Source organism: Pleomorphochaeta sp., assembly GCF_050031695.1.
GTDB lineage: Bacteria > Spirochaetota > Spirochaetia > Sphaerochaetales > Sphaerochaetaceae > Pleomorphochaeta.
Genome location: NZ_JBNAIC010000013.1, coordinates 1 through 115,343, shown reverse-complemented (window position 1 = coordinate 115,343; position 115,343 = coordinate 1). Strand labels below are relative to the sequence as shown.

Here is a 115,343-nt window from a genome sequence, read left to right as displayed (position 1 = left end):
GGTGTTCCAGGTGGCTCTTTAATGTTGTTATTCATTATTTTGCAAAATATGGGATTACAACCAGATCAAATTGCTATTATTGTAGGTCTTGCTTTAGGTATTAATCCTATTTTAGATATGTTTGAAACAATGAATAATGTTACAGGTGATATTGTTTGTACTTATGCAGTTGCAGAAAATTCTAATATGATAGTAGAAAAAGATTAGTTTTTATTATTAAAAAAAATAGCTCATATCTGGGATATGATATGGGCTAAAAATATAGATTATATACTAATTATAGCTTAAGAAAATAAGAAATTTATTGATTTATCGTTTTTTTAATATATATTTGACGATATAGGAAAATAATAAATAAAACTAATTAGTTTACCTAAAAAGAATTAGTATATTAATTAAAAAAAATGATTATTTTTCTAAAAAACTAGTTGACGTAAGTATGGTTTTTTGATAGCTTAAATACAGCGCCGAAGTGGTGGAATTGGTAGACACATTGGACTTAAAATCCAATGTCCTTTAGGACGTACGAGTTCAAGTCTCGTCTTCGGCATTACACAAATCTCATTTAGAGATTTGTTTTTTTTTATCTTTTTAATTGTTCGTTTTTTATTAATTAATTAAAAATGAAATATAGTCTATCCATGTGTTTGTCTTAATTTGAGGGAAAAATATGAAAAATAAATTGTCTAGAGATAAGCAAATTGTAAGAACAAGTATGATTGCTATTGTTACTAATATTTTGCTTTCAATATTTAAAATAATTATTGGTTTATTATCATCATCTATTGCTATAGTAATGGATGCTATAAATAATTTTAGTGATGCACTTTCTTCAATAATTACTATAATTGGGATGAAACTTGCACTCAAACCTGCAGATAATAAGCATCCATTAGGGCACGGAAGAATTGAATATTTAAGTGCTTTAATAGTTTCTTCAATAGTTTTTTTTGCAGGAGCTACATCATTCATTGAGTCGTTAAAAAAAATTATTAATCCAGTATTATCATCTTTTACCCCATTAATGCTTCTGTTTATCATTGTAGCTATTTTTGTAAAATTATTTTTAGGTAGATATACTAAGAGAGTTGGTAAGCAAGTAAATTCAGTTGCATTAGTAGCCTCCGGTACAGATGCTTTCTTCGATGCAGTTGTTTCTTTATCAACTTTAATTTCAGCATTAATTTCATATATATGGGATATAAATATTGATGGAATTATTGGTGTATTAATTTCATTAGTTATAATAAAAGCTGGATGGGATATGTTAAGTGATACTTTAGATAGAATTTTAGGTTCTAGGATTGATAGTAAATTATCTAAAGAAATAAAAAACAAGATAAGCCAAGAAGATAAAATAATAGGTGTTTATGATCTAATATTACATAATTATGGTCCTGAGACTATGATTGGATCTGTTCATATTGAGCTTGATGAAAATATTAAAACAAAAGATATATTTGAATTAACAAGAAAACTTAGATTAGATATGTATGAAGAATATGGTATTTTATTAACCTTTGGTATTTACGCTACTAATTCAGATGATAAAAATATTGTTGAAATATATAATAAAATCAATAAATATGTTGTATCTATTGAAGGCATTTTATCTATGCATGCTTTCTATATTAACTCTAGTGCAAAACAACTATCTTTTGATATTGTTGTTGATTTTTCTATAGAAGATAAGTTCTCTCTTAGAGATTCTATTGTATCTAAATTAAAAGAAGACTATCCAAATTTTGATATATTTATAGCTATTGATACTTTTATTAGCGATTAGTAAAGTGATTTTTAAAATAAAAAAAATATTTTTCAGCATCTGTTTTTACTAATATTGTTATAAGTAAATAATTGCGATATTTTACATATATATATTTTTTACAATAATTCCGTTTAATTTGCTTATATAGCAGATTTTTCAATTTTTTGGTGTTGAAGTTTTTAAATATTTTATAATAGCAATTATATTAATTAGTTTTATTACTTTGTTTTTTAAAATAAAATAAATTGAAAAATAAATAAATAAAACACTATTGACTAAATATAATATTCTCATATAAGTTTATGAAAAATACATAATTTAATACAAAGACGTATAATATTGATTAACAATATTTGCGTCTTTTTTTTATTTTAAGAGGATGAAAAAAATGAAAAAAATTTTAATTTTATTAACAATGGTTAGTTTAGTTGGGAGTATGGTATTTGCTTCTGGTTCAAGTGAAACAGAAACAGTAGAAGAAACAAAAGTTTATAAGATTGCTTGTGATGCATCATATCCACCGTTTTCTATTCAATTAGAAGAAGGTGAAGAAATAACTGGTACAATTGTATCTAGTGGAAATAACATGGGTGATTATCATGGAATTGATGTAGAACTTCTTGATGCTATTGCTGAATTAGAAGGCTTTGAATATGAATTAAATCCTATGGATTTTTCAGCGATTATCCCTGCACTTGTCTCTGGAACCATTGATGCTTCAATAGCTGGTATGAATATTACAGAAGTTAGAAAAGAAGTTGTAGATTTCTCAGATGGTTATTATGAATCTGGATCTTCAATGGTTGTAAATGCTAATGATGATAGTATTTCAAGTTTTGAAGATTTAGAAGGCAAAGTTGCAGCTTGTAAAGAAGGGACTACTGGTATGTTATGGTCACAAGATAATGCTAGTAAATATGGATTTAGTGTAAATGTTTATCCTGATTCAGCTAGTATGATGTTAGCTGTATCAAATGCTCAAGCTGATTTCTTATTAGAAGACTATCCTGTAATTAGTTATCAAATTTCTATTGGTGCTCAAGAAAATCTAAAAGTTGCTATTGAAGCTATTGAAGCAGCTCCTCAAAATGGATTTGCAGTTAAAAAAGGTGAAAACCAAGATTTACTTGCAAAATTCAATGAAGGTTTAGCAAAAATTAAAGCTAATGGTACATATGATGAAATTGTAAATCAATTCAAATAATCTATCATAAATTTTGGAGAAGGCTATTAAGCTTTCTCCTAATAATTGATAAAAAAAGGGGCAATAAATGATTGAATATTTTGAATTGTTTATAAAATATTTACCAATGTTATTAGATGGTTTAAAACTAACTTTAATTATAGCATTCTTTGGTATTTTTATAGCAATTATTTTAGGTATTATACTTTGTGTATTTGCAATAAGTGGTATAAAAGTACTTGAGAAAATAGCAAATATTTATATTACAATAGTTCGTGGTATACCATTAATGATTCTAGCATTATTTCTTTATTTTGGTGTAATAAAGAATTCTTTAGATACTAATAGCGCGGCAATAATAATATTAGCCATAAATGCGTCTGCATATATGGCAGAAATATTTAGAGCAGGTGTACAAGCTATCGATATTGGACAAACTGAAGCTGCTAGAAGTTTAGGATTAAGCTATTTTCAAACCATGAGAAAAGTAATTTTTCCTCAAGCAATAAAAATTATGATTCCATCACTTATGAATCAATCCATATCAAGTTTAAAAGATACAGCAATATTAAGTGCTATTACAGTTAATGAATTAACTCTTACTTCTAAAGTAATTATAGCAAGGAATTATAAGGCTTTTGAATTATATTCATATGCTGCAATAATATATTTAATAGTAATCATATTTTTAACTTATTTATCAAAGCGAGTTGAAAAAAGATTAAATTATAATCAACGCTAAAATAAGAGGATTTTATGGAAAAAATTATTAAATGCGAACATGTAAATAAAGTATTTGGCGATTTAGTTGTATTAAAAGATATAACTTTTAGCGTTGAAAAAGGTGAAACCGTTTGTTTGATTGGCCCCTCTGGAAGTGGAAAATCAACAATGCTTAGATGCTTAAATAAACTAGAAGTGATTCAAAAAGGTGAAATAATAGTTAATAATCAAAATGTTAATAAAGTAAAGAATGTTAATCATTATAGATCTAATATAGGAATGGTTTTTCAACATTTTAATTTATTCCCAAATTATACTGTTATTGAGAATATGACATTAGCACCTAGAACACTAAAAAAATTAAGTAAAAAAGAAGCTATAGAAAAAGCTGAAGAGCTATTAAAAAGAGTTGGTTTATTTGATAAGAGGGATGTATATCCAGCAACATTATCTGGTGGACAAAAACAAAGAGTTGCGATTGCTAGAGCTCTTGAAATGAATCCAAAAATTTTATTATTTGATGAACCTACTAGTGCTTTAGATCCTGAAATGGTAGGTGAAGTATTAGATGTTATGAAATCTTTAGCAAAAGAAGGAATGACAATGGTTGTTGTTACTCATGAAATGGGTTTTGCAAGAGATGTTGCAAATAGAATACTATTTATGGATGATGGATATATTGTAGAAGAATCTTCTCCTAAAGAAATGTTTAATAATCCTAAAACTGAAAGGTGTAAAAAGTTTTTATCTAATTTTATTTAAGGAGATTATAATGAGTTCTCGTATTATTATAACAATAGAAAGAGATTTTGGTGCAGATGGTCATGAAATTGGTTTACAACTTTCACATTTATTAAATATGACTCTTTATGATAAGGACATATTACATAAAGCAGCTGTTAAAAGAGGAATCGGAGATTCTTCATTAGTTTTTGCTGATGAAAAAGTTACTAATGATAATTTAAATTCTATTTTTCCGAATTCTATTTTTACTAAATCAAGTGATAAACTTTTTCAAATAGAAAAAGAAATAATAAGGGATTTAGCTGAAAGTGAATCATGTATTATTGTTGGAAGATTATCGGATTATATACTCAGAAATAAAGAGAACTTAATTAAAGTATATATCACAGCACCTTTAGAGTTCAGAATTAAAAACATTCAAGAAAAATATAACTCTTCATATAATGATTCAAAAAAACTAGTTAGAAAAATGGATTTAGTTAGAAGAAATTATAGAAAATATTATTCTAATGATAAATATAATTTATATTCTAATAAAAGTATTGTTTTAAATCGTGATGATTTTACCATTTCTGAATGTGTTGGGATCCTAAAAAATGTTGTATATTTAAAAAATAATAATACATATAAGGAAGTATAGATGCTTAATAAGGAAAATGATGAAAAGCTAATTCAATTATGTCAAAATTTAGTTAGAACAAAAAGCTATTCTGGTGAAGAAGAAGAAGTATCTTTAGTTTTAAAGTCTTTCTTTGAAGGAAATAACTTTGATGAAGTAAAAATTGATTCTTATGGAAATGTAGTTGGAATTATTAATGGAAAAAAAGATGGACCTACTATAGTTTTTGATGGACATTTAGATACTGTTCCGATTGGGGATGAATTAAAGTGGAGTGTAAATCCATTTGGTGCAGAAATCAAAAATAATCGTATCTATGGCAGGGGTACATCTGATATGAAGGGAGGTCTTTCAGCAATGGCTATTGCTGCATTAGATTATGCCCAAATAACAGATAGAGATTTTTTAGGTAGAATAATTGTTGCTGGTATAGTTCATGAAGAATTATTTGAAGGTGTTGCATCAAAAAAAATATGTGATACTTATTCTCCTGATTATGTTGTAATTGGTGAATCATCTGAGTTAAATTTAAAAATTGGACAAAGAGGAAGAGCTGAAATAGCAATAGAAACATTTGGAATGCCTTCTCACAGTGCACATCCTGAAAATGGTAATAATGCTGTATATAGTATGTGTGAAGTTATAAATGCTATAAATAATCTGCCTGTTAATGAACACCCTATATTAAAGAAAGGGATTTTAGAGTTAACAGATATTAAATCTGATCCTTATCCAGGAGCTAGTTGTGTTCCATCCTATTGTAGATGCGTTTATGATAGACGTACTCTAGTTGGAGAGACTAGAGAAAGTGTTTTAGATACAATAAAGAACTGTCTTATGGATTTAGAATCTAAAAACCCTAAAATAAAAGCAAAAGCTTCTTATGTATCAGCTACTAATAAATGTTACACAGGTGAAAAAATAGAAGCAACTAAATTTTTCCCAGCTTGGTTATATGATAAGGACGAAAAATATATTCAAGATTGTTTAAAACAACTTAATGAAGATGGTTTTTATCCTGATATTACAATTTATGATTTCTGCACTAATGGTAGTTATTATGCTGGTGTTGAAGGTATTAAAACTATAGGAATTGGTCCATCTAAAGAAAATTTAGCACATACTATTGATGAATACATTGAACTTTCTCAATTAAATGGAGCGGCAAATAGTTACTTATCTATAATTAAAGCCTTATTAAAATAAAATAAGTAAAAGTTGTTATATTATATATTAAAGGGGATTTTAATTATATTAAGTAGTTTTTTACTAGTGATATCATAATATAATTTATCATTAGAAATAATCTATTTTAATAATAGATTGAATCCCTTTTTGTTTTTCTTTAAAAAAAACTGTTTATTTATTATATAAAATGCAGATTAATCTTTTAGTAAATTTATAAAAATATTAACTAGAAGCGAAAAAAAATAAGTATTTATTAATGAGTATATTAGGAGTACTAAAATGGAATATCCAAGACTAGATATTCAATTAAAGACAATAAAAGAAAATGTAAGTTTTGTTAAAAATCTCTGTAATACTCATGGAATAGATGTTACAGGAGTTACTAAAGTTTTTTCAGCTTCCCCTGAAATTGTTCAAGCTTACATAGATGGTGGATTAGATACAATTGGTGATGCAAGAATAGAAAACCTTAAAAGAGTAAAAGATTTTAAAATAAAAAAATGGTTGATAAGAGTTCCCCCTATTTCCCAAATAAAAGATGTTGTAATGTATAGCGATGTTTCACTTAATTCAGAATTAGAAACAATTTATGAATTAAATAAAGAAGCTAAAAAGCAAAATAAGGTACATGAAATAATTTTAATGGTTGATTTAGGAGATTTAAGAGAAGGGTATATAAAAAAAGACGAATTAATCAAAGTTGCTAATAAAGTAAAAACATTTTCTAATGTTAAACTCTATGGAATTGGAACAAATTTAAGTTGTTATTCTTTTGTAATTCCAAGCGAAGAAAACATGATAGCTTTAGATGACTTTGCAAGTGTGATAAATGTAAATAATATAGTAATAAGTGGAGGAAATTCATCTAGTATTAATATAATGAGAGATGGGAAAATTCCTAATAGTATAAATAATTTAAGACTTGGGGAGAGTTTACTTTTTGGAAAAGAACGTTGTACATATACATATATAAAAGGGACATCTTCTAATGCTTTTATTTTGAATGCCGAAATAGTAGAATTAAAATATAAACCTTCTATATCTTGGGGTGAAGTTGGTGTAGATAGTTATGGGAAAAAACCACAAGAAAGAATAGATGAAGGAATTATTAAAAGATGTCTTTTAGCGATAGGTAAACAAGATTGTGATATTGAAACAATGAAGCCTGTAGATAAAAATCTTAAAATTCTTGGTGCAAGTAGTGATTATTTAATAGTTCAAATAAAAACTGATGACAAAAAATATAAAGTTGGCGATATAATTCAATTCGAATTAGGCTATTTTTCTCTTATGAGAGCAATGACAAGTAAATATGTAATTAAAAACTATATATAATATTGTTTAATCTATCATTTTTTACTAATCATATTTTATTTTTACTAAAAAAAACATTTGAATAATTTCTTAAAGTTAAAATTATAAATATTTATATAATTATCTTCTACAAATATTCTATTTTTGTTTCTTATTTTATATAATCTTAATCATGAAAAAATCGATAATTAGCGTTTTAGGAAAAGATAGTGTTGGAATTATTGCTACTATTTGTACTTATTTAGCAGATAATAATGTGAATATTTTAGATATATCTCAAACAATTGTTGATGGATTGTTTCAAATGATGATGGTTTGTGATACGGATAAGTGTAGTAAAGAATTTCATGAGGTTTCTCAAGATTTAAATAAAATTGGTGAAGATTTAGGAATTCAGATTAAACTACAAAAATCAGAAATATTTTTAAAAATGCAACGCATTTAGGAGGAACGAATGCCAAATCTAAATGAAGTTGTTGATACTAATCAAATGTTTGAAAAATACAATCTTGATGTAAGAACTATTACCATGGGTATTAGTCTTTTAAGTTGTATAGATAGTGATTTAGAAATATTAAAGAAAAATATTTATGAAAAAATAACAACTACAGCTAAAGACTTAGTAAAAGTTGGTAAAGAGATAGAAAGTGATTTTGCAATTCCAATAGTTAACAAAAGAATTTCAATAACACCAATAGCCTTTGTTGGAGCCTCAGCTTGTAAAACTCCTCAAGATTATGTTGAGTTAGCAGTTGTCTTAGATAATGCTGCTAAAGATGTTGGGGTAAATTTTATAGGTGGATATTCTGCTATTGTTGCAAAGGGAATGACAAAAAGCGAAGAATTATTAATTAAATCAATTCCAGAAGCAATGGCGAAAACTGATTGTTTATGTTCATCAGTAAATGTTGGTTCAACAAAAACTGGTATGAATATGGATGCTATAAAATTGATGGGTGAAATTGTTAAACAAACTGCAATTTTAACTAAAGATAATGATAGTATTGGTTGTTCTAAATTAGTAGTTTTATGTAATGCTCCTGATGATAATCCATTTATGGCTGGTGCTTTTCATGGGGTAACTGAAACCGATAATGTTATTAATGTTGGTGTAAGTGGTCCTGGTGTAATTAATGAGGCAGTATTAAAAGTAAAAGGTAAGAGTTTTACTGATCTTTGTGAGATGATTAAAAAAACTTCGTTTAAAGTTACTAGATTAGGACAATTAGTTGCACAAGAAGCAAGTAAAAGATTAGATATTCCATTTGGTATATTAGATTTATCTTTAGCACCAACTCCTGCAATTGGGGATTCAATTGCTGAAATCTTAGAAAGTATGGGATTAGAAGAGGTTGGTTGTCCAGGAACTACTGCTGCATTAGCTTTGCTTAATGACCAAGTAAAGAAAGGTGGTATAATGGCATCTTCTTCTGTTGGTGGATTATCTGGTGCTTTTATTCCAGTAAGTGAAGACCAAAATATGATAAATGCTGCAGCTAATGGAGATTTATGTATTGAAAAGCTAGAGGCAATGACTTGTGTTTGTTCTGTAGGTTTAGATATGATTGCAATCCCTGGTGATACTGAAGCAACTACAATTGCTGGAATTATAGCTGATGAAGCTGCTATTGGTATGATAAATGCAAAAACAACTGCAGTTAGGATTATTCCTGTAATTGGGAAAACTCTAGGAGACTCGGCAGAATTTGGTGGATTGTTAGGTTTTGCGCCTATTATGAAAGTTAACACTAAATCCTGTGCTGATTTTATAAATAGGGGTGGTAGAATACCAGCTCCAATTCATAGTTTTAAAAACTAAGTATAGTCAATTATAATAATATTATATTAATAAAAAAAATCATTCTTTGAATGGTTTTTTTTTAATTATTCTCTTAGAATATTATTACTTAACTAAAAGGAGAAAAGTCGATAATGAATAAAATAAATGCTTTAGTTCTTGTAAAATTAACAAAAGATGAAAAACTAAATTTTGTTAAATTTGAAGATAAAATAAATTTTATATATAAAGATAAAGAAAAGGTTAATATAACAAGAGAGGATGTTGAATCAGCTGAAATAATCATTGGCTATCCTCCTAGAAAATATTTAAAAAATGCAAAGAATTTAAAATGGTTACAAATGATTTCTTCCGGTGTAGATAAATATTTAGAGAAAAATGTTTTACCTGATAATGTTGTTATTACAAATGCAAAAGGTTCTTATGGTGAAGCTCAATCAGAATTTATGTTCTCATTATTATTATCACTTATGAAAAAAATTCATTTATATAGGGATAATCAACAACTATCTATTTGGAAGGATCTTGGAGATGTAATGGTTTTAAGAAATTCAACGGCTTTAGTTGTTGGACTTGGAGATATAGGAAGTGAATTTGCAAAAATTCTTAAAGCTTTTAATGTAAAAGTAATAGGGATTAGAAGAGATATAACAAAAGAAGTAAAATATGTAGATGAAGTTCATAGTTTTACTGAAATTGATAAGTATATTCCACAAGCAGATATTGTAGCTATGGTTATTCCATCAACTTTAGAAACTCAAAATTTGATGAATAAAGATAGAATTAATTTGATGAAAAAAACAGCTGTGTTAGTTAATACTGGAAGAGGTTCAACTATAGATAACGAAGCTTTATGTGATGCAATTGAAAATGGTAAAATAGCTGGTGCTGCATTAGATGTATTTAATCCAGAGCCAATTTTACCTAATCATAGAGCTTGGAAAATAGAAAACTTAATAATAACACCTCATGCTGCAGGACAAGATTATATGCAACATAACTGGGAAAAAACCTTAAAACTTATTGATTATAATTTAACAGCCTATTGTGATAAAAAAGAGTTAAAAAATATAGTAGATAGAAAAGTTTACGAATTTAAGTAAGATCAAAAATCTGTAATTACTTGTTTAATTTATTCGTAGTAATTATTTTTTGAATAACTTCTTCCATAAAAATAAAGGAAAGTGTTCTTGATTGTTCAAAAGGAGCTAATTCTTTTGGATTTGAATAATTAGATAAATAAATTATATTATCACATTGATTAGTAAGTGATAGGTTATAATTTTGTGCAATAATTACGACTTCAGCACCTTTAGCTGAAGTTGTATTATATATATCTTTAAAATCTCTATATGCTCCAGTTGCTGTAAATATTAATAATAGTGAAGAAGAATCAGTCATAGTATTAACGCTAAGTTTATCTACTACCGCCATAATAGCTTTTGGGCAAACTGTTCTTAGTCGATATTCAAAATATTGTGCTAATAATAAAGAAGGTCCATATCCGAATAATATTATTTTCTCATGACTATTAATTAATTCTATAATTTCATCTACTGCTTTAAAATCAAAATTAGTTATAAATTCATTTATTTTATCAATTTCTATAGATTCAGACTTTTTGATTGTCTCTTTATTGTATAAAAAATCAACATACTGTTTAAAATTAGTAAAACCAATTTTTTTTGATACTTTTGATATCTTTGAAACTGAACAACCACATAGTTCTGCAGCTTCTGTAATTCTTAAAGTTTGCTTTGTTTCTGAAGCTTTGAGTAATGTTTGATGTATTTGTTTTTCAAGTTTGTTCAATGAAGTAAAATCAATATGTATCATTTTTATAATTTCCTTTGTTAAACTTATAGTATCATAAAAAAGAATATTTAGAAAATACTAAAATGGAAAATTTTCCAAAAAATATTAATTATTTATTATATTTAGAAAAAATTTCCAAAAAATCCTTGACCTTTTAAAGTTTTACGCTTAACCTAAGAATCGATAAGGATACTATAGAAAGGTATTAATCAACTTAAAATAAATCTTAGGAGTAAAAACTTGGATACAAAAATAATTCTTAAACAATTAGAAGAGATGCTCTCTAAAGAGCAAGTTAACACAGATAGCGATGCCTTATATGATGCAGCTGCAGATAGATATAAGAAGTATGCTAAAGCTCGTAAGGTATTAAATGTACCAAGTCCTATTGCGATAGTATATCCTAAAGATACAGAGGAAGTAAGAAAACTGTTAATGTATTGCAATGAAAATGAAATAAATGTTATTGCAAGAGGTGGTAAGACTGCTACTGAAGGTGGTCTAGAAAACTGGAAAGATATTACAATTGTTATTGATGCTTTACACTTAGATTCAATTATTAAGATTGATACTTATAATTCTCAAGCAACTGTACAAGCAGGTGTTCCTCTTCAAGAATTAGAAGATGAATTAAGAAAAGTAGGTTTTACTACAGGTCATTCTCCTCAATCAAAACCTGTTGCTAAATATGGTGGATTAGTTGCAACTAGGAGTATTGGACAATTCTCAACTTTATATGGTGGAATTGAAGATATGGTAGTTGGTCTTGAATGTGTTTTCCCTAATGGTCACGTATCTAGAATAAAAAATGTTCCTCGTAGATCAGGAGGACCAGATATCCGTCACATAGCAATCGGAAATGAAGGTACTTTATGTTACATAACAGAAGTTACAGTAAAGATATTTAAGTATTATCCAGATAATAATAGATTTTATGGTTATTTAGTAAAAGATGTTGAATCTGGTATTAAAGTATTAAGAGAAGTTATGGTTAATGGTTTTAGACCATCTGTAGCTAGAACATATTCCGAAGAAGATGCTGCTCAACATTTCTATCATTTTTATGAAAACAAATGTGTTTTATTATTCATGGCAGAAGGCCCTAAGGGAATAGTTGATGCAACATCTCAAGCAATTGAAGATGCTGTTGAATTACATAAAGACGGTATTATTAAGCAAGTAGATAGTTCATTAATTGAAACTTGGTTTAATCAATTAAACTGGTCACAAAAAGATATTGATGATGAATTTGAAGGAATGATTGAAAATGATTACCATAGTGGATTTACAACAGAAATATCTGCAGATTGGGAAACTATTCCTAAAATCTATAACAGTGTAATTAAACGTGTTAAAGCAGAATATCCTCGTGTAAATGATTTAACTATGCTAGGTGGACATTCATCTCATTCGTATTTAAATGGTACTAACATGTATTTTGTTTATAATTATAAAATTTTATGTGAACCAGAAGATGAGTTAATCATTTATCACCATCCATTACAAAGAATTATTGTTGAAGAAACTTTAAAATTTGGTGGATCAATGTGTCATCACCATGGTATTGGTAAATATCGTAGTGAATGGGCAAAAGAAGAACATGGTTCAGCTTACTATATGCTAGAAACTCTAAAGAATGCTTTTGATCCTAAAGGTATTATGAACTATGGTAATATTTTCCCAAAAGAAGATGGATTAAAATATATTGAATAGTTTTACTTTAAAATGTGTTTTTCATGGCAGTACCAATTAGGTGTTGCCATGTTGTTTCTTAATATATATTTAATTAAATTAACAAAAGGAGAATTAAATTTATGCATATAGTTTGTCTAGTTAAGTTTGTCCCAGATGTAGATAATTTTAGCTATAACTATGAAACGCATACAATTATTAGACAAGATAGTAGTATGAATATCAATCCGGATGATGCCTGTGCTTTAGGTTTTGCTTTGAACATAAAGAAAAAAAATCCTGATACTTTTATAGAAGTTATAAGTATGGCTCCAAAATCTCTTATTCCTCAAATTGAAAATATTTTAAGAGTTGGTTTTGATAAAGCTACATTAATTAGCGATTCATTATATGCTGGAAGTGATACTTATGTTACTAGTAAAATACTATCAAAGCATTTATCTACAATTAATTATGATTGTATTCTAAGTGGTACTCACTCTATAGATGGAGATACATCTCATGTTCCATCTCAAATCGCTCAATGTTTAAAATTGGATCATTTAAATTCAATTTCTAAAATTGATGAAACTTCTTTTGGTAGAGAAGTTGCAACTGTAAATGTTGAAAATGAAAATTCTTCAGTTACCTATGAAATAAAATTACCTGCAATATTAAGTCTTACAAGAGAATCAAATTATAGACTTCCTTATGTTCGTTATAAAAATTTGAACTTAGATGTTTCTGATAAAATACAAATTATATCAAATAAACAATTAAAATTTGATGAGTCTACTATAGGCATTAAAGGCTCCTTAACTAAGGTTAATAGTACCCATGTTAAAAAATATGAAACAAGAGATAAAAAAATAGTTCAAGCGGATGAAGAAGGTGTACAAGTTATATATGAATTCTTAAAGGAAAAAGGTTTTATCTAATATGAAGAAAGTACTTATATATGTTGAAGAGAATTTTAGAAACGAATCTTTAAGTCTTTTAGAAGCTTCAAGACAATTGTATATTAATCAAAATGTTGAAACTTATGCATTAGTGATAAACTCAAAAGAAGATTCTCCTTTAGAAGGTTTTTTTGATAAGGTTTTAAAAATCGAAGATACTAAGTTACAATTAATTGACCAAAAAGCAATAGGTGAAATATATTCTCAATTGCAAAAAATATATAATTTTGATGCAATTCTTTTTTTAGCAACTTCAATAGGTAGATGTTTAGCTCCCTCTGTTGCAATGAAATTAAAAACAGGAATTGTAGCAGATGTAACAGCCATTTCAAATAAAAATAATCAAGTAAGTTTAATTAGACCTGCATACAGTGGGAAAATAATGGCAGCAATAAAAGTTTTAGGCGATGGCCCTATAATGATGAGTGTTAGAAGTGGAATCTTTTTATATAATAAAGTTGCTGATAAAAAAACTTCTTATATCTTTCTAAATAATCTTAAATATAATTATTGTAATATTAAGGTTAAAAAAGTTGAAAAGAAAGTTATACCTTATGATATAAAAAAAAGTGATGTTTTAGTTTCAGCAGGAGCTGGATGTACAGATATAGAGGAATTAGAAAAGTTAGCTTCTCTATTAAATGGTAATTTAAGTGCTTCAAGAGCTGTTGTTGATAAAAAGATTGTTTCTAGATCGATACAAGTGGGACAATCTGGTAAAACCGTAAGTCCGTCTCTCTACATTGCATTTGGAATACATGGAGCTTTGCAACATGTTGAAGGGTTAAAAGATATACCATTTATTATTTCTATAAACATAAATAAAGATGCTCCAATATGTAGTATTTCAGATATAGTTGTTGAAGGTGATGCTATTGTATTTTTAAAAAAATTAATTAGTAAAATTAGTGAGCATGCTAATGGCTAAAATTAACAATTTATATATTCTAAAGCGCTTTAAAATAGATATTCACTCTTGTTTTGATTTAAAATCATATTTTGTATTTATATTTTTCTCATAGCTATTTAATTAACTTAAATAGTTGTTTATAGCTATTGTTTTGTATATAAACTTTTTCTATTTTTCAAATTATGGACATTTTGGCCAAAATTTAAAAACTTGACAAATGGGTTCAATTCAAGTTTAATTTATAGATAGGGTGTATTATATACTCAACTTTACTAATTATTTACCTTTATAAACCTTAGTTTTGAAAATAAAACTGTTGTATGTTTTTGTTTATAAAGTAGTATTTTTATAATTGAATTGTAAATTAAAATAATTTTCAATTTTTATTGCTTTATTATATCCATACTAAATTCTTAAGAAATAATTAGTAAACATAATAGCTATCTTTCCTGGTTTTGAATATAAGCTATAATGTTTTTTATTAATTTTAACCAGTACAAAATGTTTTTTAAGGTAAAATATGAATAGGATTGTACAGATAATACTTAAAAGGTTCGGTACGTTATTACTGACCTTATTAGTTATGTCTTTTATTATTTTTATGCTTGTTGAAATAATGCCTGGAGATGTTGCACAAATGATTTTAGGTCAAAGTGCAACTCCTGAAGCTCTAGATGCACTAAGAGAAGCTAGAGGTCTAAATGATCCAGCTCTACAACGTTATGTTCGTTGGGTTAGTGGAGTAATTACTGGAGATTTAGGAGAGTCTATCTACATGCAAGGTGTAGCTATAAATTCAATTTTATGGAGAAGAGTAGGTCATTCTTTAATATTAGCATTAACTGCTTTTATTATATTTGTTCCTTTCTCTATTATTTTGGGAATTATAGCTGGCGTTAAAGAAAATTCTAATACAGATAAAATTATTTCTTTTTTTGGTTTAGCTACAATGGCTTTACCTGAATTTGTATCAGGTGTGTTTTTAATTTCAATATTTGCTGTGGCTTTAGATTGGTTGCCTATAGTAAGTGTTATTCCAATTGGAGAAAGTATTTGGCAAAATTTACAAATTGTAATTTTACCAGCTTTATCAGTAACTTTTGTTATGTTTGGATACATATCTAGGATGCAAAGATCATCAATGATTCAAGTAATGCATTCTGATTATATAAGAGCTGCATCATTAAAAGGTATGCCAAAAAGATATGTTATATTCAAGCATGCATTAAAGAATGCTATGCTTCCTACTATTACAATAATTGGGATGAACATGGGATGGTTATTTGGTGGACTAGTAGTTGTTGAGACATTATTTGGTTTCCCTGGAATGGGTTCATTATTAATGACAGCAATTAAAACAAGAGATATACCACTAATTGAGGCATGTGTATTAATCATTACAATTATTTATTCAGTGTCTACAATGATTACAGATATATTATATAGTTATTTAAACCCTAGGATTCGTTTCCAAGGAGGGCAAAGATAATGAATTATTTTTTATATAAATTAAAGAAAAGTCCATTAGCTATTATTGGAATTATAGTTTTATTTTTTTGGATTTTTATTGCAATTTTTGGTGCTTCACTCGTAGATTTTACCCATACTGCAATTGATGCAGATAATCAAATGGTATCACCTGGTGTAGCTAATCACCTTTTAGGAACAGATGCAATGGGTAGAGATATTCTATCTAGAATTGTATATGGTAGTAAATCCATATTAACAGTTGCGCTTATGACTTCGATTTTTTCTACAATTATTGGTGTTATTTTAGGGTTTTCTGCAGGATATTTTGGTAATAAATTTGATTATTTCTTTTTAAGGATAATGGATATATTAATGGCAATTCCACCATTAGTTCTTTCCATGGTTGTTTTAGGAATACTTGGTGATTCTTCCATACTGAGTTTAACAATTATTGTTTCAATAGCATATATCCCTGCAACGGCTAGGGTCTCAAGAGGTGTTATGCTTAGTGAAAAAAATAGGGAATATGTTGATGCTGCTAAAATTCGAGGTGAAAATAATTTCTATATTATGTTTGTTGAAATTTTACCAAATACAACGGGTCCAATAATTGTTGAAGCAACAGCTAGGTTTGCTTATTCAATAATGATGGTAGCATCTTTGGGCTTTTTAGGTGTAGGTTTACAGCCTCCAACTCCTGACTGGGGAATGATGGTTATTGAAAATAAAGCTATTATTTCTCAAGCACCATGGGCTGTATTATTTCCAGCTTTAGCTATAGCCTCTTTAGTTATTGCAATATCGATTTTCTCTGATTTTGTCAGTAAGGTGTTGATTCATGAACAATAAAATATTAGATATTCAAAATTTAAATGTATACTTTAATACCTTTGATGGTAAATTTTCAGCTGTAAGAGATGTTTCTTTTACGCTAGAAAAAAGTGGATCTTTAGGTATTATAGGAGAATCAGGTTGTGGTAAATCTACGACAGCTTTTTCAATTATGAGGTATTTAGCATCTAATGCTGAAGTAGAGGGAGTGATTAATTTTAATGGTGAAAACTTATTAGAGAAGAGTGAAGCTGAGATATCTAAAATTAGAGGCAATAGGATTGCTATGGTATTTCAAAATCCATCTACAAGTTTAAATCCCTCATTAACAATTGGAGCTCAATTAGATGAAGTTAGTATTATACATCAAAAACTTGATAAGAAAAATGCTAGAAAAGCCTCACTTGAAGCTTTAGAAATGATGAATATTGGAGACCCTAAAGGTACTGTAAGAAGATATCCTCATCAAATTAGTGGTGGGATACAACAACGTATTTGTATTGCAATGGCGATATTATGTAAACCTGATATTATGATTCTTGATGAACCAACAACTGCTCTTGACGTTACTACTGAAGCAATAATTTTAGATTCAATAAAAGACTTAAAAGAAAAACTCGATATGTCTTTAATCTATATATCTCATGATATGGGAGTAATAAATAAAGTATCTCAGCAAATTGCTGTTATGTACAATGGTGAGATAGTTGAAAAAGGTCCAAAAGAAAAAATATTTAATCATCCATCTCATCCTTATACACGTGCATTAATTAACTGTATGCCAAGAGGTGGTATTGTAAAAGAGAATGCCAAACTAAATACAATAAATGGATTTGTAAAAAGAAGAGGTGCTGTTGATAAGGGTTGTCCTTATGCTGATAGATGTGATGTTAAAAACGAGACTTGTCTAGAAAAATATGGTATGAGAGCTATTGAAGAAGATCACATTGCAGCTTGTGATAGAGCTTATGCAACAGATGTTGAAAATTCAATAGAAAAAAAATTAAAACCTCATGTAAAAGTAAAGAAAGCTGAAGATATAAATGTTGATGAAAATACCATTCTTGAGATAAAAGACTTATATAAAATTTATGGTACTAAAAGAAAAGTATATGCTGTAAATGGAGTCGATGTTGATGTATCAAGTGGAACAGTTTTAGGTATAGTTGGAGAATCAGGTTGTGGTAAATCTACGACTGGAAATATGGTTTCAGGATTACATAAACCTACTTCTGGAAAGATTATTTTTGATGGAATAGATATTACTAAGGGGTGGAAAAATAGAAGCTCTGAAGTATTAAAAGATATTCAATTGATATTCCAAAATCCAGGTAGGTCTTTAAATCCATCTCATACAGTAGAACAAATTATTGGTAGACCTATGCAGCGTTTATTAAATATTAATTCTAAAGAAGAAAGACGTAAAATCATTTTATCAATATTAAGTAAAGTAGATTTAGGAAAAGACTATTTATATAAAAAACCTAGGCAATTATCAGGTGGGGAACAACAACGTGTTGCAATTGCAAGAGCTTTATCTATTTCTCCAAAGTTAATTGTTTGTGATGAACCTACATCAGCATTAGATGTTTCGGTACAAGCTTCAGTATTAAATTTGCTTAATTCATTACAACATGATAGTGATATTACATATTTATTTATCTCTCATGATTTAAATGTAATTAATTATTTAAGTGATAATATTATGGTTATGTACGCAGGTAAAATTTGTGAATATGGTTTAAGAGATGAAATAATGAATGATACTTGTCATCCTTATACACAAGCATTATTGTCTGCTGTTCCTGAAGTTGATCCAACAAAACAAAAGAAGACTATTCATTTAGAAGGTGGATTGCCTGATCCTGCTAAAAAACCTAAAGGATGTCCATTTGCTGGCCGTTGTCATAAACAAATTGGTAAAATCTGTGAAGAAGAATATCCACCAAAAGTTTGTGTAAGTGATACGCATTATTATCATTGTCATATCCCTTATCATAAATAGAATATTATTTTTTAGTAATTTTTATATTCTTCCTATAAAAAATACTTTTAAAGAGTTTCAAAAGTTTTTTTGTATTCTTAAAAGTACTGTATCTATATTTTTAAGGTTAATTATTAATTAGTAATAAAGGTCTTTGATACAAGGGGGAATTTAGTACCAAATTATTTTCTTTTACTTTTCAGTATAAATTTGTTACAATAAATAGGAAGGCTAAAAAAAGAGTATCAATTTTACTCATGAATTTTTTTCGATTTATATTAGTATAAATGATAATTTATGAGTTCTAAATATTAAGCAAGGAAAGAAATAAGAAGTTATTTCTTATGTCTTTATAATTCATACCACGATTACTTATGAATTTAAATTAACTCAGTCCTTTATCTAATTTTGCTTTTTTATTAAGGATACTTATTTCAGAGAAAATATATCATTATAAATGATATTTCATATAAATAATTAACTAGATTATTCTAGTTTTTTTATAAGGAGGAGGAAATATGAAACGAACTATAAGTCTTATTACTATGCTTTTATTTGTTGTCTCTATGGTTTTTGCCGGTGGTGAAAAAGAAGAAGCAAAAGAAGAAAAAATGATTCGTATCGCAGAGCAAGTCCCAGGAATTATCACACCTGGTATATGGGATGGACAAGCTTTCTCTATGAATGGTTCAATGTATGAATATTTAGTAGAAATGAATGCGAAAACAGGTGAACTTGATCCATTGTTAGCAACTTCTTGGAATACTGATAATGGAAAAGATTGGGTTATAGAGCTTCGTGAAGGAGTAAAATTCCATGATGGAAGTGATTTTAATGCAGAAGATGTTAAATTTACAATAGAAAGAACTCAAGATTCATCAATAGGACATTTAAAGAAAAAAGATTTTGAAGTTGTAGAATCAGTAGAAATTGTTAATGATTATAAAATTATTATTCATTTAAAAGAATCAAGGCCTACTTTTATTTATCAAATGACTGACTATAATATGGCAATTTTATCAAGTGATTATGATTATGAAAATCTTGGTGAAACTAAACCAATGGGAACTGGTCCATTTATGATGCAACAATTAATGCCAAAAGAATCAGCTTTATTAGTAAAAAACCCTAATTATTGGGCAGAAGGCTATCCTATTGTTGATAAATTAGCTATTTATTTCGTATCAGATATTGATGCTAGTATTTCAATGCTAGAATCTGATAAAGTTGATGTTGTTCCTTTTATCACACAAACAATTAAAACTCGTTTAAAAGATAATCCTGATATTAATGTTGTAACAGCATATCAAGAGATGAGATTCATTGACATGACTTATGATATGGAACCATTTAATGATAATAGAGTTAGATTAGCTCTTAAATATTGTATGGATCCGCAAATTATTGCTAGAAGTGTAGCTCAAATGGATTTAAATGATGGTGTTGATTATAGTGAAAGTCCAATTATGAAGATTCAAGCAGAATACAAAGATATTCCTTTACGTGGACGTGATACAGAAAAAGCTAAAGAATTATTAGCTGAAGCTGGTTATCCTAATGGTGTAAGTGTTGATTTACATTATGCATCTGACCATCCTTTTGGAAAAGAATTAGCTCAAACTGTTCAAGAGTTAGCAAAAGATGGTGGCTTTGATATTACTCTAAAAGGATATCCTCGTGATGTTTATTTATCTCAATATTGGATGCAAGTTCCTTTCGCAATTACAGCTTGGGCAGCACGTCCTGATCCTTCAGTATTATTATTATTAGCATATAGAGGTGGTGGTGCATGGAATGAAACTCATTTTGATAACGCTGAAGCTAATGTATTAATGGATAATATTGCTGCTGAACCTGATGAAGCAAAACGTCTTGATTATTATCATCAATTACAAGAAGTATTCTTTGAAGATGGTTCAATAATAAACGTACAAGTACCTTTATTAATTGCAGTTAGTAGTGATATAGAGAATTATAGTCATCCATTAACTCAAATACCACAATATAAATATATGGATATTAAATAATATAATAAATTGTATATTTTGAAATATTTCACCTTCTTATTTAGAGGGTGAAATTTTTTATAAGTAAAAAACATTCCAAAATCTATTTATAAGAAAATGGAATGCTATTTCTATTTTATGATTTTAAATTTAAATTAACTTAAAATTTCTTCTAATGTAATATAGTCTCCTACATGACCAGCCATTTTTTCAGCATCTGTATTTACAGGTAATGTTTTTTTACCTGGGCGCCAACCAGCAGGACAAACTTCACCAGTTTTAGTTGCATATTGCCAAGCTTTTACTTGTCTTAAGAATTCATTTACATTTCTTCCAACAGAATCAGCTTGAACTTCTTGAGCAACACAGATCCCTTCTGGGGTAAATAAAAATCTTCCTCTAAGGGCAACACCTTCTTCTTCTACTAATACTCCGAAAGCTCGACTTACTTCTTGATTATTATCTGCTCCCATCATAAGTTTTAGTCCCTTTAGTATAGGTTCAGTTTCAGCAAATCTTTTGTGTGAGAATTTAGAATCTACAGATACAGCTAATATTTCTGTATTTAATTCTTTAAATTCATCATATTTAGAATTCATTGCAGCAATTTCAGTAGGACAAACGAATGTAAAATCAGCAGGATAAAAACAAATTACAGTCCATTTACCTTTATAATCTTCACTAGAAACTGTAGTAAAGTGACCAGATTTTGCATCAAATGCATCCATTGTAAATTTAGGCATTTCTTGTCTTACCATTGTAGAACTCATATTCTTTTTCTCCTCTTTAACGATATTAGTTGATTCTTGTTTTTCAACTTTTTTGATTGGTTTTAAACCAGTATCACATCCCATAGATACCTCCATAAGCGAATTAGTACTTTTTCAATTATCTAGTTTTTTATATTCTCTAATATTTTTTTTATAAGAGAACAAATAAAATAAAACTCCCTTAGCTCAATAGCATTATGCAAAAGAAATTAGTGACATAAGTCAATTATAATTAATATGGTATCACTTAATAATGAAAAGTCAATATTGAGAGTTCTCTTTTATTTTTCTGTTACTATTGACAGAAACTGTGTTTCTGTTTATAGTAACATCTATATTTCTATAAATAGAAACAAAGAAGAGGCAATATGAATTTTTATCCAAATATAGAACAAGCAATGATATATGATGAAGCGTATAATATCATACCAATAAGTTATTCACTTTCTTTAGAAAATAAAACACCTTTAGAATTGCTTAACAAGTTAGAGAAAATAAGCAAGCATTGTTTTTTATTAGAATCATGTGAAGATAGCAAGGTTTGGGGTAGATACACATATATAGGCTTTAATCCGAGTTTAGAAATTACTCAGAAAAAAAACATGTTATGTATTAATTCAGCAACTTCAATAGAAATAGAAGTAGAGAAGCCACATAAATATATAAGAAAAATATTAAATGAAAATAAAAGTCCTAAAGTAGTAGGGCTTCCTCCTTTTACAGGCGGATTGGTAGGTTATTTTTCATATGATTTTATTTCATTTAGTGAACCTACATTAAAATTAGATGCTGTAGATGAAGAAGACTTTAAAGATATTGATTTAATGCTTTTTGATAAAATAATAGCAATTGATAATTTAAAGAAAAAAATCTACTTAATAATTAACGTTAAGAGAGAAAACTTTGAATCAAATTTTAAAAAAGCAACTATGGAGTTAAAAAGCTTAAGAGATTTAATTTTAGAAAAAGAATATATACCTGAAGAAAAAGGAAAGTTATTAGCTCCTCTTAAACCTTTATTTAGTAAAGAAGAGTTTTGTGAAATGGTTGAAAAAGCAAAGAATTATATTTATGAGGGAGATATTTTTCAAGTTGTTCTTTCAAATAGACTATGTGCACCATATAAGGGAAGTCTAAAATCAGTATATAGCTATTTAAGAAAAACAAATCCTTCTCCATATATGTTTTATTTTGTAAGTGATCATATTGAATTAACAGGGGCCTCTCCTGAAACCCTAGTAAAACTTGAGGGCTCAAAGTTGAGTACTTTTCCTTTAGCTGGGACGAGGAAAAGAGGGAAAGATAAAAAAGAAGATAAAGCTTTAGAAAAAGAGTTGTTAAATGATCCTAAAGAGGTATCTGAACATAATATGTTAGTAGATTTAAGTAGAAATGATATTGGTAAAATAAGCAAATTTAGTTCTGTAAAAGTTGAAGATTATATGCAAATATTAAAATTTTCTCATGTTATGCACATTGGCTCAACTGTCACAGGTATAATTAAAGATGAACTAGATTCTCTTGATGCAATTGATTCAATCCTTCCAGCCGGTACTCTCTCCGGTGCTCCTAAAATTCGAGCTTGTGAAATAATAAATGAGCTTGAAAATAATAAAAGAGGTGTATATGGAGGGGCTATTGGATATCTATCATTCAATGGTGGTTTAGATACTTGTATTGCTATTCGTCTTGCTTTTAAAAAAAATGGAAATGTTTATGTTAGAAGTGGAGCTGGAATTGTAAAAGATTCAGTAGCTGAAAATGAATATATTGAATGTATAAATAAAGCAAAAGCGGTAATTAATGCCTTGGAGGATAAATAAATGATTCTATTAATCGATAATTATGATAGCTTTAGTTATAACCTTTACCAATTAATAGGTGAAATTAATCAAGATATAAAGACAATACGTAATGATAAAATTACAATTGAAGAAATAGTTAGTCTAAATCCTGAAGCAATTATTCTTTCTCCAGGCCCTGGAAAACCAGAAGATGCCGGAATTTGTATAGAAGTTGTAAAACAGCTAAAAGGGAAAATTCCAATATTAGGTGTATGTTTAGGTCATCAAGCAATTTGTTGTGCATATGGGGCAACTGTAGATCATGCATCAACTATAATGCATGGCAAACAATCTCTTGCTACATTAAATCCAATAGCTGTATTTAAACAAATAGAAAGTCCACTTAAAGTAGCTAGATATCATAGTTTAGCTGTTGTAAAAGAAACTTTACCAAAGAATCTAATTGTAACAGCAGAAGTCAAAGAAACTAAGGAAGTTATGGCTGTTGAAGATCCTACAAATAGAATAGTTGGACTTCAATTCCATCCAGAATCAATTCTAACAAACAAAGGGTTAGATATAATTAAGAATTTTTTATTAGGAGAATAAATTTTGATTAAAGACGCAATTATAAAATTATCAAAAAAAGAAGATTTAGATTCTTTCACAGCTGAAACAGTTATGGATGAAATAATGAGTGGTAAAGCTAGCAATCTACAAATAGGTGCATATTTAATAGCTTTATCTATGAAAGGTGAAACTATTGAAGAGATTACAGCTTCTGCAAAAATTATGAGACAACATGCTGTAAAATTACTTAATGATTTAGATGTTTTAGAAATTGTTGGAACAGGTGGAGATCATTCTAATTCTTTTAATATTTCAACAACTTCATCGATAGTTGTTGCAGCTTGTGGTATTCCTATTGCAAAACATGGGAACAGAGCGGCTTCTAGTAAATGTGGTGCTGCTGACGTATTAGAGAGTTTAGGTGTAAATATAACTATTGAAGCAGATCAAGCTAAACAAGTATTAGATAAAATTGGAATTTGTTTTTTATTTGCTCAAAAATATCATTCAGCAATGAGATTTGTTGCTCCTGTGAGAAAAGAATTATCCATTAGAACTATTTTTAATATTTTAGGTCCATTATCAAATCCTGCGGGAGCTTCATTTCAACTCATGGGTGTTTATGATGAAGAATTAGTAGAACCTTTAGCACAAGTTCTTTTGAATTTGGGAGTAAAAAGAGGTTTGGTTGTTTATGGTCTTGAAGGCCTTGATGAAATTTCAATGGTTGGTAAAACGAAAGTTTGTGAGATTCGAAATGGTTGGGTTAAAAATTATGAAATAGATCCAAGAGATTATGGGTTTGATTTGTGTAAGAAAGAAGATTTAGAAGGTGGAACACCTGAAGAAAATGCAAAGATAATAAAAGATATTTTTAATGGAAAACTTGGTCCAAAGAGAGATACTGTTGTTCTAAATAGTGCTGCTGCATTATACATTGCTAGAGATGATTTAACTTTAGATAAAGCTATTGCTGAAGTGAAAGATGTTATTGATAGTAAGAAAGCATTAGAAAAACTTAACCAAATGGTTGAAGCAACTAATGAGGTATAGTCAATGATTTTAGATGAAATTGCTTTAAAGACAAAAGCTAGGTTAGATATAATAACTAATGAAAAAAGAGATGATATGGAGAAGAAGGCATTTAGTAATAATATAAATAATGATTTTCCATTTTATAAAGCATTAGCTAAACCTGATATTTCATATATAGCTGAGGTAAAAAAAGCGTCTCCATCAAAAGGCTTAATTTGTAAAGATTTTAATCCAGTTGATATTGCAAAAGAATATGAAAGAATAAAGATTGATGCAATATCGGTGTTAACTGAACAAGATTTTTTTCAAGGTCATCCAAATTATCTCTCAGAGATAAATAAAAATGTAATGATTCCAACTCTTAGAAAAGATTTTATTATTGATAAATTTCAAATACATGAAGCTAAAGTTATTAATGCTAAAGCAGTATTGTTAATATGTGCATTATTAGATTTAAGTTCATTATCTAATTTATATAAAGAAGCTACTTCTTTAGGATTAGATGTCTTAGTTGAAGCTCATAGTAGAGAAGAAATAGATATGGCTCTCTCAATAGATGCAAAAATAATAGGGATTAATAATAGAGATTTAAAAACATTTGTTGTTGATTTAAATACTAGTAAAAAAATGAGGAAGTATATTCCTAGTAATAAAATCATGGTAAGTGAAAGTGGTTATTCTAAACGAGAAGATATAATAAAAGCAAAAGAAATTGGAGTTGATGCACTGTTAATTGGAGAATCATTTATGAAATCATCTTCTAAAGAAGAGTTACTAAAAACATTCAAAGGATAAATTTTGTGAATACTAAACTTAAAATTTGTGGAATAAGAAGAGAAGAAGATATATTGATGGTTAATAGGATAAAACCACAATATATTGGTTTTGTTTTTGCAAAAAGTAAACGTCAAATTGATTTAAAAACAGCCATTAATTTAAAATCTAAATTATATCCTAACATAAAAAGTGTTGGTGTATTTGTAGATGAGCCAATAACTAATGTTATTAGAGCTGTAGAGAGTAAAGCTATTGATATAGTGCAATTACACGGTTATGAATCAAATTTATATATTTCCCAAATAAAGAGTTTAGTAAATGTTGAAGTAATAAAAGCTATAAGAATAAATAAAGAGTTTAATAAGAATATAGATTTTTCTGCTGCTGATTATCTATTAATTGATAGTGGTAAAGGAAGTGGAAAAGTTTTTGATTGGAATATATCAGTTAATTTTAATAAACCATTATTTATTGCTGGTGGTATTAATATAGAAAATATAGAAGATGCTTTTATAAAATTTAAACCTTTTGCTTTTGATCTAAGTAGTAGTGTGGAAGAAAATGGGGTTAAAAATTTTGATAAAATGAAAGAGATTCATTTAAAGTTAGAATCACTAAATGGAGAATATTATGAATAAAGGATATTTTGGAAAACATGGTGGGCAGTATATTCCTGAAACGCTCATGAATGCAATTATTGAGTTAGAAGAGGCATATAATAAATATAAAGATGATAATGAGTTTAATGAAGAGTTAACTTATCTACTAAATGAATATGCTAATCGTCCTTCTAGGTTATACTTTGCTAAAAGAATGAGTGAAGATTTAGGTGGAGCTAAAATATATTTAAAAAGAGAAGATTTAAATCACACTGGTGCACATAAAATTAATAATGTGTTAGGTCAATGTTTGCTTGCAAAAAAAATGAAAAAAACTAGAGTTATTGCAGAAACTGGAGCGGGTCAACATGGTGTTGCAACTGCTACAGCAGCTGCTTTAATGGGCTTAGAATGTGAAATATTTATGGGCCAAGAAGATATAGAAAGACAAGCTCTTAATGTTTATAAAATGAAATTGTTAGGAGCTAAGGTAAATAGTGTTACTAATGGTACTGCAACATTAAAAGATGCAGTTTCTCAAACTATGAGAGAATGGACTAATAGAATTAGTGATACTCATTACGTATTAGGCAGTGTTATGGGACCTCATCCTTTTCCAACAATAGTTAGAGATTTTCAAGCTATTATATCGAAAGAAATTAAACAGCAAATTTTAGAAAAAGAAGGTAGATTGCCGGATGCTGTATTAGCTTGTGTTGGTGGTGGCTCTAATGCTATTGGAGCTTTTTATCATTTTATTGAAGATAAAGATGTAAGATTGATTGGGCTTGAAGCAGCAGGTTTAGGAGCTGAAACAGAAAGAACTGCAGCAACTATAACTGTTGGAAAGCTTGGTATTTTTCATGGAATGAAGAGCTATTTTTGCCAAGATGACTATGGACAAATTAAACCTGTTTATTCAATCTCCGCGGGGTTAGACTATCCAGGTGTTGGGCCAGAGCATTCTCATTTATATGATACTAAGCGAGCAGAATATTTTCCTATAACTGATGAAATGTCAGTTCAAGCTTTTGAATATTTATCACGTATAGAAGGTATTATTCCTGCAATAGAAAGTTCCCATGCTTTAGCTTATGCAATTGAATTAGCTCCAACAATGTCTAAAGATAAAATAATAGTTGTAAATTTATCTGGAAGAGGAGATAAAGATTGCGTTTCTATTGCTAAATACAGAGGAGAAGATATAAATGAGTAAAATAAATCAAGTTTTTGAAGAAGGTAAAGCTTTTATACCTTTTATAACTGTTGGGGACCCAGATTTAGAAACTACCGAAAAACTAATTTATGCATTAGAAGATGCAGGTTCAAATTTAATAGAACTTGGGATCCCTTTTTCAGATCCAACTGCAGAAGGACCTGTAATTATGGGTGCTAGTGAGAGAGCTTTAAATAATAAAATCTGTACAGATGATGTATTTAAATTAGTTAAAAAAGTTAGAAAAAACACTCAAATACCTTTAGCTTTTATGACTTATGCAAATGTTGTTTATAGCTATGGAATAGAAAGATTTGCAAAAAAATCAGAAGAAGTAGGTATAGATGCATTAATTTTGCCTGATGTTCCTTTTGAAGAGAAAAGTGAATTTGAGACTGTATTGAATAAACACAATATAGATTTAATATCTTTAGTAGCTCCAACCTCAAAAGGTAGGGTTGAGAAGATTGCAAAAGAGGCAAATGGTTTTATATACTGTGTATCTTCTTTAGGAGTTACCGGCGAGAGAAGTTCATTTAGTAATAATTTAGATCAACTGATAAAAACTATTAAAACTGTTAGACCTAATTTACCCTGTGCTATTGGTTTTGGTATAAGCAATAAAGTTCAGGCACATGAAATGGCTAAAATTTCTGATGGTGCAATAGTAGGTTCGGCAATAGTTCGAATAATCGAAAAACACGGAAGAAATTGTGTTCCTTTTGTAAAAGAGTTTGCAAAAGAATTAAAATTAGGTGTTATCCAATAATCCCAAAATATATAATCAATATAAAAATGTAAAAAATAATGAGGAACTATGTAAACATAATTCCTCTTTTTTAAATTATATTAGTTACCTTGTTTAAGTTAACAATACTTTTCATAAATTTTCTAAAAATGAATTAATTCAAATAATAAGTACTAGCAAAAATAAATTGTGAAAGATGTAATAATATTTTATGTAAATATAATTACATCATAATTAAAGTTATTAAATAGTGAAATAAGTAATTATTTAAATGTTTGTAACAAACAATTATATGTTAATTATCTATAGACTGTTGCTTAAATTATTAACGATTGAAAGGCTTTAATGCCTTTGTTTAAAACTAGTTAATTACTTTCGTCATTTATTAGAATTACCTTTTTCATTGAAGTGAAAATATCTAATAAATATTATATTCACATTAATCTTTTAAGGAAGGTCGGATGAAGAAATATTTATTTTTTTTTACTGTATTCTTTGCTAGTATTTCACCAATAATAGCAAATCCATTAGTCATAAATGAAGAGAGTGCTGTAGATTTAGCAGTTGCCCAAAATTATGAATTGAAATCCTCATATATTGAATTAGAAAAAACAAAAGATCAATATGAGAATAGTTGGAATGTCTTATTACCTGATTTATCTTTTGAAACTTCAATTACTAATACGAATGGAATAGTAGATACTTCTGTTGATAATTCATTAACATTAACTAGTTCATTTGTTTCAAGTGTTTCTCTAAATAAATCTAGTCGATATTATATGGAATATGACAAATTATCTTATGAAGCACAAAATATTTTATATCAATATGATCAAGAAGCTCTAAAATTAGAAGTTAAAAAGGCATATTATTATTTGATTGCATACAAACAAAGTCTTCAGTTAGAAAAGATGAATCTAGATTTAGCATATAAAAGATATATTCAAATGGAGATGAATTATAAATATGGACTGGTATCAGAACTAGATGTATTAGAGTCTCAAAGTACTTATGAAAATTTAAAACCATCATATACTAGTGCGAATACTTCATATGAAACTCAATTAATGGCTTTTAAAGCATTATTAGGAATTGATATAGACCAAGAAATTGAATTAGAAGGTGGTTTAGATATAGAAATTTTAACTTTAAATTCAGATAAACTAATTTCTAATTATATAAATAACCGATTAGATTTAGTTAGTGCTCAAAAATCAATAGAAATAGAAGAAATTTTATTAGATATAGAAAAAGCAAGTGATCTTTATCCAATCTTTAATTTAAGTTTAGATTATAGTGTATATAATTCTGATCTTTTTGATTCTGATTGGTCTGATAGTGTATCTCTTAATGCCACAATTTCTATTCCCATAAATGGATATATAGATGGCAGTGAAGAAGATATTGTCATATCTGATGCTAAAAGATGTGTTAATCAAGCTCAGTTAAGTTATCAAAATACATTAGAAGAAGCAAAAATAGAAATTGAAACTCTAATTCTTGAAATTAATGGATATAAAGAAAGCATGGAAATAAGTGAAATTGCAATTGATATTTCTCAAAAAACATATGATGCAAATGTAGAAGCTTATGAATTAGGTACTTGTGAATTACTAAATCTTGAAGAAGCTCAAAATACATTATTCTCAGCTAAACAAGATTTACTAACAAGTCAATATAATTATTTATCCGCAATATTAGATTTAGAATATGCTTTAAATGTATCTTCTGACGACATTAAATCTGTTAATTAAAAATATAAAAAGGAATTATTAATGAATAAAAACAAGAAAAATAAAAAAACTGGAGTTTTTTTAGTCATATTAATTATTTTAGCAATCGGTGCTTTAGGTTATTATATCTATTTTGATGATAGCAATAACACTATGATGAGAGGGCCTTTAATGGACTCTAAAGAAATGTCATATACTGTTTATGTAGAAGAAATGAGTCCTACAACTATGACAAATTATTTGGAATTTAATGGTGATGTTGTAGCGCAAAAAAGTATTGATATTTACCCAGATGTAACAGGTGAAATCTCTTCAGTTAAAGTCTCCTTAGGTGATTATATTGAAAAGGGAGATATAATTGTTGAAGTTGATCCATCTTTACCTGGTCAAAATTATTCTGTAAATCCAGTTGAATCCACAATTGATGGAACAATAACTGACTTACCGTTTGATGAAGGAGATCAAGTCTCTTCAACTTCTACCTCTATAGCTACAGTTGGTGATTTAAGTGAATTAGAATTAGATTGTTTTATTTCAGAGAAATATATGTCTTATATACAATTAGGATTAGATGCTGAAATAACATTTGAGTCTTATGAAGGCCAAATTTTCAAAGGTAGTGTTGTAGAAATTAGTCCAGTATTAGACAGTTCTACTAGAACATTAGAGATAAAGATTAAATTAGATGAAAATAAAGACAATATAGTTAAAACAGGTATGTTTGGTTCTATAAAATTAATTACTGAAGTTAAGGATGATGTTTTATCAATCCCATCGTCTTGTATATCAAGTGGGGATGAAGGATATTTTGTATATGTAGTATCTAGTGATAATTTAGCAAAATTAACATATGTAGAAACTGGTATAGAAATAGATGGAAGAATAGAAATAATAAGTGGATTAGAAGAAGGTGATTTAGTTATTACACGTGGTCAAAGTATGCTTAAAAATGGTTCAACCATTAATATTGCACAATAGAGGGAGATAGATTATGAATTTAACTAAAACAGTAGTCCATCGACCAGTTGCAGTAGTAATATTATTTACTTTATTAATAGGTTTAGCTTGCTTCTTAGTTCCTCAAATACCTGTAGAATTATTTCCTGATTCAGATAGGCCCGTTGTTATGGTTAGTACTACATATAATGGTGCTGCACCTGAAGATGTAGAAGAAAATGTTACTGAAATATTAGAGGAACAATTATCTAATGTTAGTGATTTAGAGACAATTACTTCAACTTCAGCAGAAGGTGTTTCTGTTATTAATCTTGAATTTGATTATTCAAAAGATTTAGACGATGCTACAAATGATATAAGAGATAAAAGAGACCAAGTAGTAGATATGTTACCTGATGATGCTTCTACTCCTGTATTATATAAAATGAGTTCCTCAGATATGCCAATCATGACATTAGCACTAGATGGTGATATTTCTCAAAATGAATTATATGAAGTAGCTACAGATCAAGTTGAATCTTTATTAGAAAGATTAACGGGTGTTTCTTCAGTTTCAGTTCAAGGTGGACAAGATAAAATTGTTAAAGTTGAAGTTTCTCAAAATAGGCTAGAGGCTTACAACATTTCATTAACTGAAGTTGCAGCAGCTCTTGATAATCAAAATTATCAAATTGGTTCTGGTGATATTGTAGAAGGTGATAAAGATTATATAATTCGAACGGATGAAGAATTTTCCTCTTTAGAAGAAGTCTCTAATGTTATAATCAAGGATAATGTGTTACTAAAAGATATAGCGGATATTGAGTTTGGATATACAGATGAGAGTGATAGAGTATATATAAATGATAAATTTGGAGTTCAATTATCTATAACAAAAGAATCTGATGCAAATAGTGTAGAAGTTTCAGAGATAGTAAATGCTTCATTAGCTTCAATTAATAATCAATTGCCAGATGGAGTTGAACTTAATATTATATCAGATGATTCTTCAGAAATATCTGCAGTCCTTAATCAAACCTATCTAGCATTAATTGAAGGTATATTACTTGCAATGGTAGTCTTGTTTATATTTTTAAGAAACTGGTCAAGTACTTTAATAATTGCACTATCGATACCAATATCCATATTTATTACCATTTTATTCATGTATTTTATGGGTCTATCTTTAAATTTAATGACATTAACTGGATTAATACTTGGGCTAGGAATGGTTGTTGACTGTTCAATTGTTGTTCAAGAAAATATTTTTAAATTTAGAGAACGTGGTACGAAGTTAAAGGCAGCTGCAGAGTTAGGAACTAAAGAAATGAAGATGTCAATTACAGCTTCAACATTAACAACTATTTGTGTATTTATTCCTATAATTTTATTTTCTGATAAATTAGAAGGGTTTGGAACAATGCTTTCTGCATTATCATGGACAATAGCTATAGCATTATTAGTTTCACTTTTAGTGGCTTTAACATTAGTTCCTTCAGTTTCTGCTAATTATTTAAAAATATATACAAGAACTCAAAAAGGTATCAAGAATAGATTCTTAGAAAAAATAGATAAGATATTTGAAAATTTCTTTAAAAGTATTGATAAACTTTATGAAAGACAACTAAACGCGTTATATACTCATAAAAAGAAAACATTATTATTAGTTTTATTAATATTAATGATATCAATATATCAGTTTAGTTCATTAGGAATAATTCTAGCTCCTAATATGAGTTCAGATTCATTAAGTGTTTCTCTTGAATTACCTACAGGAACAACTTTAGATGAGACTGAAATAGATACAATGCAATTAGTTAATATTATTAAAGAAGTTGGTGGTTATAATGATATGATTGTAACAATAGGGGAGTCAGCATATTTTGGAGCTACAACTTATACTAATAAATCAACGATAGATTTAATATTCCCAGATGCTGTTGATCAAAGTGTAACAGTTGACGATATGAAGTCTATTTTAAGGGAACATTTTAATGATTTTGCTGGTGCTAGTGTTGAATTTACTTCTAATGGGCCTGGAATGAGTAATGATGATCCTGTAGATATCCTAATAAAATCAGATAGTTTAGAAGATGCTTCTTCTTTTGCCACATTGGTAAAAGAAAAGATTGAAGAAACTTTATATAATATTACTGAACCTGTAACTGATATGGATGATGGATTACCTCAATATGAAGTAGTTATAGATAGAGAAAGAGCTTACGATTTAGGTCTTGATATGTATACTATTGGTAGTGAAATTGCAGCATGTATCGATGGTACAACAGCTACTGTTTATAAAGATAGTGGTGATGAACTAGATGTTCAATTAATATTAAAAGATTCAGATAGATCTAATATACCAGATTTAAATAAAATCTTTGTAACAAATGATGAAGGGCAACGGATTGCAGTTTCAAATGTTGCGGAACTAATAAAATCAACTTCCCCAATATCAATAAGTAGAGAAGATGGAACAAATGTTGTTCATGTAACAGGTTCTTTAGCTGATGGATATGCTTCCTCACAAGCCCAAGTGGATATTGAAAATATATTAGAAAATGAATTAGTAATCCCTGATGGTGTTTCATATACTTTAAGTGGAGATTTTGAAGATATTGATAATATGTTTACTCAAATTTCAATAATAGCAATAATTGCAATTTTATTAGTTTTTGGTATCATGGCAGCACAATTTGAATCACTAAAAGATCCATTAATAGTATTAAGTTCAATTCCACTAATGTTTATAGGTATTATTTGGTTTTATAAACTAACAGGTAATACATTTAGTATGATGAGTGCTGTAGGAGTCGTTGTATTAGTTGGGCTTGTAGTAAATAGCGGTATTGTTTTAGTTGACTATATTAATTTACAGTTAAAAAGAGGTAAATCTCTTAGAAATGCTTGTATTAGTGCTGCAGGTAGTAGATTAAGACCTATATTAATGTCAGCAACAACAACTATTTTGGGTATGATTCCATTAGCATTTTTTGGAGGAGCAGGAACTGAGCAAGTTCAACCAATTGCCCAAACAATTATTGGTGGATTATTAGCAAGTACAATAATGACATTATTTGTTACACCATTGTTATTTGCTGTTTTAAATAAAAGGAAATATCATGATTAGATTAGAAATAATAGCAAATAATACGGTAGAAAGTGACATCTATAAAGCCCTTAATGATGTTGAAGAAGGCTTTAATTATACAAGATTGAATAATGTCCATGGTCGTGGTAACTCAGATCCAAGAATGGGTGATAATGTTTGGCCAGAAGAAAATTTTGTCTATATAATTTATACAGATGATTCTACTGGAGAAAAAATGATAACTTCTATTAAAGAAATAAAAAAGAAATTCAAAATAGAAGGAATAAAAGTGTTCTATATAGCTTTCAATGAGATTTAGTTATAAGATTTGATAAATATTCTTTTGCACCCCAAAATTAGTTTGTAATATACTAATTTGGGGTGCTTATTTTTTACTAGAAAGAAAACTGTTATTTATTATAACTTACTTTTTGTTAAGTATAAAATTTTAATTTAACTTTTATATCCTTTAAAATATAGTATTTTTCTATAATATGGGAAAAAATATATTTTTTTTGTTGACATATGGAAAAAACAGATTTACGCTAATTTTGTAATTAGACATTATTTTTTTATTTTTTTTGACTATTTTTTGTAATTTAGTGACTCAAAATTAATTAAAAAAAAGTAGATAGTTTTATTAATTACAATGTTTTCATTTATTAATATAAAAGGAGTTTAAAAATGAAAAAAGGTTTTTTATTATTAGGTATTGTATTATTTGCATGTCTACCATTAATGGCAAATGGACAACAAGAAAGTTCTTCTGATAGCGTTGAACCTATTACTATGAAAATTGGTCATAGCTTTAGTGTTGATACTGCTCGTCATCAAGCTTTATCTTTATTTGAAAAAAATGTTGAAGAGAGATCTGGTGGAAGAATCGATGTTGAACTATATCCATCTAGTGAACTTGGTACTGAAATGCAAATGTTAGAAGCAATAAAAATGAATTCATTAGAAGGTTTACAATGTGGTCCTTTTGAAGATGCTTCACCTCAATTATTAGTATTTACTATGCCTTTCTTATTTTCTGATATGGAACAAGTACATAAAGTAACTCGTAGTGATTATGTTGCTGATTTAGTAAAATGTACTGAAGCAAATGGAATTAAAGTATTAGCTGTTGGTGATAGCGGAGAATTTAGACAATTTACAAATAATGTTCGTCCAATTGAAGAACCTGCTGATTTAGAAGGATTAAAAATAAGAACACCTCCAATGGATAGTATTATTAAAATTGTTGGAACATTAGGTGGTAATCCAGTTTCTATTCCTTTTAGTGAATTATATATGGCTTTAAAAACAGGTGTTGCTGATGGTCAAGAAAATCCATTTACAAACATTGAATCTAAAAAACTATATGAAGTACAAAAATATCTATCAGTAGTAAATTATCAATATCATGCTGAAATGTTATATGTTCCATTAGATTGGTATAATTCATTAGATGCTGATTTACAAGAAATCTTAGTTGATTGTGCTCATGAATCAATGTTGTTAAATGATGAGTTATTAGCTGGTGACTCTAAAACAGCTTATGATGTTCTTTCATCAAAAATGATTGTAAATACTATTTCAGATGCACAAAGAGATGTATTTATCGAAGCTTGTGAACCTGTTTATGATTATTACATTGAAGAAGGTGTTATTACTCAAGAAGAGTTAGATGAAATTCGTAGAATTGCTAATAATTAATAATTATAAGAATTAATTCAAATATATTATCCCTTGATATTATATATATCTTGGGATAATAAAAGGGTGTTTTATGTCAAAAATATTATCTCATCTATATGCCTTTTTTGATCAAGCTTGTAGATGTTTAATTTTCTTAATGACTATTTTAGTTATTATATCTGTATTTTTACGTTATGTGCTAGGAATCACTTTTATATGGGCTGAAGAGGCTATAACAATGTTGTTTATTGCTTCGAGTTTTTATGGTGCTGTGTTATGTGTTCATGAAGATGAGCATATAAGAATTGAATTTGTTTATGAAAAATTCTCACCTAAAGTACGTAAAATTATGAATATTATAATAGATTTTGTTATTCTTTTTGTTGAATTCTATATGACAAAATTAAGTCTTTTCTGGATTAGCAAAGTAGGCAATGTTCTTACAAATGGTATGAGAGTACCAATTAAGTATTTTTATTCTATGATTCCTATATCGTGTACAATAATCTGTATTTATTGCGTGATAAGCATAATAGTAAGAATTTATTCTTTAATTACTAATAAACAAATAGTGGAGGGAATGTAGTATGGGTATTACTATTTTATTAGGAAGTCTTATATTACTTGTAGTAATAGGTGTCCCTCTTTGTTTCTCTATGGGGGCTTCAGGTTTATTATATTTTTTAATAATGAAACCAAGTTTAATTGGAATTTTACCTCAAAGAGTTTGGGCTGGTTGTTATAGCTTTGTATTAACTGCATTACCTATGTTTATTTTAGCTGGTGAGTTAATGAACCATGGAGGTATTACTAAAAGAATAATTAATTTTTGTTTATATATTGTAAGACCTTTTAAAGGTGGTTTAGCAGAAGTAAATGTTGTAGCTAGTATGATTTTTGGTGGTATATCAGGTTCTTCTGTAGCTGATACTTCAGCATTAGGATCTATTCTTATTCCTGAAATGGAAGATAAAGGTTACGATAAAGGTTTTTCAGCAGGGGTAACAGTTGCTTCTTCTACTATGGGAATGATTATTCCTCCAAGTATACCGATGTTAATGTATGCAATGATATCTAATGACTCAATTGGAGCATTATTTCTAGCAGGAGCTATTCCTGGTATATTAATTGGTTTGACCCAAGTTGTTGTTGTTCATTTTATTTCTAAGAAAAAAGGGTATTTAAGTAAAGAAAAAGCTCCTTTTGAATGGAAAGTATTTTTAAGAGAATTTGCAGATGGATTATTAGCGATTGCTATGCCATTAATAATTGTTTTATCTGTATCTTTTGGTATTGCTACTGCAACAGAATCTGCAGGTATTGCTGTATTATATGCTTTTATATTAGGTAAGTTTGTTTACAAAGAGTTAAATTTTACAGATGTATGGAAAGCTATTAAAAACACTGTTAGATTTTCAAGTTCTGTACTTTACATTGTTGGTTTTTCAACTATATATACATGGATATTATCAGTCGAACATGTTCCTCAAAATATTGCAAGTTTTTTAGTGAATTTAAATGTTCCAATTTTTGTAATATTTATTCTTGTTGATATAATCATTTTATTAGTCGGTGCTTTTGTAGATGTAGCTCCTGCAATTTATTTGTTAGGACCTGTATTAATTCCTGTTATGGGACAATTAGGAATGAGTTCACTACAACTTGGTGCATTATTAATAGTTGGATTAGCAATTGGTTTAGTTACTCCTCCTGTTGGTATGTGCTTAAATGCTGCAAATAAAATATGTAATATGAAAATTATGGAAATATCCAAAAAAGCTTTACCTTTTGTAGCATGTAATGTGTTTGTTATGGTATTGATAACCTTTGTTCCTTCTGTTTCTACATGGTTACCAAGTATAGCTTTTTAATTTTAAATTAGGATATTCAAATTTGAGATATGCTATTTATTAAATATATTTATGGCATTGTATTAAAATATTTTTTCATTAGTAATGATTAAATCATAATTTTAAATATTGAAGAAATATTTATAAATAATAAATAAAGGGGTATTTATGAAACGTAATGTTTTAGTTACCGGTGGAACTGGTGGTATAGGTTTTGCAATTGTAAAAGAATTTTGTTCTCTTAGTGATAATGTAATTTTTACAGATATTGATGAAGAAAAAGGTAAAGCAAAGTTAAAAGAATTGACAGATTTAGGCTATAATGCTGATTTTTATAAAGTTGATTCAACTTTAGAAGATGAAGTTAATGAAAAAATGGCTGTTATAGAAAAAAAATATGAAAAGTTAGATGTTTTAATTAATTGTGCTGGAGGATTAGGTGGTAGATCTAGGTTTGAAGAAATGGAAACATCTTTTTATAGATTTGTTATGGCTTTGAATTTGGATAGTGCATTTTTTACAACAAGAGCTTCCATTAAAATGCTTAAAAAGAGTGAAAATGCAAGTGTAGTTAATTTTGCATCTAATGCGGCTTGGAATGCAGGTGGTCCTGGAGCAGGTATTTATGGTACCTCAAAAGCTGCAGTTGTAACTCTTACTCGTGCACTAGCAAAAGATTTAGCTGAATATGGTATTAGAGTGAATGCGGTAAGTCCTGGAACTATTGATACACCATTTCATGAAAATATTAAAAAGACTAATCCTCAAGTATTTCAATCTTGGAAAAATAATATTTTACTAAAAAGATTTGGACAACCTGAAGAAGTTGCTTCAGTAATTAAGTTTTTAGCAAGTGAAGATGCATCCTTTTTAACTGGAGAAATAATCCAAGTTAATGGAGGTCAGGATTTTATTTAGAAATTTATAATTAATAGTGTATTGATATGTATTAATACCAATACACTAAAATATTTATTGTTTGTAAAAAAAATATTTTTGAAAATTATTATTATTTTACAAACTTAATAAATAATATAGAAAAATATAATACTAGAAAAAAAAAGTAATATTTGTTATTTTCTTATAGTGATATGTTGTAAAAGGTAGGGTTAAATTGGCTAAAGAACAAAAAGTACAATCAGTTGATAGAGTTTTTGATATTCTTGAAGTACTAGCTTCTTCAAAGGAAGGTATGACTTTAACTGAACTAAGTAATAAATTGACATTGTCTTCAAGTACGACACATAGATTGTTGAATGTTCTTATGCAAAGAAATTATGTAACAAGGCTAGATAATTCAAAAGTTTATGTAGTAGGTTTAGGTTTTTTATCATTAATTAGTAGTCGATTAAGTAGTTTAGAATTAAAGACAGAAGCTGATCCTATTTTACAGACTTTATCTCATGATTTAAATCAAGTAGTTTTTTTAGGGGTTAAAGATGATTATAATGTAATGTATCTCGACAAGAAAGATAGTAAAACTCAACAAGCGTATTGTGGTATTGGTTTTAAACTGCCATTACATTGTACAGGTTTGGGTAAAGCTTTATTAATGCAATATACTCCTAATGAAATTAAAAAATTATATGAGAATGTAGAACTTTTACCGTTAACTCCATATTCTATAAATTCTGTTGATAAATTAATTGCTGCTGTAGAAGAAAATAAAGCTCGTGGCTATTCTATTGACGATGAAGAGAATAAAGAAAATGTTGTTTGTGTATCTGCTCCTATATATGATTATAGAAATAAAATAATTGCTGCGATTAGTACATCATGGAGTAAAGATAGATTAAATCTTATGAATATAAATGCTTTAGCTGTTACTCAAGCTGCAAACAAAATTTCAAAAAGAATGGGATATATTGGGGAACATTAACTTAATTTATTAGTTTTATTTAATTGTATAAATTAAGGTTTCAGTACTGATATATTGACCTGCTGGTAAATTAGTTTTACCTTCCCAACTTAAATTAAATTCATATATTAATAAATTCGTAAAATAACCTTGAGGGAATAAATTAATATTGGTGATAGTATTAACTCTTGGTATTATCCCAGAATCGTAAAATATATCGTCATTATTTTCAGAATAAAATAAAATAAAACTAGAAGGAATTATTTCGACATTAAAGCTTAAAGAGTTATAATTATTGCCACTTGCATAAATTGCAATATTTTTTGTTTTCCCATCAGTTGTTAATGGAGTAATTGCTTGAATTTCATATGGCTGTGTTAAATCTTCAATGATTTCATCATTATATGTCATTTTATAACTTATTTCTTGGTTAGTAATATCAGCGCTTAAATTTATGAATGATTCATAGGAATAAAGAGGATTTATAAAAATAAAAGTTGATATAAAAATTAAATATATGATTCTTTTATTCATATTTGCTCCCCCCTAAATATATCAATATATATAAAATGAAAATTGATAATCCTTTTTCTACTATTAGTTAAAAAATTGTTCTTTATTTATTCTTCCTTCTTATAAATTGTAATACTTGCATTTTTAGCTGTAAATACTGAAAAGTATAATAAATTAGATAAATAACCTTTTTCTTAAATAAACACTACATTTAACTCAAAAAATAATAAGTTAGAAAAATCTTTATCTTGATAAGAGATAAAAGACTTTCTAACTATTAATATCTTTAACCTATTAATTAAAATCCAATCTTTATTATTTTTAATTCTCTAAAAAAATAGGGTATAAGGAGTTTTTAGTATTTTGATAGAAAAGAATTAGAAAAAGAAAAGATGTTATTTTTAATATCTAGTTTAATAATATATACATTTTAAAAATTATTTATAATTAGAGAAAAGGCTCCTTTTTTGACTAGGGAAAGAATTAAAAAGGAATTAAACACAAAAAAATTATTCTCTTCTTTTTTAGGTCAGAAAATATTCTAAATTAGTTTTATCACTTTCCAATTAGATAATTCTTCAAGGTCAGTTATATTTTATGTTATTATAATAAATCTAAATTTAAATATCGTCAATTATTAAATCAATAAAAAAATATAGTTTTTAGTAGCAACTACTTGATTAATTTCAAACTTTAAGTATTATATAGGTATAGATAGAATAATAAGTACATTATGTTTACTATTTTTTTTACAAATCATATGAAAAGTGTTTTTTATTTGAAGTTTTATGTTTTTTGTTATATTTTAGTTGACAATTTGAAAATGTTTATTGAAAATACTAATGAAGTTTTTTGTAAATGGAAATTTTTTTAATTTTGAAATAATTTCAATAGACAAATTGTAACTATAATAATAATAAGAGAGGAATAAAATATGATAAACTTATGTGCTTTAAGACAAATGATAATGGATCTTCATAGTGTTGAAGAACATTTAAAGGTAGATGTAGGTGTTACTTTTAACGAAGCGGCTATTTTATGTGCCATTGATACTGGATTTACAGAACCAGCTGCTATAGCAAAACAAATGAATCTTTCACCTTCTAGAACAAGTAGACTGCTTACTTCAGTAGAAGCAAAAAAACTAATAAACCGAAGGAATTCTCGTAGCGATAAAAGAGTTGTGCATATTTCTCTTTCTCAAAGAGGTCAAAAAGTATTAGCACAGTTACATGATTGCGATGCGAAATTCCCACCTTATATTGAAGAAGCAATATTAAAAGGATCCGAATTAATTGAAGAGCAATAAAACGTATGTAGTCGTTGGTGGTGTTGCAGGTGGTGCAGGTGTTGCAGCTCGTTTAAGAAGACTAGATGAGACAGCAACAATAGTCATGTATGAAAAAGGCCCTTATGTTAGTTTTGCTAACTGTGGATTACCTTATTATGCAGGTGGTACTATTAAAGAAAGAGAAAATCTTTTTGTAACACCAGTTTCTACTTTTACAAATGCATTTAATATTGATGTAAGAGTAGAGACAGAAGTTGTTTCTATTGATAGAGAAAATAAAACTATTAAAGCTATTAATGTTGAAACAAAAGTCGAGCATGAACAAAAATATGATAACTTAATATTAAGTCCAGGGTGTGAGCCCTTTATACCTCCTATTAACGGTATGGATGATGAAGCAGTTCTTACTGTTAGAAATGTGCCCGATATCGATAAAGTAGTTGAAAAAATATCTGATACTAAGAAAGCAGTAGTAGTAGGCGGTGGTTTCATCGGTATTGAAATGGCTGAAAACTTAGTTGAAAGAGGTATTGATGTTTCATTAGTAGAAGCAGCTGACCAAGTAATGATTACGATGGACATGGATATGGTAGCCCCAGTTCATGAAACCTTACGTTTAAATGGTATTAAATTATACCTTTCTCAAGCTCTCCAAGCTGTAAATAGAGTTGGTGATAAAGTAAATGTTGTACTTCCCAACTCTACAATAGAAAATGTTGATATGGTTATCCTTTCTATTGGAGTTAGACCTTCTTCTAAACTTGCGGCAGATGCAGGTTTAGAATTAGGACCTAGAGGCCATATCATTGTTGATAAATTATGTAAAACTAGTGATAAAAACATTAGTGCAATTGGCGATGTAATTGAATACCCTTCCCCACAACTAAATGGTAGCAATGCTATTGCTTTAGCTGGTCCTGCAAATAAAATGGCAAGATTATGTGCTGATGCAATCGTGAATGGAACATGTAGAGAATATGTAGGCACATATGGAAATAGTATTGCAAAAGTATTTGATTTAAATTGTGGTAGTGTTGGACTAAATGAAAAAATGCTAGATAAAGAAGGTATTGAATATGCGGTTGCTGTAACTCATGCATCCCATCATGCTGGATATTATCCTGGAGCATTATCACTCAGTGTAAAAATTCTTTATGAAAAAAATAGTGGAAAACTTTTAGGTGGACAAGCTGTAGGTTATGCTTCAGTTGATAAAAAACTAGATGTTTTATCTGCTTATATTTCTCAAGGAGCTACAGTAGAAAGTTTAGCGAATTTTGAACAAGCATATGCTCCTCCATTTAATGGTGCAAAAGATATTTTAAATATGCTAGGCTTTATAGTATTAAATCAGCTTGATGGTTTAGATCAAGTTATTGATTATCGTGAAGCAGAGAAGAAACTTAAAGAAGGTGCTTTCTTATTAGATGTTAGAACTCTTGATGAATATAAATTAGGTTCTATTGATGGATCTGTATTAATCCCTCATGCTGAATTACGTTCAAGGTTAAGCGAAATTCCAAAAGACCGTGATGTTATTATTATGTGTGGCGTTGGCCTTAGAGGTCATATTGCTTATAGAATTTTAGCTCAACATGGTTATACAAAAATATCTAATCTAACAGGTGGGTATAAAACTCTTAGAGCTATCATGGACGATAGAGAAGCTAGACATATTATCCCACTTGAAAATGTTCTTCAAAAAAATGTTTGTAATACTTTCAATATTGATTTAACTGATGAAGATATGATTGAAGTAGATGCTTGTGGTCTACAATGTCCAGGTCCTATCCTTCAATTAAAGAAGAGAGTTGATGATTTAGAAATCGGTCAAGTATTAAAGATTAAAGCTACAGATCCAGGTTTCCATAAAGATGTAAACTCTTGGTGTAAAATGACAAATAATTCTTTAGTTGATTTAAGTAAAAAGAATGGTGTTATTGAGGCTATCATTCAAAAAGGTAAAGAAAAACAATCTGATTTAGTTCAAAATAAAAATGGGGCATCAATTATTGTTTTCTCAAATGATTTTGATAAAGCATTAGCTTCTTTTGTTCTTGCAAATGGTGCTGCAGCTTCCGGTAAAGATGTTACGATGTTCTTTACATTCTGGGGTTTATCTGTACTTAGAAAAAAACCTAATACTAAAGTTAAGAAAGACTTTATGGGTAAAATGTTTGGGGCTATGCTTCCATCAGATATGGACCATTTGAAATTATCTAGTATGAATTTTGCTGGAATGGGACCAAAAATGATGAAATCAAGAATGAAGAAAAAGCAAGTAGATCAACTTAGATCAATGGTAGGCCAAGCTCGCCTAAGTGGTGTTAGAATGGTTGCTTGTCAAATGTCTATGGATATAATGGGTGTTGATGAAAAAGAATTACTAGATGGAGTTGAAGTTGGTGGTGTTGCAACTTATTATGAAGCTGCTAGTCACTGTGATGTAAACTTATTTATATAATTTTGATTAATTGATACAAAAAAACAACCTATATGAGCAATTAGCTTTATATAGGTTGTTTTTTTATTAAGGTTTATTTATCGTCTATTTGATTAATAATTTGAGCATCTGTTTTTAAAGGAATTACCTTTCTAATAAATGGTTGTATACCTTTATAAGTTTTTTGGAATTCGTCTTCACTTTCTTTTAATGCAGCTTGCCAAGCAGCTCCAAATCCTGGTGAATTAAGTGTTAATCTATCAACAGCTAGTTGATAAACATGGAACCTAGAAAGTTCTTTTCTACCAGGTTTTTGTGAATATGTTGAAACAGTAATTCTTAAATTTTCATTTTCTTTTTTTATAATTTCAAGTTCAGTTTTAAGCTTTTGTAAACCTTCACTTTCGATATCCATTCTGTCAGTAAGCATATTTTTTAATTTATTGATTTCTTGTTTATGTTCGAGTGCTTTTTTATGAGCTCTTGCACTCATAGAAATTAATACTACAATAGCGATAGCAATACCTATTGAAAGTCCGATTAATAATTGTTGCATATTTCCTCCAATAACAATAAAAGAATACTCTATAGGTATTCTTTTGTCAAAAGCTTTAATAAAAACCCAACTCATTTATTAATAATATGAGTTGGGTGTACTAACTTTGTTTTTAGAGTGATTTATTTAGAAAAGCGTTTTATAACAGCTTCTTTACTGTTTTCAATTGCTTCTGGGATAGATACTCTGTTTTCAAATACAGCCATATCTTTAAATCCTGTTCCAGTTAATAGAACACAAACATCTACATCTTCACCAAATTCTTTCTTTAAATGATCATTATCTTTTTTTAGAGCGGCAAATGCACATGCAGCTGCAGGTTCTACGAAAATTCCAGCTTTAGAAGTTAATTCAAGTTGTGCATTAATGATTTCTTCATCATCAACTTCAACACACCAACCTTTACTATCTCTAACATAATTAACAGCCATTCTACCGTTTGCAGGACAAGAAACGGAAATAGAATCAGCTCTAGTTGTTGCTTGTTCGATTGCATTGTAATTATTATTTTTAAAAGCTTGAGAAATTGCATTACTTTTTGTTGATTGAGAGCAAACAAGATGTGGAATCTTTTCAATTAAACCAGCTTCATAAAGATCGTAGAACCCTTTATAAACTCCACCAATAATACAACCGTCACCAACAGGAACGTAAACAACTTCAGGCACTTTTCTTCCCATTTGTTCAAATAGTTCGATTGAAATACTTTTTTTACCTTCAATTGTCATTGGATTATATGCTGTATTTCTATTAATTCCACCAAATTGTTCAGTATATGCGATACTTAGTGCAAATGCATCATCATAAGTACCTTTTACAGGAACTACAGTTGCTCCATATAATACACTTTGCATTAGTTTGTTTACAGGTGCAGTTTCAGGTACAAATAAGACTATATCTAATCCATAAGCAGCTCCTGCACAGCTCATTGCAGCTCCTGCATTACCAGTAGAAGCTAAAGCAATTTTATCCATATTATAATGTAGAGCTTGTGCTGCAATTAATTGAGATGCTCTATCTTTAAAAGATCCAGATGGAAGTTGGCTATCTAGTTTACATCTTAAATTAGGTAATCCTAGCTCTTTTGTTAATCTAATTGGATTGGCTAAAGGAGTTCCTCCAACTGGATATGTGTCTTTATTTGGTACTTCAAAAGGAAAAAAATCGTACATATCAACATGATCTTTTTCTTTTAATTTAGCTAAATCATCTTTGTTTAATTTAACTATTAAATTACCTTTAGGGAAAGTATTAGCTTCTTGATCTTTTGAACAATGTGGGCATTGATAAACTACTTCATCAGTTTCAAAAGTCCTTTTACAATCATTACATTCATAAGTATAACGCATTTTCTTTTTTATTCCTTTCATGATGAAGGACATGCAAATATGCATGTCCTCCCCATTATTTGTATAATTAAACTCCTAGAATAGGAAGTTATGCCATAATTTCAGCATTGAAAGCTTCAATTAATTCATCAATTTTAGATGTTAATTTTGGTAATTCAGTCCAATAATCTTTATCATACCATTGACGGTTAATTTCTTCATAAGTTTTACCTTGTTGTTCAACCCATGTGTAATATTTTAGGTTATGAATAGCTAGTCTATCGTAGTAACCTAATTCTTTCATGTTAGCAATGTTTTGACCCATTAATGCTTTATAGTAAATTCTTACGCTATCATCGTGGTCACAAACACCAATTTTTTCTTCTAATTCTTTTAGACGAGAAGTATACATTTCACTTGAGTCAGTTAAAACTGTGAAAATTACATCATTTTCATCATATTCAAAGAATTTTGCAACTTTCATAGCACCTAATACGTTACCAACACCACTGATACCATATAATTCTAACTTATCAATATCTTCTTGTTTAACACCTTGTTCTTTTAAGTATTTAATACCTTCTGGTTCGTTGAACATACGGTAAACGTCCATACAATCTTCATCGTCAATAGCTACAACTACATCAGTATTTTTTACATTATGAATCCAAGGAACGTGTTTATCACCGATACCTTCAATTCTGTGTCCACCAAAACCGTTTCTTAATAAAGTTGGACATTGTAGAGCTTCAGCTGCAACAACTTTAATTTTAGGATAAATAGTTTTTAAGTAATCACCAGCTGCTAAAGTACCACCTGAACCTGTTGCACTTACATAAGCTTTAACATCTTCATCTTTAATATTTAATTGTTTTAGAACTTCAGCCATTGCTCTACCAGTTACTTCATAGTGCCATAGGTAGTTTTCGAATTGGTCGAATTGGTTAAATATAACAATGTGACTTCCTCTTTCAGCATCTAATTCGTGACACTTGTCGAAGATTTCTTTAACGTTTGATTCACAACCAGGAGTTGCAATAACTTCACCAGCAACACTTTGTAACCAGTTAAATCTTTCTTGGCTCATTTCTTCAGGTAGAATAGCGATAGATTGACAACCTAATAAAGCTGAGTTATAAGCACCACCACGACAGTAGTTACCTGTTGAAGGCCAAACTGCTTGTTGGTCAACAGAATCAAAGTTACCAGAAACAAGTGCTGGAGCTAAACATGCATATGTTGCACCAACTTTGTGAACTCCACAAGGGAACCATTTACCACAAAGAGCAATAATTCTAGCTTTAACACCTGAAATTTCACGAGGAACTTCTAAGAAGTTAACTCCACCGAATTCACCACCTTTAGCTACAGCTTCATTGTGCCATGTAACTCTATATAGGTTAACAGGATCAACATCCCATAAGCCAGTGTTGTCAAGTTTTTTCTTAATATCATCTGAAACTAGGGAAGGGTCAATCATTTCTTTAAATGTAGGTAATAGGATACCTTTTTCTTTACAGCGTTGTACGTTTTTTGCCCTTACTTCAGGGTTTACGTTTAAATTAATCAACATAAAATTTATTTCCTCCAAGAAATATTGTAAATTTAACTAGACATAGTATTGTAATAAAATCAAAATTTGTAAAGTAAAAAATACAAATATTTATTTTTTTTATATCTTTTTTTCGTTTTTCCTTAAAATAATTATATATATTGATGTTTTCCAAAGAATTGAATAAAACCAATACTAAACAATATTTACTAAACCAATGTTAAGTTTATTGATATTTTCAACGAAAATATGTAAAAAAGTTTACATTTTTATCAAAAATAGTATAATTTAGCAATAATTAAAAATAATTTATTAAAAATTTATAGATAAACAAAAATAATTTCAATATAATTAAAAAAATATATCAAATTCAAAGAATGAGGAAATAAGATGACAGTTTTGTTGTTTGTAATCTATATAACTTTTATATCCTTAGGTTTACCTGACAGTTTGTTAGGTTCAGCATGGCCAATTATGCACTCCATACTTAACGTGCCACAAGAATATGCAGGTATACTATCCTTTGCTACATGTATTTGTACTGTTATTTCATCTCTTTCAGCTATGTGGTTAAATAAACATTTAGGGACAGGAAAGACGATTGCTATATCAACGTTGATGACTTCTTTTGCTTTATTTGGATATTCATTTTCTTCTTCTTTTGTTTTATTAATTCCATTATCATTAGTTTTAGGATTAGGTGCCGGTGCAATTGATTCTGCTTTAAATAACTATGTTGCTTTAAAGTATAAATCTAGTCATATGTCTTTCTTGCATGCTTTTTGGGGATTAGGTGCTACTGTAGGTCCTCTTATATTAAGTATCGGATTATCTTCTAATAATTATCAATTAGGGTATCGAATAATAGCTTCTATTCAATTAAGTCTAGCAGTAGTTCAATTTTTATTTGTAAAGCGATTTAATAGTGAAGAGAATCAAAAAACCATTAATAAAGATGGGAAAGAAGTTAGAAATATAATTGAAGGGACTTCTAGAGATTGGACAAAATATTTAGCAATGTTAGCTTTTTTTCTATATTGTTCAATAGAAACTTCAATGTTTGTTTGGGTCTCTACATATAGTGTAAATTATCTTAATTTTAGTATTGCTGAAGGAGCTAGAATCGCTTCTATGTTTTTTGTAGGAATAACTGGAGGCAGATTAATATCAGGGTTTATCTCTAATAAAATAAAAACGGTTCCATTAATATATATAAGTGCAATGATTTCTACAGTATTTGCATTAGTTATGATTTTAAATTTTAATAAATATATTAGTGCTCTTTCAATATTGTTTATAGGTATAGGTTTTGCACCATTATATCCTTCTATGATTCATAGAACACCAAGACGTTTTGGCTCTATTATTAGCCCAAAAGTTATTGGACAACAGATGGCGAGTGCCTATATTGGTTCTGCCTTTATGCCCCCATTAGTTGGTGTAATTATGCTAAGATTTGGGTATTTGTTTTTACCTTATTTAATTCTGATATTTTCTGTACTTATTATAATAGTTACAAAAATAATTGAATTACCAAAAGCACAATAAATATAAATTTGTTTAGTATTTTTTTCTATATAGTTCAATAAATTACTATATGATTAATTTTAAGTGAAAAAAAATAATGTGAATGACTGTATATTAATTTGTAGTTTTTTAATATTTATTAGAAAAATGTAAGGTTATTTAATTTATCGTATAATAAAAAGTTAAAAAATACTAAAAAGTACTATATTTATGCTTGTATACAAATGTTAATTACCATATAGTATGACACCATATATAAACATGTTGCAATTTGTTGCAAAAAAATGTTGACAACATAGAATTTCTTATTACAATAGATATGGGCTAGGGCAAGAAAACTCTAGCATGATTTCAGGAAAAATCAAGGAGTAACACAATGGGAGACATTATGCGTCCGGTTCCTTTTGGGGAATTAATTAACAGAGTTATAGGTGAATATAAAAATCAAGGTTCTATTTTCTCTTTAAACAAAGATTTATTTTTTGTTGATAAAAGAGAAAAGAATGGTAAGGTTTTTAACCAAAGCTGTACAACTTATGTTGGACCAGCAGCAGGGCCTCATACTCAGTTAGCTCAAAACATAATAACAAGTTACCTAGCTGGATCTCGTTTTATTGAATTAAAAACTGTTCAAATTATGGATAGACTAGAGATTGCTAAACCTTGTATTGATGCAAGAGATGAAGGCTACAATGTAGAGTGGTCTACAGAATATACATTAGAAAAAGCTTGGGATGAATATGCTAAAGCTTGGATTGTATGTCATTTAGTTGAAGCATTATTAAATAATGGTGAAGTAAGTGATCCAACTTTCATATTTAATATGAGTGTTGGCTATAATTTAGAAGGTATTAAAACTGATAGAATGCAACAATTCATCAATTCAATGATGGATGCTGAAAAAGATTCACGTTTTAAAGAATATTTAGATGAATTAAATGCTTTATTAAAAGATGGTGATTTATTAGCAGGAACATCTTTTGCTGGGTTAGAAGAAAAATTAGTAGATAACCTAGTAAATAATATTTCTAATAATATATGTAAATCAGTAACTATTAGTACAATGCACGGTTGTCCACCAAAAGAAATCGAAGCTATTTGTAATTATATGTTAAGTGAAAAGAAAATTGACACTTTTGTTAAATTAAATCCAACTTTATTAGGTTATGATGGTGTTAGAAATATCTTAGATACTTTAGGTTATGATTACCTACATTTATCAAGAGAATCTTTCGATCATGATTTACAATATGTTGATGCTGTTAGCATGTTACACAGATTAGTTGATTTAGCTAAAAAAGAAGGTAGAGGCTTCGGTGTAAAATTAACAAATACTTTAGGATCTGTTAATGACCAAGGTGAATTACCAGGAGATGAAATGTATATGAGTGGTAGAGCTCTTATGCCAATCTCTGTAAATGTTGCAGCTAAATTATCAACTGAATTTGATGGTGAACTTCCTGTTTCTTATTCAGGTGGTGCTAATGCTTTAACAATTAGTGATATTTTTAATACAGGTATTAGACCAATTACTGTAGCAACAGATATGTTACATCCTGGTGGATATGCAAGAATGACTCAAATGGCAAATATTTTAGATAAAAATGCTAATTGGGATATGAAAAAAATTGATGTAGCTAAGTTAAATGAATTAGCTAAAAAATGTTTAGAAAGTGAATATTTAGAAAAAGCATTTAGAGGAACAGACAAAGCTAAAGTTTATAAAGATTTACCACTAACTGATTGTTATGTAGCTCCTTGTGTAGAAGCTTGTCCAATTCACCAAGATGTTCCAGATTATGTTGCATTAATGGGTGAAGGTAGATATGCAGATGCTCTAGCAGTAATATATTTAAAAAACCCTCTACCATATATAACAGGTACTATTTGTGATCACCAATGTCAATTACATTGTACTAGAATGGATTATGAAGGTTCTGTTCAAATTCGTGAAATTAAAAAACAAGCTGTAGAAAATGGCTTTAAAGATTTTAAAGAAATGTGGCAAGCTCCTACTGAAAGAAGTGAATATAAAGCTGCAATTGTTGGAGCAGGTCCAGCTGGTTTATCAGCTGCTATGTTCTTAGCTCGTTCTGGCTTCCAAGTTACTGTTTTTGAAAAAGAGAAAACAGCTGGTGGTGTTGTTAAGAATGTTATTCCTGAATTTAGAATTCCTGAAGAAGCTATTAACAGTGATGTTGAATTTATAAAAGCACATGGTGTTGACTTTAAATTTGGTATTTCAAAAGAAGAAACAAAAATTGATACTTTAAAAGAAGCTGGTTTTGATTATGTATTCTTTGCTATTGGTACTGAAAAAGACAATCCTTATTCTCTTAAGGGTGGAGAAGATATTTTACTAGAAGCTCTTCCTTTCTTACGTGCATTTAGACGTGGTAGCGATGAAGCAAGACTTAATAAACATGTTGTTGTTTTGGGTGCTGGTAATGTTGCAATGGATACTGCAAGAGCTGCAAAGCGCGTAGATGGTGTTGAAGATGTTACTATAGTATATAGAAGAAGTGTTTCTCAAATGCCTGCAGATAAAGAAGAATATGAATTTGCGCTTGAAGATGGTATAAAATTTGAATTCTTAGCTGACCCTAGTGAATATAAAGATGGCAAATTAACTCTTAAGAAAATGGTATTAGGTGAAAAAGACGAGTCAGGTCGTCAACGTCCAATTGCTACAGATGAAACTTATGTTATTGATTGTGATAATATTATCACAGCGATTGCATCTCATGTTGATGAAGAAGATATTAACTACTACGGTCTTCCTGTAAATGAAAGAGGCAAAGTAGTTTATAATAAAGAAACTTTAGAATCTAATATCGAAGATGTTTATATGATTGGTGATATGCAAAGTGGTCCAGCTACTGTTGTAGAAGCTATAGCTTCAGCAAGATTAGCAGTAGATTCTTGTATAGATAAACTTTTAGCTTCTATTGATGATGAAGAATTAGAAGAAGAAGTTGATGGATGTGAATGTGGAAGTGAATGTGAATGTGATGAACATGATCATGAAGAAATCAATATTGAAGAATTAACAGCTCAAGAAAATGCATATTTTGCAGAATTAAGAGTTAAAAAAAGTAATGTTACATTATCAGTTGATAAAGAAACTAAAGATTTCTTAGAAAATGAAGCTATGCGTTGTAATGAATGTTCATATCTTTGTAATAAATGTGTTGAAGTTTGTCCAAACAGAGCTAATGTTGCTATTGATGTTAGAAATATTGGTTTATTTGAAGATCCTTTCCAAATTATTCACATTGATGCATATTGTAACGAATGCGGTAACTGTGGAACATTCTGTCCTTATAACCAAGCTCCTTATAAATCAAAATTCACATTATTCTCAAGAAAAGATGATTTTGATAATTCAACAAACTCAGGTTTCTTAGTTAATGGTTCAGATATCTTAATTAGATTAGATGGAAAACTATATAACTGTGAAATTAATGGAGAAGGTATGTTAGAAGGCGATGAAGGCGTAACTGAAGAAGTTGCAGCTCTAATTGAAGAAATCTTCTTATCATATAGCTATCTATTAGGCGAAGTAGACGAATAGGAATATATATGGATACACTATTTAAAAATGTTAGAATAATGCAAACAAAAGCACCTTTTGAAGTTTTAGAAGGTATGGATGTTTTAATACAGGGCGATAAAATCGCCCGTATTGGTAAAGATTTAGTATGTGACGGTGCAAAAATTATCGATGCAAAAGGTAAAACATTAATGCCAGGTAATGTTTGTGCACACCATCACTATTACAGCGGTTTATCAAGAGGAATGCTTGTAAATGCAGGTCCACAAACTGATCTTATACAAATTTTAAGAGAATGGTGGTGGAGACTTGATAGAGCATTAGATGAAGAAGCTTGTTATTACTCTTCTCTAATATGTTCATTAGATGCAATTGCAGCTGGTACTACAAGTGTTGTTGACCACCATGCAAGTCCTAATTATATCAAGGGTTCTTTATCAACCATCAAAAAAGGTATGGAAGAAGTTGGCCTTAGAGGTATGACTTGTTATGAAGTAACTGATAGAAATGGCGGTATGAAAGAAGTTGAAGCTGGTGTTCAAGAAAATGTTGATTTCGCAACTAGTGGTACTTCTGATATGGTTAAAGCTATGATTGGTGGACATGCTCCATTTACTATTCCTGATGAAGGCTTAAAGTTAATGAGTGAAGCTTGTAAAACTACAGGCGCTGGAATACACCTACATGTTGCTGAAGGAGATTATGATCAAATTCATTCTCACCATATGTATGGTAAAGATATTGTAAAAAGATTAGAAGATTTTGATTTATTAAAAGAAAATAGTTTATTAGTACATGGTATTTATTTAAGTGAAGAAGAAATTAATACTTTAAATGCACATAAATGTTTCTTTGCTCACAATCCTAGAAGTAATATGAATAACCAAATTGGTTATAATAATAAACTTCCTATGGTAGACAAACTTATTATCGGTACTGATGGTTGTGGTGGTAATATGTTTGAAGAATTAAAAATTGCTTTCTTTGAACATAGAGATGAAAAAGGACCATGGTGGCCAAATAGTTTCGTTGATGCTTTAAATAGAGGTAATCAATTAATTGAAACTTATTTTGATGGAAATTTCGGTGAAGTTAAAGAAGGGTATAAAGCAGATTTAACTTTACTTGATTACCATAGCCCAACTCCATTAGTAAGTGGAAATGCCGCAGGCCATTTTGTTTGGGGAATGAGTTCTAATAGTGTTCATTCTGTAATGATTAATGGCGAAATGGTTTATTCAAATCATGAATTTGTTGGTATAGATGTAGATGAAATTTACAAAAAAGCAAGTGAAGTTGCAAAAAGAGTATGGGAAAAAGTTGATACTTTAGCACCATAGTTAATATATAGATTTTAAAAAATTGAATAATAATAATTAGGCTTATAGCCAAGGAGAAACACAAAAATGACAATCAATGAACAAATTTTAGCAAAAGCAGCTGAGTATTCAGATTACACAGCACAAAACCTTTCTAAAATGATTCAAGCAAAAAGTTACAGTAGCCAAGAAGAAGACGTTTGTCGTCTTATCGTTGAACTTTGTAAAGAAGCAAACTTTGATGATGTAAGAATTGACGGATTAGGTTCTGTTATTGGTAGAGTAGGTAATGGCCCTAAAGAAATCGCTTTTGATGCTCATATCGATACTGTTGAAGTTGGAAATATGAAAAACTGGGATTTTGATCCTTTCTCAGGTGAAATCAAAGATGGTTTAGTATTAGGTCGTGGTACTTCAGACCAAAAAGGTGGTGCTGCATCAATGATTACTGCTGGTCGTATCTTAAAAGAATTAGGTTACGCTGGTGAATATACTTGTTACTTCACTTTCACTGTAATGGAAGAAGACTGTGATGGTATGTGTTGGAAATATTTAATTGAAGAAGAAAATTTCAAACCAGATTATGTTGTTTCTACTGAACCTACTTCATGTAGATTATACCGTGGTCACCGTGGTAGAATGGAAATCAGAATTTTCTTAAAAGGTATTTCTTGTCACGGTAGTGCTCCAGAAAGAGGTGTTAGTGCAGCTTATAAAGCAGCTCGTGCAGCTTTAGCTATTGAACAATTAAATGAAGATTTACAACCAGATGATGATAACTTCTTAGGTAAAGGTACAATCACTGTAAGTCAAATGGATGTAAAAGGTCCTTCTCAATGTGCAGTTGCTGACTATGCAATGTTATATTGTGATAGACGTTTAACTTGGGGTGAAGATGCTGATTTAGCTATTTCTCAAGTATTAGAATATGTTTCTAAAGCTACTGGTGATAAAAAAGAAGATATTATTGTTGAAATGCCTAACTATGAAAAAGTTGGTTGGACTAAAAAAGAATATTCTCAAGAATTATATTTCCCTACATGGAAAATTCCTGAAGATCACAAATTGGTTCAATCTGGTGTTGCAGCTCATACAGCTTTATATAATGAAGCTCCTGTTGTTGATAAATGGACTTTCTCAACAAACTGTGTAGCAACTACTGGTCGTCATAAAATTCCTGCAATTGGTTTTGGTCCTGGTGATGAAGCTCAAGCTCATGCTCCAAACGAAATTACTCGTGTTAAAGACTTAGAAATCTGTGCAGCATTCTATGCAATGTTACCTTATAGTTTAGAAAAATAATTTGATACTCAAGTAAAAACAGCCGTAGTAAAAAAAACTACGGCTGTACTTGCCTTAATGTACCATTACATAAATAAATAAATAATGATACACTATGTCTACAACTAGAAGAAAGTAATAAGCTTTTTTATAAAAACTTATTAAACCGCAAGGAGGATATATATGTCTGAAAAGATTTTATTAAAAGATATACATTGCCTACAAACTAGTTTTGATAAACCTTCACTATCTGGTGCAGATTTATTAATAGAAGATGGTAAAATAAAGAAAATATATGAGAAAGGTAATGCAACTGTTGATTCAGATGTAAGAATAATTAATTGTTCAAATCATGTTGTAATTCCGGGAATGGTTAACACTCACCATCATTTTTACCAAACATTAACAAGGAATTTACCAGCAGTTCAAAATGCTGAACTTTTTGATTGGTTAATTTATTTATATAATATTTGGAAACATATTGATGCTGAGGCTGTTTATACTAGCAGCTGTTTAGCAATGGGTGAATTATTAAAAACTGGATGTACAGCATCAACTGATCATCATTATCTTTATCCAAGAGGTTTCGATGGAGATTTAATGGGTCTACAATTCGAAGCTTCTGATAGACTTGGAATGAGATTTTCTCCTACTCGTGGTTCAATGAGTCTTTCTAAAAAAGACGGAGGTTTACCTCCTGATTCTGTTGTACAAACAACTGAAGAAATTTTAGAAGATAGTGAAAGATGTATTAAACAGTATCATCAAGCAGGTGGAGATGCGATGCATAAAATAGTATTAGCTCCATGTTCACCATTTTCTGTTACTAAAGACTTAATGAAAGAGTCTTGTGATTTAGCAAGAAAATATGGTGTTAGACTCCATACTCATTTATGTGAGACTTATGATGAAGCTGATTTCTGTCAAGAAATGTATGGTTGTAGACCAGTAGAACTAATGAAAGAATGTAATATGGTAGGTGATGATGTTTTCTTCGCACACGGTATACATTTTAACGATGAAGAGTTAAAATACTTAAGCGATACTGGTTGTCATATTGCTCACTGTCCATCAAGTAACATGAGACTTGGTAGTGGAATATGTAGAGTTAAAGATATGAAAGAACTTGGTATCAATGTAGGTATTGCTGTAGATGGATCTGCAAGTAATGATAGTTCAGACATGCTTGGTGAATTAAGAAATGCACTATTACTTCAAAGAGTAAAATATGGTGCAGCTGCTGTTACCGCTTCTGATATTTTTAAAATGGGTACTTTAGGTGGTGCTAAAATGCTTGGTTTTGACCAAGTTGGTTTATTAGAAGAAGGATGGCAAGCTGATATTGCTATTTTTGATGTTTCTACTTTACCATATTCAGGCTCACATAGTGATAGTACTGCCTCTTTATTATTCTGTGGAACAAACCATAATACAGCTTATACAATTGTAAATGGTAAGGTTGTAGTTGACGAAGGTAGACTAGTTGGTTATGACGAAGAAGAACTTGCTAAAAAAGGTCGAGATGTAAGCGAGAATTTGCTCAAAAGAGCAGGAGTGATTAAATAATGATAAAATATTTATTAAAAGTTAATGATGTAAAAGAAGCTTTAATCAAGAAAAAAGAAAATCCTGATTATGCTTTTTATGCTGGGGGCACTGAAATAAATCGTTTAAATTCAACATTAAATTATGAAGGTGCTATTAGTCTTGAAGGCTTAGGTTTAGATAAAATTGAACTTACTAAAGATGGTGTAAAAATCGGTGCTTGTGTAACATTACAAATGTTAATTGATTCAAATGATATTCCACAATATTTAAAAGAAGCTGCTAAATTTTGTGCATCTAGGACTTTACGTTGTAGTGCAACAGTTGGTGGTAATTTAGCTTTTGGAAGTGATGATTCTTATCTAATGCCTACTTTATTAGCTGCAAAAGCTAGACTTGTTACTTCAGGTTTAACAGCAAATGATGTATTTACAGAAGATAATATGCCAATTAGAGAATACCATTCAAATCATGAATCTTTCTCTAATACTTTACTAGTAGCTATTGTATTACCAATAGAAGAAAGAATTGTTTTATCCAAAAGATTTGCTAGAACTTCACATGCACATTCTGCTGTTTGTGTTGCTTTTGGAGCTAAAAAAACAAATAATAAATTAGATGAAGTTAGAATATTTGCAGCTATAAAAGGTAGTGGCGTTCAAAGATTTAGCGATGTAGAAAACTCTATTGAAAATGATGCTTTTAATTCTAGTGCTGATGTTGAATTTGCTATTGCAAACGAAATTAATGCTGTTGATGATTTAACAGGTTCTGCATCTTATAAAAAATATATTACTTCTGTAGCAGTTGCTCAAATGTATGATGATGCAAAAGGAGTTAAATAATAATGAAATTTGTAAATTGTAAAATAAATGAAAAAGATATCGAATTAGGATATAAAGATGGAATGAGCTTGAGAGAAGCATTATTCTTAGCTGGATACAATTCTGTAAGAGATAGTGATAGCGGAGAAGGCTTTGCTGGTTCAGATACTGTTATTATTGATGATGTTCCAGCTTTTGCTTCATTAATGTCTCCTTTACAAGTAGAAGACAAAAATATAAGAACTGCAGAAAGTTTAGGAAATACAAGAAACATTAACTTTGTTCAAAAAGCTATGGTTGATGCAGGTATTGTACAATCAGCATATAATGCTCCTGCTGCTGCATTGTTATTAACATGGTTATTAGAACATGTTGAAAATCCTACAAAAGAACAAATAAAAGATGTTTTATCATCATTATTTATTCGTGATGCAGGTTATGAAAACTACTATTTAGCTGTAAAACTAGCAATAGAAATGAGAGATTTTGGAAAATATAAAACTAAAATCGCTGATGAATATAGAGAACAGTTAAAATATGTTGGTAAGAATTTAGGTAAAATTGATGGTGCATCATTAGTATCAGCTGAAAAATGTTTTACAGAAGATAAAGCAAGTAGAGATGCTTATGCTCTTGTTGTATTAAGATCTCCTCATGCTCATGCATATATTAAAAACATTGATACAACAGAAGCTGAAGCATTAAATGGTGTTGTAAAAGTTTATACTCATCTAAATACTCCACAAACACACTATACACATGCTGGTCAAGGTGCTCCTGAACCATCTCCTCATGATAAGAGATTATTTAATGAAAAGGTAAGAATGGTTGGGGATAGAGTTGCTGCTATTGTTGCAAAAGACAAAGAAATTGCTCTAAAAGCTAGAGATTTAATCAAAGTTGAATACGAAGTATTAAAACCTGTATTAACTGTTGAAGATGCACAAAGCGAAGATGCTCCTCGTGTTCATAACTCAAAAATTTCGTTTGGTGTAGGTGCTCCTGATAATTTAGATGAATTAAACAAAGATTGTGACCCAAGAGATGGTATTGTTCACTATCCTTTCCCAATTCATGGTAATATCAAAAAGAACGTTGCATCAGAAGCTAAAGGTGCAATTGGTGATGTAGATAAAGCTTTTAAAGAATCGGATTGTGTAATTGAGAGAACATATAGAACTAATCAAATTCAATGTACTCCATTAGAACACTCAGTTTGTTTTGCAAAAGTTGATTTAGGTAGATTAGAACTACACTCTTCAACACAAGTACCTTATCATGTAAGACGTGTTGTAGCTCGTTTATGTGATTTACCACATAGTAAAGTAAGAGTTGTAAAAGAAAGAGTTGGTGGAGCTTATGGTTCTAAACAAGATGTTACAGTTGAAGATCTTGTTGGATATGCAGCATGGGATACAGGATTAGAAATTTTCTACCAAAATAATAGAGAAGAACAATTCTTAACTTCAGCTACAAGACACCCAATGAAAATTAAAGTTAAGATGGCTGGTAACAAAGATGGTCAAATTACAGCTATTGAAATGCTTGTAGAAGCAAATACAGGTTGTTATGGTCAACACTGTTTAACAGTTCCAATGAATGCTTGTTCTAAAGTCTTACCTTTATTTAAAGTAGATAATATGAGATTTGATGTAGTTACTTATTATACTAATATTGCTATGGTAGGTGCTTATCAAGGTTATGGAGCTCCTAAAGGAACATATGCTGCTATGTGTACTGTTGCTGAATTAGCTGATGAATTAGGACTTGATTATTTAGATGTTATCAAAAAGAACCACGTTGAAGAAGGTTATATGCTTGAAATCTTGCGTGGTCTTGGTGAAGGTAGAGAAGGAAATGTTGTACCTGTTGGATCTTGTGGATTAGAGCCTGCAATTAATCAAGGTGCTGAAATGATAAACTGGGGTAAAGAAGAAGTTTCTGAAGATCCTGATTGGAAGATTGGTAAAGGTTTTGCTATGATTCAACAAGGTTCAGGTCTTCCTGGTTTAGACCATTCAAATGCTTGGGCTAAGTTAACTACAGATGGTTCTGTAGAATTATTTAGTGGTGGCGCTGACTTGGGAACTGGTTTAGATACTGTAAGTGCTAAAGTTGCTTGTGAAAATTTAAAAGTACCTCTAGATAAAATTACTATCACTAGTGGAGATACTTCTTCTACTACTTTTGATACTGGTGCTTATGCATCAAGTGGAACATATTTCTCAGGTAATGCTTCTAGATTAGCTGCTGAAGATTTAGTTAAAGCTATTAAAAAAGAAGCTGCATTCCAAATGGGTGAAAAAGAAGAAGATTTATATCTTGAATATCCAGGAAAAGTTGTAAGTGAAAAAACTGAAGCTGAATTAGATTATGCTACAATGTGTCATACAGCTCTTTCAGGTGAAGGTAATGGACAAATTATGGGTAAAGGATCATTTACAACAAAGATTAATTCTATTCCATATGGTGCTCATTTCGCTCAAGTTGCTGTAAATACTAAAACAGGTGAAGTAAAGGTACAAAAATTCTATGCACTACAAGATGCTGGTACTCCAATTAATCCTGAATTAGCTGAATGTCAAATTTATGGTGCTGTTTTAAAATCTATTGGTCACTCTTTATATGAAGGTATTGAGTATAGTAAAGAAGGTATTCCTCAAAATGCTAACTTTACAGATTATTGTCCTCCTATGATTAATGAAATGCCTGATGATTTTAAAGTAAAATTAATTGATGTTGATGATATTGAAGGACCTTATGGTGCTAAATCTATTTCTGAAATTGCAACAAATGGTGCAGCTCCAGCTATTGCTATTGCTATCCATAATGCAGTTGGTGTTTGGTGTAGAAGTTGGCCTTTTACTCCTGAAAAAATACTAAAAGAATTAGGTAAAATAAAATAATAAATATTTGCAACAAATTGCAACAAAAAAACTTTACAAGGGTGAGTGTACATGATATAGTACACTCATTCAAACAAATATATCCAAGGAGAATCTCTAATGAAAAAAGATAAGGCTTTAATTAAGCAAATGATTAAAGAGCTAGGAGCTCTTGATACAAAGAATATGTACTTAAATGATTTCTTCCATACATGGAAAGAAAGCGACGATGAAATAGATGCAGTATTTAAGGTAGCGGAGATTCTCCGTGGTCTAAGAGAAAACAATATTTCTACAAAAGTATTTGATAGCGGTTTAGCTATTTCTATTTTCCGTGATAACTCAACAAGAACTCGTTTCTCTTTCTCAAGTGCTTGTAACTTATTAGGTTTAGAAGTTCAAGATTTAGATGAAAAGAAGAGCCAAATTGCTCATGGTGAAACTGTTCGTGAAACAGCTAACATGATTAGTTTCATGGCTGATGTAATCGGTATTAGAGATGATATGTATATTGGTAAAGGTCATACTTACCAAAAGAATGTTGCTGATGCAGTTCAAGAAGGTTTTGATGATGATGTATTAGAACAAAGACCTACTTTAGTTAACCTACAATGTGATATTGACCACCCAACACAATCAATGGCTGACATGTTACATGTAATTAATGAATTCGGTGGCGTTGAAAACCTAAAAGGTAAAAAGGTTGCAATGACTTGGGCTTATAGTCCTTCATACGGTAAACCTTTATCAGTTCCTCAAGGTATCATTGGTTTATTTACAAGATTTGGTATGGACGTTGTTTTAGCTCATCCAGAAGGATATGACGTAATGCCAGAAGTTGAAGAAGTAGCTAAAGCTAATGCTGAAAAGAGTGGTGGTTCTTATAAGAAAGTTAATTCAATGGAAGAAGCTTTTAAAGATGCTGACATTGTTTATCCAAAAAGCTGGGCTCCTTTCCATATCATGGAAGAAAGAACAAAGCTTGTTGAAGAAAAGAAATTTGATGAACTTGATGTACTAGAAAAGAAATGTTTAGATAATAATGCTAATTTCAAAGATTGGGCTTGTACTGAAGATATGATGAAATTAACAAACGAAGGTAAAGCTTTATACATGCACTGTCTTCCTGCAGATATCACAGGTGTATCATGTGAAGAAGGTGAAGTAGATGCTTCAGTATTTGATAAATATATTGTTCCATTATATAAAGAAGCAAGTTATAAACCATATGTAATTGCTGCAATGATTTTCTTAGCAAAATTCGAAAATCCTAGTGCAAAACTAGATGAGTTAATGGAAGCTGCAACAAAAAGAATTAAATAATTCTTAAAGTTGATAAATAATAAATCGGTCTTAAATAAGGCCGATTTTTTATTTTAATAAAAACTAAAGTTATATATATTTATGGATATAACTAAGCATTAATATAATCTAGTTAAACTAAATGTCATAAAAATAATAAACTTGATATTGCTTAAATTTTATTTACGTAACTTATGGAGCGTTTTTATATGTTTTTGTTTTATTTTGTTTACAAATTGAATTATTCATTATAGAGTATTAAATGAGATTGTATTATATTTTATTGATGAAATAAGGGGTTTCCTTTGAACAAGCGTTTGATACTAGTAGTAGATGATAGCAAAATAAATAGAGCTTTGTTGACAAAGATTTTATCTAAAGATTATAGAGTCCACGGTTTAGAAAATGGGGAACAAGCCTTAGATTATATAAAAGAATATTGTGCTGATATTTCAGCAATTTTACTTGATCTAAATATGCCTGTTTTAAATGGTTATGAATTCTTAAAAGCTCGTCAAAATAATAAGCAGTATTGTAATATACCTGTAATAGTTCAAACAACACATAGTGGCCTAGATGCTGAAATTGCTTGTTTAGAAATGGGTGCAACTGATTTTTTAACAAAACCATATAGTCCAAAAGTTATTCTTAGAAGGTTAGAAAATATAATTACTCTCAGAGAAAATGAAAATTTTCTTATTACTGTTCAACATGATTCTTTAACAAATTTATTAAATAAAGAAGGGTTTTATATAAAAGCAAGAAATATGCTCAATGAAAACCCTAAAAAAGAATATTTACTTTTATGCATTGATATAGTTCAGTTTAAAGTTATAAATCAATTTACTGGATATCAAAATGGAGATAAAGTATTATTATTTGTTGCAGAAATATTAAAATATCTTTTCAAAGAAAACTCATTAATTGCTAGATTCACTGGTGATAGATTCCAAGCATTAATACCTAAAACACCTTTTAACGAAAATTATATTGATGATACAATAACTGAGTTTAAGAAAAATCCACCAATTAATATTCCAATTAGTATTCAATTTGGGGTATATGAAATTAAAAATAAAGATTTACCAATTGCTTCGATGTGTGATTGGTCTAAAATGGCTTTAGATCCTATTAAAGGAAAATATAAACAATATTTTTCAACATTTACTGATGATATGTTTAATAAAATGCAAAGAGAGCAAATGATAATATCAGAAATGGATGAAGCTGTATCAAGTAGACAATTTATTGTGTATTATCAACCTAAATTAAATATTAATTCTGAAGAAATAATAGGGGGAGAAGCCCTAGTAAGATGGATACATCCTCAATATGGCTTTATGAGTCCTGGCGACTTTATTCCTATTTTTGAAAAAAATGGATTTATTTCTAAATTAGATATGTATGTTTGGGAAGAGGTATGTAGACAAATGAGAGAATGGATTGATAAAGGTAAAAAAATTGTTCCAATCTCAGTAAATGTTTCTAGAAATGATATATTTAATAGTGATTTAGTTGCGAATTTAAAAGCTTTAATTGAAAAATACAATTTATCATCAGATTTACTTCATTTGGAGATTACAGAAACTCTCTATGCTAAAGATCAGAATATTTTAGCTGATATTGTTAGAGAATTTTCAAATAATGGATTTATTATTGAAATGGATGACTTTGGTTCAGGATATTCATCTTTGAATATGCTAAGCGAAGTGCCTGTTGATATTATTAAATTGGATTTGTTATTCTTAAACAAACAATCTGCTCAATCTAATAACAATATGAGTATATTAAAATTAATCGTAAATATTGCAAAAGAAATGAAATTAGACTTGATTGCAGAGGGTGTAGAAACAGATAAAGATGTTGCAAATTTAAAGAAAATCGGATGTATGAATGCTCAAGGTTATTATTATGCAAGACCTATGAAAGCTATTGAATTTGAAAATCTATTAAATTAACACTCTTCTTTTTCTAATAGTTCGAGCCATCTGTTTTCTAAAAGTTCTAGTTCTTCTTTTTTTAAATTATAACTATTAGTTCTTTGCTCTAATGTGCCTAGTTCTGTTTTTTCAACAGTATTAAAACTTTCTTCAAGGATAGCTATTTCACTTTCAATGCATTCTATTTTATTAGGTAATTTATCTAACTCTTTTTTCTCATTAAAAGATAAGCCTTTTTTCTTCTTTTTTATTAATTGAGGTTTTTCTTTTGATATTTTTTTTATATTAGGAGAAAATAATTCAGATTCACTATAATTAGTATAGTTTCCTGCAAACTGAATAATCTTAGCATCTTTAATTACAAATAAATAGTCGCAAGTATGATCTAAAAAAGCTCTATCATGGGAGACTATAATACAAGTGCCTGAAAAATCATTTATATAATTTTCTAAATTTTCAATTGTCTCAATATCTAAATCATTTGTAGGTTCATCTAAGATAAGAAAATTTGGATTTTTCAATAACTGCGATAGTAGATATAATCTTCTTCTTTGTCCACCTGATAAAGTTGAGATTGGTAATCTATGTAATTTTGTTGGAAAATTAAATAATTCTAAAAATCTAGCAGCAGATACTTCATTTTTTTTAGATAAAAAAATTCTTTCTGATATATCTTCAACATATTCTAAAACTGATTTATTACTTTTTAAGTTTCTTCCTATTTGATCATAGTATCCAAAAACGGTGTTAACTCCTAAATCTATATTTCCACTATCACTTTCAATATGATTCGTAAGTACATCTAACAGTGTTGATTTACCACTACCATTATCACCTACAATTCCAATTCTCATATCTTTTGTAAACGAAAATGTAAACTTATCAAAAATTAGTTTATCACTAAATGATTTTGATATGTTTTCAACATTAAGTATTTTCTTACCAATATATCTATTATTAGAAACGAATTGTTTTTGATCAGCTTCATTAACATTTTTTTGTTGACTCTTCATGTCGTAGATTCTATCAATTCTATTACCATCTTTTGAAGTTCTTGCTTGTGGCCCTCTTTGAAGCCATTCTAGTTCTCTTCTTAAAATAGTAGTTAATCTATCTTGTTGTTTTTGTTCATCAATGATACGTTTAGCTTTTCTTTCTAAATAAGAATTATAGTTACCTGGATGGATAAAAACATTAGAATTATATAATTCCATTATTTTAGTGCATACAGCGTTTAAAAAGTATCTATCATGTGTAACTACAATAATAGTCATATTGCTTGATGATAGGTATTTTTGTAGCCATTCAATTGTTTTTATATCTAAATGGTTAGTCGGTTCATCTAAAAATAAAATTTTAGGTTTATTTGCTAATACTCTTGCTATTGCGACTTTTTTTCTTTGACCACCTGATAAAGTATTCATTTTTCTAGAATTAACATCATATAAGTCTAATTCACCAAGAATAGACATAAAATCATTTTCAATATTCCAAATATTATCTTTTTCTAATAAATGAGTTAGTTCAATAATTTGTTTTTCATTTTTAATTGGATCAACTAGTAGTGAATTATATTTATTTAAAAGTTGAAATTTTGATCCTTCACTTTTATATAAATAATCTAAAACTGTATCATTATCATCATGTTGAACTATCTGGGTTAAAAAACCAATTTCAGCATCATTATTTTTTGTGACTTTTCCTTCATCAACTTCGATTTTTTTTGCGAGAGCTTTTAATAAAGTACTTTTTCCTTGACCATTATTACCTATTAATCCTACATGTTCGCTTTTATCTAATCCAAAGCTAATGTTTTCAAATAACGGATTATCATTTAATGTTAATGAAAGGTTTTCAACTGATAGAATATTCATAGTGCAAAGATTATAATATAGTAAAAAGCTTTTCAAGCATTTAATAAAATATAGTTGTAAAAAAGGCATTTGAATTTATATAGATGGAGGTTGTTTTGGTAAATGGATTTAAGCCAATATATCGGAAAAATTCTAAAATATTAATTTTAGGGTCAGCTCCAAGTGTGATATCATTAAAAAAATATGAATATTATGGAAATAAACGAAATAGATTTTGGGATATTATTTCTGATATTTACAGTAGATCTCCATTTGAAACATATGATGAAAAAATAAATTTTATCATTAATAATAATATATTTTTGTGGGATGTTGTAAATACTTGTGAGAGGAAAGGATCTTTAGATAGTGATATAAGAGATGTGATAGTTAATGATTTAATTAAAGTTTTAGATAAAAATGAAAGTTTAAGAGTGGTAATGTTTAATGGTAAAAAAGCTTATAATTTATATAAAAAACATATTCACTATTATCCAATTAATATTGATTTTATAGTATTACCTTCGACAAGTCCTGCATATACTCTAGCATATGAAAAAAAATTAGTGACTTGGAAAAGTGAATTTAATAAATACAAATAAAAAAACCTATATGTCAAATTTATAGTTTAACATATAGGAAATAACTTTTATAATTTATTACTTTTATTGGAATTTATATATTAATCCAATATATCCAGATTCTGTGTATACAAAGTCAGAACTATAGTTTACAGCACCTTCTGCTCCAACTCTAACTCTCCAGTGATCATCGATATTAAAATCAAAACCTAGTCCAAGCCCTAATCTAATATATGGTGTCTCTTCTTCATCATCAATTGTTTCTTGAAGAGGTATTAAGGATCCAAATTTTGCTTTTATAAAATATGTGATTTTTGAATAATCATTAGTAAATTCTTTTGCAAAAGTTGTATTTGTTACAATGTTTTTGTAGTTTCCTAAACTATCTATATGGTCAAACCCTAAACCAACTTCTAATCCAATAACAGTCCCTGGCACTATTTCATTTTCAACAACTAAATCAGCTCTAACACCATAATTTGAAGATGAAGAATTTATTTGCATAAATGTGAATGCTGGGATTACGCCAATTCTATATGGGAATATTTCTTCATTTTCATCACCCCATTCACCAATAGTATCTTGTTCAAAATCATTACTAACAGTGGCACCTATTGGAATACCTGCATCCTCATTCTCATTTTCTAAATCATTTGCTTGAGGTGGTTCTTCTTTATTTGATTCAGGATCAAATTTTTCTTCTTCAGATAAAATCTCTTGATTATTTAAATCTTCAATATCTTCTTTTGGTGGCTCTTCACTAATAATCTCTTCTTCAGTTGGTTGAATGATTTCTTTTTCAATAACTTCACCTGAGGTGTCAATAACAACTTTTTCTTCTGTTGTTTCAAATACAATAGAACCCGTTTCTTTGTTGAAATCAATATTTGTTATTTCTCCACTAATAATGGTTTCATCATCATCTTTTGTTATTTTTGTAGTTTGTCCATCAGATTCAATAGAAGTATTTGTTTCACTAAAGATAAAAGTAGTTGCTCCACCAACAATATGAGTTAATTGGTTTCCATCTTCATAATCTATTTTAATAATATTAGATAAAGCATCTGTTGTAGCTATTGAGCTTTCACTAATTATAAAATCTTTAAATATTGTTTCACAAGAATTATTTTCTTTGATAATTTCTAAATTGTTAGTATTAAATATTAATGTTTCGTTATTAAATTTTAAACTTGTATTATTACCATAATCAATTGTATACCAATTATCTTCAGTTAAGAAATTAGTAATTGTAGCATTAGTTAAAGGATTTCCATTATAAAGAGTTTCAAAAGTTGTAAAATCTTTATCTATTAATAATGTTATTCTAATAGGGAAGTCAACAATAATATCACCATTAGATTTAATTATTAAAGCAGCACCATCATAAAAATGATATGTTGTTTTATCTGCTTCTCTAGTGGTTTTTGAAACTTTGCTTGTAGTTGGCAATGGTTTATCATTTAAGAAAACAGTGTCTTCTTTTATACTATATCCTAATTCACTTTCATCAAAAACTGTTACTTCTTCTTCAATATCTAAAGTATTATTTTCTTCAGTTATTTCTTTTTCTTCTATAGTTTCAGATGTATCATTAACTTTTATTGTGTCAGGATTTTCTTTTTTATTACAAGAAGAAAGAGTTAGTGTCACAAAAATTAATAAAATATATATTAATATATTTATCTTTTTACTTTTATTTTTCATAAAATACCTCATACATATAAGCAAATAAGTCTTTATAAAGCTACAAATATTACTAATATATTGTATATTATTGTTTTGTTGATTACTAGTATTCAAATAATAAATTGCGAATTTAGCTTTTTTCTTGAACTAAGAATCTATTTCCTGCAAAATTAATTAAAAATGAACCAATTGGTGCTGTAATTAAAATACCAATAACTGCGAAAGTTAATACCATATTCCCACAAGCTAGACCTAAAGCTAGAGGAAGCCCTCCCATAGCAGCTTGAACTGTAGCTTTTGGCAATTCGCTAAATAAACAAAAGGCTCTTTCTTTTTTTGTTAATCCTGTTTTTGAAGTAGCTATGAAAGTCCCAACTGTTCTAAAAATTAAACCTAGGAAAATCATAATAATTAAGGCAAAGCCAGCATGAGTTGCATATTCTACATTAACTAATGCTCCTACTAATACAAATAATAGAATTTCAGCACCAACCCAAAGTTTTGAAAATTTAGGGGTTAATCTATCAGATAGGATAGGGTAATGAGCTTTAATAGTTAGACCAAGACTTATTATAGCGAGTAATCCTGATAAAGGTAATCTACCTTTTAAAAAAGCCTCTAAAGAAATAAATAAGAAACTTATTGAGAGAAGTAATAAAACTTTTACAGTATCTCTCATGTGAAATTTTTTGAAAAATCTTACTAGAATTTCACCACTCGCTACTCCTAAAATTATACCACTAACCATTGATATTGGAACATTTAATAGAGCTGTAGCATGAACCTCTCCACCTTTAGCTAATGTTACTAATGCTGTAAATATAACTATGCAATAAACATCATCTGCGGAAGATCCTGCAAGCATCATTTGTGGGATTGCTTTATTTGTTCCTCTTTTCTCTTCAATAAATCTTGTCATAGCAGGAACTACAACAGCAGGAGATACTGCAGCCATAACAGAACCTATAATTCCAGCTTCTAGTAATGGTATATTCAATAATTTAGGTGCTATTAGTAAGTAGGCTATAATCTCAAAGGATGCAGGTACAAAACATAGTAGAATTGCAGGTCTTCCAACTTTTTTTAAATCATTAATATCTAAAGATAGCCCTGCTTTCATAAGAATAATAATTAATGCAATCTCTCTTAAATCTGCAGAAATAAGGTTGATGTTTGGATCTAGTATGTTTAGAGAATAAGGTCCTAATATAACACCTATAAATAGCATTCCTATGATGTAAGGTAATTTAATTTTGTTAAAAATTACTTTTGAAAAAAGACCGAGTAGTACAATAATTGCAATGCTTAATAGCATAAAGCTCCCCTTAAGAGGCATAAAAAAAGATACCTCTGTTATTAAAATAAACAGAAGTCATTAGCATATAGCGGTTTGGATTATTATCCAGGGAGACATTCATTCCCTCATGTTTTGTAATATTAAAAAAAATGAGGGAAAAAAACAAGAGCGTAAAATTATTTATTTTCAGTAGAATCTAATGCCTTATTAATTATTTTCAATAATGGGTGGTTTGGCTTAAACTTTTCTATCATTGCCTTTTTGCTTTTTACTAAAATATCAAATGCAAATTCTTTCTCATTATTTATAATTGCTAAATTAGCTAGACGTAATAGAAAGGAGTATCTCTCTTCATCGGTTAAGGAAGATACTAATATTTTAGATTTATTAAATATTTCTAAATATATAGAATAAGCTTGTTTATAAAGCTTATTTTTTTCATAAAATAAAGCAACTGATAAAAGAATATTAGAGATATCCTCATCTTTATATTTTAGTTTAACAGCATATTCATATGCTTTTTTTAAGTAATGAAGTTGTTCTTCTTGTTTGTTAAAAACTTCTAAAAGGCTTGCTTTAAACATACAATAGGAAGGATATTTTGGATTAGTATCATCAAAAGAATAAATTTCTGCAACTTCTTTAGCTTTTGTTATGTTGCCATTTTTTAGATAAGCTAAACCTAGATTAATAATGGATTCACTTTTTAATAATATATCATCATTTTGTTGAATAATATCAAAAATCTCTTTAGCAATATCTAAAGCTTCTTCATAATCTTCATCTTCAAAGTATAAATCAAAAAGCTTATTTGATGTTCTAATATAGTGACAACTAGTCGGACCTGATATATTAAATGAATCAGATTTTGCATTTTCTAATTGAAAAATAGTTTCTTGCCTTTTTGCAAAGTGTTTTAAATCTGTTTTATCTTTTGCTAAAACTAATTGTTTCTTATAATTTTCCACTAACTTATCCTTATATAAATAAGATAATGATAGATCAATTTTTTTTCAATAAATATTTATAAATATCTTATAATATGTTGGATTTGCAATAGTTAGTTTCTGACATTTGTTTTTTATTGAATATAAAAAAGTAAAATGTTAAAATATAGGTATGATAAATTTTGATGAAAGAATTATTGAGTTATATAGTAAAATTGCTAAAGAAAATTATGTAAATACTATTAATATTGGTTTAGGGTATACAGCTGTAGAATTAAAAAATGGTTGTTGTGGAGTTTGTTGTACATTAATTGATTCTCATAAAACTTGTACTGTGTATAAAGTTAATGAAGATTTTGAAGATAAATGTTGTTATGAAGTTCTTATCTCTCTTAGAAAATATAAAGATCCTATTAGTAGAGCTGTGGTAATTGCTATGGTAAATGCTTTATCTCAATTAGATGAAAGATTAGTTGAAAATAAAGATAATAATACTTTATTTGAAGATTTAGGTCTTTTAGAAAATAAGAAGGTAGCAATGATTGGATTTTTTAATCCTATTGTAAAGGAATTTGAAAAAAGAGGTGTTAATGTAGTTGCTTACGATATTGGTAAGGATATTGGAAATGAAGAAGAATTCTATTCTTTTGTAAAAAATGAATCTTCAGCATTAATTATTACAGCAACAAGTTTTATTAATAATACTTTTGATTTTGTTTATGAAAAAATCATTAATTATACAAATCCTGTTGCTGTTTTAGGTCCATCTACAATAATGAATGAAGATTTATATAAAGATACACCTGTATCAATTATTGGTGGTACTTATGTAAGTAATTTAAGTGGTGTATTAAAATCAATTAGGATGGGAAAAGGTACTCCTAGTATCCATAAAAGTTCCAAAAAGATTTATAAAAAGATAAAATAGTATAAATTATTTGATAAATATTATGAAATAATGCAAAATTATTGTAAAAAGAAAAGTATTTGTTTCTTTTCTAAATAAAAATTGATAATATATTTGTTATATAATATAGGGGATTTTATTTATATGATTAATAGTGTGTTTATTTTAATTGGTGCAATAGTTTTATTAGCATGTGTTTATCTTTTTGCCACATTTAGAAAAGAAGAGCGTTGTGAATTCGGTATTATATCGAAGCGAATTACTTTAATTAATAATGTTTTCCATTTTTTAATATTCTTTTTTTTAATTGGTTATATTAGTGTATTATTTTCTCTTAACTCTAAAGAGGCACTTCCTTCTTTTGATTTAATATTATCACAAATTCTTTTTTGGGGATCTGTTTTTGTAGCTGTTACGATAATAATGCTAAAGATAATGCTAGAATATATTGTTAAGGCTAAATTAAATCAAATAGATCATTTGACAGGCTTAAATAATAAAATCTCTGGTAGCTGTAAAATAGATGATATATTATTAGAGTGTAAATATCCTGTATATCTGTCTGTTTTAGATTTGGATAATTTTAAAGCATTAAATGATATTTATGGGCATTTAATTGGCGATGAAGTTTTAGTAGATGTTGCTAAATTTATTAAAAAATATATTAATTCAGAAGAAGTTGCTTCAAGATTTGGTGGTGATGAATTTGTAATTGCTTTTTGTAACAGAAGTGAAGATGAAGTTATAACTATTTTAGAAAATATTAAAAAGGATATAAAAAATATATCAGAAAAATATAAAGAAGCTAATTTTAGTGTAAGTGTAGGTTTATCTTTTGGTGTTGGAAAGGGTGCTGGAGGAAGCACAACTTATAAAGATTTAATGATGAATGCTGATAAAGCTTTATATCATGTAAAGAAAAATGGTAAAGGTGCTATACATGTTTTTTCTGAAGATGTAATTCATTATTAGTAGAAAAAGGAAATTATAATGGCATTATGGAATCCTTGGCGAGGTTGTCACAAGTTTAGTGAAGGTTGTAGATACTGCTATATTCATAAAGGTGATTATAAAAGAAATATTGATACTAATATAATTAGAAAAACTTCTAATTTTTATTTACCATTAGAAAAAAATAAAAAAAATGAATTTAAATTAAAACCTAATTCTAAAGTATATGTATGCTTTTCCTCTGATTTTTTGATTAATGAAGCTGATCCTTGGAGAGATGAATGCTGGAGTATGATTAAAGAAAGAAGTGATTTACACTTCATCTTTTTAACCAAACGTATACATAGATTAGAGAACCATCTTCCTAAAGATTGGGGAGATGGTTATGATAATATTACTATTGGGTGTACTGTAGAAAATCAAAAGGCCGTAAACTTTCGACTACCGATTTTTAATGATATCCCTATAAAACATAGAAATATAATATGTCAGCCACTTATAGAGAGAGTTAATTTAGAAAATTATTTATCTGATATTGAATTAGTTGTAGTAGGTGGTGAATCAGATTACAATGCAAGAGTTTTAAATTATGATTGGGTATTAGAAATTAGAGAACAGTGTATAAACAATCAAACTTCATTTGAATTTAGGCAATGTGGAACTAATTTTATCAAAGATAATAAACAGTATAGATTGAATAATAAGCTATTAATGAGTCAAGCAAAGAAGGCAAATATAAATTATTATATATAATAGTTAAACAAATGCCTTCTAATTATATAAATCTATCCTAATGCTACATCTAATACCATCATAACAACAAAGCCTATTGCTACAGATATTGTTGCAATATCAGAATGCTCTCCAGATTGAGATTCTGGAACTAATTCTTCAACTACTACATAAATCATTGCACCAGCTGCGAATGCTAATAAATATGGTAATAACCCTGCAATTAATTGTGTTAATAATATAGTAACAAGTCCTGCAATAGGTTCAACAATTCCTGATAAAGTTCCTAAATAGAATGATTTTGTTTTAGTTCCACCATCAGCTTTTAATGGCATCGAAATAATAGCGCCTTCAGGGAAATTTTGTATAGCTATACCTAAAGATAATGCAAAAGCTCCTGAAACAGTTATTAAAGTGTTATTTGATAATAATCCAGCAAATACAACTCCTACAGCCATTCCTTCAGGTATGTTGTGAAGAGTTACTGCAAGAACAAGCATTGTTCTTTTTTTTAAATTTGAATGTAATCCTTCAGGCGTTGAACTCTCTGAATGTAGGTGTGGTATTATTTTATCTAATAATAATAGAAAAAATACACCAGTTAAGAAACCAATTGTTGCAGGAACCCATTCAATATTGCCTTGTGCTGCGGCCATTTCTAAAGAGGGTAAAAGTAGTGACCAAACTGATGCAGCAATCATAACTCCTGAAGCAAATCCAAGTAGCATTTTATGAAAATTGATACTCATTTCTTTTTTCATAAAGAAAACCATTGCCGATCCAAGTGTTGTACCAATAAATGGAATTAGTAAACCTAGTATAATAGTATTCATTTGATATACTCCTTTTAAAGTATTTCTAGTATAAAATAATTAAATAATATTAGCAATAGCTAACAAATATATTTTATAATATTTTTATTAAATATAAGATTTAGTGCCGTTAATTTGTTTTTTATAACACATTGTATATAAAAATTAATGTTAGTATCTCCTAACAAAAAAAGATGTTGTTTAACTATTTTGTATTGCGTATTTTAATTATTAGGTAGATACTATATATCCACATTTATAGGAGGTGTGAAATATGAAAAAATATAGAAGTACTTTCTTATTTTTATTAGTTTCATTTATTTTAGTTTTATCTAGTTGTTCTACAACTCAAGAAATGAAACAAATGCCAATGGAAAAAGAAGCTGTTGTTTATAATCAAATTGAGGCTTCAATTGTAGCAGCGGATAAATATGGTAATTTAGAAACTGATTTAATGGCAACTAAATTAATGGAAGAAGGATATGAATATGGTGATATGGTTAATATCATGATTAATGGAGTAACTTATCAAGCACCAATAGTTTCAACTTACAGTGATGTAGATGTTGGAAACTTTTTAATTCGTATTAAAGCAGATAAAGTTTACTTTGCTATTAATTATGGAAACTGCCTAAAAAAAACAGGGGCTAGTGAAGGTACTAAAATTGTAGTTTCAATGGCAGATAAAGGCTCTTATTTATTAGAATATAAGACAAGACATTTAACAAAATCTGAAGTTAGAGAAGATTATTCAAGTGATGAAGTTTTTGCAAATTTCAGAACAGTTAAAATTGGTGATATTAAATCAGATATGATTTTTAGATCTTGTAACCCTGCTTTAGCAGATGCAAGAGCTCCTTATGCAGAAGCATTAGCTAAGAAAAATAATATAAAAACAATTGTAAATTTAGCAGACAGCAAAGATAGTTTGATGGAAAATATTGATACTATTGTTTGGTATAGAGAAATGTATGAAAATGGTAAAATTATCTTATTAGATATGGATGTTGATTATACTTCAGATGATTTTGGCCAAAAATTAGCTAAAGGCTTTATTTTCATGAGTGAAAATGAAGGACCTTATTTAGTTCACTGTAATGAAGGAAAAGATAGAGCTGGTTTTGCAGCAGTAGTATTAGAAGCATTAATGAATGCAACATTAGAAGAAATTGAAACTGATTATATGTTGAGTTATGCTAATTACTATAATGTTGAAAAAGGTACAATGCAATATGATTATATAGCTGATACTCCATACAATATGTTAAAAAATATCGCTGGAGATATTGAAGTTACCAATGCTAATCTTTCAATGATTGCAGAAAAGTATTTAATGAAAATTGGATTAACTTCAAAGCAAATTATGAATTTAAAAAATAATTTAAAATAATTAATTATTCTTGATTATTTATTTAGGGTGCCCTTTTGATATGTGGCACCTTATTTTATTTTGTAATAAAATGAATATAATTTAAAAATGGTAGAAACACGCTCCGGTTGGTAGTCCGGAGGCAATTTTATTGTCAGTAACCTTCCTCCTGGTTGTCCATCCATTTATTCAATAAATTTTAGGAGGGCTTTATGTGTAGCGTAGGAAGTTTCAGTGTATTTTTTGAAGAACCTTTTTGGGTGGGAGTATTTGAAAGCCAAATAGATGGTGTAATTAAAATTGCAAAAGTAACATTTTATAAAGAACCAACAGAAAAGGAACTGCAGATATTCTTATTAGAAGAGTATGATAAATTAATATTTTTTGAAAAAATGGATAATGTAAAAGAAGAAAAAAATCTAAATTCTAAAAGAAAAATTAGAGATGCTAAAAAACAAATGAGAAAGACTTATAGTAATAGCAAATCTAAAGATTATATCAAACAACAGTTTGAACTTCTTAAAAAAGAGAAGAAGGTAAAAAAGTCTATTGAGAAAAAAAATATTAATGATGAGAAATTTATTCAGAGAAAAGCAAAGCGTAAAGAAAAACATAGAGGGCATTAAGCTCTCTATGTTTTTTGTTTTATAATAATTATATGAGAAAGTTAATATTTTTAAGAATAATTATTAAAAATATTAATAATATTAATATTTATTCTTGAAATAATTAATTTATTGTGTTATTTTAATAATGCAAGGAGCTTATATGCATAATTGGAAAAAATTATTTGAACTAAGTAAAGGTAAAAATTTTATAATAAAAAAAGTTTATATTCCTGAAGATAATATTTCAATTGAAGGGGACTTCCAATTATCTTCTTTATCAACTTTAAATATTGAAGATCAAAAGTTTATAGCCGCATTTATAAAAACACATGGTTCAATAAAACAAATGGAGCAATTATTTAATATAAGTTATCCAACCGTAAAAAATAAATTAAATGAATTATCAAAAAAAATTGATAGTTTAGAATATGATTTGAAAATAGAAGAAAAAATAGATGTTGAATCAGTATCTAATATTTTAGATAAGATATCAAATGGTGAAATTAATGTAGAAGATGCATTAAAGGAGCTTAAAAAATAATGGCTATGATAATATGGGGTCATATAATGAAAGAAAATGGAAAGACTATAAAATTTTTCTTTCCTTTAATCTTATTATACATATTAATATTACCTTTTTATTTTATAGCATTTATTGTCTATATATTTTTTCTAATTTTAAGTGAAAATAATTCTCCTTTTATTTCATATTTAAAAATCTTTTTAAATTTGCCAACTATATTTTCTGCGATGAAAGATTTAGAAATTGTTGTGAATAATTATAAGGAAGATATTAAAATTTATATCAAATGAGGTGTTTTATGAGTGAAGAAAAAATTAAAATTTTAGAGATGTTATCGAGTGGAAAAATTACTGTTGAAGAAGCAAGTAAATTAATTGATGCATCTGATTCGAAGTTAACTAATTTAAGTGGTTTAAAATTCTTTTATGTGAGTATAGAACCAAAGGAAACAGAAGCTGGAAAGAAAATAGGAAAAGTATTTGTTAAAGTTCCTTTTGCTTTAATTAAAGCGGGGTTTAATATTGCAGGTTTAATTCCTAAAGAAGCTCAAGAACAAATTAATAATGGATTAAAAAATCAAGGTATGAGTTTTGATTTTTCAGACCTAAAGCCTGAGAATATTGATGATTTAATGGCTTCTTTAGAGTTGTTAACAGTAGAAGTTGATAATGCAGATTCTTTAATAAAAGTATTTTGTAAATAATATTTAATAAAAAATAACATAGGGAAGTTGATATTATCAAAATCAAATCCCTATGTTTTTTTAGTAATTAATATCGACTATTTTTTATCGACAGAAATCCATACTTCGCTCTTATAATCTTTAGCTGTGATATCTCCATCAGGATATACTTCTAAGTAATATCCACCATTTGGAGTATATTCACTTGAAGGAAAGAATTCAGAATAAATAGAATGAAGTAACTCTTGAATTGCTGAAGGCATAGGTCCTTTGCATTTGAAAATAGCCCATGTTAATGGTTCTATTGTATCAATAATAAAATCATCTTCACATTTTTCACCATTGTAATAAACTCCTATACCATAAGGGAATTCATCTTTTCTGTCTGAGTTTTCAAAACATACTCCTACCACTGCATCGCCAAAAATACTATCTTTTTTAAAATATTTTGTGCATAAGGCATTAAAAGATCCATTTGTTTTGCATTCACTCCAAAAAGCTGGAATCTCTTTTTGTGATTTTTCAATCTCAATAGGAAAGTATTTTTTAATTGAAATTAGTTTAAATTCATCAAGTTTTTTAATTTGATAATCCATGATGCTACCTCCATCTAATGTTAATTTTACAGAAATCTTAGAAAAAGATTTAAGATTTCCACCATTTTTCTTAACTTGAGAAGGTTTGATATTATGAAAGCGAATAAAAGCTCTAGTAAAACTTTCAGGTGAATCGTAGCCATATTTAAATGCAATATCAATAATTTTAGAATTTGATGTTGCTAGTTCATTGCCTGCTAAAGAAAGACGTCTATTTCTTATGTATTCACCTAAAGTACAATTGCATAAAATTGAAAAAACTCTTTGAAAATTAGTTGCTGAAGAATTTGCTATTTTAGAAACATCTTCTAGATTAATTTCATTTGTTAAATTTTCTTCTACATAATTAATTGCGTTTTGCAGATTTTTTATCCAATCCATTATATCTTTTTCCTCTCTAAGATAGATTAAGAATAGTATAGCATAAAATATATTTCCTAACATTTTTTACTTTTAGGTGTATGGTTTTATTTAAGTATTTAATCTTGCTAATTAAGTGGACTATGATAACATATATTTGGAGTATTTATGAAAAAAGTAAAATTATTAGTATTAGATGTACAAAAAAATGGGCTTCCACAATATGAAAAGCAAACAATCGAAATTTCAAGTGATGGTTATATTAATCATTGTTTATATCCAATGGTTTATTTAGGATCTATGAAACGATATGAAATACAGATTGATAAAGATGTAATTGAAGAGTTTTTAAACCAATTTGATTTTAAAAAATGGCCAAAAGTTGTTTCTAAATCTTTAGATAGTTTTTCTTTTAATTTAAAAATATTATTTGATGATGGAGAAGTCTCTACTAACTCTGGATATATTAATTTAGATATGCCAAAAGAATATAAAGAGTTTGATGAAAAGTTAATTAATTTGGTTAACTTTATAGAATCTCCTTGGTTGTTTACAAAATAATTTATTGGTGAGTTATTAAGTTATAGGGTAATTTATAGAAATTGATCTTACATTTATAATTAACATTTTTTTTAAAAAAACATTAATTTTATTAAATATTGACAATTTTTCCTTTAGGAAACTATAATTAATTATTAGTTTCTTAAATGAAATAATTTTAAATGTAGTATATAGCTTTTGCTATTATTTGATTGCAATTTTTATTATTATCTAAAATTTGCATAAGGTTAAGGAGAATCTTATGAAAAAAATATTATCAATATTAATCGTTTTGTTGATTATATCAACACCTATTTTTGCAAGTAGCGATGATTCTTTAATAAATAAAGAAGATTCAGATATTCAATTTTTTGTTGAATATGAAACAGGAGCTGTTTCAGTTCTATATCACACAATTCAAATTGGAGACCCTGGAACTTTATTTAATTATGTGACCCAAGGGGGACAAGATGTTTTATTCCCTTTTGAAAGATTTAATGTAGGTGCTGTAATTAATGATAGACATCGTGTATCTTTTTTGTATCAACCTTTAGAAGTAAATACAGTTGTTCCATTTGAAGCTGATGTAACAATTGATGGAAAAACGTATACAGATGGAACAACTATGGAATTGAAATATGGTTTTCCATTTTGGAGAGTTTCTTATTCATATGATTTATTAGAAGAAGAAGAATTGGTATTTGGTGTAGGTGCTGCAATACAAATTAGAAATGCATCTATTGTGTTTAAAACAGTAGATGATTCTGAAGTTGCAACTGTATCTCAAAATGTTGGAATTGTTCCAGCACTTCATATATATTCTAGATGGGAAACTCCTCTTAACATTGATTTGTCAGCAGATATTACAGGTAGTTATGCGTCATCTGCTTTCTTTAATGGTGCAGATTTTGAATTTGAAGGTTCTCTTTTAGATGCTTCATTACGTGCTGGTTATCTTTTAAAGCATAATATTGAAATATTTGGTAATCTTCGCTTCTTAGGTGGAACTGCAAAGGGTACTAGTTCTTTTGATGGATCTTCTTGGTCTGTTGCTTCTACTGGAGGACGATATACTGAAAATAATCTTGCAACACTCTCAGCAACAGTTGGTGTAACTTTAAGATAAGTCAATTACATAAAAAAATAATATAATCTCTGAATAATAGTTAAATTTATCTTTTATTCAGAGATTTTTTTTGGAAAGGTATAAGAAAAATAAACTATAAGTTTCTGCTTAATAATTTTATTTAATATACCTTATTTTTATATTAAATTATTCAAACTTAAGATTAAAAATAAAATATATTAGAATTTTGATTATTTTGTTTTTCTATACATCTATTGCACATATTAACTACACATTATATTATCACCTAAACAAAGAGAGGGAAAAATGAAAAAAGAAGATACTAAATTATCAAAATATATTGTGAATAGATTTTTTACAGGATTTTTTGTTATTTTACCAATGAGTGTTACTATATGGTTAATTTATAAAATAGTAATAATCGGAGATGCCTTTTTTGCTAAAGTTTTAGAACAATATTTTGATAAACCAATACCCGGTTTAGGCTTTGTTATAACTATCTTCTTAATTTTTATAATTGGTGTTTTAGTAAATAGTTTAGTAGGTAGAAAAATAAGAGATTTGGTAGAATTATTCTTTTTAAGAATTCCTATAATAAAATCTATTTATTCACCATTAAAAGATTTTACTGAAAATTTTTCAAAAAAAGATTCATCAAACTTTAAAAAAGTTGTTTTTGTTAACTTCCCAAATGATAAACTTAGCAACAGTATAGGTTTTATTACTAACGAGTCAGTAATGATAAATAATGTAGATAAAACTGCAATATTTATTCCAACAACACCTAATCCAACTAATGGTTTTCTTATCTATTTAAATAAAGAAGATTATGTTGAATTAGATATGAAAGTAGATGAAGCTTTAAAAACTATAGTATCTTTAGGTGCTGTATCACCTGATAGAATTGAACTAAAATAGATATATTTTATCATCATTCTAAATCTTAATTTTTATACTATATAAACATTGACAAATTAAAATGTAGAGAAATATTATAAATATATAAGATAAATATGGGGTAAGGTAGTAATGGATTTATACAAATTAAAACTAGATAAATTTAATAATATATTAATCAAAAATTTTCCTAAAAAATATTCTCTAGGCATAGACAGTGTTAATGAAGATGAGTTAATAGATGTAATAATATATTACATTGATGAGTTTGATGATGTTCAAAAATTTGTGAGTTTATGTGAAACTGTTAATTTGAATAAAGAAAATAGAGTTATTTATGTATATGAAAAAGGTAGAAAAGATAAAGTAAATAGAGATGCTATTTATGAACCTTTTAAAACTAAAGAATATAAAAACTTTAAAATGAAAGCTCCAATGTTATGTTCCTTATCTGACAAATTAAGTGCTTTTGTACAACAGAAAATATTATAATAATTATTGAAATATATATCAGAAAAAAATAATTAATATTTATAAAGAAAAAGATGCGGCCAACTGGACTTGAACCAGCACAGGCTTTCGCCCACAAGCACCTCAAGCTTGCGTGTCTACCAAATTCCACCATAGCCGCGAAATGTATTTAACGTTTTGAAAGATACACTAAGAAGTTATTCTCGTCAAGTAATCCAATGGTTTTGATATGTTAATTACAACTATTTATTAAAGTTTAGATAGTGTTGCATGATTAATAAATGAAGAGTAAAGTGTTACTTATGAAGACATATCAAGAAATAAATTCTAAAGCTTGGGATAGTGAAGTTAATAATAAAAACTTTTGGACACTTCCTGTTACAAAAGAAGAGCTTCAAAAAGCTAAAAATGGTGAGATTAATATATATTTAACTCCTGGTAAATTTGTAAAAAATGAATGGGTAAAAGATGTTAAAAATAAGAAAATTTTAGCTTTAGCTTGTGGTGGTGGACAACAAGCAATTATATTTGCAGCTGCTAATAATGAAGTAACTGTTTTAGATAATAGTGAAAAACAATTACTGCAGGATAAAAAAACAGCAGAACATTTTAATTTAGATATCACAATTAAAAAAGCCGATATGCAAGATTTATCTTTATTTGAAGATAATACTTTTGATTATATATATAATCCTACATCAACTTGTTTTATTGAAGATGTAGAAAAAGTATATAGTGAATGTTTTAGAGTATTGAAAGAAGGTGGCGAATTTGTAACTAGCGCAACTAATCCTGTACTTTATCTATTTGATGAAAAAGATGTTTTAAGAAATAAATTAAAAGTCAAATATACTATTCCTTATTCAGATATAAAGAGTTTATCAAAAAAGAATTTACAAAAAATAATCGATAGTAATGATACATTAGAATTTAGTCATACGTGTGAAAAACTAATAGGTGGAATAACAAAAGCCGGTTTTGCAATAATAGATTTTTATACAGATAATAGTAATAACGAATTATTAGATAGTTTTATACATGATTGTTATTTTGCTATACGATGTAAAAAAATGGTTTCTATTCAGTAAAAAATATTATAAACTAATTAAAACAGAACAAACTCAAGGAGAAATTATGAAAATAGGAATTTTAACTAGTGGAGGAGACTGCCCAGGATTAAATGCAGTTATTAGAGGTTTTAGTAAATATATTTTTAATCAAATTAAAAATGTAACTGTATATGGTTTCACTGATGGGTATTATGGTCTAATTCATAATGAGCATAGAATTCTTAAAAAAGAAGATTTTTCTGGTATTCTTAATGTTGGAGGGACAATTTTAGGAACAAGTCGTCAACCATATAAATTAATGACAGTTGAAGATAGAAATGGATGTTCAAAGATTGATAAAATGGTAAAAACTTATAAAGAGTTAGGGCTAGATCTTTTAGTAACATTAGGTGGAGCAGGTACTCATAAAACAGCTGCACTATTAGACAAAGAAGGATTAAATGTAATAGGTCTTCCAAAGACCATAGATAATGATATTTGGGGTACTGATTTAACTTTTGGATTTAGTAGTGCTGTAGATATTGCAACAGAATGTATAGATAGAATTCATACAACAGCAGCTAGCCATGGTAGAACTATGTTTATTGAACTTATGGGAAATAAAGTAGGTTGGTTAACACTATATGCAGGTATTGCAGGTGGCGCTGATGCTGTATTACTTCCTGAATTCCCTTATGATCCTGAAGAAGTTGCTGCTTTAATTGAACAAAGAAATAAAGATGGTCATGCATTCTCAATTATTGCAATTGCTGAAGGAGCAATGACTAAAGCAGAAAATAAACTTAAAAAAGATGAAAGAATTGCTTATAGAGGAAATGAAGCAACTTCAACAAAAGCATTAGCTGCATATATTGAAAAGAAGTGTAATGTTGAAACTCGTATTGTAGTTCCAGGTCATCTTCAAAGAGGCGGAAACCCAAGTGCTTATGATAGATTATTATCATCAGAAATGGGTAGCTTTGCTGGGCGTTTAGCTTTAGAAGGAAAATATGGAACAACTGTTGCGATTAAAGATAATAAAATTACTTATAATAAATTGTCAGATATTGCAGGAAAAACTAAATACATTTCAACAGATCATCAAATGATTAATATAGCTAGAGCTATGGGAATTAGTTTAGGTGATGGTAAAAAATATAAACTTGAAGAAATTTAAGATATTTAAATTGCATAGAAAAACCTTTTAAGCAAATAATAAAGCTTAAAAGGTTTTTATTTTGTTTACCCTTTTACTGCCCCAGCTGTTACACCTTCTATAAATTGTTTAGACATTGTTAAATATAATAATAAAACAGGGATTGCAGATAATGTTAATACTGCTAATACTTTTGACCAGTCTGTTTGATATTGTCCAAATAATCTAGTAACTCCTAACAACAAGGTTTTACTTTTTTCATCTGAAATAAAAATTAATGGGAACCATAAATCATTCCAAAAAGGTACTAAATTATAAATTGCAACAGTTGATAAAGCTGGCTTGATTAATGGAATTATTACCATTCTAAAAATAGAAAATCTATTAGCTCCATCGATTATTGCAGCTTGAGATAATTCTAATGGTATTTCTCGGATAAATTCAGTTAATACAAAGATTCCAATAGGTATTCCCATAGCTACATAAATAGGTACTAAAGACCAAATAGTATTTAATAAATTTAAAAATTTCATTATTTCTAAAATTCTTATTGAAGCAATTTTTATTGGTAACATCATTCCTGCTATCATAAAAAAGAAAAGCAATCTAGATTGTTTTTTCTTCCAAAAAGCAAAAGCATATGCTGCTAGCGATGAAAATACTATCATAAGTAATAATGAAAAAATAACTACAATAAAACTGTTCTTAAAATAAATTAAAAAATCGCTATCTTTAAATACAGAACTATAATTTTTAAAATTAAATTTGCTAGGTAATCCAAAAGGATTAATGTAAATTGACAATCTTGTTTTAAAACTATTAATTACTAAAACATAAATAGGGAATAATACTATTAAGCCCCAAATTATCATAATGACATGATAAAAAACATGTCTATTTTGTTGTTTTAAGCTTTTTTGTTTTGACATATTATTTATCCCCGCTTGTAAATTTTAATATTGGTACAACCCCTAGTAATAAAACTATGAAGGTAATAGTAGCTACTGCTGCCCCAAGACCTGGATCTGCGATAGCAATTGGATGTTCTCCTGCTATACCAATTCTATAGAAGAAAGTACCAAGTAAATCTGTAGCGTAGTTAGGTGCCCCATTTACAGTTTCAGTTGCAAAAATAATGTCAAAAGCATTAAAGTTGTTTACAAAAGTTAAAATTGTTATCATACCAATAACAGGCTTGATTAGAGGCACTTTTATTTTAATAAATGTTTGCCAATGGCTTGCACCCTCTATTGATGCAACTTCTAAACAATCTTGAGGAATGTTTTTTAGAGCTGCTACAAACATCATTGTTGGAATCCCCATCCATTGCCAACAAGAAATAAGTGATACTGTAACTAGTGCTGTACTTCTAGAGCCTAACCAAGGTTGGGCTAAAAATTCTAAACCGATTTTAGCTAGAGTATCTCCAGCCCAAATTGGATTTAGTAATAATTTCCAAAGATAACCTGTAACTAATACAGCAAAAGTTGTTGGAATAAAGATAACAGTTTGATAGAAATTTTTTAATTTCATTGTTCTTGTTGTAATAATTACAGCAAATAATATTCCAAGGCCATTTTGTACAACCATATTAATTAAAAAGAAAATTACAGTGTGAGTAAATGCAGATTGATATCTAACAGATAGAAAATCATCTGTGAATAATTTAGTGAAGTTGCCAAAACCTATGAATTCTCTATTTAAAGAATTGCTTCCTGTATATAGGCTAAGTCTTAATGAATCTAGTAGAGGGTATGCCATAAAAACTATATAAATAATTAAAGCTGGCAAAATGTAAAGCATCCAATACCAGCTGCTAGGTTCAACAGACAAATGTTTGTTATTTTTGTTTTTTCCCATATTATTTTCCATAATAGCTGCTAAGAAACTTAGCAGCTATATATTATTAAAATTTTTATAAATCTAGTTTATCATAAGCCATTTGAATTTCATTAGCAGCTTCTTTAGGTGTTAATTCATTTTTCATAACTTTGATTACAGCTTGATCGATTGGTGAATATAATTCTAATAGTACTGGCCATACAAATCTTGCATCAGTTTCTTTGCCTTCATTTAAGGCTAAGAATTCATTAGCTTGTTGTAGTTCAATATCAATTGAAGCATCAATCATAGGGAAGAATCCAGCTGGTAAGTATTTAGAAGCTGTAGTAGCTCCTTCAACTGTACATAACCAACTTAAGAAAGCTTTAGCTTCTTTAGGATATTCAGTTTTAGTATTCATTGTTATTGCCATATCAGGGTGAAAACAAATTGCTGTATCATTACCTTTAGGTGCAGGTATTGCAAAAATACCCCAATCAAAAGCAACTTCACCATATGTTCCAACAGACCAAGATCCATCAATAAACATAGCAGCTTTTCCTGTTGCAAATAATGCTTGAGAGTCATTATATGTTACAGATTCAAATCCTTTTGGACAATATTTTGCTACATCTTTCATAGCTGTGAAAGCCATTACAAATTTATCATTGTTAAGCTTTAAATCACCACTTTCATATTTTACTCTTTCACTTGCACCGCCAATATAGTTAGGTAAAGCACCTAAGAAGAAAGTTTCAAAAATATCCCATTCATCAGCTAAACCATTAGCAAGAGGAGTTACTCCATTTGATTGAAGTTTTTCACAAGCAACTAAGAATTCTTCCCAAGTATTAGGAATTGCAACATTAGCTTTTTTGAATAAATCTTTATTATAGTAAACACCATGAGATACAGCTGCAAAAGGAACAGCAAACATTTTTCCATCAGGAGCCATCCAAGGGGCTTTATTAGAATCTGTAAAATTTGATAAACCTTCAATATCAGAACAATCAGCAAAGAAACCTGCTTGATATAATTCAATTCCAGGTGCGTAAGATCTAGCATACATTAAATCAGGACCAGTTTCTGATTCTAATTGTAATCTAAGTGTAGCATTGTAATCTGCAGGATTAGTAGGCTTAAATTCGATTTCAACATTAGGTGCAACTTTTTTATAAACATCTAATAAGTTGTTCATAGCTTCAACGTCATCAGCTCTCCATGATCCCATTGTTAATACAACAGTCTCTGATTCAGTTTCACTACTACCTCCAGCAAAAACACTAGGTGTTAATACAAGTAGTAGGCTTAATAATACAAAAAGCATCTTTTTTTTCATTTTATAATCTCTCCTTTGGTTATAAACCATTATTAGTATGGTATCTTTTTATTTATTCTGTCAATGAAAAAAAGGAGATTATAATTAATAATATAGTCTTTTATTTTATTTAATTAATACAATTTCAGTATAATTTATTTGTATACAAACAATTAATTATAATAGGTTAATTAAATAAGTACAATATATTAACATATATGTACTATAAATTTGTTTATATTCACTAGTAAATAGTGGTTGTATTTTTTCATTGACAGAATAAATGAATTATTTGATAATGAAATAAATAATAGAGGTATCAAATGGCAAATAGTCAATATCAAAAACTTGTAAATTCAACACAGATACTAAGAGAACTTCAAACCGGACCAAAGTCTAGGAATTATTTAGTGAAAACTTTAAATCTCCAGCCTTCTACTGTTACATATACTTTAAACAGATTAAAAGATATTAATTTGGTCATTGATAGTAAAAATGTAAGTAGTGATAATCATAAAAAAGGTAGAAAAAGTACAGAAGTATTAATAAATAAAGAATCTGGGGTAGTTTTTGGTGTTGATTTATTAGTAGATAGCTTTAAAGTTGTAATTACATATTTAGATCAATCATTATTTACAGAAATTGAAGAAACCTTTAATGAAGTAATTATTACAGCAGAGAAAGGGACTGAGAAGAGATTTAAGCAGTGTATTAATTATGTATTATCAATAGTAGAAGCAAAATGTTGTAATACTAAAATATTTGGTGGCTGTATTTCTGTTGCTGCTATTATTGGTTTTGATGGGACAACATTAATTAGAAGTTTAACACATGATATATTGAATGTTAGTATTTTAGATTGTATAGAAAATAGAAATTATCCAATATATATGGAAAATGATGCTAATTGTGCTGCAATAAAATATAGAGAAAATGAAAGTGATAGTTATTTATATTCCTTAGTTAGAACATATTATAATAATATTTTACCTGATGGTGTTCCTGTTTTAGGGGTTGGTATGGGTATTGTAATAAATGGTAAAATCTATAGGGGTTTTGACTCTAAAGCTGGAGAGTTTATAAATTTTGTTTATCAAGAGGGTAAGCAAAATAGGCAACTTGATATTGCTAATGAAGAGTTAATGGAACTAAATAATAATAAAGCTAGTCTAAAGCTATTTATAGATAATTATGTTAATAAATTATTATTTACTAATGCATTTTTAAATCCAAGGACTATTTATCTTGGAGGTGATTCAGAAGTTTGGAATGATAATATCTTAAAAAATATTGAAGATAAATTTCCTGAAAAAACAGAAGAAGAGATAATAAATACTTTTTGTTTCACTTTCTTAAATCATAGTGAAAATGATATAGCATATGGAGCAAGTAAACTTATGATTGATTTCTTATTCCATATGCCATATTTACATTCCAAAATACAAACTTGGGAGCAAAAAGATTCTCCTCTTATAGTTGGTATTTAAACTAGCTTTTCAAATTCATTTATTAATGATTCTAAGTGATTTATTGCTTCAATTATTGGTTCTTTTTCACTCATATCAACACCTGCTAATTTAAGTGTATCTATTGGGAAGAGAGATCCTCCACTTTTTAAGAAACTCATATAATTATTTAAATCATTTTCATCGCCATTTAATACTTTTTTACTAAGAGCAATAGCTGCAGAAATACCTGTAGCATATTTATAGACATAATAAGAAGAATAGAAGTGTGGAATTCTTAATCCTTCCATATCACTAACTTCTAATAATTCAACATTATCACCAAAATATAGTTCTAATAGTTTTCTGTATTCGCCTCTCATAACATCAACTGTTATAGGTTGTCCTTCTTCAGCTAATTTATGCATGATATGTTCATATTCAGCAAACATAGTTTGTCTAAATAATGTTGCAATAATATCATCAATTTGTTTACCAATTATATAAGCTTTCTCATTTTCATCTTTTGCATTTTCTATTAGATATTTTGCTAGTAATTGTTCATTAAATGTTGATGCAACTTCAGCCTCAAATATAGTATAGTTATGATTGAAATAATTATTATTTTTTGCACTATAATAGGAGTGCATTGAATGACCTCCTTCATGAGCCATTGTAAATATATCTCTTAAATCATCTTCTTTATAATTTAATAATATATATGGAAAGCTTGTATAAGTTCCACTTGAAAAAGCTCCACTTCTTTTGCCTTCATTTTCATATTTATCAACCCATCTGTCTGTTGTTAAGCCTTTTTTAAGTGTTGATGTATAGGCTTCTCCTAAAGGTGCTAAAGCTTTTATAACTAAATCAACAGCTTCATCATATGAGTGGTGAGTTTCAAAGCCTTTAACTAAAGAAGTATAAACATCATAGTGTTTTATTTTTTCTTTATTCATTAATTTTGCTCTAAGACCATAATATTTATGTAGAACATCTAATCCATTATGAACTTGATCAATTAAATTATCATAAACATCTTCACTTACATTATCACTATATAATTTTTTACTTCTTGTTGATTTATAATCTCTAACTTTTGATGAGAAAATATCTTGTCTAATAGAAGTTTCATATACGTTTGCTAAAGTGTATTGATGGTCTTCATAAACTTTATATAATTGAAGATAAGCTTTTTTTCTAATTTCTTCATTTTCATCTTTTAAGAAGATGGAAAAAGTAGATTGTGTTAAAGGTTTATTATCAATTTCACCAAATTTAAAATCAACATTAGTTAAATCACTAAATATTTTACTAGCTTTTCCACCAACTTCCATTTGAGCTGCTAATATCTTTTCTGATTTTTCATCTAAAATATGGTCTTTTTGTCTTTTTAGTCTAAACAAAGTAACTTTTAAATCATTAAAATCTTCATCATTTAAATATTCATTAAATTTATCATCTTCTAAACTTAAGATTTCACTATCCCAAAAGGCTAAAGATGAAACATACTTAGTGTAAACTGTGGTAACAGCACTCATCATTTTTAAGTTGTTTACATCACTTGAATCAGAAGAAGCTTTAAGTTGTGCATATTGAAATAGGTTTTCTAATTCGATATCACTATCTTTCATCCATTGATAAGCTTTTAATAAACTTTTTTTAGATGTAATTAAATTACCTTTTAAACTTTCAGCTTCATTAATTCTTTTTTCCTCAAATTGTTTTAACTGATTATAAAAATCTTCATCAGTTTTAAATAATGGTGATAAATCCCATGTGTCATTTTTATTTATTTCACTTCTTTTCATTTAGTTGTTCCTTATTCGATATTTTCTAATATTTTATTCATAGCTCTAGCAGCTCTTCCTCTATGACTGTATAACCCTTTAGTCTCTCCATCTATTTCTGCCATAGTTTTATTTAGTTCAGGTAAAAAGAAAACAGGATCATAACCAAAACCATCTTTACCAAATTGTTTTTCTGTTATTATTCCTTTTACTTCTTCTGTTACAGTATAAATTCTATTAGGTGAAATATATGCAACTAAAGTGCAAACAAAGCTAGCATTTCTATTTGTTTCATTTTTTAGATTACTAAGTAAGTATTCATTTCTTTCACTACTTTCAAGAATACGATTAAATACATCACTACCATATCTTGCAGTTTTAACACCAGGTTCATTATTTAATGCTTCGACACATAAGCCTGAATCATCTGCTATAACGGGTTTTTGTAATATATCATAAAGAGCTTTAGCTTTAATAAGAGCGTTTCCCAAAAAGGTGGGTTCATTCTCATCTACTTCTACCATGTTTGTTGCTTTTATTATTTCAATATTAGGCATCAAATCTTTTAATTCATAATATTTATGATCATTTGTTGTTGCTAAAATAAATTCCATAATAAAAAGATACCGTTAGAATAAAAACTAGACAAGTAAATACTTAATATTTTAAATAAATTTCTTGCAAAATAAAATATTCAATGTTTTACTATTTATAGTAGAGTTTAATAAATTGAACAAAAAGACTAATATAGTAAAAATATAATCTCTTTGTTTAATAATAATATTTGTTAAATATATAGTAATTCATTTTAGCAAAGAGGGGGTCTCTATGAGCAGAAAAACACCTTTATATGATGAGCATGTTTCACTAAAAGGGAAAATGGTTGAATTTGCTGATTATCTACTTCCTATTCAATATACTTCAATAGTTGAAGAACATTTAGCTGTTAGAGAAAAAGTTGGGATATTTGATGTTTCACACATGGGAGAAATTTTAGTTGAAGGCGATAATGCAATACCTTTTTTAAACAGTTTAATTTCTAATAATATTGAAAAAATAAAATCATCGAGAATAAAGTACTCATTATTTATTAATGAAAGAGGAAATATAATTGATGATTTTTTAATTTATTGCATAAATGAAAAAAAATTATTTTTAGTAGTAAATGCAGCAAATAAGCAAAAGGATTATAACTGGTTAATTAAAAATAGAATTGAAGGTGTTACTATTACTGATTTAAGTGATTTTTATGGCCAAATTGCAATTCAAGGACCTTTATCAAAAGAGATAATGCTATCTATAACTGATAGGGAAAATTTACCACTAAAATATTATTCTTTTAAAGAAAAAGTAGAAATTTTAAATCATGAAGTATTAATTTCTAAAACAGGTTATACCGGTGAAGATGGATATGAAATATATGCTGATAGTAAAGCCATTAAAGAGTTGTTTAATAAATTTATAGAACTTGGGGTTACTCCTTGTGGATTAGGAGCTAGAGATACTCTTCGTCTAGAAGCTTCAATGCCTTTATATGGTCATGAAATGAGTGATGATATATCTCCTTTAGATACTAATCTCGAACATTTTTGCACCTTTGATAAACCTAAATATACTGGAATGGATAAAATAAAAGATAGGGGTATAACTAGAGTTGGCTTAATTAATACTGAAAGAGGTATAATTAGAGAACATATGGAAGTATATGCTAATAATGAATTAATAGGTCATACAACTAGTGGAACTTATTTGCCTTATCTAAAGGGCTCTTATGCTATGGCAATAATTAATAAAAAATATTCTTTAGAAAATACAATAGTAGATGTTAAAATAAGAAATAGGGTAATTAAAGCAAAAGTTATTAATTTACCTTTTTATAAAAAAGGAAAATAGAGGAGGTCAATAGTATGGAAAATAAAATATTATTTAGTGAATCACATGAATGGGTGAAATATATTAGTGAAGATGAAGCTTATATAGGTTTAAGTGAATATGCGGCAGAACAATTAAGTGATATTGTTTTTGTTGATGTATATGCAGAAGAAGTTGATTTAAAAGATACTTTAGGTGATATAGAGAGCGTAAAGGCAGTTTCTGAATTCTATTCCCCTTTAAAAGGTAAAGTAACTGAAGTTAATCAAGAAATATTAGACAGTCCTCAATTAATTAATGATGATCCTGAAAATACTTGGATATGTAAAATTAGTAATATTAGTGATCAAATAGAATTAATGAATAAAGAAGATTATTTAAATCAAGTTGAGGAATAATAATGAGTTATACAGTTGCTAGTGCTAAAGAAAAGAAAGAAATGCTCAATGAAATAGGGCTTTCTTCTATTAATGAATTATTTAAAGATATTCCTAATGAAGTAATACTAAATAAACCAATTAATATTGATGAAGGCAAAAGTGAATTTGAAGTTCTTGAAGAATTAAGCGAATTGTCTAAGAAAAATGTTCAATTTAAAACTACTTTTAGAGGTGCTGGTAGCTATAAACATTTAATTCCTGAAGTTGTTAAACATCTTAGTTCCTTAAGTGGATTTGTAACTTCATATACTCCATATCAAGCAGAATTGTCTCAAGGATATCTACAAGCAATATTTGAATACCAAAGCGAAATCTGTAATCTTTTTGATATGGATGTTTCAAACTCTTCTATTTATGATGGTGCAAGTGCTGTTTCTGAAGCTATGATTTTAAGTCTTGCTATAAAGGGGAAAAAGGTATTTGTCTCTAAAGCTATAAATCCTAGATATTTAGAAACAATTAAAACATATGCAAATGCAAGAGATATTTTAATTGAAGAGATAGATGTTGAAAATGGACTAACCTCTATCAATCAACTTAAACAAAAAGACTTTGATGGAGTTAGTACATTTATATTTCAAAGTCCTAATTATTTTGGATTAATAGAAGATTCTAGTTTAATCAGTGAGATAGTTAAATCTAATAAGGTTGAACCAATAGTTATTGTAAATCCTATAGCCATGGGTGTTTTAAAAACTCCTAGAGAATGTGGTATTGATATCGTCTGTGGTGAAGCTCAACCATTAGGTTTAGATCAAGCCTTTGGGGGACCTTATCTTGGCTATATAGCTACATCTCAAAAATATCTTAGAAAGATACCTGGTAGAATAGTTGGAAAAACTGTTGATAGGAATAATAAAGAATCGTTTGTATTAACACTACAAGCGAGAGAACAACATATCAGAAGAGAAAAAGCTTCTTCAAGTATTTGTTCAAATCAAGCATTAAGTGCACTTAGATGTGCAATTTATATGGGAGCTATGGGTAAAGAAGGTTTAAAAGAAGTTTCTAAAAGATGTTTGAACAATGCTCACTATGCTTTAGATGAAATTATAAAAATACCTGGATTTAGAAAGAAATATAATGGTGAATTTTTTAATGAATTTGTTATTGAAACTGATTACGATGTAGATGAAATAAACTTAGCTTTGAAAACTAAATCAATTCAAGGACCATTTAAGCTTAATTCGACTGATTTATTAGTTTGCGTTACTGAGGCAAATAGTAAGAAAGAAATCGATTTATTTGTTAAGACGTTAGTGGAGGTGACTCAATAATGTTAATTTTTGAAAAATCTGTTAAAGAGCATAGATGTACAATATTACCAAAACAAGATATAGATGATTATAACATTGATGAAGCTTTAAAAAGAAAAACTTCAATTCTTCTTCCAGAAATTTCTGAAGTTGATTTAGTTCGTCATTATACAAGTTTAGCAAACCATACTTTTGGTGTAGATAATGGTTTTTATCCCCTAGGTTCTTGTACAATGAAATATAATCCAAAAGTAAACGAATCTGTTGCATCCCTCCCTGGATTTATTAATATTTCTCCTAATAGTGATATAGAGGATATTCAAGGCGCTTTAGAAGTTATTTATCAAAGTGATAAAGCCTTGTGTGAAGTAACAGCTATGGATAAGATGGTGTTTCAACCAGGAGCAGGAGCTCATGGTGAATTTACCGGTCTATCAATGATAAAAAAATACCATAAAGTTAATAAACAATTTAATAGAACTAAAGTAATAGTACCTGACAGTGCTCATGGAACCAATCCTGCAAGTGCTAGCATGAATGGTTTTGAAATAGTTACTATAGAAAGCAAAGATGGTGTTATTAATTTAGTTGAGTTGGATAAGGTTTTAGATGATAGTGTTGCAGCCCTAATGTTAACAAATCCAAATACTTTAGGGCTATATGATCCTGGTATTTTAGAAATAACTAAAAAAGTCCATGATTGTGGTGCTCTTTGTTATTATGATGGAGCTAATTTTAATGCAATAATGGGAATTTGTAGACCTGGAGATATGGGTTTTGATTGCGTTCATTTAAATTTACATAAAACTTTTTCTACTCCTCATGGTGGAGGTGGCCCCGGAGTTGGAGCTTTGGGTTGTAAAAACTTTTTAAGAGAGTTTTTACCTAATCCTATTATCGAAAAAGAAAATGATAGATTTATTTATAAAAATGCAAATCAAAGTATTGGAAGAGTTACAGCTTTTAATGGTAATTTTTTAGTTTTAGTTAAGGCTCTTACATATATAAAGCATTTAGGTTCTAAAGGTCTTAGAGAAGCTAGTGAAATGGCAGTTTTAAATGCTAATTATATGAGAGTGAAATTAAGGGGTTATTATAAAGTTGCTTTTGATAAGATTTGTATGCATGAATTTGTCTTAGATTTAAGTAATTTTAAAGAGAAATACGGTGTAAATGCTTTATCAATTTGTAAAAGAATGATTGATTATGAGATGCATCCTCCAACAATGTATTTTCCATTAATTGTCCATGAAGCTGTTATGATTGAACCTACCGAGACTGAATCTAAACAAACTCTAGATGAAGTGATTGATATATTTATAAAAATAGCTAAAGAAGTTGAATCAAAGCAAATTGATTTTTCAAAAACTCCATTAACAACAAAAATAAGTCGATTAGATGAAGTAACTGCTGCTAGAAAACCAATAGTTAAATATGATTTTAATTAGAATATAGTTGTTAGATAATTTTAGTACTTGAGGAAAGCTTATGTATGATTTGATAGTAATTGGAGCAGGTCCTGCGGGGTATGAAGCTGCATTAAGGGCAAGAGAATTAAATAAAACGGTACTACTTGTAGAAAAAGATAAAGTTGGTGGAACTTGCTTAAATTATGGGTGCGTTCCAACTAAATCATTATTATTCCAAACTAATAAATTGTTGGAAATTTCTGATTTAAAGAGATATGGTATTTTAGTTGAAAATGTAGCTTATGATTATAATAAGTTTTTATCAAATAAAGAAAACACAGTTAACAGATTAGTAAAAGGTGTATCTTTTTTATTAAAGAATAGTGGTGTAGATTTGATTTATGGCATTGCAACTTTAGAGAGCTCTAATTCAATAAGAGTCGATGATAAAGTGTATGAAGGTAAAAATATTTTAATCGCTACAGGAGCTACTAATTCTAAATTACCAATTGAAGGCTTTAATAAAGCTTTATCTAGTAGAAAATTCTTAGAGAAAGATTTATCAAATATAAAGGAAGTTGTAATTATTGGAGGAGGTGTAATTGGCGTTGAATTAGCTACACTTTTATATCATTTGAAAATAAAAACAACAATTGTAGAAGCTCAAGAAGATATATTACTAGGTATAGATAAAGATGCTGTTGCTTTTTTGAAAAAGGATTTAAAGAAAAATAAAGTTAATATTATTACAAATGCTAAAGTTAATAGAATTGAAGAAAATAAGGTTACTTATGATGAAAAAGAAATAGGGTGCGATATGGTAATTGTTTCAGTTGGCAGAAAACCTAATATATCATCATTGGATATAAATAACTTACTAATACAGGAGAATAGTTTTATTAAAGTTGATTCAAATTTTAAGACTAATTTGAATAATGTTTATGCAGTTGGTGATTGTGTTAAAGGTCTTCAATTAGCTCATTATGCAAGTGCTTGTGCTATTAATGTAGTAAATAAAATGTTCGATGAAATTCCTAAATATAATCTTATAAATGTTCCTAGATGTGTTTATTGTGATAAAGAAATATCTACAGTAGGGTCTGAAGAAGTTAGTGATGATATCGTTATAAAATATGATATAGTATCTAATCCAAAAGCCGTTATAGAAAATAATAATAGGGGATTTTATAAACTTGTTTTTACTTCTACTGGCATATTTAAAGGAGCAACATTAGTTTGTACAAAATCTAGTGACATGATAAATATTTTTGTAGAAGCTTTAAATAATAACTTGTCGATTATAGATATGCAAAAAGATATTTATCCTCACCCTTCATTTGTTGAAGGGATAAAAGAAGTTTTATCTAAATATAATAAATAAAAGATTAATTATTATAGCTTTCTAAAAAAAAATAGCTCAATAAATAAGTTACCTCCAAAGTAAACAAAATAATATTTTAAACACTTTGGAGGTTTTTTGTCATTTATTCATAGCTGTAATTGCTTTATTAATAATTGTATACAAATAATTACCTATTGTATTTATCGAAGAGCTTTGATTTTTTTATTAAAAAAAATAAAATAATATACAATTTGTTAGGTTTTTAATGCGTATTTCTCTATAATATTCGCAATAATGGATTATTTGTTAACTATTTAGTATAAAAACTAAATAAAAAATATTAAAATATGTTGACATATGAAATAACTGATGTTAAATTGTATACAATTATTAATTATAAAAATAACTTAGGAGGTTATATATGAAAAAAGTATTATTGTTATGTTTAATAACGCTAGTAACATTGAATGGAATTTTTGCAAATGGTAATTCTGAGAACCAAGATCAAAATAATATGGATAAGGTTTATAAATTAAAACTCGGGCATATTCAACCAGTAGATCACCCAAATGGTCAAGGTGCAGAGGAATTTGCAAGATTAGTTGAAGAAAAAACTAATGGAAAAGTAAAAGTTAGTGTTTTCCCTTCATCTCAATTAGGAACAGAACAAGAATTGTTTGATTCTATTGCTATGGGTACTATTGATTTTGCTGCATTAGGTTATGGTATGGCTGCTAAACAATATAGTCCTTTTTTAATTTTTGATGCTCCATATCTAGCGTTGGATCGTGAACAATGGGTAAGAATAATGAATAGTGATGTAATTCAAGAAATCTATGATGGTTTAGAAGAAAAAACTGATGTAGTTCCTTTAGGTGCTTTTTATTATGGAAATAGATATTTAACAACTGCTTCTTTCCCTGTAAGAAAACCTGCTGATTTAAATAAGCATACAGTAAGAGTTCCTGATCAAAAAATGTATATTGATACTTTAAATTCAATGGGTGCTACAGCCACACCAATGGCATTTAGTGAAGTATTTTTATCATTACAACAAGGTGTTATTGATGCTCAAGAAAACCCTTTAGCTACTATAGCAACTAATAAGTTCAATGAAGTACAAAAATATTTAAATCAAACTGAACATATTACTGGTGGTAATGTTTTTTATGCAAGCAGAAAAAGTTTAGATAAATTACCTAAAGAATATCAAGATGCCATTATTGAAGCAGGAAAAGAAGCTGCAGCATATACTAACAAATTGGCATTTGAAGTAGAAGATGGTTATAAACAAAAATTACAAGATCAAGGTATGATTTTAGTTTCTGATGTAGACAAGGAAGCATTTAAAGAAGCTACTAAAGTTGTTTATGCTGATTTAGAAAAAGATCCACTAATTGCAGATTATTTAGAAAAAATTAGAATGATTAAATAAATTATAAAATGCATAACGAGGTAATTAAGTGAAAAAATTTATAAAAATATATCAAAAAATAGAAGAGATTTTTTTGATAGTTTGTTTTGCAATAATGGGGATAGTTTTAACATCACAGATATTTTGTCGTTATGCATTAAATATTCCCATTGCCTGGGCAGAAGAATTATCAAGATATCTTCAAATTTGGATTACTTTTGTTGGTATTGGTTATGGTGTGAGAAATAATTCTCACATCTCATTAACCTTACTTAGGTCAAAGTTTTCCAATAAAGTTAGACTAATTATAGAATTGTTAATAAATTTATTAATTATAATTTCAAGTATCTTAATTGTAATAGTATCACCCGAATTTTTATTACAACAAGATAAAATGGCTTCTACTATGGCATTGTCATTACAGATAGTTTATATCGCTATTCCAATTGGTTTTTTAATTAACTTTATTTATAAAGTTTCAGAATTAATCAATTTGTTTAATAACCCTAAAAAAGAAATATTGGAGGAAAAATAATATGTTTGTATTATTTGGTGCATTTTTTACATTATTATTGATTGGAACTCCGATTGCTTTTTGTATGCTAATAAGTTCAATTATCTTTATGTTAATTAATGATATTTCATTAGTTATGGTAATTCCTAGACTTGCTGCAGGTGTAGATTCCTTTCCGTTACTTGCTGTTGGATTTTTTGTTTTTGCAGGTAATATTATGAATACCGGTGGTGTTACTACAAGAATTTTTTCTTGGGCAGATCATTTAGTTGGGCATTATACTGGAGGATTAGCACATTCTAATGTATTAGCTAGTGTTATTTTTTCTGGAATGAGTGGTAGTGCTATTGCAGATACTGGTGGATTAGGTGCTGTTGAATTAAAGGCAATGAAAGATGGTGGATATGATGAAGATTTTTCTTTAGCTGTAACAGGAGCCTCTTCATTGATTGGTCCAATTATTCCTCCTAGTGTACCTTTAATTATTTTCGGTGTTACTGCAGGTGTATCTATTGGAGATTTATTTAATTCTGGAATTATACCAGGTTTGATTATTGCTGCAGCTATGATGGCTTTGAATTATTTTATTTGTAAAAATAAAAATTATCCTAAACGAGAAAAATCAACAGGAAAAGAAATTTGGAAGGTTACAAAATGGGCCTTTTGGTCATTGTTATTACCTATAATAATAAGAGGTGGAATAGCTTTTGGTGTTTTTACTCCAACTGAAGCCTCAATAATAGCTGTTGTTTATGGTTTAGTTTTAGGGTTTTCTTATAAAGATATAAAAGTTAAAGATATTCCAAAAATGATATCTGAAACTTTACAAGTTGTAATTGGTGTTCTATTTATTATTGCAAGTGCAACTTTATTTTCTTGGATATTAACTTATTCACAAGTTCCACAAACTGTATCGCATTATTTATTACAATTAACAACTAATCCATTTTATGCATTATTATTGATTGTTTTAATATTATTAGTTATTGGCTGTTTTGTTGATTTAACTCCAGCAATTGTAATTATGACGCCTGTTTTTATGCCATATATTAAAGTGTTAGGAATTGATCCTGTATTATTTGGTTTACTGATGGTTCTTTGTTTATTAATAGGATTAGTAACTCCTCCAGTAGGAATGGTTCTATTTGTTCTATCAAGTGTTTCAGGTGTTGAAGTTGAGAAAATATCAAAGGCAATTATACCTTATATTATAGTTTCTTTGCTAATAATTCTATTTTTAGTGATTTATATTTGTTTGGTAAAACAATATCCATCAATTCCATTAATTTATTAGAAAAAGGGGAAATATTTTGAAAAATAATATGACAGCAAAAGTGTCTATCGTTAAGGGTAAAATAACTGAGACACAAAAACAATATAGTGAAAAAGATTTACTAGTAGTAAAAGATATGTTGTTGAAAACTTTTGATAATTTAGGGGGTATCGAATCTATGATATCTCATGATGCTAAAGTATTAATTAAACCTAATCTTGTTGAAGTCCCTTATCCTAAGACTGCAGGATCAGTATTAACAGATCCAAGGGTACTAGAAGCACTTTGTTTAATTTTAAATGAGTATGGTGTAAAAGAAGTATTAGTAGGTGAAGGAAAAAGTGTAAATTTGAAACATGTAAAGTCAGGAGCAAAACAAGCTTTTGAAAATACAGGTTTAGCTGATGCTGCAAGACGAGGTGGAGCAACTACTATTGGTTGGGATGAAGAAGAATTTGTAGCAGTTAAACATGATAAGCTTACTCTTTGGGATGAAGTAATGGTTCCAAAATCAATATTAGATTGTGACTTCTTTATTAATTTGCCAAAAATGAAAACACATGGTCAAACTGAAATTACTTGTGCTATTAAATCAATGCAAGGTGTTTATTCTACTGAAGATAAAATTAAGTTCCATACAGAATGCTTTCCTTGGAAGATGTGTGACATGCTTAGAGTTGCGAAACCTGATTTAAATATAGTGGATGGCTTAATTTGTGGTGAAGGGTTTGGCCCAATTTATACAGAACCTGTTCCTTTAGGGATTATCTTAGGTTCAAAGGACCCAGTAGCAACAGATGCTGTTGTATCTAAATTAATGGATATAGAACCATGGGAAGTTCCAATAACTAGATTAGCAGCAACTGAAGGAATTGGCGTTGCCGAATTAGATGAAATAGAAATAATTGGTGAAAGAATAAGTGATATTGCTCAAAGATTTAAACGTCCAGCTTTGTGGAATCCAATTGGTTTTCATAAAAGATTAAAAGTTTTTGCAGGTGGAGCTTCAAGATTTGAAATGGCTCAAATTGCAGCTACTTGTCAAAGACTTGAATGGGATAATTTATTAGACAAAATTGATGAAGATATTTGTTTAATAATTGGAGATATGCCTCCCGTTCCAAGACAAAAATTTAAACATGTAATATTGGTAGGTGATGCTGCAATTAGAGATAGTAAAGTCAGAGGTATCGAAATTCCAGGAAATCCTCCTTTACCTAGTGTTCAAATTGTACAGGCAATAATAAAAATAATTGAAGATAAATAAGTAGGAGAAAATAGATTATGAAAATTACTAAAGTTGAAACTTTTCCGATTGAATTTCCTTTAGAATATCCATCACAAGATGCAACAGGAATTTGGTATAATTGGTCAACCGTCATAGTAAAAATAACTTGTGAAGATGGTACATGTGGTTATGGTGAAATAGGCCCAATCCATGGTGGAGGAATTCCAATATTTACTTCAATTGTAGAATATAGATTGAAAAATCTTTTAATTGGAGAAGATTGTTTTAATAGAGAAGGTATTTTTGAAAAGTTAATTGGAAGAGGTACAAGTGCCTATGCTTTAGGTGCTAAAGGAGCAGCTGTTTCAGCTGTAGCAGGTATTGATATAGCATTAAATGATTTATGTGGAAAATTATTAAATACTCCAGTTTATAATCTTTTAGGTGGTAAAGTACATGATAAAATTCCAGCTTATGCTTCAGGATTTTTTGGAATAAAGGGTAGAGCTTTAACTCCAGCTGAATGTGGTGAAGAGGCAAAAAGATATGCAGATCAAGGTTTCAAAGGAATAAAAATGAAAGTTGGATTTGGTATCGAAAAGGATATGGAAAATTTAGGTGCAGTTAGAAAAGCATTAGGTCCTGATTTAGGAATTATGGTTGATGCCAACCAATGTTTTGATTTCCCTGAAATAGCTAAAAACTTAGATAAATATGCTGACTTTAATATAACATTTATTGAAGAACCATTAAGAATTAATGACTTAGTTGGAATGAATAATTTATCTTCCCGTGGAGTTGGTATTGCAGCAGGTGAGAATTACTATGGAAAATATGAATTTAGAGACGTATTAGAAAAAAGAGCTGTGAATTATATTCAGCCAGATGTTATTCATGCTGGTGGTATTACAGAGACTAAGAAAATAGCTTCAATGGCAGCATCATATGATATCCCTCTATGTCCACATATACACGCATCTGTAGGAGTTTCTGCCGCGATTCAATTATTAGCATCATGTCCTAACACTTTTGCTGCTGAATATATAACTAGTGGTGGATCTTATCAGTTGAGAAAAGAACTATGTGGTGAAAGCTATATGGTGGAAGATGGTTACTTAATCGTACCAGATAACTCAGGTTTAGGTATTGAAGTAAATGAAAGTGTTTTTGAAAAATATTATCCTAAATGGATGAAATAAAATATACAGCCTCCTTTTGGAGGCTATATTGTTGAGGTTGTATGGCTAGAATAAAAAGTAATTCTTCTAAAATTGCATTTGATTATATAAAAGATAAAATTGATAGATATTCTTTGTACCCTGGTTCAACTGTATCTGATCTTGTAATTTCACAAGAGCTAAATATTAGTCGAACACCAGTGAGAGAAGCTATCCAAGAACTAATTCAATATAATCTAATTGAGAAACAAAGAACTAAATTTGTTGTTAAAGGAATTTCAGATTCAGATATTAATGAAATAATAGATTGTAGAGAGGCCGTTGAAGTACAAGCTGCTAGAATCATTATTAAAAATGGTGGACTATCTGAAAACGAAAAGAAAGAGATAGAAAGAATTGAAAAAGTCATAGAAAATAGTTTGATAGAAAAAGATTACTATTTAAATTTTAAGAGTGATGCTTTATTTCATAATTCTATTGTTAAATTTAGCAAAAATAGTAGATTAATAGATATTATGAAAAGTTTAACTATACAAGGTGAAAGATTAAGATGGTTAGCTATGATTACTCCTGATAGATATGATAATGCAATTAATGAGCACAAAATGATAATTAAATATATAGAGGAAAAAAAAGAAATAAAATTAAGAGAATGTATAGGTAACCATTTAAATCTAACTAAGTTAAATTATGAAAAAATTACTTCTAATGCATCTTTGGATCAAATAATAATAGCGTTTAAACAATTAGTATAACCAAATCTTTTCATTATTATTATATTGTAATATATTATATATTAATAGAGGTAAGAAATGGCAAGATTAAAGAGTAATTCATCGCAAAAAGCATTTGAAGAGCTTAAAAATAGAATAAATTGTTTTGATTTATTACCTGGTGATACGGTGTCTGATATTAATCTCTCAAAAGAACTTGAAATGAGTCGGACTCCTATCAGAGAAGCTTTTCAAAAGCTAATACAATATAATCTTGTTGAGAAACAAAGAACAAAATTTGTTGTTAAAAATGTTACTATTAATGATATAACAGAAATACTTGAAGCCCGGGAAGCAATTGAGATCCAGGCATCAAAAACAATTATTTCCAATAAAAAATTAACTTCAGAACTTTTAATTGAGTTAAGAAATATTCAAAAACAAATAGAGACTGCTAATAATATAAATGATATGAAAAGTGGTTTTAATCTAGATTCTCTTTTTCATAAAAAAATTATTGAGTTTACTGATAATTCTAGATTAATAGAGATAATGAATAATTTGTCTATTCAAGGTGAAAGGTATCGATGGATATCTTTATTAAACCCACAAAGTAATGAAAAAACTAAAGAAGAACATTTTCAAATAATAAGGTCATTAGAACTTAGAGATTTAAATATGTTAGATATTTCAATAAATAACCATCTTGAAACAGCTAAAAAAAATTATAGTAATATTTTATTGAATCAAGATTGGTTAAATATTTTAATAAGTTTTAAGCTTATGTTTAAAAATAAATAAATTTATATTATTCTATTATTTAAAAGTTTTTTAGCAGCACTAATTGAAGATGCTACAGTACCTTTATTTATATTTAATTCTTTTGCTAAAGTCCTTTGAGAAACATGCATATTTAAAGTTTTCCTAATTTTTTCTGCATTATTATCCATAGCTTTTTTATCCCAGTTAATAGAGATTTGTAGTTGATTTGGATCATAGAAATTAGATGTTAATTTATAATTATTAATTAGATAATTTTTATAATGCTTATTGTTTAAATTACTGTATTTTTCATATTTTAATTTTTTTGAAACAAGTAATTCGCTTGCAAAAGTAAATAAATTTATAATTGTTATTTTTTCAACAGAAAACAAATATGATACTTCATTGATATAGTTTTCTAATATAGCATCAGGCATTGTTAGAAATAGTAGTAGAATATTTTTTCTAGTAGATTTTTTTGATAAAAAGTTTTTTATTTGGTTAATATTTTTGTATTTTGGGATATCATCAACTTTATTTTCAGTTTCAATTATTTCTTGATATAGGTCTAAAAAGGTTTTGTTTGTTATAAAGTCTTGAGAATCTAATTTCTCAAAATATTTTTTTTGTTCTTCTTCGACAACTTTATATTTTAATGTTGCAATCGTTTTAGGTTTATTAGTATTTTCTTCATATATAGTTTCTTTTTCAAAAGAATCTGTATTTTTAACTAAAACTTCAAGCATTATATTATTATATAAAGCATCGTGATTCTCTTTTAACTTATAATATTTGATGCAAATCCTAATGTAATTTAAAAAATAATCTTTGAAACTGATTTTTTTACAATTGTAGTTATAAACAGTATTCCTAATCTTTTTTTGGTTTATTATAAAGAAATCAGATATTCTATCTTCATTAATAGCTTTAATTTGAAGAGGGTAAAAATATAAGCATAATTTACACTTTTCAATTAATTGATGAGTGGCTTTCCCAAAAAAATCTTCTTTTTGGGCTTTCACATACAAATAGTTTAATTCATTTGTCTTACATAAATTTTTTTTGTCCTTAATCATATATTTATCAGAAGAAAATCTTCTAACCTCCTGAACATGAATAAGCAAATCCTATGCCAAAAATTAAGAAAAAAAATATTAAAATAGTAATAGGTTGAAAAACCTTGTATAAAACAGTCTAAGATATAAAAAAATGCATTACTTAATAATATAAAGTAATGCAAAATCTGATTATTTTAATTAAATCTTAAATCGAAAGAAATAAAATCCTAAAATTAACAAGTAAAAAGTTTTTCAATAGTTGATATAACTTTATTTTTAACTTCATCGAGAGAGCCTTCTATAGTAGCTCCAGAAGCTTTAATATGACCACCACCACCAAATATCTCAGCGAATTTACTCATATCAAAAGTACAATCATAATTAGCTCTAAGGCCTAATTCAACTTTATTATCTTCAACTTCTTTAAATAGAATGATAGCTTTAACATTTTCAACGCTTAGAAGTTGTCCATAATAAGAATCACTAGGACATTCTGCTCCATCATTTAAATAAAATGTTGTTGTAGCTACATTTCCATTACAAACAAATTCAGTTCTATCTAAAATTTTTGCTAATGTTTTTACGTAGTCAAAAGATCTACCACCACTCATCATAGAAAAAGTTAGTCTAGGATCAGCTCCTTTCTCTACTAACTCTCCAGCCATTTTTATTGATGTACCATTGTATTTAGATATAAATTTGAAAAATCCACTATCAGTAGCAAATCCAAAAAATAGGTTTTGAGCAATTTCTTCATTTATTTCAACATTTAATTCATGATATAAATGTTGAATTAATTGAGTTGTAGAAATTGAATTAGTAAATATATAGCTATATTCCCATCCAATCTTCAATGAAGATTGGTGGTGATCTATAACTATTGTTGTTAAATCTTTTACTTTATCACTAAGAGATCCAATTCTACTTAATTCTCCACAGTCTACTAAAAAAAGTAGTGGGTTGTTACTAAGTATTTCATCAGTTATTTCTCTTGCAAATAGATGAGCTACTGCTTTACTTTCACTTCTTTCAAATGGGCCATCATTTGCCATTACAACTGTTTCATAACCTAATTGCTCTAATAAGTATTTAAGAGTTATTTGGCTTGAAAAACAATCTCCATCTGGCTTTTTATGACCAATGATTAAGGCATGTTTATTAGTCTTAATTAAATTAATAAATTTATCATCGAAAGGAGGAAAATCATAGTTATTCATTAAGCAGTAATCTCCTTAGTATCTTCAAATTCTAATAATTTACCATTAGAAGTATATACTTTAGGTTTTACACCATCTGTAACACTTTCTTTTGTTAGAACTACTTTTGTAGCTTCTTTGTAAGATGGAATATCAAACATTATTGAAATCATAATATTTTCTACAATACTTCTAAGTCCTCTAGCTCCTGTCTTTTGATCAACAGCTTTTTGAGCAATAGCTTTAACAGCTCCATCGTCAAATTCTAACTCAACATCTTCAAGTTTAAATGATGTAATATATTGTTTAATTATTGAATTTTTAGGTTCAGAAACAATTTTAACTAAATCATCTTGGCTTAAATTATTTAGTGATACGTGAATAGGTAGACGACCAATAAATTCTGGAATTAAACCAAATTTTACTAAATCATCTGGTAATATTTGTTTATATAGTTTAGTTAAATCTTTTTCATCTTCACTTAAAATAGTTGCACCAAAACCCATTGGATGAGAAGTAACTCTTTTTTCTATAACTTTATCAAGGCCTACAAATGCACCACCACAGATAAATAAAATATTACTTGTATCGATTTTTAACATTTCTTGGTTAGGATGTTTTCTTCCACCTTGTGGAGGAACAGAGGCTGTGGTACCTTCAATTATTTTTAATAAAGCTTGTTGTACCCCTTCACCACTTACATCTCTAGTTATTGAAACATTTTCGCCTTTTTTTGCAATTTTATCTATTTCATCTATAAAAATAATACCATGTTCTGCTTCAGCAATATTATTGTTAGCATTTTGTATTAATTTTAATAATATATTTTCTACATCTTCACCAACATAACCAGCTTCTGTTAATGTTGTTGCATCTGCTATTGCAAATGGTACATCTAATTTTTTTGCTAATGTTCTAGCTAGTAAAGTTTTACCTGTACCTGTAGGACCAATCATTAAGATATTGGATTTGTCTAATTCAACACCTTCTTTTTTGATTTTACTTTGAAATTTTACTCTTTTATAGTGATTGTATACAGCAACAGATAATACACGTTTTGCATCATCTTGGCCAATTACATAATCATCTAGATATTCTTTTAGTTCTTTAGGAGTAGGAATAGTATCTGGAAGGCTATGGTCGTGAGCAGCTTCATAATTTGGTTCTTCTTTTAATATAGCGTTACATGTTGCTATACATTCATCACAAATAGAAACTCCAGGTCCATTAATTAATTTTTTGCATTCAGAAGCTTTCTTTCCACAAAAAGAACAAGATTTACTACCTCTTGCCATTGTTATCTCCTCATTATATTGTCAACAAGTCCATAAGCTAAGGCTTCATTTGAGTCTAAGAAATAATCTCTTTCAACGTCAGAAGCAATAGTTTCTCTATCTATATTTGTACATTCAACTAAAATATCAATTGAAAGTTTTTTTATTCTTAATAATTCTTTAGTATGGATAGCTATATCGGTTGCTTGACCTTCAACACCGCCCCATGGTTGGTGGATCATTACTCTTGCAGATGGAAGAATATGTCTTTTTCCTTTTTCTCCTGCAGCTAATAATAAAGCAGCCATGCTTGCAGCTTGTCCCATACAAATTGTTTGTACATCTGGTTTGATATACTTCATTGTATCATAAATAGCGAGTCCTGCAGTAACACTACCACCAGGGCTATTGATATAAATACTAATATCTTTATTTGGATTTTCACTTTCTAAGAAGATTAATTGTGCTACTACTAAATCTGCAGTTGCATCATTAATTTCTCCGTCAAGGAAAATTATTCTATCTTTGAGTAATCTGCTGAAGATGTCATAGGAACGTTCACCTACACCGGATTGTTCAACTACCATTGGAACCATTGATTGCATTCTAGTATTGCTCATAAATTACTCCTCTAAATGTGTTAAAAAGGCGGAACTTAACACAGTCCCGCCTTGATATTAAAGCATATTTTTAAATTATTCAGCAACAGGGCCGCTCATTAATTCATCATAGCTTAATTTTTTACCTTCATTGAATGTGTTGTTTTCAATTAAGAAATCATTAACTTTTTGTAATTTTAATTCATCAGTAATCATTTCTTTTAGGTAATCAATTTGTTCTGGTTTGTAAGAAGAAGTATCACCTAAAGCTTCTGTTACTTCTTCATCAGTTATTTCAAACTCTTCAACATCTTTAATTTTTTCTTTAATTAATCCAACATTAATGTCTTTAATAATTGAAGGTGTCCAAGTTTCTTTTAGTTGGTCTAAAGTTTGACCTTGCATTTCAAAAATCTTAGCAAAAGTTTCCATATCCATATTGTTTGATCTTGCAATATTGTTGATTTGTTGGTCAGCTTGTGCACTAATCATTGATTTAGGTGGAACGATTGGGCATTTTTCAATTAAAAGATCAGCTACAGCTTGATATTTTAATTCTTTAAGTTGTTGAGCAGCTCTTTCTTTTAAGTTCTTTCTAGTAGCTTTTGTTAAATCTGCAACAGTTTTGTAATCTTCGTTTACATCTTGTGCAAATTCATCATCTAATTCAGGGACATCATTGAATTTTACTTCTTTCATATCAATCTTGATTGATACTTTTTTACCAGCATATTCTTCACTAGCAAAATCTTGTGCAAATTCTTTTTCGATTGTTTTTGTATCTCCAGCTTTCATACCAACAAATTCATCATCTAATTCGAAGAAGTTTTGAGTTTTTCCAATTGTGATAACAGAATCTTTTTTATTGAAAGCGCCAGTTTCATTACCATTTTCATCTAATTCAGCAAAATCAACAGTAACAATGTCACCTTCAGCTGCAGCATCTTCTTTGCTTACAACGAAAGCGTTTTGTTGACGTAGTTTTTCAATTTCTTTATCTACATCTGCTTTACCAATTTTTACACCAGATACTTCAATTTCTAAACCTTTGTATTGTGGTAATTCGAATTGAGGAATTACATCATAAGCTACTGTGTATGTTAAATCAGTATTTGCTTTGAAAGGAGTTAGATTTTCTTCATCCATTAAAGTAGGTGTGCTGTAAGCTAATGGTTTGTATTTATCTTCAACTTCGTCTAGAGCTACTTTTAAGTTTTCTTCTAGTTCGTTGAATGTTGATTCTTCACGAATCATTTCACCATATTTTCTTTCAATTAAATTTAGAGGTGCTTTACCTTTTCTAAAACCTTTAATTGTAATGTCTTTTGCATACTTCTTTAATAGAGCAGAGTAAGCATCTTCAATTGATTGTGCTGTCAATGTGATGGACAACTCGACTGAGGAATTTTCTGTTTCCTTGATTTGTTTATCAGCGATCATGCTATTTTCTTCCTTTTCGGTCGCTTTGACCTAAATAAAATATATCAGATACAAGTCAAAGGACTTGTTAATTACTGTAGTATTATAACCTATGAGATTATACACAAACAAAATAGTTTGAACTACCCTAAAGTTACTAAAAAATAAAATAAAGGCAAGAAAAAAACAATAAAAAATACTAATTTTATTAAAAACTAGCATGTTTCTTTATTTTATTTTTATAATAGTGCGTTGCTAATATATCAAAATGATTAGTTTTTGCCAACACTTGATTTATTATAATCTAAATATTCTTATAATTCTATATCAAATCTTTATATAGATTAAAAATAATTACATTGATTTAAAAAAAAAGAAGAGTTAATGAATTTTTTATTTTAGAAATAAATATACAGCTATTATAATTTAATAGAAATATATTCATGCTATTTTTGGGATGAAGTTAAAAAAATAATTTCATCCCAAATTAATAAAAGATAAACAAAATCTTAAAGAGCTAAAGATCCCATAGGATCCCAAGGCTTTAATAATATTGGATTTTTTTTAAAGTTTTCTTTTTGTTCATCAGATAGATATTTTTTATTAATAACAACTTGGTAAGTGAATTCATTGAACCAATCATCACTCATTACAAAATAACCTTTGTTCCCATGTTTATCACCCCAGCTATTTTCAACTTTCCATCTATTAGGTTTACCATTATCATCAATGTTTACTCCTGATAGTACCATAGCATGAGTCATTAGACTTTCACCATAATCAAGTCTTTGTGCTTTGCTTAGGCTGAATTCAGTACTAAATAGATTGTTGAAATTATAAATATCTAATGCCATTATTCCTGTTTCTTTGTTGCTAGATTGACCAACATCAGATCCAAACCAAACAGCTTTGCCATCACTCATTTGTTTTATAGCTAATTCTTTTAATTCATCAATAGGTAAGTTTAAGTATTTAATTGGATAACCACCTTGAACACTGCCTAAAAATTTAACAGTGTATGTGTTGTTATATGGCTTATCTTTTGTAGGTGCATTGATTATACTTACATAATCACTCATTTTCATATCTACATATTTATTATAAAAATCAAGAGGAGTAATTTTGCTATCTCTTATAAAGTCATTGTTTTTGTTTCTGATTTCAAAATTTATTGTAGTTGGTGGTTCTCCAAGGCAAATGGAGAGCATGCGATAAATGGTATTTAGCATTTCTTTTTTTAATATTCTTAAATTATTAATATCATTATTTTGTGAAAAATCATCTCTTAAGATACATGCAAATTCTCTTAATTTAGCTGTTAATAATTTATCCATATATCTTGATTGTGAAGAGCTAAAACTTTCAGGCATATCAGATTTAGGTACTACGCCATATTTATCAATTAACGAAGCAAACATATCCCATTGTCCACCATCTCCAAGTGGATCAGTTAATAAGAAAGCAACTTCTCTAGAATCTAAATCTAGATTAATTGTTTCTATTATGTTTTCTAAAAAGTGATTTGTTTTTTCTAATTTGTCATAAAAAAAAGGATAAGCTTGAGATAATTCAAAAGTTTCAAGGTTTAATTTTTCCATTATCTCTAGTCTCATTACATTGAGGGCTGCAAACATCCAACATCTACCAGATTGTTTTTGATTTGTTATATCACCAGTTTTTACATCTATAGAATATTGATGTGTATTATTTACAATACTTTTTACATTTTTTGCACTATCCATTATTCCATTTTCAAATACTGCATTTTGTGCAATTTGATTTTTGTTAATGGAGTTGAAATTTTCTCTAAAACTTAATAATTCGTTATTCGTAATTAATCTGTTCATTAATATACCTCTCGAAGAGACATAATAACACATTACAATTATTTCTTAAAGAATTCCCTATTTTTTATAAACTATGGATTTGTTAAGATAGTTTTTTATTATAAAACTTAAAAGCTTTTTCAACATTATTTGTTATTCCTGTATGTGATGTAATAATATATTCACATTTATTATTTATGGCAAAATCTTTAAGTTTATATAAAGATTTTGAATTTTCACTATTATTAAAACCTAAAAGGTCAAAGAATCTATAACCTTCACCATTTTTGAATATTAAGCTATCTCCCACAAATAAATATTTATCTTCTAATAAAAAACAAGTATGACCTAGTGTGTGCCCGGGAGTTAAGAAAGGTTTAATCTTTATATCTCCTATAAAAATAGGGGAATTCGAGTTGAAATAGTTAATTTCATTTTGTGCTTCTAATTTATGCATTATTTTTAAGAATCCAAGTTTAACTCTTTCCTTTTCTCTAAAAAGGTGTTTTTTTTCATTTTCATGTAAATATATTTTAGCATTTTTAAAATATGGTGACTCTTCATAAAGACATCCTGCATGATCGCTATCGATATGTGTTAAAAATATTGCACTAACTTTATTTTTATCTATATTTAATTTCTTTAATTCGCTTTCTCTTGTTTCACTATCTTTATAACCACTGTCTATTAAAATAGTATTATCGCCCTTTTTATATATAAAATAATTAGAATCCCCATCTTCAATAGAATATAGGTTCTTAAAAAGCTCTTGAGTTTTTAATGGTTCAATTATTGAGAAAGTGTTTTTCTTTAGTTTCTTAATTGTATCTATTATGTCAAACATTAATATTCCTTATTATATAACAAATTCATATTGTTTTTTTGTTTTATTTTGACATATTTATCTAAAAGTGTCAAATAAAATGGATAGGTGTTACCTGTTTTTTTAATTTATAATTTGTTGACAGTGCTTTTATGTAGATTTATATTGAATAAAATAAAGTGATTTATAATTATTATTGGAGGTTATATATTTTTATGGCAAAATTAACAAAAAAGTTACAATTGAGAATATTTCATATATTCGTGTATGTTCTATTAGCTGTATTAGTTTATTTAGAAATGGATTCTATTGTTGATTTCGCAAGGGATTATGAAGTTTTAGCGGCAATATTATCTGTAGTAATAATTGCGATGCCTGCCTTTTTGCATGTATTTGTGTTTTTGAAGAAAAGAAAATAATAAATAGCATAGAATATAAAAAAGAGGGTGTTTTGAATTAATCAAAACACCCAACTATGTTTTTTTTATTATCCCGATGGAGGGCTATTATTTTTTTTGTCCGTAATAAGCATTTTTACCATGCTTTCTAAGATAATGTTTATCTTGAATACATTTTGGAGCTTCTTTTACTTTAGGGTTTAATAATTCAGTATTTAATGCCATCTTTGCAACTTCTTCAATTACAACAGCATTATAAACTGCATTATCACTATCTTTACCAAAAGCAAAAGGACCATGATTGGTGCATAAAACTCCAGGAATTTCCATAGGGTTTTTACCTTCAAATGTTTCAATAATTACTTTACCAGTGTTCTTTTCATATTCACCATCTATTTCACTTTTAGTTAAACTTCTTGCACATGGGATTTCACCATAGAAATAATCAGCATGTGTAGTTCCATAACAAGGAATAGCTCTACCTGCTTGTGCCCAGCTAGTAGCATTAGTTGAATGGGTGTGAACAATAGCCTTTACATTGTCAAAAGCTTTATATAATTCAAGATGTGTTGGAGTGTCACTTGAAGGATTTAATTCACCTTCAATAATATTACCTTCTAAATCTACAACAACCATGTCGGAGGCTTTCATAGTTTCATAAGAAACTCCTGATGGTTTGATTACAACAAGGTTTGTATCTTTATCAATTTCACTAACATTACCCCAAGTGAATGTGACTAATCCATATCTAGGTAAATCCATATTGGCTTTATAAACTTTTTCTTTTAATTGTTCTAACATTTTAAACCTCTTTATCTAATATGCTTCTTGCAAGTGTAGATGCATAAGCTATATCATCTTTCCAATTTTCATTGCCTGTATACCAAAGTTCTGTTACAAATCTTCTAGAACCTAGCATCCATGCTTTATTTATAACTGATTCAAAATTAACATGACCTGTTGAAAAAGGAATCTCTCTATATTTTCCAGGCACTGTTTCTTTTATATGTGTTGCAATGATATTACCTTTTCCAGTTTCTAAATCATCTTCTACAGATTTATTATATAAAAGAGAAGAATTTGTTAAATTTCCAACATCTGGATATACATTTAAATATGGAGAGGAAACTTTATTTACATAATACATAGCTTTTTCAACTGTATCCATAAATGGTGTTTCCATTGTTTCAAAACCTAATAATATTCCATATTTTGCAGCCATGTTTGTAGCAATTTTAAGATTCTCTTCAAATCTTTGTTTAGTTTCATCAGTTGAATCAGTATAATATACATCATAGCCTGCAAGTTGAATTATTGCAATTCCTGCTGTTTTTGCAAAATATATAGCTTTTTCCATAATCTCCATAGATTTAGAATTTTCTCCACCTAGTGGATATTTTCTGTGTCCACTTAAACAAATAGATCCTAAATACATATTATGTTTTCTACCTGTTTCTACGATTTCTAAAATTTCTTCTCTTGAAAAGTCTAATCTTGATAATTTTGCATCAGTTTCATCTATACTTATTTCAATATAATCAAAACCTGCAGTTTTAGCTGCGATAAATTTTTCTTCCCAAGATAGTGTAGAAGGTAGTGCTTTTTCATATAGTCCTAGTTGATATTGATTTCTCATTCTTTTTCCTTAAAAAATAATATTATTCTTCGATATCGTAGAAAGCAATTTCATCGATTTCACGGTTTGTTGAAACTAATTTAGGTTTACCATCTTTATAATAAACAAGAACATTAGTAGATCCGCATTCTTTTTCAAGTAGTTCCATTTTGTAGCTATTATCACTATAGAAAATACCCATTAAATCTCTACTTTGACCTTTTCTGTTACTAATAATTGAATAAGGTTTGTTATATAAAGTTCCTGCCCAAATTGAATGTAAGAATTCATGCTTATCTTCAAATTCATAATCAAGTTTATATTCGTTATTACTATCTAATTTATAAATTCTAATTGTATTACCATGGAAAGGAGCTAAAGATAACATTTCTTCTTTACCATCTTCATCATAATCAACAAATGCAATATCACTTGTAGGATCTTCAATAAGTTTTTTTACTGCCCAATCTGAATTTTCTTTTGTTGGTGGGTGAATTTCATATACACCATTTTCACATGCTATTACTGAGTAATCACCATTTGCATCATTTCTATGAATGTAACCATGGTTTTTCAATAAGTCAGGTATAATTAATTGTGGTTCTACAACAAAAGTGTCATCTAATACTTTAGGTAATTCAACAGCTAAATATTGACCTGGGAAACGCCAGTCATCTCTATATTCATAATTGCTTTTAATTGTTGCACAAATTAAATATCTTTTATCATCAGTTTTTAATACATCGAATCTATGAGCATAAGGAACTGTTGCAATTGTTCTTGTTTTCCAACCAGTTTCATCGTGTTTTACTAAAACGATTTCAGCTTCTTTAGAATCGTTAGGAGAATACATTTTTTTTGTTGCTAAGAAACAGCCATCAGCATCTTCTAATGGTACAATACTCATGGTTCCACTTGGGCCTTTCCATATTGTTTCAATGAAATTTCCATCAATATCGAATAATAAACAATCGTCAGTTTTCTCTGCAGCAACAACGATATGTTCTTTATTTTGATAAGTGATGTTTGCAATTGCATAACATTTTTCAAGAGTATGCTTCTTAATCTTATTGATTTTCATTTTATTCTTCCTTATTTATATTATTAATTTTTTTTAATTATAGAATCGATTTTAATGGAGTGTTATTTATTTATTTAGATTATTTATTCATATGTAATTTAATCTAACCTAGTCATATTTTTTTTCTCCTAGCCAAAAATATATTCAATTTATTAATATATCTCATTAATTTACATTTATTAGCTATTATTTATGCTTTTTATGTAATTTATATACTTTATAAACAATCATATAAACCTGTTGTTTTTGATTATATGATTGTAATAAATAGACTTATATGAATGATTATATGAGCGTTTATGCTATTTGTCAACAATTAATTAACGTTTGTTCATAAAATGCTTGACGTTTTAAAAAATTCATAATAGTATTTATATGAACATTTGATGTAATGTAAAAGGAATATTATTTATGAAACAAAGTATTGTTGAAGTAAAAAAAAGACAACAAGCTCTATTAACTATGTTTGAAGCACAAAATGATATTAAGGTTAAAGATGCGAGTGAAATACTTGGCGTATCCGAATTAACTATTAGAAGAGATTTTGAAATGTTCCAAAGTAAAGGTGTTATTACAAGATATCATGGGGGAGCAAAATTAGTATCAGAAACTAGAATTCCTGCTCCTAAATATAAAGAAAAAAATAATTTAAATTTAAATCAAAAGATAGCAATAGCCAAAATTGCAAGTAGTTATATAAAAGATAATGATACTTTATTCATTAACGCAGGTACTACAACTTATGAAATATTAAAGATAGTAATTCATTTACCTATAACTATTTTAACAAACAATGCTGCTATCTCAGAATTGTCATCTGATAAAGATCCTGCTAAAGTCATTTATACAGGTGGAGAATATAATCCTGCAAATAAATCCTTATCTGGAAATTTAGTTGAATTAATGATTCGAAAAATGACTTCATCTATTTGTATTTTAGGGGTTAATGGCATCTCAAGCGTAGATGGGTTAACTACAGCATATTACCCAGAGACAATTGTTAATGAAGCTTTCTTAAATAGAAGTAAAGGGTTAAAAATTGTAGTTGCTGATGGTTCTAAATTAGGTAAATCTTATGGTTTTGCTAGTTCTGATCTTTCTTCAATAGATGTTTTAATAACTGATGAAACTGCAGATAAAAATGAAATTAGTAAAATTGAACAAAGTGGTGTTGAAGTAGTAATTGCTTAATTATAATGACTGTAAACATTCATAAACTTTTTATTTTATGAATGTTTTCTATAGTAGATAGTAATTGTCTAAAGGTTTAATTATAATTTTGGATTTTCAATCCTTTTTGTGTACTCTTTGTTTATTCTAGTAATTAGTTGATTAATTAATATTTAAGCTACTTTTTAAATCTTTTTACCTATAAATACTAAGTGCTCAGTTTTTGTAACTGAGCACTATCTTAAATATGTTTTAATTAATTGTTTTCCATTTTCCTCTTATCCATTTTTATATAATCATTTCTTTCAATTGCTGAGAATAATTTTTTATTAACTCTATTCATCATCTCCATAGTTTCTTTAATTTTATCGTTATTTTGTTTTTCTCCTATCACTTTTTATTGGCTTACTAATTATATTTATACAAAAATTATGTTGTTAAAAAATTATAATTAATACGCATATAATCGTATTGTGTTAATTAATTTATATATGAAAAAAGTATATGCTATAATAT

Annotated in this window: 102 protein-coding genes, 2 tRNA genes and 1 riboswitch (1 of these 105 running past the window's edge); of the genes, 75 read left to right on the top strand and 29 right to left on the bottom strand. The window is 28.4% G+C overall.

The window, feature by feature from the left end; translation table 11 throughout:
* From ACPKM0_RS02255 to ACPKM0_RS02200, 12 genes are all read left to right on the top strand, one after another.
* Positions 1 to 207, top strand: the end of a protein-coding gene (locus ACPKM0_RS02255; RefSeq protein WP_472473171.1) for a dicarboxylate/amino acid:cation symporter. The gene continues 1,074 nt to the left of window position 1, outside the view; 207 of the gene's 1,281 nt are visible here — the last part of the coding sequence; its start codon lies off the left edge, out of view; the stop codon is at positions 205 to 207.
* Between the two features lie 259 nt (positions 208 to 466).
* Positions 467 to 550, top strand: a tRNA-Leu gene (locus ACPKM0_RS02250).
* Positions 551 to 670: 120 nt separating this feature from the next.
* Positions 671 to 1,786: a cation diffusion facilitator family transporter gene (locus tag ACPKM0_RS02245; protein WP_472473170.1), complete on the top strand. Its 1,116-nt coding sequence runs from the start codon at positions 671 to 673 to the stop codon at positions 1,784 to 1,786.
* A gap of 370 nt (positions 1,787 to 2,156) precedes the next feature.
* On the top strand, positions 2,157 to 2,972 hold the full coding sequence (locus ACPKM0_RS02240; protein ID WP_472473169.1) for a transporter substrate-binding domain-containing protein: 816 nt from the start codon (positions 2,157 to 2,159) through the stop codon (positions 2,970 to 2,972).
* 67 nt (positions 2,973 to 3,039) lie between these two features.
* Positions 3,040 to 3,693, top strand: coding sequence for an amino acid ABC transporter permease (locus ACPKM0_RS02235; protein ID WP_472473168.1), 654 nt, complete (start codon positions 3,040 to 3,042; stop codon positions 3,691 to 3,693).
* Between the two features lie 23 nt (positions 3,694 to 3,716).
* Positions 3,717 to 4,436, top strand: coding sequence for an amino acid ABC transporter ATP-binding protein (locus tag ACPKM0_RS02230; protein ID WP_472473202.1), 720 nt, complete (start codon positions 3,717 to 3,719; stop codon positions 4,434 to 4,436).
* 10 nt (positions 4,437 to 4,446) lie between these two features.
* Positions 4,447 to 5,058: a cytidylate kinase-like family protein gene (locus tag ACPKM0_RS02225; protein ID WP_472473167.1), complete on the top strand. Its 612-nt coding sequence runs from the start codon at positions 4,447 to 4,449 to the stop codon at positions 5,056 to 5,058.
* Entirely contained in the window at positions 5,059 to 6,243 is a 1,185-nt protein-coding gene (locus ACPKM0_RS02220) for a YgeY family selenium metabolism-linked hydrolase (RefSeq protein WP_472473166.1), read from the top strand.
* 261 nt (positions 6,244 to 6,504) lie between these two features.
* The gene (locus ACPKM0_RS02215; protein ID WP_472473165.1) at positions 6,505 to 7,560 is read left to right on the top strand and encodes an alanine/ornithine racemase family PLP-dependent enzyme; all 1,056 of its coding nucleotides are present in this window, start codon (positions 6,505 to 6,507) and stop codon (positions 7,558 to 7,560) included.
* 151 nt (positions 7,561 to 7,711) lie between these two features.
* Complete coding sequence (locus tag ACPKM0_RS02210) at positions 7,712 to 7,984, top strand: ACT domain-containing protein (RefSeq protein WP_472473164.1); 273 nt, start codon at positions 7,712 to 7,714, stop codon at positions 7,982 to 7,984.
* A gap of 9 nt (positions 7,985 to 7,993) precedes the next feature.
* Positions 7,994 to 9,358 carry a DUF711 family protein gene (locus ACPKM0_RS02205; RefSeq protein ID WP_472473163.1) on the top strand — a complete coding sequence of 455 codons (1,365 nt, stop codon included), beginning with the start codon at positions 7,994 to 7,996 and terminating at the stop codon, positions 9,356 to 9,358.
* 113 nt (positions 9,359 to 9,471) lie between these two features.
* Positions 9,472 to 10,440, top strand: a complete 969-nt coding sequence (locus tag ACPKM0_RS02200) for a D-2-hydroxyacid dehydrogenase (RefSeq protein ID WP_472473162.1) — start codon at positions 9,472 to 9,474, stop codon at positions 10,438 to 10,440.
* 16 nt (positions 10,441 to 10,456) lie between these two features.
* Here ACPKM0_RS02200 and ACPKM0_RS02195 read toward each other — a convergent pair whose 3' ends face one another.
* Entirely contained in the window at positions 10,457 to 11,173 is a 717-nt protein-coding gene (locus ACPKM0_RS02195) for a MurR/RpiR family transcriptional regulator (RefSeq protein WP_472473161.1), read from the bottom strand.
* Positions 11,174 to 11,392: 219 nt separating this feature from the next.
* Here ACPKM0_RS02195 and ACPKM0_RS02190 point away from each other — a divergent pair, with 219 nt between their 5' ends.
* The 7 genes from ACPKM0_RS02190 to ACPKM0_RS02160 all read left to right on the top strand — a co-directional run bounded on the left by ACPKM0_RS02190 (position 11,393) and on the right by ACPKM0_RS02160 (position 21,004).
* Positions 11,393 to 12,865 carry an FAD-binding oxidoreductase gene (locus ACPKM0_RS02190; protein WP_472473160.1) on the top strand — a complete coding sequence of 491 codons (1,473 nt, stop codon included), beginning with the start codon at positions 11,393 to 11,395 and terminating at the stop codon, positions 12,863 to 12,865.
* A 101-nt stretch (positions 12,866 to 12,966) separates the two neighbouring features.
* Positions 12,967 to 13,761: an electron transfer flavoprotein subunit beta/FixA family protein gene (locus tag ACPKM0_RS02185; protein WP_472473159.1), complete on the top strand. Its 795-nt coding sequence runs from the start codon at positions 12,967 to 12,969 to the stop codon at positions 13,759 to 13,761.
* A gap of 1 nt (position 13,762) precedes the next feature.
* Complete coding sequence (locus tag ACPKM0_RS02180; RefSeq protein WP_472473158.1) at positions 13,763 to 14,710, top strand: electron transfer flavoprotein subunit alpha/FixB family protein; 948 nt, start codon at positions 13,763 to 13,765, stop codon at positions 14,708 to 14,710.
* Positions 14,711 to 15,212: 502 nt separating this feature from the next.
* Entirely contained in the window at positions 15,213 to 16,181 is a 969-nt protein-coding gene (locus ACPKM0_RS02175; protein ID WP_472473157.1) for an ABC transporter permease, read from the top strand.
* Positions 16,181 to 17,011 carry an ABC transporter permease gene (locus ACPKM0_RS02170; RefSeq protein ID WP_472473156.1) on the top strand — a complete coding sequence of 277 codons (831 nt, stop codon included), beginning with the start codon at positions 16,181 to 16,183 and terminating at the stop codon, positions 17,009 to 17,011. The genes ACPKM0_RS02175 and ACPKM0_RS02170 overlap by 1 nt, the downstream gene beginning before the upstream one ends.
* Entirely contained in the window at positions 17,001 to 18,998 is a 1,998-nt protein-coding gene (locus ACPKM0_RS02165; protein ID WP_472473155.1) for a dipeptide ABC transporter ATP-binding protein, read from the top strand. The genes ACPKM0_RS02170 and ACPKM0_RS02165 overlap by 11 nt, the downstream gene beginning before the upstream one ends.
* A 497-nt stretch (positions 18,999 to 19,495) precedes the next feature.
* A complete protein-coding gene (locus ACPKM0_RS02160) occupies positions 19,496 to 21,004 on the top strand; it encodes an ABC transporter substrate-binding protein (RefSeq protein WP_472473154.1) in 1,509 nt (502 codons plus the stop codon).
* A gap of 134 nt (positions 21,005 to 21,138) precedes the next feature.
* Here the strand turns inward: ACPKM0_RS02160 and ACPKM0_RS02155 are convergent, their stop codons facing one another.
* Positions 21,139 to 21,837, bottom strand: a complete 699-nt coding sequence (locus ACPKM0_RS02155; protein ID WP_472473153.1) for a peroxiredoxin — start codon at positions 21,835 to 21,837, stop codon at positions 21,139 to 21,141.
* 284 nt (positions 21,838 to 22,121) lie between these two features.
* Here ACPKM0_RS02155 and ACPKM0_RS02150 point away from each other — a divergent pair, with 284 nt between their 5' ends.
* From ACPKM0_RS02150 to ACPKM0_RS02075, 16 genes are all read left to right on the top strand, one after another.
* A complete protein-coding gene (locus ACPKM0_RS02150; RefSeq protein WP_472473152.1) occupies positions 22,122 to 23,576 on the top strand; it encodes an anthranilate synthase component I family protein in 1,455 nt (484 codons plus the stop codon).
* The gene (locus tag ACPKM0_RS02145) at positions 23,577 to 24,146 is read left to right on the top strand and encodes an anthranilate synthase component II (RefSeq protein ID WP_472473151.1); all 570 of its coding nucleotides are present in this window, start codon (positions 23,577 to 23,579) and stop codon (positions 24,144 to 24,146) included. It begins immediately after the preceding gene.
* A gap of 3 nt (positions 24,147 to 24,149) precedes the next feature.
* A complete protein-coding gene (trpD, locus tag ACPKM0_RS02140; RefSeq protein ID WP_472473150.1) occupies positions 24,150 to 25,160 on the top strand; it encodes an anthranilate phosphoribosyltransferase in 1,011 nt (336 codons plus the stop codon).
* A 3-nt stretch (positions 25,161 to 25,163) separates the two neighbouring features.
* On the top strand, positions 25,164 to 25,937 hold the full coding sequence (gene trpC, locus ACPKM0_RS02135) for an indole-3-glycerol phosphate synthase TrpC (RefSeq protein ID WP_472473149.1): 774 nt from the start codon (positions 25,164 to 25,166) through the stop codon (positions 25,935 to 25,937).
* Positions 25,938 to 25,942: 5 nt separating this feature from the next.
* On the top strand, positions 25,943 to 26,557 hold the full coding sequence (locus ACPKM0_RS02130; RefSeq protein ID WP_472473148.1) for a phosphoribosylanthranilate isomerase: 615 nt from the start codon (positions 25,943 to 25,945) through the stop codon (positions 26,555 to 26,557).
* Entirely contained in the window at positions 26,550 to 27,734 is a 1,185-nt protein-coding gene (gene trpB, locus ACPKM0_RS02125; RefSeq protein ID WP_472473147.1) for a tryptophan synthase subunit beta, read from the top strand. Before ACPKM0_RS02130 ends, trpB begins: the two co-directional genes overlap by 8 nt.
* Positions 27,727 to 28,503 (top strand): tryptophan synthase subunit alpha, encoded by a 777-nt coding sequence (gene trpA / locus ACPKM0_RS02120; protein WP_472473146.1) that lies wholly within the window; start codon positions 27,727 to 27,729, stop codon positions 28,501 to 28,503. The genes trpB and trpA overlap by 8 nt, the downstream gene beginning before the upstream one ends.
* Before the next feature lie 440 nt (positions 28,504 to 28,943).
* A complete protein-coding gene (locus ACPKM0_RS02115; RefSeq protein ID WP_472473145.1) occupies positions 28,944 to 30,236 on the top strand; it encodes a TolC family protein in 1,293 nt (430 codons plus the stop codon).
* A gap of 21 nt (positions 30,237 to 30,257) precedes the next feature.
* The gene (locus ACPKM0_RS02110) at positions 30,258 to 31,193 is read left to right on the top strand and encodes an efflux RND transporter periplasmic adaptor subunit (protein ID WP_472473144.1); all 936 of its coding nucleotides are present in this window, start codon (positions 30,258 to 30,260) and stop codon (positions 31,191 to 31,193) included.
* A gap of 13 nt (positions 31,194 to 31,206) precedes the next feature.
* Complete coding sequence (locus tag ACPKM0_RS02105; protein WP_472473143.1) at positions 31,207 to 34,281, top strand: efflux RND transporter permease subunit; 3,075 nt, start codon at positions 31,207 to 31,209, stop codon at positions 34,279 to 34,281.
* Positions 34,274 to 34,561 (top strand): PG0541 family transporter-associated protein, encoded by a 288-nt coding sequence (locus tag ACPKM0_RS02100; protein ID WP_472473142.1) that lies wholly within the window; start codon positions 34,274 to 34,276, stop codon positions 34,559 to 34,561. Before ACPKM0_RS02105 ends, ACPKM0_RS02100 begins: the two co-directional genes overlap by 8 nt.
* 365 nt (positions 34,562 to 34,926) lie before the next feature.
* Positions 34,927 to 35,940, top strand: a complete 1,014-nt coding sequence (locus ACPKM0_RS02095) for a TRAP transporter substrate-binding protein (protein ID WP_472473141.1) — start codon at positions 34,927 to 34,929, stop codon at positions 35,938 to 35,940.
* A gap of 73 nt (positions 35,941 to 36,013) precedes the next feature.
* Positions 36,014 to 36,508 (top strand): TRAP transporter small permease, encoded by a 495-nt coding sequence (locus ACPKM0_RS02090; protein ID WP_472473140.1) that lies wholly within the window; start codon positions 36,014 to 36,016, stop codon positions 36,506 to 36,508.
* A 1-nt stretch (position 36,509) separates the two neighbouring features.
* Positions 36,510 to 37,793 carry a TRAP transporter large permease gene (locus ACPKM0_RS02085; protein ID WP_472473139.1) on the top strand — a complete coding sequence of 428 codons (1,284 nt, stop codon included), beginning with the start codon at positions 36,510 to 36,512 and terminating at the stop codon, positions 37,791 to 37,793.
* A 147-nt stretch (positions 37,794 to 37,940) separates the two neighbouring features.
* On the top strand, positions 37,941 to 38,690 hold the full coding sequence (locus ACPKM0_RS02080; RefSeq protein ID WP_472473138.1) for an SDR family NAD(P)-dependent oxidoreductase: 750 nt from the start codon (positions 37,941 to 37,943) through the stop codon (positions 38,688 to 38,690).
* Positions 38,691 to 38,886: 196 nt separating this feature from the next.
* Positions 38,887 to 39,651: an IclR family transcriptional regulator gene (locus ACPKM0_RS02075; protein WP_472473137.1), complete on the top strand. Its 765-nt coding sequence runs from the start codon at positions 38,887 to 38,889 to the stop codon at positions 39,649 to 39,651.
* Between the two features lie 15 nt (positions 39,652 to 39,666).
* On the opposite strand, the gene ACPKM0_RS02070 is transcribed toward ACPKM0_RS02075, so the two are convergent.
* Positions 39,667 to 40,164 carry a hypothetical protein gene (locus tag ACPKM0_RS02070; RefSeq protein ID WP_472473136.1) on the bottom strand — a complete coding sequence of 166 codons (498 nt, stop codon included), beginning with the start codon at positions 40,162 to 40,164 and terminating at the stop codon, positions 39,667 to 39,669.
* Between the two features lie 913 nt (positions 40,165 to 41,077).
* Between ACPKM0_RS02070 and ACPKM0_RS02065 the strand changes: the two genes are divergently transcribed.
* Together ACPKM0_RS02065 and ACPKM0_RS02060 are read left to right on the top strand one after the other, a co-directional pair.
* Complete coding sequence (locus tag ACPKM0_RS02065; RefSeq protein WP_472473135.1) at positions 41,078 to 41,452, top strand: transcriptional regulator, SarA/Rot family; 375 nt, start codon at positions 41,078 to 41,080, stop codon at positions 41,450 to 41,452.
* Entirely contained in the window at positions 41,439 to 43,898 is a 2,460-nt protein-coding gene (locus tag ACPKM0_RS02060; protein ID WP_472473134.1) for a DsrE/DsrF/DrsH-like family protein, read from the top strand. The genes ACPKM0_RS02065 and ACPKM0_RS02060 overlap by 14 nt, the downstream gene beginning before the upstream one ends.
* A 73-nt stretch (positions 43,899 to 43,971) precedes the next feature.
* Here ACPKM0_RS02060 and ACPKM0_RS02055 read toward each other — a convergent pair whose 3' ends face one another.
* The 3 genes from ACPKM0_RS02055 to ACPKM0_RS02045 all read right to left on the bottom strand — a co-directional run bounded on the left by ACPKM0_RS02055 (position 43,972) and on the right by ACPKM0_RS02045 (position 47,334).
* Positions 43,972 to 44,433, bottom strand: coding sequence for a hypothetical protein (locus ACPKM0_RS02055; RefSeq protein WP_472473133.1), 462 nt, complete (start codon positions 44,431 to 44,433; stop codon positions 43,972 to 43,974).
* 122 nt (positions 44,434 to 44,555) lie between these two features.
* A complete protein-coding gene (locus ACPKM0_RS02050; protein ID WP_472473132.1) occupies positions 44,556 to 45,815 on the bottom strand; it encodes a threonine synthase in 1,260 nt (419 codons plus the stop codon).
* Between the two features lie 55 nt (positions 45,816 to 45,870).
* Positions 45,871 to 47,334: a pyridoxal-phosphate dependent enzyme gene (locus ACPKM0_RS02045; protein WP_472473131.1), complete on the bottom strand. Its 1,464-nt coding sequence runs from the start codon at positions 47,332 to 47,334 to the stop codon at positions 45,871 to 45,873.
* Between the two features lie 369 nt (positions 47,335 to 47,703).
* Here ACPKM0_RS02045 and ACPKM0_RS02040 point away from each other — a divergent pair, with 369 nt between their 5' ends.
* The 9 genes from ACPKM0_RS02040 (at position 47,704) to ACPKM0_RS02000 (ending at position 63,507) form a co-directional block, all read left to right on the top strand.
* A complete protein-coding gene (locus ACPKM0_RS02040; protein ID WP_472473130.1) occupies positions 47,704 to 48,861 on the top strand; it encodes an MFS transporter in 1,158 nt (385 codons plus the stop codon).
* Between the two features lie 355 nt (positions 48,862 to 49,216).
* Positions 49,217 to 52,414, top strand: a complete 3,198-nt coding sequence (gene ygfK / locus ACPKM0_RS02035) for a putative selenate reductase subunit YgfK (RefSeq protein WP_472473129.1) — start codon at positions 49,217 to 49,219, stop codon at positions 52,412 to 52,414.
* Between the two features lie 8 nt (positions 52,415 to 52,422).
* On the top strand, positions 52,423 to 53,733 hold the full coding sequence (gene ssnA / locus ACPKM0_RS02030) for a putative aminohydrolase SsnA (RefSeq protein ID WP_472473128.1): 1,311 nt from the start codon (positions 52,423 to 52,425) through the stop codon (positions 53,731 to 53,733).
* A 66-nt stretch (positions 53,734 to 53,799) separates the two neighbouring features.
* Entirely contained in the window at positions 53,800 to 55,014 is a 1,215-nt protein-coding gene (locus ACPKM0_RS02025; protein ID WP_472473127.1) for a YgeY family selenium metabolism-linked hydrolase, read from the top strand.
* A 162-nt stretch (positions 55,015 to 55,176) separates the two neighbouring features.
* Positions 55,177 to 56,559 (top strand): 8-oxoguanine deaminase, encoded by a 1,383-nt coding sequence (locus ACPKM0_RS02020; protein WP_472473126.1) that lies wholly within the window; start codon positions 55,177 to 55,179, stop codon positions 56,557 to 56,559.
* On the top strand, positions 56,559 to 57,383 hold the full coding sequence (locus ACPKM0_RS02015; protein WP_472473125.1) for an FAD binding domain-containing protein: 825 nt from the start codon (positions 56,559 to 56,561) through the stop codon (positions 57,381 to 57,383). The genes ACPKM0_RS02020 and ACPKM0_RS02015 overlap by 1 nt, the downstream gene beginning before the upstream one ends.
* A 2-nt stretch (positions 57,384 to 57,385) precedes the next feature.
* A complete protein-coding gene (locus ACPKM0_RS02010; RefSeq protein ID WP_472473124.1) occupies positions 57,386 to 60,268 on the top strand; it encodes a molybdopterin-dependent oxidoreductase Mo/Fe-S-binding subunit in 2,883 nt (960 codons plus the stop codon).
* Between the two features lie 99 nt (positions 60,269 to 60,367).
* The gene (ygeW, locus tag ACPKM0_RS02005) at positions 60,368 to 61,570 is read left to right on the top strand and encodes a knotted carbamoyltransferase YgeW (RefSeq protein ID WP_472473123.1); all 1,203 of its coding nucleotides are present in this window, start codon (positions 60,368 to 60,370) and stop codon (positions 61,568 to 61,570) included.
* A gap of 284 nt (positions 61,571 to 61,854) precedes the next feature.
* A complete protein-coding gene (locus ACPKM0_RS02000; RefSeq protein WP_472473122.1) occupies positions 61,855 to 63,507 on the top strand; it encodes a two-component system response regulator in 1,653 nt (550 codons plus the stop codon).
* Here the strand turns inward: ACPKM0_RS02000 and ACPKM0_RS01995 are convergent.
* Complete coding sequence (locus ACPKM0_RS01995) at positions 63,504 to 65,363, bottom strand: ABC-F family ATP-binding cassette domain-containing protein (RefSeq protein WP_472473121.1); 1,860 nt, start codon at positions 65,361 to 65,363, stop codon at positions 63,504 to 63,506. The genes ACPKM0_RS02000 and ACPKM0_RS01995 overlap by 4 nt on opposite strands.
* A gap of 95 nt (positions 65,364 to 65,458) precedes the next feature.
* On the opposite strand from ACPKM0_RS01995, the gene ACPKM0_RS01990 reads away from it, so the two are divergent.
* On the top strand, positions 65,459 to 65,944 hold the full coding sequence (locus ACPKM0_RS01990) for a DNA-deoxyinosine glycosylase (RefSeq protein ID WP_472473120.1): 486 nt from the start codon (positions 65,459 to 65,461) through the stop codon (positions 65,942 to 65,944).
* Positions 65,945 to 66,007: 63 nt separating this feature from the next.
* Here the strand turns inward: ACPKM0_RS01990 and ACPKM0_RS01985 are convergent, their stop codons facing one another.
* The 3 genes from ACPKM0_RS01985 to ACPKM0_RS01975 form a co-directional block, all read right to left on the bottom strand.
* The gene (locus tag ACPKM0_RS01985; protein WP_472473119.1) at positions 66,008 to 67,627 is read right to left on the bottom strand and encodes a hypothetical protein; all 1,620 of its coding nucleotides are present in this window, start codon (positions 67,625 to 67,627) and stop codon (positions 66,008 to 66,010) included.
* A 112-nt stretch (positions 67,628 to 67,739) separates the two neighbouring features.
* Entirely contained in the window at positions 67,740 to 68,924 is a 1,185-nt protein-coding gene (locus ACPKM0_RS01980; RefSeq protein ID WP_472473118.1) for a cation:proton antiporter, read from the bottom strand.
* Positions 68,925 to 68,968: 44 nt separating this feature from the next.
* A riboswitch (Fluoride riboswitch) is annotated at positions 68,969 to 69,040 on the bottom strand.
* Between the two features lie 42 nt (positions 69,041 to 69,082).
* Complete coding sequence (locus tag ACPKM0_RS01975) at positions 69,083 to 69,874, bottom strand: tetratricopeptide repeat protein (RefSeq protein ID WP_472473117.1); 792 nt, start codon at positions 69,872 to 69,874, stop codon at positions 69,083 to 69,085.
* Positions 69,875 to 70,025: 151 nt separating this feature from the next.
* Here ACPKM0_RS01975 and ACPKM0_RS01970 point away from each other — a divergent pair, with 151 nt between their 5' ends.
* From ACPKM0_RS01970 to ACPKM0_RS01960, 3 genes are all read left to right on the top strand, one after another.
* Complete coding sequence (locus tag ACPKM0_RS01970) at positions 70,026 to 70,781, top strand: Rossmann-like domain-containing protein (RefSeq protein ID WP_472473116.1); 756 nt, start codon at positions 70,026 to 70,028, stop codon at positions 70,779 to 70,781.
* Positions 70,782 to 70,904: 123 nt separating this feature from the next.
* Positions 70,905 to 71,732 (top strand): GGDEF domain-containing protein, encoded by an 828-nt coding sequence (locus ACPKM0_RS01965; RefSeq protein WP_472473115.1) that lies wholly within the window; start codon positions 70,905 to 70,907, stop codon positions 71,730 to 71,732.
* Positions 71,733 to 71,750: 18 nt separating this feature from the next.
* The gene (locus ACPKM0_RS01960) at positions 71,751 to 72,464 is read left to right on the top strand and encodes a DUF5131 family protein (protein WP_472473114.1); all 714 of its coding nucleotides are present in this window, start codon (positions 71,751 to 71,753) and stop codon (positions 72,462 to 72,464) included.
* Positions 72,465 to 72,496: 32 nt separating this feature from the next.
* Here the strand turns inward: ACPKM0_RS01960 and ACPKM0_RS01955 are convergent, their stop codons facing one another.
* On the bottom strand, positions 72,497 to 73,276 hold the full coding sequence (locus ACPKM0_RS01955; RefSeq protein WP_472473113.1) for a ZIP family metal transporter: 780 nt from the start codon (positions 73,274 to 73,276) through the stop codon (positions 72,497 to 72,499).
* A gap of 253 nt (positions 73,277 to 73,529) precedes the next feature.
* Between ACPKM0_RS01955 and ACPKM0_RS01950 the strand changes: the two genes are divergently transcribed.
* The 4 genes from ACPKM0_RS01950 (at position 73,530) to ACPKM0_RS01935 (ending at position 76,458) form a co-directional block, all read left to right on the top strand.
* Entirely contained in the window at positions 73,530 to 74,645 is a 1,116-nt protein-coding gene (locus tag ACPKM0_RS01950; protein ID WP_472473112.1) for a tyrosine-protein phosphatase, read from the top strand.
* 191 nt (positions 74,646 to 74,836) lie between these two features.
* Positions 74,837 to 75,250: a YjdF family protein gene (locus ACPKM0_RS01945; RefSeq protein ID WP_472473111.1), complete on the top strand. Its 414-nt coding sequence runs from the start codon at positions 74,837 to 74,839 to the stop codon at positions 75,248 to 75,250.
* Positions 75,251 to 75,392: 142 nt separating this feature from the next.
* Positions 75,393 to 75,773, top strand: coding sequence for a DUF2089 family protein (locus tag ACPKM0_RS01940; protein ID WP_472473110.1), 381 nt, complete (start codon positions 75,393 to 75,395; stop codon positions 75,771 to 75,773).
* Positions 75,774 to 76,053: 280 nt separating this feature from the next.
* Positions 76,054 to 76,458, top strand: coding sequence for an SHOCT-like domain-containing protein (locus ACPKM0_RS01935; RefSeq protein ID WP_472473109.1), 405 nt, complete (start codon positions 76,054 to 76,056; stop codon positions 76,456 to 76,458).
* Positions 76,459 to 76,535: 77 nt separating this feature from the next.
* Here the strand turns inward: ACPKM0_RS01935 and ACPKM0_RS01930 are convergent, their stop codons facing one another.
* Positions 76,536 to 77,414 (bottom strand): AraC family transcriptional regulator, encoded by an 879-nt coding sequence (locus ACPKM0_RS01930; protein WP_472473108.1) that lies wholly within the window; start codon positions 77,412 to 77,414, stop codon positions 76,536 to 76,538.
* Positions 77,415 to 77,561: 147 nt separating this feature from the next.
* On the opposite strand from ACPKM0_RS01930, the gene ACPKM0_RS01925 reads away from it, so the two are divergent.
* The 4 genes from ACPKM0_RS01925 to ACPKM0_RS01910 all read left to right on the top strand — a co-directional run bounded on the left by ACPKM0_RS01925 (position 77,562) and on the right by ACPKM0_RS01910 (position 80,409).
* On the top strand, positions 77,562 to 77,954 hold the full coding sequence (locus tag ACPKM0_RS01925; RefSeq protein ID WP_472473107.1) for a hypothetical protein: 393 nt from the start codon (positions 77,562 to 77,564) through the stop codon (positions 77,952 to 77,954).
* A gap of 241 nt (positions 77,955 to 78,195) precedes the next feature.
* Entirely contained in the window at positions 78,196 to 79,059 is an 864-nt protein-coding gene (locus tag ACPKM0_RS01920) for a hypothetical protein (protein WP_472473106.1), read from the top strand.
* A gap of 267 nt (positions 79,060 to 79,326) precedes the next feature.
* Positions 79,327 to 79,938: a DUF502 domain-containing protein gene (locus ACPKM0_RS01915; protein WP_472473105.1), complete on the top strand. Its 612-nt coding sequence runs from the start codon at positions 79,327 to 79,329 to the stop codon at positions 79,936 to 79,938.
* 111 nt (positions 79,939 to 80,049) lie between these two features.
* Positions 80,050 to 80,409 carry a hypothetical protein gene (locus tag ACPKM0_RS01910; RefSeq protein ID WP_472473104.1) on the top strand — a complete coding sequence of 120 codons (360 nt, stop codon included), beginning with the start codon at positions 80,050 to 80,052 and terminating at the stop codon, positions 80,407 to 80,409.
* A gap of 54 nt (positions 80,410 to 80,463) precedes the next feature.
* On the opposite strand, the gene ACPKM0_RS01905 is transcribed toward ACPKM0_RS01910, so the two are convergent.
* Positions 80,464 to 80,548, bottom strand: a tRNA-Leu gene (locus ACPKM0_RS01905).
* 142 nt (positions 80,549 to 80,690) lie between these two features.
* Here ACPKM0_RS01905 and ACPKM0_RS01900 point away from each other — a divergent pair.
* Entirely contained in the window at positions 80,691 to 81,476 is a 786-nt protein-coding gene (locus ACPKM0_RS01900; RefSeq protein WP_472473103.1) for a class I SAM-dependent methyltransferase, read from the top strand.
* 46 nt (positions 81,477 to 81,522) lie between these two features.
* A complete protein-coding gene (locus ACPKM0_RS01895; protein ID WP_472473102.1) occupies positions 81,523 to 82,614 on the top strand; it encodes a 6-phosphofructokinase in 1,092 nt (363 codons plus the stop codon).
* A 65-nt stretch (positions 82,615 to 82,679) separates the two neighbouring features.
* Here the strand turns inward: ACPKM0_RS01895 and ACPKM0_RS01890 are convergent, their stop codons facing one another.
* The 3 genes from ACPKM0_RS01890 to ACPKM0_RS01880 are packed head-to-tail and all read right to left on the bottom strand — an operon-like array spanning position 82,680 to position 85,753.
* Positions 82,680 to 83,522 carry a carbohydrate ABC transporter permease gene (locus ACPKM0_RS01890; RefSeq protein WP_472473101.1) on the bottom strand — a complete coding sequence of 281 codons (843 nt, stop codon included), beginning with the start codon at positions 83,520 to 83,522 and terminating at the stop codon, positions 82,680 to 82,682.
* Between the two features lies 1 nt (position 83,523).
* Positions 83,524 to 84,453 carry a carbohydrate ABC transporter permease gene (locus ACPKM0_RS01885; RefSeq protein WP_472473100.1) on the bottom strand — a complete coding sequence of 310 codons (930 nt, stop codon included), beginning with the start codon at positions 84,451 to 84,453 and terminating at the stop codon, positions 83,524 to 83,526.
* Positions 84,454 to 84,508: 55 nt separating this feature from the next.
* Entirely contained in the window at positions 84,509 to 85,753 is a 1,245-nt protein-coding gene (locus ACPKM0_RS01880; protein ID WP_472473099.1) for an ABC transporter substrate-binding protein, read from the bottom strand.
* A gap of 302 nt (positions 85,754 to 86,055) precedes the next feature.
* Between ACPKM0_RS01880 and ACPKM0_RS01875 the strand changes: the two genes are divergently transcribed.
* A complete protein-coding gene (locus ACPKM0_RS01875; RefSeq protein ID WP_472473098.1) occupies positions 86,056 to 87,219 on the top strand; it encodes a hypothetical protein in 1,164 nt (387 codons plus the stop codon).
* Here the strand turns inward: ACPKM0_RS01875 and pepF are convergent.
* Positions 87,216 to 88,988, bottom strand: a complete 1,773-nt coding sequence (pepF, locus tag ACPKM0_RS01870; protein ID WP_472473097.1) for an oligoendopeptidase F — start codon at positions 88,986 to 88,988, stop codon at positions 87,216 to 87,218. The genes ACPKM0_RS01875 and pepF overlap by 4 nt on opposite strands.
* An 11-nt stretch (positions 88,989 to 88,999) precedes the next feature.
* Positions 89,000 to 89,581 (bottom strand): RdgB/HAM1 family non-canonical purine NTP pyrophosphatase, encoded by a 582-nt coding sequence (gene rdgB / locus ACPKM0_RS01865; protein ID WP_472473096.1) that lies wholly within the window; start codon positions 89,579 to 89,581, stop codon positions 89,000 to 89,002.
* Positions 89,582 to 89,795: 214 nt separating this feature from the next.
* Between rdgB and gcvT the strand changes: the two genes are divergently transcribed.
* The 12 genes from gcvT (at position 89,796) to ACPKM0_RS01805 (ending at position 102,407) form a co-directional block, all read left to right on the top strand.
* The gene (gcvT, locus tag ACPKM0_RS01860) at positions 89,796 to 90,860 is read left to right on the top strand and encodes a glycine cleavage system aminomethyltransferase GcvT (RefSeq protein WP_472473095.1); all 1,065 of its coding nucleotides are present in this window, start codon (positions 89,796 to 89,798) and stop codon (positions 90,858 to 90,860) included.
* A gap of 14 nt (positions 90,861 to 90,874) precedes the next feature.
* The gene (locus tag ACPKM0_RS01855; RefSeq protein WP_472473094.1) at positions 90,875 to 91,237 is read left to right on the top strand and encodes a glycine cleavage system protein H; all 363 of its coding nucleotides are present in this window, start codon (positions 90,875 to 90,877) and stop codon (positions 91,235 to 91,237) included.
* A 2-nt stretch (positions 91,238 to 91,239) separates the two neighbouring features.
* Positions 91,240 to 92,556, top strand: a complete 1,317-nt coding sequence (gene gcvPA / locus ACPKM0_RS01850) for an aminomethyl-transferring glycine dehydrogenase subunit GcvPA (protein ID WP_472473093.1) — start codon at positions 91,240 to 91,242, stop codon at positions 92,554 to 92,556.
* Positions 92,556 to 93,983, top strand: coding sequence for an aminomethyl-transferring glycine dehydrogenase subunit GcvPB (gcvPB, locus tag ACPKM0_RS01845; protein WP_472473092.1), 1,428 nt, complete (start codon positions 92,556 to 92,558; stop codon positions 93,981 to 93,983). Before gcvPA ends, gcvPB begins: the two co-directional genes overlap by 1 nt.
* A 40-nt stretch (positions 93,984 to 94,023) precedes the next feature.
* Positions 94,024 to 95,325 carry a dihydrolipoyl dehydrogenase family protein gene (locus ACPKM0_RS01840; RefSeq protein WP_472473091.1) on the top strand — a complete coding sequence of 434 codons (1,302 nt, stop codon included), beginning with the start codon at positions 94,024 to 94,026 and terminating at the stop codon, positions 95,323 to 95,325.
* Between the two features lie 382 nt (positions 95,326 to 95,707).
* Complete coding sequence (locus tag ACPKM0_RS01835) at positions 95,708 to 96,721, top strand: TRAP transporter substrate-binding protein (protein WP_472473090.1); 1,014 nt, start codon at positions 95,708 to 95,710, stop codon at positions 96,719 to 96,721.
* Between the two features lie 28 nt (positions 96,722 to 96,749).
* Positions 96,750 to 97,235 carry a TRAP transporter small permease gene (locus ACPKM0_RS01830; RefSeq protein ID WP_472473089.1) on the top strand — a complete coding sequence of 162 codons (486 nt, stop codon included), beginning with the start codon at positions 96,750 to 96,752 and terminating at the stop codon, positions 97,233 to 97,235.
* 1 nt (position 97,236) lies between these two features.
* Positions 97,237 to 98,508, top strand: a complete 1,272-nt coding sequence (locus ACPKM0_RS01825; RefSeq protein ID WP_472473088.1) for a TRAP transporter large permease — start codon at positions 97,237 to 97,239, stop codon at positions 98,506 to 98,508.
* Positions 98,509 to 98,524: 16 nt separating this feature from the next.
* Positions 98,525 to 99,754, top strand: coding sequence for a DUF362 domain-containing protein (locus ACPKM0_RS01820; RefSeq protein ID WP_472473087.1), 1,230 nt, complete (start codon positions 98,525 to 98,527; stop codon positions 99,752 to 99,754).
* A gap of 17 nt (positions 99,755 to 99,771) precedes the next feature.
* On the top strand, positions 99,772 to 100,914 hold the full coding sequence (locus ACPKM0_RS01815; protein ID WP_472473086.1) for a mandelate racemase/muconate lactonizing enzyme family protein: 1,143 nt from the start codon (positions 99,772 to 99,774) through the stop codon (positions 100,912 to 100,914).
* A gap of 41 nt (positions 100,915 to 100,955) precedes the next feature.
* Entirely contained in the window at positions 100,956 to 101,648 is a 693-nt protein-coding gene (locus ACPKM0_RS01810) for a GntR family transcriptional regulator (RefSeq protein WP_472473085.1), read from the top strand.
* 57 nt (positions 101,649 to 101,705) lie between these two features.
* Positions 101,706 to 102,407: a GntR family transcriptional regulator gene (locus ACPKM0_RS01805; protein ID WP_472473084.1), complete on the top strand. Its 702-nt coding sequence runs from the start codon at positions 101,706 to 101,708 to the stop codon at positions 102,405 to 102,407.
* A 2-nt stretch (positions 102,408 to 102,409) separates the two neighbouring features.
* Here ACPKM0_RS01805 and ACPKM0_RS01800 read toward each other — a convergent pair whose 3' ends face one another.
* The 7 genes from ACPKM0_RS01800 to ACPKM0_RS01770 all read right to left on the bottom strand — a co-directional run bounded on the left by ACPKM0_RS01800 (position 102,410) and on the right by ACPKM0_RS01770 (position 110,584).
* The gene (locus ACPKM0_RS01800) at positions 102,410 to 103,390 is read right to left on the bottom strand and encodes a hypothetical protein (RefSeq protein ID WP_472473083.1); all 981 of its coding nucleotides are present in this window, start codon (positions 103,388 to 103,390) and stop codon (positions 102,410 to 102,412) included.
* Between the two features lie 269 nt (positions 103,391 to 103,659).
* A complete protein-coding gene (locus ACPKM0_RS01795) occupies positions 103,660 to 104,643 on the bottom strand; it encodes a DHH family phosphoesterase (RefSeq protein ID WP_472473082.1) in 984 nt (327 codons plus the stop codon).
* On the bottom strand, positions 104,643 to 105,917 hold the full coding sequence (clpX, locus tag ACPKM0_RS01790; protein ID WP_472473081.1) for an ATP-dependent Clp protease ATP-binding subunit ClpX: 1,275 nt from the start codon (positions 105,915 to 105,917) through the stop codon (positions 104,643 to 104,645). The genes ACPKM0_RS01795 and clpX overlap by 1 nt, the downstream gene beginning before the upstream one ends.
* 2 nt (positions 105,918 to 105,919) lie before the next feature.
* Complete coding sequence (clpP, locus tag ACPKM0_RS01785) at positions 105,920 to 106,501, bottom strand: ATP-dependent Clp endopeptidase proteolytic subunit ClpP (RefSeq protein ID WP_472473201.1); 582 nt, start codon at positions 106,499 to 106,501, stop codon at positions 105,920 to 105,922.
* A 90-nt stretch (positions 106,502 to 106,591) separates the two neighbouring features.
* On the bottom strand, positions 106,592 to 107,935 hold the full coding sequence (gene tig / locus ACPKM0_RS01780) for a trigger factor (protein ID WP_472473080.1): 1,344 nt from the start codon (positions 107,933 to 107,935) through the stop codon (positions 106,592 to 106,594).
* Positions 107,936 to 108,423: 488 nt separating this feature from the next.
* Positions 108,424 to 109,761, bottom strand: a complete 1,338-nt coding sequence (locus ACPKM0_RS01775; RefSeq protein WP_472473079.1) for a C1 family peptidase — start codon at positions 109,759 to 109,761, stop codon at positions 108,424 to 108,426.
* Between the two features lie 82 nt (positions 109,762 to 109,843).
* Entirely contained in the window at positions 109,844 to 110,584 is a 741-nt protein-coding gene (locus ACPKM0_RS01770; protein WP_472473078.1) for an MBL fold metallo-hydrolase, read from the bottom strand.
* Between the two features lie 194 nt (positions 110,585 to 110,778).
* On the opposite strand from ACPKM0_RS01770, the gene ACPKM0_RS01765 reads away from it, so the two are divergent.
* Positions 110,779 to 110,982, top strand: coding sequence for a hypothetical protein (locus ACPKM0_RS01765; RefSeq protein WP_472473077.1), 204 nt, complete (start codon positions 110,779 to 110,781; stop codon positions 110,980 to 110,982).
* Positions 110,983 to 111,069: 87 nt separating this feature from the next.
* On the opposite strand, the gene ACPKM0_RS01760 is transcribed toward ACPKM0_RS01765, so the two are convergent.
* The 3 genes from ACPKM0_RS01760 to ACPKM0_RS01750 are packed head-to-tail and all read right to left on the bottom strand — an operon-like array spanning position 111,070 to position 113,657.
* On the bottom strand, positions 111,070 to 111,762 hold the full coding sequence (locus ACPKM0_RS01760; protein WP_472473076.1) for an L-ribulose-5-phosphate 4-epimerase: 693 nt from the start codon (positions 111,760 to 111,762) through the stop codon (positions 111,070 to 111,072).
* Between the two features lies 1 nt (position 111,763).
* The gene (locus ACPKM0_RS01755) at positions 111,764 to 112,597 is read right to left on the bottom strand and encodes an L-ribulose-5-phosphate 3-epimerase (protein WP_472473075.1); all 834 of its coding nucleotides are present in this window, start codon (positions 112,595 to 112,597) and stop codon (positions 111,764 to 111,766) included.
* A gap of 22 nt (positions 112,598 to 112,619) precedes the next feature.
* Positions 112,620 to 113,657, bottom strand: a complete 1,038-nt coding sequence (locus tag ACPKM0_RS01750) for a hypothetical protein (RefSeq protein WP_472473074.1) — start codon at positions 113,655 to 113,657, stop codon at positions 112,620 to 112,622.
* A 411-nt stretch (positions 113,658 to 114,068) separates the two neighbouring features.
* Here ACPKM0_RS01750 and ACPKM0_RS01745 point away from each other — a divergent pair, with 411 nt between their 5' ends.
* Positions 114,069 to 114,848 (top strand): DeoR/GlpR family DNA-binding transcription regulator, encoded by a 780-nt coding sequence (locus tag ACPKM0_RS01745; protein ID WP_472473073.1) that lies wholly within the window; start codon positions 114,069 to 114,071, stop codon positions 114,846 to 114,848.
* A 235-nt stretch (positions 114,849 to 115,083) separates the two neighbouring features.
* Here the strand turns inward: ACPKM0_RS01745 and ACPKM0_RS01740 are convergent, their stop codons facing one another.
* On the bottom strand, positions 115,084 to 115,221 hold the full coding sequence (locus ACPKM0_RS01740) for a hypothetical protein (protein ID WP_472473072.1): 138 nt from the start codon (positions 115,219 to 115,221) through the stop codon (positions 115,084 to 115,086).
* Between the last annotated feature and the right edge of the window lie 122 nt (positions 115,222 to 115,343).

What these genes read in the sequence shown, in the direction of transcription:
- ACPKM0_RS02245 (WP_472473170.1), top strand. Translation starts at nt 671, where the DNA reads ATGAAAAATAAATTGTCTAGAGATAAGCAAATTGTAAGAACAAGTATG.
- ACPKM0_RS02240 (WP_472473169.1), top strand. Translation starts at nt 2,157, where the DNA reads ATGAAAAAAATTTTAATTTTATTAACAATGGTTAGTTTAGTTGGGAGT.
- ACPKM0_RS02235 (WP_472473168.1), top strand. Translation starts at nt 3,040, where the DNA reads ATGATTGAATATTTTGAATTGTTTATAAAATATTTACCAATGTTATTA.
- ACPKM0_RS02225 (WP_472473167.1), top strand. Translation starts at nt 4,447, where the DNA reads ATGAGTTCTCGTATTATTATAACAATAGAAAGAGATTTTGGTGCAGAT.
- ACPKM0_RS02220 (WP_472473166.1), top strand. Translation starts at nt 5,059, where the DNA reads ATGCTTAATAAGGAAAATGATGAAAAGCTAATTCAATTATGTCAAAAT.
- ACPKM0_RS02215 (WP_472473165.1), top strand. Translation starts at nt 6,505, where the DNA reads ATGGAATATCCAAGACTAGATATTCAATTAAAGACAATAAAAGAAAAT.
- ACPKM0_RS02210 (WP_472473164.1), top strand. Translation starts at nt 7,712, where the DNA reads ATGAAAAAATCGATAATTAGCGTTTTAGGAAAAGATAGTGTTGGAATT.
- ACPKM0_RS02205 (WP_472473163.1), top strand. Translation starts at nt 7,994, where the DNA reads ATGCCAAATCTAAATGAAGTTGTTGATACTAATCAAATGTTTGAAAAA.
- ACPKM0_RS02200 (WP_472473162.1), top strand. Translation starts at nt 9,472, where the DNA reads ATGAATAAAATAAATGCTTTAGTTCTTGTAAAATTAACAAAAGATGAA.
- ACPKM0_RS02195 (WP_472473161.1), bottom strand. Translation starts at nt 11,173, where the DNA reads ATGATACATATTGATTTTACTTCATTGAACAAACTTGAAAAACAAATA.
- ACPKM0_RS02185 (WP_472473159.1), top strand. Translation starts at nt 12,967, where the DNA reads ATGCATATAGTTTGTCTAGTTAAGTTTGTCCCAGATGTAGATAATTTT.
- ACPKM0_RS02180 (WP_472473158.1), top strand. Translation starts at nt 13,763, where the DNA reads ATGAAGAAAGTACTTATATATGTTGAAGAGAATTTTAGAAACGAATCT.
- ACPKM0_RS02175 (WP_472473157.1), top strand. Translation starts at nt 15,213, where the DNA reads ATGAATAGGATTGTACAGATAATACTTAAAAGGTTCGGTACGTTATTA.
- ACPKM0_RS02170 (WP_472473156.1), top strand. Translation starts at nt 16,181, where the DNA reads ATGAATTATTTTTTATATAAATTAAAGAAAAGTCCATTAGCTATTATT.
- ACPKM0_RS02165 (WP_472473155.1), top strand. Translation starts at nt 17,001, where the DNA reads ATGAACAATAAAATATTAGATATTCAAAATTTAAATGTATACTTTAAT.
- ACPKM0_RS02160 (WP_472473154.1), top strand. Translation starts at nt 19,496, where the DNA reads ATGAAACGAACTATAAGTCTTATTACTATGCTTTTATTTGTTGTCTCT.
- ACPKM0_RS02155 (WP_472473153.1), bottom strand. Translation starts at nt 21,837, where the DNA reads ATGGGATGTGATACTGGTTTAAAACCAATCAAAAAAGTTGAAAAACAA.
- ACPKM0_RS02150 (WP_472473152.1), top strand. Translation starts at nt 22,122, where the DNA reads ATGAATTTTTATCCAAATATAGAACAAGCAATGATATATGATGAAGCG.
- ACPKM0_RS02145 (WP_472473151.1), top strand. Translation starts at nt 23,577, where the DNA reads ATGATTCTATTAATCGATAATTATGATAGCTTTAGTTATAACCTTTAC.
- trpC (WP_472473149.1), top strand. Translation starts at nt 25,164, where the DNA reads ATGATTTTAGATGAAATTGCTTTAAAGACAAAAGCTAGGTTAGATATA.
- trpB (WP_472473147.1), top strand. Translation starts at nt 26,550, where the DNA reads ATGAATAAAGGATATTTTGGAAAACATGGTGGGCAGTATATTCCTGAA.
- trpA (WP_472473146.1), top strand. Translation starts at nt 27,727, where the DNA reads ATGAGTAAAATAAATCAAGTTTTTGAAGAAGGTAAAGCTTTTATACCT.
- ACPKM0_RS02115 (WP_472473145.1), top strand. Translation starts at nt 28,944, where the DNA reads ATGAAGAAATATTTATTTTTTTTTACTGTATTCTTTGCTAGTATTTCA.
- ACPKM0_RS02110 (WP_472473144.1), top strand. Translation starts at nt 30,258, where the DNA reads ATGAATAAAAACAAGAAAAATAAAAAAACTGGAGTTTTTTTAGTCATA.
- ACPKM0_RS02105 (WP_472473143.1), top strand. Translation starts at nt 31,207, where the DNA reads ATGAATTTAACTAAAACAGTAGTCCATCGACCAGTTGCAGTAGTAATA.
- ACPKM0_RS02100 (WP_472473142.1), top strand. Translation starts at nt 34,274, where the DNA reads ATGATTAGATTAGAAATAATAGCAAATAATACGGTAGAAAGTGACATC.
- ACPKM0_RS02095 (WP_472473141.1), top strand. Translation starts at nt 34,927, where the DNA reads ATGAAAAAAGGTTTTTTATTATTAGGTATTGTATTATTTGCATGTCTA.
- ACPKM0_RS02090 (WP_472473140.1), top strand. Translation starts at nt 36,014, where the DNA reads ATGTCAAAAATATTATCTCATCTATATGCCTTTTTTGATCAAGCTTGT.
- ACPKM0_RS02085 (WP_472473139.1), top strand. Translation starts at nt 36,510, where the DNA reads ATGGGTATTACTATTTTATTAGGAAGTCTTATATTACTTGTAGTAATA.
- ACPKM0_RS02080 (WP_472473138.1), top strand. Translation starts at nt 37,941, where the DNA reads ATGAAACGTAATGTTTTAGTTACCGGTGGAACTGGTGGTATAGGTTTT.
- ACPKM0_RS02070 (WP_472473136.1), bottom strand. Translation starts at nt 40,164, where the DNA reads ATGAATAAAAGAATCATATATTTAATTTTTATATCAACTTTTATTTTT.
- ACPKM0_RS02065 (WP_472473135.1), top strand. Translation starts at nt 41,078, where the DNA reads ATGATAAACTTATGTGCTTTAAGACAAATGATAATGGATCTTCATAGT.
- ACPKM0_RS02055 (WP_472473133.1), bottom strand. Translation starts at nt 44,433, where the DNA reads ATGCAACAATTATTAATCGGACTTTCAATAGGTATTGCTATCGCTATT.
- ACPKM0_RS02050 (WP_472473132.1), bottom strand. Translation starts at nt 45,815, where the DNA reads ATGTCCTTCATCATGAAAGGAATAAAAAAGAAAATGCGTTATACTTAT.
- ACPKM0_RS02045 (WP_472473131.1), bottom strand. Translation starts at nt 47,334, where the DNA reads ATGTTGATTAATTTAAACGTAAACCCTGAAGTAAGGGCAAAAAACGTA.
- ACPKM0_RS02040 (WP_472473130.1), top strand. Translation starts at nt 47,704, where the DNA reads ATGACAGTTTTGTTGTTTGTAATCTATATAACTTTTATATCCTTAGGT.
- ygfK (WP_472473129.1), top strand. Translation starts at nt 49,217, where the DNA reads ATGGGAGACATTATGCGTCCGGTTCCTTTTGGGGAATTAATTAACAGA.
- ssnA (WP_472473128.1), top strand. Translation starts at nt 52,423, where the DNA reads ATGGATACACTATTTAAAAATGTTAGAATAATGCAAACAAAAGCACCT.
- ACPKM0_RS02025 (WP_472473127.1), top strand. Translation starts at nt 53,800, where the DNA reads ATGACAATCAATGAACAAATTTTAGCAAAAGCAGCTGAGTATTCAGAT.
- ACPKM0_RS02020 (WP_472473126.1), top strand. Translation starts at nt 55,177, where the DNA reads ATGTCTGAAAAGATTTTATTAAAAGATATACATTGCCTACAAACTAGT.
- ACPKM0_RS02015 (WP_472473125.1), top strand. Translation starts at nt 56,559, where the DNA reads ATGATAAAATATTTATTAAAAGTTAATGATGTAAAAGAAGCTTTAATC.
- ACPKM0_RS02010 (WP_472473124.1), top strand. Translation starts at nt 57,386, where the DNA reads ATGAAATTTGTAAATTGTAAAATAAATGAAAAAGATATCGAATTAGGA.
- ygeW (WP_472473123.1), top strand. Translation starts at nt 60,368, where the DNA reads ATGAAAAAAGATAAGGCTTTAATTAAGCAAATGATTAAAGAGCTAGGA.
- ACPKM0_RS01995 (WP_472473121.1), bottom strand. Translation starts at nt 65,363, where the DNA reads ATGAATATTCTATCAGTTGAAAACCTTTCATTAACATTAAATGATAAT.
- ACPKM0_RS01985 (WP_472473119.1), bottom strand. Translation starts at nt 67,627, where the DNA reads ATGAAAAATAAAAGTAAAAAGATAAATATATTAATATATATTTTATTA.
- ACPKM0_RS01980 (WP_472473118.1), bottom strand. Translation starts at nt 68,924, where the DNA reads ATGCTATTAAGCATTGCAATTATTGTACTACTCGGTCTTTTTTCAAAA.
- ACPKM0_RS01970 (WP_472473116.1), top strand. Translation starts at nt 70,026, where the DNA reads ATGATAAATTTTGATGAAAGAATTATTGAGTTATATAGTAAAATTGCT.
- ACPKM0_RS01965 (WP_472473115.1), top strand. Translation starts at nt 70,905, where the DNA reads ATGATTAATAGTGTGTTTATTTTAATTGGTGCAATAGTTTTATTAGCA.
- ACPKM0_RS01960 (WP_472473114.1), top strand. Translation starts at nt 71,751, where the DNA reads ATGGCATTATGGAATCCTTGGCGAGGTTGTCACAAGTTTAGTGAAGGT.
- ACPKM0_RS01955 (WP_472473113.1), bottom strand. Translation starts at nt 73,276, where the DNA reads ATGAATACTATTATACTAGGTTTACTAATTCCATTTATTGGTACAACA.
- ACPKM0_RS01950 (WP_472473112.1), top strand. Translation starts at nt 73,530, where the DNA reads ATGAAAAAATATAGAAGTACTTTCTTATTTTTATTAGTTTCATTTATT.
- ACPKM0_RS01945 (WP_472473111.1), top strand. Translation starts at nt 74,837, where the DNA reads ATGTGTAGCGTAGGAAGTTTCAGTGTATTTTTTGAAGAACCTTTTTGG.
- ACPKM0_RS01940 (WP_472473110.1), top strand. Translation starts at nt 75,393, where the DNA reads ATGCATAATTGGAAAAAATTATTTGAACTAAGTAAAGGTAAAAATTTT.
- ACPKM0_RS01935 (WP_472473109.1), top strand. Translation starts at nt 76,054, where the DNA reads ATGAGTGAAGAAAAAATTAAAATTTTAGAGATGTTATCGAGTGGAAAA.
- ACPKM0_RS01930 (WP_472473108.1), bottom strand. Translation starts at nt 77,414, where the DNA reads ATGGATTGGATAAAAAATCTGCAAAACGCAATTAATTATGTAGAAGAA.
- ACPKM0_RS01925 (WP_472473107.1), top strand. Translation starts at nt 77,562, where the DNA reads ATGAAAAAAGTAAAATTATTAGTATTAGATGTACAAAAAAATGGGCTT.
- ACPKM0_RS01920 (WP_472473106.1), top strand. Translation starts at nt 78,196, where the DNA reads ATGAAAAAAATATTATCAATATTAATCGTTTTGTTGATTATATCAACA.
- ACPKM0_RS01915 (WP_472473105.1), top strand. Translation starts at nt 79,327, where the DNA reads ATGAAAAAAGAAGATACTAAATTATCAAAATATATTGTGAATAGATTT.
- ACPKM0_RS01910 (WP_472473104.1), top strand. Translation starts at nt 80,050, where the DNA reads ATGGATTTATACAAATTAAAACTAGATAAATTTAATAATATATTAATC.
- ACPKM0_RS01900 (WP_472473103.1), top strand. Translation starts at nt 80,691, where the DNA reads ATGAAGACATATCAAGAAATAAATTCTAAAGCTTGGGATAGTGAAGTT.
- ACPKM0_RS01895 (WP_472473102.1), top strand. Translation starts at nt 81,523, where the DNA reads ATGAAAATAGGAATTTTAACTAGTGGAGGAGACTGCCCAGGATTAAAT.
- ACPKM0_RS01890 (WP_472473101.1), bottom strand. Translation starts at nt 83,522, where the DNA reads ATGTCAAAACAAAAAAGCTTAAAACAACAAAATAGACATGTTTTTTAT.
- ACPKM0_RS01885 (WP_472473100.1), bottom strand. Translation starts at nt 84,453, where the DNA reads ATGGGAAAAAACAAAAATAACAAACATTTGTCTGTTGAACCTAGCAGC.
- ACPKM0_RS01880 (WP_472473099.1), bottom strand. Translation starts at nt 85,753, where the DNA reads ATGAAAAAAAAGATGCTTTTTGTATTATTAAGCCTACTACTTGTATTA.
- ACPKM0_RS01875 (WP_472473098.1), top strand. Translation starts at nt 86,056, where the DNA reads ATGGCAAATAGTCAATATCAAAAACTTGTAAATTCAACACAGATACTA.
- pepF (WP_472473097.1), bottom strand. Translation starts at nt 88,988, where the DNA reads ATGAAAAGAAGTGAAATAAATAAAAATGACACATGGGATTTATCACCA.
- rdgB (WP_472473096.1), bottom strand. Translation starts at nt 89,581, where the DNA reads ATGGAATTTATTTTAGCAACAACAAATGATCATAAATATTATGAATTA.
- gcvT (WP_472473095.1), top strand. Translation starts at nt 89,796, where the DNA reads ATGAGCAGAAAAACACCTTTATATGATGAGCATGTTTCACTAAAAGGG.
- ACPKM0_RS01855 (WP_472473094.1), top strand. Translation starts at nt 90,875, where the DNA reads ATGGAAAATAAAATATTATTTAGTGAATCACATGAATGGGTGAAATAT.
- gcvPA (WP_472473093.1), top strand. Translation starts at nt 91,240, where the DNA reads ATGAGTTATACAGTTGCTAGTGCTAAAGAAAAGAAAGAAATGCTCAAT.
- gcvPB (WP_472473092.1), top strand. Translation starts at nt 92,556, where the DNA reads ATGTTAATTTTTGAAAAATCTGTTAAAGAGCATAGATGTACAATATTA.
- ACPKM0_RS01840 (WP_472473091.1), top strand. Translation starts at nt 94,024, where the DNA reads ATGTATGATTTGATAGTAATTGGAGCAGGTCCTGCGGGGTATGAAGCT.
- ACPKM0_RS01835 (WP_472473090.1), top strand. Translation starts at nt 95,708, where the DNA reads ATGAAAAAAGTATTATTGTTATGTTTAATAACGCTAGTAACATTGAAT.
- ACPKM0_RS01825 (WP_472473088.1), top strand. Translation starts at nt 97,237, where the DNA reads ATGTTTGTATTATTTGGTGCATTTTTTACATTATTATTGATTGGAACT.
- ACPKM0_RS01815 (WP_472473086.1), top strand. Translation starts at nt 99,772, where the DNA reads ATGAAAATTACTAAAGTTGAAACTTTTCCGATTGAATTTCCTTTAGAA.
- ACPKM0_RS01810 (WP_472473085.1), top strand. Translation starts at nt 100,956, where the DNA reads ATGGCTAGAATAAAAAGTAATTCTTCTAAAATTGCATTTGATTATATA.
- ACPKM0_RS01805 (WP_472473084.1), top strand. Translation starts at nt 101,706, where the DNA reads ATGGCAAGATTAAAGAGTAATTCATCGCAAAAAGCATTTGAAGAGCTT.
- ACPKM0_RS01795 (WP_472473082.1), bottom strand. Translation starts at nt 104,643, where the DNA reads ATGAATAACTATGATTTTCCTCCTTTCGATGATAAATTTATTAATTTA.
- clpX (WP_472473081.1), bottom strand. Translation starts at nt 105,917, where the DNA reads ATGGCAAGAGGTAGTAAATCTTGTTCTTTTTGTGGAAAGAAAGCTTCT.
- clpP (WP_472473201.1), bottom strand. Translation starts at nt 106,501, where the DNA reads ATGCAATCAATGGTTCCAATGGTAGTTGAACAATCCGGTGTAGGTGAA.
- tig (WP_472473080.1), bottom strand. Translation starts at nt 107,935, where the DNA reads ATGATCGCTGATAAACAAATCAAGGAAACAGAAAATTCCTCAGTCGAG.
- ACPKM0_RS01775 (WP_472473079.1), bottom strand. Translation starts at nt 109,761, where the DNA reads ATGAACAGATTAATTACGAATAACGAATTATTAAGTTTTAGAGAAAAT.
- ACPKM0_RS01770 (WP_472473078.1), bottom strand. Translation starts at nt 110,584, where the DNA reads ATGTTTGACATAATAGATACAATTAAGAAACTAAAGAAAAACACTTTC.
- ACPKM0_RS01765 (WP_472473077.1), top strand. Translation starts at nt 110,779, where the DNA reads ATGGCAAAATTAACAAAAAAGTTACAATTGAGAATATTTCATATATTC.
- ACPKM0_RS01760 (WP_472473076.1), bottom strand. Translation starts at nt 111,762, where the DNA reads ATGTTAGAACAATTAAAAGAAAAAGTTTATAAAGCCAATATGGATTTA.
- ACPKM0_RS01755 (WP_472473075.1), bottom strand. Translation starts at nt 112,597, where the DNA reads ATGAGAAATCAATATCAACTAGGACTATATGAAAAAGCACTACCTTCT.
- ACPKM0_RS01750 (WP_472473074.1), bottom strand. Translation starts at nt 113,657, where the DNA reads ATGAAAATCAATAAGATTAAGAAGCATACTCTTGAAAAATGTTATGCA.
- ACPKM0_RS01745 (WP_472473073.1), top strand. Translation starts at nt 114,069, where the DNA reads ATGAAACAAAGTATTGTTGAAGTAAAAAAAAGACAACAAGCTCTATTA.